73 protein-coding genes and 4 pseudogenes (1 of these 77 running past the window's edge) are annotated in these 115,343 nt (G+C 70.2%); 17 read left to right on the top strand and 60 right to left on the bottom strand.

Features of this window, described 5'->3' with window-relative positions:
• Both ACZ7NC_RS13235 and ACZ7NC_RS13230 read left to right on the top strand, forming a co-directional pair.
• Window positions 1-2,253, top strand: partial view of a SpoIIE family protein phosphatase gene (locus tag ACZ7NC_RS13235; RefSeq protein ID WP_471487664.1) — the 3' portion only. It extends 195 nt beyond the left edge of the window; the window shows 2,253 of its 2,448 coding nt (coding positions 196-2,448); its start codon lies beyond the left edge, outside the window; it ends in the stop codon at window positions 2,251-2,253.
• A gap of 13 nt (window positions 2,254-2,266) precedes the next feature.
• A pseudogene (locus ACZ7NC_RS13230) lies at window positions 2,267-2,356 on the top strand (hypothetical protein); the annotation flags it as partial.
• Window positions 2,357-2,412: 56 nt separating this feature from the next.
• Here the strand turns inward: ACZ7NC_RS13230 and ACZ7NC_RS13225 are convergent.
• On the bottom strand, window positions 2,413-4,053 hold the full coding sequence (locus tag ACZ7NC_RS13225) for a sigma-70 family RNA polymerase sigma factor (RefSeq protein WP_471487662.1): 1,641 nt from the start codon (window positions 4,051-4,053) through the stop codon (window positions 2,413-2,415).
• 350 nt (window positions 4,054-4,403) lie between these two features.
• Here ACZ7NC_RS13225 and ACZ7NC_RS13220 point away from each other — a divergent pair, with 350 nt between their 5' ends.
• From ACZ7NC_RS13220 to ACZ7NC_RS13210, 3 genes are read left to right on the top strand one after another with little or no spacing between them, the layout of a single operon-like run.
• Entirely contained in the window at window positions 4,404-5,765 is a 1,362-nt protein-coding gene (locus ACZ7NC_RS13220) for an MFS transporter (protein ID WP_471487660.1), read from the top strand.
• Window positions 5,762-7,141 (top strand): alpha/beta hydrolase family protein, encoded by a 1,380-nt coding sequence (locus ACZ7NC_RS13215; RefSeq protein ID WP_471487658.1) that lies wholly within the window; start codon window positions 5,762-5,764, stop codon window positions 7,139-7,141. Before ACZ7NC_RS13220 ends, ACZ7NC_RS13215 begins: the two co-directional genes overlap by 4 nt.
• Before the next feature lie 52 nt (window positions 7,142-7,193).
• Window positions 7,194-8,045: a PaaX family transcriptional regulator gene (locus tag ACZ7NC_RS13210; RefSeq protein ID WP_471487656.1), complete on the top strand. Its 852-nt coding sequence runs from the start codon at window positions 7,194-7,196 to the stop codon at window positions 8,043-8,045.
• Between the two features lie 30 nt (window positions 8,046-8,075).
• Here ACZ7NC_RS13210 and ACZ7NC_RS13205 read toward each other — a convergent pair whose 3' ends face one another.
• A complete protein-coding gene (locus ACZ7NC_RS13205; RefSeq protein WP_471487654.1) occupies window positions 8,076-8,819 on the bottom strand; it encodes a DUF1775 domain-containing protein in 744 nt (247 codons plus the stop codon).
• Window positions 8,820-9,071: 252 nt separating this feature from the next.
• Between ACZ7NC_RS13205 and ACZ7NC_RS13200 the strand changes: the two genes are divergently transcribed.
• Entirely contained in the window at window positions 9,072-10,076 is a 1,005-nt protein-coding gene (locus tag ACZ7NC_RS13200; protein WP_471487652.1) for an esterase/lipase family protein, read from the top strand.
• Window positions 10,077-10,097: 21 nt separating this feature from the next.
• On the opposite strand, the gene ACZ7NC_RS13195 is transcribed toward ACZ7NC_RS13200, so the two are convergent.
• Window positions 10,098-10,940: an NmrA family NAD(P)-binding protein gene (locus ACZ7NC_RS13195; protein WP_471487650.1), complete on the bottom strand. Its 843-nt coding sequence runs from the start codon at window positions 10,938-10,940 to the stop codon at window positions 10,098-10,100.
• Entirely contained in the window at window positions 10,937-11,365 is a 429-nt protein-coding gene (locus ACZ7NC_RS13190) for a nuclear transport factor 2 family protein (protein WP_471487648.1), read from the bottom strand. Before ACZ7NC_RS13190 ends, ACZ7NC_RS13195 begins: the two co-directional genes overlap by 4 nt.
• Window positions 11,366-11,457: 92 nt before the next feature.
• Here ACZ7NC_RS13190 and ACZ7NC_RS13185 point away from each other — a divergent pair, with 92 nt between their 5' ends.
• On the top strand, window positions 11,458-12,042 hold the full coding sequence (locus tag ACZ7NC_RS13185) for a TetR/AcrR family transcriptional regulator (protein WP_471487646.1): 585 nt from the start codon (window positions 11,458-11,460) through the stop codon (window positions 12,040-12,042).
• A gap of 19 nt (window positions 12,043-12,061) precedes the next feature.
• Here the strand turns inward: ACZ7NC_RS13185 and ACZ7NC_RS13180 are convergent, their stop codons facing one another.
• Complete coding sequence (locus ACZ7NC_RS13180) at window positions 12,062-12,418, bottom strand: luciferase domain-containing protein (RefSeq protein ID WP_471487644.1); 357 nt, start codon at window positions 12,416-12,418, stop codon at window positions 12,062-12,064.
• 324 nt (window positions 12,419-12,742) lie between these two features.
• Here ACZ7NC_RS13180 and ACZ7NC_RS13175 point away from each other — a divergent pair, with 324 nt between their 5' ends.
• The 5 genes from ACZ7NC_RS13175 to ACZ7NC_RS13155 all read left to right on the top strand — a co-directional run bounded on the left by ACZ7NC_RS13175 (window position 12,743) and on the right by ACZ7NC_RS13155 (window position 18,861).
• Complete coding sequence (locus tag ACZ7NC_RS13175; RefSeq protein ID WP_471487642.1) at window positions 12,743-14,032, top strand: ABC transporter substrate-binding protein; 1,290 nt, start codon at window positions 12,743-12,745, stop codon at window positions 14,030-14,032.
• Window positions 14,033-14,038: 6 nt separating this feature from the next.
• Window positions 14,039-15,013 (top strand): carbohydrate ABC transporter permease, encoded by a 975-nt coding sequence (locus ACZ7NC_RS13170; protein WP_471487640.1) that lies wholly within the window; start codon window positions 14,039-14,041, stop codon window positions 15,011-15,013.
• Complete coding sequence (locus ACZ7NC_RS13165) at window positions 15,013-15,915, top strand: carbohydrate ABC transporter permease (RefSeq protein WP_471487638.1); 903 nt, start codon at window positions 15,013-15,015, stop codon at window positions 15,913-15,915. The genes ACZ7NC_RS13170 and ACZ7NC_RS13165 overlap by 1 nt, the downstream gene beginning before the upstream one ends.
• Window positions 15,912-18,464, top strand: coding sequence for a beta-galactosidase (locus tag ACZ7NC_RS13160; RefSeq protein WP_471487636.1), 2,553 nt, complete (start codon window positions 15,912-15,914; stop codon window positions 18,462-18,464). Before ACZ7NC_RS13165 ends, ACZ7NC_RS13160 begins: the two co-directional genes overlap by 4 nt.
• A 136-nt stretch (window positions 18,465-18,600) precedes the next feature.
• Window positions 18,601-18,861 carry a hypothetical protein gene (locus ACZ7NC_RS13155; RefSeq protein ID WP_471487634.1) on the top strand — a complete coding sequence of 87 codons (261 nt, stop codon included), beginning with the start codon at window positions 18,601-18,603 and terminating at the stop codon, window positions 18,859-18,861.
• A 27-nt stretch (window positions 18,862-18,888) separates the two neighbouring features.
• Here ACZ7NC_RS13155 and ACZ7NC_RS13150 read toward each other — a convergent pair whose 3' ends face one another.
• The 12 genes and pseudogenes from ACZ7NC_RS13150 to glyA form a co-directional block, all read right to left on the bottom strand.
• Window positions 18,889-19,299 carry a transglycosylase SLT domain-containing protein gene (locus ACZ7NC_RS13150; protein WP_471487881.1) on the bottom strand — a complete coding sequence of 137 codons (411 nt, stop codon included), beginning with the start codon at window positions 19,297-19,299 and terminating at the stop codon, window positions 18,889-18,891.
• Between the two features lie 264 nt (window positions 19,300-19,563).
• Window positions 19,564-20,154, bottom strand: a pseudogene (locus tag ACZ7NC_RS13145) (protein kinase domain-containing protein); the annotation flags it as partial.
• 42 nt (window positions 20,155-20,196) lie between these two features.
• Window positions 20,197-20,421, bottom strand: coding sequence for a hypothetical protein (locus ACZ7NC_RS13140; protein WP_471487632.1), 225 nt, complete (start codon window positions 20,419-20,421; stop codon window positions 20,197-20,199).
• Window positions 20,418-21,212 (bottom strand): serine/threonine protein kinase, encoded by a 795-nt coding sequence (locus ACZ7NC_RS13135; RefSeq protein WP_471487630.1) that lies wholly within the window; start codon window positions 21,210-21,212, stop codon window positions 20,418-20,420. Before ACZ7NC_RS13135 ends, ACZ7NC_RS13140 begins: the two co-directional genes overlap by 4 nt.
• A gap of 369 nt (window positions 21,213-21,581) precedes the next feature.
• Complete coding sequence (locus tag ACZ7NC_RS13130) at window positions 21,582-21,824, bottom strand: hypothetical protein (protein WP_471487628.1); 243 nt, start codon at window positions 21,822-21,824, stop codon at window positions 21,582-21,584.
• Between the two features lie 87 nt (window positions 21,825-21,911).
• Complete coding sequence (locus tag ACZ7NC_RS13125) at window positions 21,912-22,370, bottom strand: SRPBCC family protein (RefSeq protein ID WP_471487626.1); 459 nt, start codon at window positions 22,368-22,370, stop codon at window positions 21,912-21,914.
• A gap of 92 nt (window positions 22,371-22,462) precedes the next feature.
• The gene (locus tag ACZ7NC_RS13120; RefSeq protein WP_471487624.1) at window positions 22,463-24,340 is read right to left on the bottom strand and encodes an exo-alpha-sialidase; all 1,878 of its coding nucleotides are present in this window, start codon (window positions 24,338-24,340) and stop codon (window positions 22,463-22,465) included.
• A 104-nt stretch (window positions 24,341-24,444) separates the two neighbouring features.
• On the bottom strand, window positions 24,445-25,074 hold the full coding sequence (locus tag ACZ7NC_RS13115) for a sarcosine oxidase subunit gamma (RefSeq protein WP_471487622.1): 630 nt from the start codon (window positions 25,072-25,074) through the stop codon (window positions 24,445-24,447).
• Window positions 25,067-27,916 (bottom strand): sarcosine oxidase subunit alpha family protein, encoded by a 2,850-nt coding sequence (locus ACZ7NC_RS13110; RefSeq protein WP_471487620.1) that lies wholly within the window; start codon window positions 27,914-27,916, stop codon window positions 25,067-25,069. Before ACZ7NC_RS13110 ends, ACZ7NC_RS13115 begins: the two co-directional genes overlap by 8 nt.
• Window positions 27,913-28,209, bottom strand: coding sequence for a sarcosine oxidase subunit delta (locus ACZ7NC_RS13105; RefSeq protein WP_471487618.1), 297 nt, complete (start codon window positions 28,207-28,209; stop codon window positions 27,913-27,915). The genes ACZ7NC_RS13110 and ACZ7NC_RS13105 overlap by 4 nt, the downstream gene beginning before the upstream one ends.
• A 9-nt stretch (window positions 28,210-28,218) precedes the next feature.
• Entirely contained in the window at window positions 28,219-29,439 is a 1,221-nt protein-coding gene (locus ACZ7NC_RS13100; RefSeq protein ID WP_471487616.1) for a sarcosine oxidase subunit beta family protein, read from the bottom strand.
• On the bottom strand, window positions 29,436-30,740 hold the full coding sequence (glyA, locus tag ACZ7NC_RS13095) for a serine hydroxymethyltransferase (RefSeq protein WP_471487614.1): 1,305 nt from the start codon (window positions 30,738-30,740) through the stop codon (window positions 29,436-29,438). The genes ACZ7NC_RS13100 and glyA overlap by 4 nt, the downstream gene beginning before the upstream one ends.
• A gap of 96 nt (window positions 30,741-30,836) precedes the next feature.
• On the opposite strand from glyA, the gene ACZ7NC_RS13090 reads away from it, so the two are divergent.
• Window positions 30,837-31,502, top strand: coding sequence for a GntR family transcriptional regulator (locus ACZ7NC_RS13090; protein ID WP_471487612.1), 666 nt, complete (start codon window positions 30,837-30,839; stop codon window positions 31,500-31,502).
• A 326-nt stretch (window positions 31,503-31,828) separates the two neighbouring features.
• Here the strand turns inward: ACZ7NC_RS13090 and ACZ7NC_RS13085 are convergent, their stop codons facing one another.
• Both ACZ7NC_RS13085 and ACZ7NC_RS13080 read right to left on the bottom strand, forming a co-directional pair.
• Window positions 31,829-33,220, bottom strand: a complete 1,392-nt coding sequence (locus ACZ7NC_RS13085) for an FAD-dependent oxidoreductase (protein ID WP_471487879.1) — start codon at window positions 33,218-33,220, stop codon at window positions 31,829-31,831.
• Window positions 33,221-33,374: 154 nt separating this feature from the next.
• Complete coding sequence (locus ACZ7NC_RS13080; RefSeq protein ID WP_471487610.1) at window positions 33,375-34,274, bottom strand: GNAT family N-acetyltransferase; 900 nt, start codon at window positions 34,272-34,274, stop codon at window positions 33,375-33,377.
• Window positions 34,275-34,408: 134 nt separating this feature from the next.
• On the opposite strand from ACZ7NC_RS13080, the gene ACZ7NC_RS13075 reads away from it, so the two are divergent.
• On the top strand, window positions 34,409-36,559 hold the full coding sequence (locus ACZ7NC_RS13075; RefSeq protein WP_471487608.1) for an FG-GAP repeat domain-containing protein: 2,151 nt from the start codon (window positions 34,409-34,411) through the stop codon (window positions 36,557-36,559).
• A 31-nt stretch (window positions 36,560-36,590) separates the two neighbouring features.
• Here ACZ7NC_RS13075 and ACZ7NC_RS13070 read toward each other — a convergent pair whose 3' ends face one another.
• The 9 genes from ACZ7NC_RS13070 to eccD form a co-directional block, all read right to left on the bottom strand.
• Window positions 36,591-55,235, bottom strand: coding sequence for a WXG100-like domain-containing protein (locus tag ACZ7NC_RS13070; RefSeq protein WP_471487606.1), 18,645 nt, complete (start codon window positions 55,233-55,235; stop codon window positions 36,591-36,593).
• 81 nt (window positions 55,236-55,316) lie between these two features.
• The gene (locus ACZ7NC_RS13065) at window positions 55,317-55,691 is read right to left on the bottom strand and encodes a hypothetical protein (protein WP_471487604.1); all 375 of its coding nucleotides are present in this window, start codon (window positions 55,689-55,691) and stop codon (window positions 55,317-55,319) included.
• A 2-nt stretch (window positions 55,692-55,693) separates the two neighbouring features.
• Window positions 55,694-56,149: a YbaB/EbfC family nucleoid-associated protein gene (locus ACZ7NC_RS13060; RefSeq protein ID WP_471487602.1), complete on the bottom strand. Its 456-nt coding sequence runs from the start codon at window positions 56,147-56,149 to the stop codon at window positions 55,694-55,696.
• Window positions 56,150-56,279: 130 nt separating this feature from the next.
• Window positions 56,280-59,999 carry an AAWKG family protein gene (locus ACZ7NC_RS13055; protein ID WP_471487600.1) on the bottom strand — a complete coding sequence of 1,240 codons (3,720 nt, stop codon included), beginning with the start codon at window positions 59,997-59,999 and terminating at the stop codon, window positions 56,280-56,282.
• A gap of 24 nt (window positions 60,000-60,023) precedes the next feature.
• Window positions 60,024-60,494, bottom strand: coding sequence for a type VII secretion system-associated protein (locus ACZ7NC_RS13050; protein WP_471487598.1), 471 nt, complete (start codon window positions 60,492-60,494; stop codon window positions 60,024-60,026).
• Between the two features lie 272 nt (window positions 60,495-60,766).
• Window positions 60,767-61,075, bottom strand: a complete 309-nt coding sequence (locus ACZ7NC_RS13045) for a WXG100 family type VII secretion target (RefSeq protein ID WP_471487596.1) — start codon at window positions 61,073-61,075, stop codon at window positions 60,767-60,769.
• Between the two features lie 85 nt (window positions 61,076-61,160).
• Entirely contained in the window at window positions 61,161-61,496 is a 336-nt protein-coding gene (locus tag ACZ7NC_RS13040; protein ID WP_328877573.1) for a hypothetical protein, read from the bottom strand.
• A 473-nt stretch (window positions 61,497-61,969) separates the two neighbouring features.
• A complete protein-coding gene (eccB, locus tag ACZ7NC_RS13035; protein ID WP_471487594.1) occupies window positions 61,970-63,529 on the bottom strand; it encodes a type VII secretion protein EccB in 1,560 nt (519 codons plus the stop codon).
• 40 nt (window positions 63,530-63,569) lie between these two features.
• A complete protein-coding gene (gene eccD, locus ACZ7NC_RS13030; RefSeq protein WP_471487592.1) occupies window positions 63,570-64,976 on the bottom strand; it encodes a type VII secretion integral membrane protein EccD in 1,407 nt (468 codons plus the stop codon).
• Between the two features lie 453 nt (window positions 64,977-65,429).
• On the opposite strand from eccD, the gene eccCa reads away from it, so the two are divergent.
• Window positions 65,430-69,428 carry a type VII secretion protein EccCa gene (gene eccCa / locus ACZ7NC_RS13025; RefSeq protein ID WP_471487590.1) on the top strand — a complete coding sequence of 1,333 codons (3,999 nt, stop codon included), beginning with the start codon at window positions 65,430-65,432 and terminating at the stop codon, window positions 69,426-69,428.
• 80 nt (window positions 69,429-69,508) lie between these two features.
• Here the strand turns inward: eccCa and ACZ7NC_RS13020 are convergent, their stop codons facing one another.
• From ACZ7NC_RS13020 to ACZ7NC_RS13005, 4 genes are all read right to left on the bottom strand, one after another.
• Window positions 69,509-70,747 (bottom strand): S8 family serine peptidase, encoded by a 1,239-nt coding sequence (locus ACZ7NC_RS13020; protein WP_471487588.1) that lies wholly within the window; start codon window positions 70,745-70,747, stop codon window positions 69,509-69,511.
• Window positions 70,744-74,061 (bottom strand): right-handed parallel beta-helix repeat-containing protein, encoded by a 3,318-nt coding sequence (locus ACZ7NC_RS13015; protein WP_471487586.1) that lies wholly within the window; start codon window positions 74,059-74,061, stop codon window positions 70,744-70,746. Before ACZ7NC_RS13015 ends, ACZ7NC_RS13020 begins: the two co-directional genes overlap by 4 nt.
• Before the next feature lie 149 nt (window positions 74,062-74,210).
• Window positions 74,211-75,398 (bottom strand): ricin-type beta-trefoil lectin domain protein, encoded by a 1,188-nt coding sequence (locus ACZ7NC_RS13010; RefSeq protein WP_471487584.1) that lies wholly within the window; start codon window positions 75,396-75,398, stop codon window positions 74,211-74,213.
• Complete coding sequence (locus tag ACZ7NC_RS13005) at window positions 75,395-76,174, bottom strand: type VII secretion system-associated protein (RefSeq protein WP_471487582.1); 780 nt, start codon at window positions 76,172-76,174, stop codon at window positions 75,395-75,397. Before ACZ7NC_RS13005 ends, ACZ7NC_RS13010 begins: the two co-directional genes overlap by 4 nt.
• Window positions 76,175-76,657: 483 nt before the next feature.
• On the opposite strand from ACZ7NC_RS13005, the gene ACZ7NC_RS13000 reads away from it, so the two are divergent.
• Entirely contained in the window at window positions 76,658-77,707 is a 1,050-nt protein-coding gene (locus tag ACZ7NC_RS13000; protein ID WP_471487580.1) for a mannose-binding protein, read from the top strand.
• A 48-nt stretch (window positions 77,708-77,755) separates the two neighbouring features.
• Here ACZ7NC_RS13000 and ACZ7NC_RS12995 read toward each other — a convergent pair whose 3' ends face one another.
• From ACZ7NC_RS12995 to ACZ7NC_RS12870, 26 genes and pseudogenes are all read right to left on the bottom strand, one after another.
• Window positions 77,756-80,695, bottom strand: coding sequence for a hypothetical protein (locus ACZ7NC_RS12995; RefSeq protein ID WP_471487578.1), 2,940 nt, complete (start codon window positions 80,693-80,695; stop codon window positions 77,756-77,758).
• A 2-nt stretch (window positions 80,696-80,697) separates the two neighbouring features.
• Entirely contained in the window at window positions 80,698-82,545 is a 1,848-nt protein-coding gene (locus ACZ7NC_RS12990; protein ID WP_471487576.1) for an HSP90 family protein, read from the bottom strand.
• Window positions 82,546-82,595: 50 nt separating this feature from the next.
• Window positions 82,596-83,580 (bottom strand): annotated as a pseudogene (locus ACZ7NC_RS12985) (hypothetical protein).
• Window positions 83,581-83,746: 166 nt separating this feature from the next.
• Window positions 83,747-85,081, bottom strand: a complete 1,335-nt coding sequence (locus ACZ7NC_RS12980; RefSeq protein WP_471487574.1) for a sulfate adenylyltransferase subunit 1 — start codon at window positions 85,079-85,081, stop codon at window positions 83,747-83,749.
• A gap of 2 nt (window positions 85,082-85,083) precedes the next feature.
• Complete coding sequence (gene cysD, locus ACZ7NC_RS12975) at window positions 85,084-86,016, bottom strand: sulfate adenylyltransferase subunit CysD (RefSeq protein ID WP_471487572.1); 933 nt, start codon at window positions 86,014-86,016, stop codon at window positions 85,084-85,086.
• Complete coding sequence (gene cysC, locus ACZ7NC_RS12970) at window positions 86,013-86,564, bottom strand: adenylyl-sulfate kinase (protein ID WP_471487877.1); 552 nt, start codon at window positions 86,562-86,564, stop codon at window positions 86,013-86,015. The genes cysD and cysC overlap by 4 nt, the downstream gene beginning before the upstream one ends.
• 152 nt (window positions 86,565-86,716) lie before the next feature.
• Entirely contained in the window at window positions 86,717-88,018 is a 1,302-nt protein-coding gene (locus ACZ7NC_RS12965) for a condensation domain-containing protein (protein ID WP_471487570.1), read from the bottom strand.
• Window positions 88,018-89,544 (bottom strand): amino acid adenylation domain-containing protein, encoded by a 1,527-nt coding sequence (locus ACZ7NC_RS12960; RefSeq protein WP_471487568.1) that lies wholly within the window; start codon window positions 89,542-89,544, stop codon window positions 88,018-88,020. The genes ACZ7NC_RS12965 and ACZ7NC_RS12960 overlap by 1 nt, the downstream gene beginning before the upstream one ends.
• A complete protein-coding gene (locus tag ACZ7NC_RS12955) occupies window positions 89,541-89,816 on the bottom strand; it encodes a phosphopantetheine-binding protein (protein ID WP_471487566.1) in 276 nt (91 codons plus the stop codon). The genes ACZ7NC_RS12960 and ACZ7NC_RS12955 overlap by 4 nt, the downstream gene beginning before the upstream one ends.
• A gap of 60 nt (window positions 89,817-89,876) precedes the next feature.
• Window positions 89,877-90,233, bottom strand: a complete 357-nt coding sequence (locus ACZ7NC_RS12950) for a VOC family protein (protein ID WP_471487564.1) — start codon at window positions 90,231-90,233, stop codon at window positions 89,877-89,879.
• A gap of 34 nt (window positions 90,234-90,267) precedes the next feature.
• Complete coding sequence (locus ACZ7NC_RS12945) at window positions 90,268-91,518, bottom strand: MFS transporter (protein WP_471487563.1); 1,251 nt, start codon at window positions 91,516-91,518, stop codon at window positions 90,268-90,270.
• Between the two features lie 55 nt (window positions 91,519-91,573).
• Window positions 91,574-92,308, bottom strand: a complete 735-nt coding sequence (locus ACZ7NC_RS12940; RefSeq protein ID WP_471487561.1) for a sulfotransferase-like domain-containing protein — start codon at window positions 92,306-92,308, stop codon at window positions 91,574-91,576.
• Entirely contained in the window at window positions 92,305-93,393 is a 1,089-nt protein-coding gene (locus ACZ7NC_RS12935; RefSeq protein WP_471487559.1) for a M20/M25/M40 family metallo-hydrolase, read from the bottom strand. The genes ACZ7NC_RS12940 and ACZ7NC_RS12935 overlap by 4 nt, the downstream gene beginning before the upstream one ends.
• On the bottom strand, window positions 93,390-94,214 hold the full coding sequence (locus ACZ7NC_RS12930) for a [LysW]-aminoadipate kinase (RefSeq protein WP_471487557.1): 825 nt from the start codon (window positions 94,212-94,214) through the stop codon (window positions 93,390-93,392). The genes ACZ7NC_RS12935 and ACZ7NC_RS12930 overlap by 4 nt, the downstream gene beginning before the upstream one ends.
• Window positions 94,215-94,216: 2 nt before the next feature.
• Window positions 94,217-95,227: an N-acetyl-gamma-glutamyl-phosphate reductase gene (gene argC, locus ACZ7NC_RS12925; RefSeq protein WP_471487555.1), complete on the bottom strand. Its 1,011-nt coding sequence runs from the start codon at window positions 95,225-95,227 to the stop codon at window positions 94,217-94,219.
• On the bottom strand, window positions 95,224-96,084 hold the full coding sequence (locus ACZ7NC_RS12920) for an ATP-grasp domain-containing protein (protein WP_471487553.1): 861 nt from the start codon (window positions 96,082-96,084) through the stop codon (window positions 95,224-95,226). The genes argC and ACZ7NC_RS12920 overlap by 4 nt, the downstream gene beginning before the upstream one ends.
• A 17-nt stretch (window positions 96,085-96,101) precedes the next feature.
• Entirely contained in the window at window positions 96,102-96,269 is a 168-nt protein-coding gene (locus ACZ7NC_RS12915; RefSeq protein WP_471487551.1) for a lysine biosynthesis protein LysW, read from the bottom strand.
• Window positions 96,270-96,288: 19 nt separating this feature from the next.
• Window positions 96,289-97,218, bottom strand: a complete 930-nt coding sequence (locus ACZ7NC_RS12910) for a transketolase family protein (protein ID WP_471487549.1) — start codon at window positions 97,216-97,218, stop codon at window positions 96,289-96,291.
• Window positions 97,211-98,047: a transketolase gene (locus tag ACZ7NC_RS12905; RefSeq protein ID WP_471487547.1), complete on the bottom strand. Its 837-nt coding sequence runs from the start codon at window positions 98,045-98,047 to the stop codon at window positions 97,211-97,213. Before ACZ7NC_RS12905 ends, ACZ7NC_RS12910 begins: the two co-directional genes overlap by 8 nt.
• Window positions 98,048-98,079: 32 nt before the next feature.
• Window positions 98,080-99,330, bottom strand: coding sequence for a DegT/DnrJ/EryC1/StrS family aminotransferase (locus ACZ7NC_RS12900; protein ID WP_471487545.1), 1,251 nt, complete (start codon window positions 99,328-99,330; stop codon window positions 98,080-98,082).
• Between the two features lie 14 nt (window positions 99,331-99,344).
• Window positions 99,345-100,328 (bottom strand): BtrH N-terminal domain-containing protein, encoded by a 984-nt coding sequence (locus tag ACZ7NC_RS12895; RefSeq protein WP_471487544.1) that lies wholly within the window; start codon window positions 100,326-100,328, stop codon window positions 99,345-99,347.
• A gap of 76 nt (window positions 100,329-100,404) precedes the next feature.
• The gene (locus ACZ7NC_RS12890; protein ID WP_471487543.1) at window positions 100,405-101,010 is read right to left on the bottom strand and encodes a hypothetical protein; all 606 of its coding nucleotides are present in this window, start codon (window positions 101,008-101,010) and stop codon (window positions 100,405-100,407) included.
• Window positions 101,007-101,639: a GNAT family N-acetyltransferase gene (locus ACZ7NC_RS12885; RefSeq protein ID WP_471487542.1), complete on the bottom strand. Its 633-nt coding sequence runs from the start codon at window positions 101,637-101,639 to the stop codon at window positions 101,007-101,009. The genes ACZ7NC_RS12890 and ACZ7NC_RS12885 overlap by 4 nt, the downstream gene beginning before the upstream one ends.
• A complete protein-coding gene (locus ACZ7NC_RS12880) occupies window positions 101,636-102,862 on the bottom strand; it encodes a cytochrome P450 (RefSeq protein ID WP_471487540.1) in 1,227 nt (408 codons plus the stop codon). Before ACZ7NC_RS12880 ends, ACZ7NC_RS12885 begins: the two co-directional genes overlap by 4 nt.
• Window positions 102,863-102,984: 122 nt before the next feature.
• The gene (locus ACZ7NC_RS12875; RefSeq protein ID WP_471487539.1) at window positions 102,985-105,534 is read right to left on the bottom strand and encodes an alpha/beta fold hydrolase; all 2,550 of its coding nucleotides are present in this window, start codon (window positions 105,532-105,534) and stop codon (window positions 102,985-102,987) included.
• 142 nt (window positions 105,535-105,676) lie between these two features.
• A complete protein-coding gene (locus ACZ7NC_RS12870; RefSeq protein WP_471487537.1) occupies window positions 105,677-108,931 on the bottom strand; it encodes a non-ribosomal peptide synthetase in 3,255 nt (1,084 codons plus the stop codon).
• Window positions 108,932-110,092: 1,161 nt separating this feature from the next.
• On the opposite strand from ACZ7NC_RS12870, the pseudogene ACZ7NC_RS12865 reads away from it, so the two are divergent.
• Window positions 110,093-110,754: pseudogene (locus ACZ7NC_RS12865) on the top strand (pyridoxamine 5'-phosphate oxidase family protein).
• Between the two features lie 587 nt (window positions 110,755-111,341).
• Here ACZ7NC_RS12865 and ACZ7NC_RS12860 read toward each other — a convergent pair.
• Both ACZ7NC_RS12860 and ACZ7NC_RS12855 read right to left on the bottom strand, forming a co-directional pair.
• The gene (locus tag ACZ7NC_RS12860) at window positions 111,342-111,767 is read right to left on the bottom strand and encodes a hypothetical protein (protein ID WP_471487535.1); all 426 of its coding nucleotides are present in this window, start codon (window positions 111,765-111,767) and stop codon (window positions 111,342-111,344) included.
• A 202-nt stretch (window positions 111,768-111,969) separates the two neighbouring features.
• Window positions 111,970-115,239 (bottom strand): carboxyl transferase domain-containing protein, encoded by a 3,270-nt coding sequence (locus ACZ7NC_RS12855; RefSeq protein ID WP_471487534.1) that lies wholly within the window; start codon window positions 115,237-115,239, stop codon window positions 111,970-111,972.
• Window positions 115,240-115,343 lie beyond the last annotated feature (104 nt).

The raw sequence follows: 115,343 nt of genomic DNA, 5'->3' as shown, positions 1-115,343 counted from the left end.
GAGGCCCTGATCGCCGAGGCCACCGCCGAGTGCCTGCGCGAGCGCGGCTGGTTCGGGCTGCTGCCGGTCCGGCACGGCGCGGGCCACCGCGTGTACGTGGGGTTCCGGGCCCGGAGGGTGCAGCGGCTGGACTCCACCGTCGAGTGGCTCCTCGTCGGCTCGCTCGCCGAGGACCTCGTGCAGTGGGAGATCGACCGGGCCATGCTGGACGGCTTCTTCCGCCGGTCCCCGGTGGGGGTCGCGGTGCTCGGCCCTGACCTGCGCCTGCTGCGGGTGAACCGGGCCATCGCACGGTTCGGCGGACTGTCGGCCGACGCATACCGCGGGCTTCGCACCGCCGACTTCCTGCTCGGCCCGGACGCGGCACTGGTCGAGGACAGGCTCCGGCGGGTGCTCGAGACGGGTGAGCCCTTGATCTTCGCCGAGCAGCCCTGCCGGTTGATGGGGGACCCCCAGAAGGAACTGTTCGTCTCCATCTCCGCCTTCCGGATGCAGGACCCCTCCGGCCGGGTGCTGGGCATCACCGAAATCGTCGAGGACGTCACCGACCGCCACCGGGCGCGTCGGCGGCTCGCGCTGCTCAACGAGGCCGGCACCAGGCTCGGGAGCACCCTGGACGTGGCCAGGACGGCGCGTGAGCTGGCCGAGGTCGCGGTTCCCGCGCTCGCCGACGCCGTCTCGGTCGATCTGCTCGAACCCGTGACCCGCGGGGAGGAGCCGTCCCCCGACGCCAGGGGCCCGCTGCGCAGGATGGCGGCGGACAGCATCCTGCCGGAGGCACACCAGGTGATGCATCCGGCGGGCCATCTGTTCTCCTTCCCCGAGGAGACGGCCCCGGCACGCTGTCTGGCCGAACGACGTCCGGTCCTCGATCCGATCCTGGAGGACACTGGCGGATGGTTCGCCGCGGAGCCGGAACGGGCCGAGAAGGCACTCGCGATGGGCGTCCACTCCCTGATGGTGGTGCCGCTGGCCGCGCGCGGTGTCGTCCTCGGCGTGGTCTGCCTGTGGCGCGCGAAACGGCCGGAGCCCTTCGAGGAGGACGACCTCACCCTGGCGGAGGAGTTCGCCGCCAGGGCCGCGGTCTGCATCGACAACGCCCGCCGCTACACCCAGCAGCACGAGGCCGCCGAGGCCCTGCAGCGCAGTCTGCTGCCGAGTGAGGTGCCCGAGCACCCGGCGGTCGAGACGGCCTACCGCTACCTGCCCGCGAGGGCTTCCACGGGGGTCGGCGGGGACTGGTTCGACGTCATCCCGCTGTCGGGGCTGCGCGTCGCGCTGGTGGTCGGCGACGTGGTCGGCCATGGCATGCACGCCTCGGCGACCATGGGCCGACTGCGCGCCTCCGTGCGCACCCTGGCCCACCTCGACCTGGCCCCGGACGAGGTTCTCGCCCGGCTCGACGACCTGGTGGACCAGCTGGCCACCGAACAGCGGGAGACGGAGGCGAACGCCCCGCAGATCGTGGGCGCGACCTGTCTGTACGCGATCTACGATCCGGTCTCCCGGCACTGTGCGATGGCGCGCGCGGGCCACCCGCCGCCGACCGTGCTGGGGCCGGACGGCCGGGTGCGCCCGGTCGACCTCCCTGCCGGACCACCGCTGGGCCTGGGCGGGCTGCCGTTCGAGTCGGTCGAGCTCGAACTGGCGGAGGGCAGCCTGATCGCCCTGTACAGCGACGGCCTCCTGCTGGCCGGCGACCGCGACATCGACCAGGGACTGGACCTGCTGCGGGGCGCGCTGGCAGATCCGGCACGGTCGCTGGAGCACACCTGCAAGGCGGTGGAGGACGCGATGCTCCCCGACCGGCCCGCCGACGACGTCACCCTGCTGCTGGGCCGCACCCGGGTGCTGGCGGCGAAGAAGGTGGCCACCTGGGAGTTGTCGGCCGGGCCCACCGCGGCGGGCCGGGCCCGCACGCTGGTGAGCGAGCGGCTGGCCGAGTGGGGGCTGGAGGAGTTGACCTTCACCACGGAGCTGATCGTGAGCGAACTGGTCACGAACGCCTACCGGTACGCCGGTGGCCCGGTCGTGCTGCGGCTGATCCGCGACGGCCAACTCATCTGCGAGGTCTCCGACTCCAGCAGCACCTCCCCCCACCTGCGCCAGGCCGGCAACTTCGACGAGGGCGGGCGCGGCCTGTTCCTGGTGGCCCAGCTGTCCGAGCGCTGGGGCACACGCTACGGCCGTAACAGGAAGACCATCTGGACCGAGCAGCCCTTGTCGACGGATCAGACGGATTCGGGCACTTGAGCCCTGGACCGGGGTGTCAGTCGGTCGGTCACGTCGGGTCGCGGAACAGGAGATCGCCGCCGCCGACCTCAAGCGGCCGCATCTCGAACTCGGCGGAAGGGCCCCCGTGTTGATCCACGCGGACGCCGATCTCGACGACGCGGTCGAGCAGTTGTCGGCTCACAGCTTGGCGCCGAAGTTCTGGGTCCACCAAGGGCCGCCGGGACCGTCGTGGATGCCGACCCCGATGTCCTTGAACGAGCAGTTGAGGATGTTGGCGCGGTGGCCGGGGCTGTTCATCCAGGAGTCCATCACGGCCTCCGGGGTCTGCTGGCCCTGGGCGATGTTCTCCCCATAGGTGGACCAGCGGTAGCCGGCCGCGGTGATGCGCTGGCCGGGGTCGGCGCCGTCCGGGTTGGTGTGGTCGAAGAAGTCGCGGGCGGCCATGTCCTCGGAGTGGCCCTGCGCGGCCTTGTTCAGCAGGGAGTCCTCGGCCAGCGGTCCGCAGCCGGCGTCGGCCCGCTCCTTGTTCACCAACGCGACCACCTGCCCGACGGTGTCGGTCGGCGCCGACTGCACCTGGGGCGTGCTGGTCGCGGTCCTCGTCGGCCGAGGGGTGGGCCGGGGAGTAGGCGTGGCCTTCCTGGTCGGTGTGGGGGACTTGGAAGGGCTCGGCGCCTTCTTCGACGGCGAGGCGGACGGCGACGGGGACTTGGATGCGGGCGCCGAGGTCTCCACGGGACCGGACGCCGACAGTTCCGCCACCGGGGCGCCGGCGGTTCGCGCGGCGGTCGGCTCCTCGGTCCGGGTGCCGGGGTCGGAGTCGAAGTACCAGAGTCCGCCACCCGCGACGCAGGCCGCCACGACGGCGCCTCCGACGGCCCGGCGCTTGGTACGCCGACGACGACGGGCCTCGCCACGGGACATCGCCCGGCCACGTGCGGCGCGGTGCCCGGCAGTCGACCCAGAACCGGCGTGGCCCGGTGACTCGCTCACCAGGGAGGCCGAGCCGACCGGGGCCATCCCGCCGGAGGCGGACAGCACTCTCTCCAGCAGCGCGGGCGCCGCGGCGACCAACGCGAGACCGGCCAGGAGCCCTTCGGCGGGCATCAGCCCGCTCCACAGCCCGGAGCAATGCGCACAACTCCGGGCATGTCTGGCTATTCGCTTGCGCCACAGCGCCGAAGGCCGGCCGTCCCAGGCCGTGAGCACACCCTGCAGTTCCTCGCATCGAGGCCGCGCGTCGAGCGCCCGTACCACCACCCGGGCCGCCTCCAGCTGCGCCTTCATCCGCTGCACCCGTACCGCCGTGTGCTGCGGCGACAGCTCCAGGGCCGCCGCGACCTCGGCCCGCGTCAGCTGACCGGCGCATTCCAGCCACCACAGCGACAGCAGCCCCCGGTCGTCGGGCTCCAGCCAGCGGGTGGCGCGTGCCGTCTCCTGGCGTTGGCCGGACAGTTGGAGCTGCACGATGGTCAGGTCCACGAAGTCGGCGCCCGGATCCGCCAGGTCCTCGGCCTCCTCGACGCCGCCCGGGGCGGACTGCCGGTCGTGCCAGTGCGCGCGGACCTGGTTCATCGCGATCGCCACGAGCCAGGACCGGAAACTCTCGGGAGTACGCAGACCGCCGAGCGCGTCCAGCGCGCGCAGCATGGTCTCCTGCACCACGTCGTCGACGTCGACGGAGCCGTTCAGAGCCCTCCCCACAATGTTGTAGACCAACGGGAGGTACGCACTGACCAGGGCGTCCTGAGCCTGCGGGTCGCCGCTGCGAGCGGCGTCCACCAGTGCCGCGAGATCCCTCGTGCGCTCTGTACTCATCAAAACTTCCCTGTCCTCGACGCCGAACGATGCTGTCCGATACCTGGGAGATCGCTCGGTGGACCGCGGATAACAGTTCTTCGGAGATTCTTCGGACGCGTGTTCCCCGAGAGCCTCACGAGGCCCGACCGGCCGCGCAATGGGGAACGTCACATCGGCGCGGACGCAAAGGGGTTGGGAAGTTCGGAACGTACGGATATGAGACGAATGGCCTCGCTCGTCCTCCACACCTGCCGCCGGCGGGCCACCCGGACACGATCGGTCGGCCATCAATGTTGTGCACTTTCTTGACGGCGGTAACCACAGAGCCTACTTTCGCGGTGTCCTTCCCCCGGTCAAGGGAGACCGCGATGTCCCCGTCCCCCGCAGCATCACCGTCACCGTCCACGCCCCCCGAGCGAATCCGGCAGCTGCGCAGAGTCGCCCTGTCCGGGTTGCTCGGAACGGCCGTGGAGTTCTACGACTTCCTCGTCTACGGCACGGTCGCCGCGCTCGTCTTCGGCGAGCTGTTCTTCCCGGGCGCCGACCCCGCCGTAGGCACGATCGCCGCGTTCGGCACCTTCGCCGCCGGCTATGCCGCCCGCCCGCTCGGCGGCATCGTCTTCGGGCACTTCGGCGACCGGCTCGGCCGCAAGTCGATGCTGCTGCTCACCATGGGCCTGATGGGCGGCGCCAGCTTCCTCATCGGCCTGCTGCCGACGTACGACACGATCGGCATCTGGGCGCCGGTCCTGCTGATCGCCCTGCGTGTCCTGCAAGGCATCGCCATCGGCGGTGAGTGGGGCGGCGCCACGCTGATGGTCGTCGAGCACGCCGGGGAGCGGCGCCGCGGTCTGTGGTCCAGCTTCACGCAGATGGGAGCGCCGCTCGGCTCCCTGCTGTCCTCGCTCGTCGTCACCCTCGTGGTCGCCATGCCCCGCGACCAGTTCACGGCCTGGGGCTGGCGCGTGCCGTTCCTGCTGAGCGTGGTGCTGCTCGGCGTGGGCCTGTTCGTCCGGCTGAAGGTGGTGGAGAGCCCACTGTTCGCCGAGGTGAAGAAGGACCGCGCCGAGGCCCGGCTGCCGATCGTCGATGTCCTGCGGCGTCCCCGGGCCCTGCTGCTGGCCTGCTGTGTCGGCATCGGCGCCTTCACCGCCCAGTCCCTGCTGACCAGTTACCTGATCGCGTACGCCACCGGCATCGGCTACGCCCGCCCGCAGGTGCTCACCGCGCTCACGGTCTCCGCCGCCGTCGCCCTCGTCGTACTGCCCTGCGCCTCCGCGCTCTCCGACCGCGTCGGCCGCCGCCCGGTCGTCCTCACCGGCGCCCTCCTCTCGGCCGCCACCGCCTTCCCCGTCCTCGCGCTCATTGACGCCAAGTCCCCGGGCGCGCTGATCCTCGCCGTCGTCATCGGCCACGGCATCGCCCAGTCCATGATGTACGGCCCGCTGGGCGCCCTGCTCACCGAGATGTTCGGCACCCGGGTCCGCTACACCGGCGCGTCCCTCGGCTACCAGGGCGCCACCCTCATCGGCGCCGGCTTCTCCCCCATGATCGCCGGAAGCCTGGTCGCCGGAAGCGGCAACGGCACGCCCGTCGCCCTGCTGATCTGCGGCGGCTCCCTCATCACCGCGCTGACCGTCTGGTTCGTGCGCGAGACCAGCCGTACGTCCTTGTCCGGCGCGGCGACCGAACTCCCCGCCAGCCCCCGCACGGAGGAGATCACCGCATGACGACCCGCACCCGCACCGCCCTTGCCGCAGCTCTGCTGCTCGCCGTCAGCGCACTCCCCGCCTCGGCCGTCGCCGCCACCCCCGGCACCACCCACGTGGACGGCCAACTCCCCTCGGGCGCAACGTACTTGATGGATGTTCCCGGCAACTGGAACGGCACCGTCCTGCTCTTCAGCCACGGCTACACTCCCGGACCGGCCAACCCCGCCGAGGACGCCCCGGACGACACGACGAAGGCCCTCCTCCTCCAGCGGGGCTACGCCCTCATCGGGTCCTCCTACGCCACCACCGGCTGGGCGGTGACGGACGCGGTCCCGGACCAGCTCGCCACCCTCACGGCCTTCACCGAGCGCTTCGGGGCGGCTTCGCGCACCATCGCCTGGGGGCAGTCGTACGGCGGGCTGGTCACCACCGCCATCGCCGAGCGCCACCCGGAGCGGATCGACGGCTCGCTCTCCCTGTGCGGCCTCGTCCACGGCGGCGTCGCCAACTGGAACAGCACGCTCGACCCGGTCTTCGCCCTCAAGACCCTCGTCGCGCCCGACGCCGACATTCGGCTGGTGAACCTCCCGGACCAGCAGAGCGCCGCCGGCGCGGCCGACACCCTGACGGCCGCGGTCGACTCGGCGCAGTCGACGCCCGCCGGACGGGCCCGCATCGCCCTGGCCGCCGCCCTGCACAACATCCCGGGCTGGAACCAGCCGACCCAGCCCCGGCCTGCCCCGACCGACTCGGACGCCCAGCAGGCGGGCCAGTACGAAGCCGTCAAGGGCCTGGTGAAGTTCCCCGCCTTCAGCTGGCGGCAGGAGGCCGAAACCCGGGCCGGCGGCAACATGTCCTGGAACACCGGCGTCGACTACGCGAAACTCCTCGGGCAGTCGTCGGTCCGCAAGGAGGTGACCGAGCTGTACCAGAAGGCCGGCCTGTCCCTGCGCGCCGACCTCGCCACCCTCAACCGCGCGCCGCGCATCAGCGCCGATCCGAACGCCGTCGCCTGGATGGCGAGCACGAGCTCCTTCACCGGCAAGCTGGCCAAGCCGCAGCTGTCCGTCCACACCATCGGCGACGCCCTTGTCCCCGTCCAGACGGAGAGCGCCCTGAAGCGGGCCGTCACCGCCGCCGGGTCGGCGTCGCTGCTGCGGCAGGCCTACACCGACAACGCCGGCCACTGCACCTTCAGCCCCGCCGAACAGCTCGCCGCCCTGCACACCCTGGAGGACCGCCTGACCACGGGCAAGTGGGCCGGCACCGACCCGGATTCCCTCAACTCCCGTGCCACGAAGGCCGATCCGACGACACCCACCCGCTATGTGCGGTACCGCCCCACCCCCTACCTGCGCCCCTACGACCTCGCGCACCCCGCCGACAACCGATGAAGCCGTACGACCGCCCGCCGCGCCGTCGGCGGGCGGTCGTAACCTTGCCACCGTGGAGGACGACGACATCCTGGACGGTCTGGACACCTCGGAGGGCCCGCAGCCGCGCCCGCAGTCACTCATGCTCGCCTTCTTCGGCAACCATGTCCTGGAGGAGGGCGACCTGGGCGTCTACTCGGGCAGCATCATCGACGTGCTCGGCCGCGTCGGGGTCGGCGAGCAGGCCGTACGCTCCACGCTGACCCGCATGGTCAACCGGGGTCTGCTGCGCCGCCAGCGCGAGGGCCGCAAGATGTTCTTCGGTCTGACCCCGCAGGCGATACGCGTCCTCCAGGACGGCCGGGCCCGCATCTGGCAGCAGAGCGCGGTCAACGACGACTGGGACGGCTCCTGGACCCTGCTCGGCTTCTCCCTGCCCGACTCCTGGAAGCGGCAGCGCCACGATCTGCGCTCGCAACTCACCTGGTCCGGGTTCGGCGCGCTCTACAGCGGGCTGTGGATCGCCCCGGGAAACGTGGACGTCGCCGGGATCGTCTCGGAACTCGGCCTCGCCGCCCACGTCAAGATCTTCCACGCGCAGGCCGACGAGGCCACCGACATCGAGCTGATGATCCGCGACACCTGGGACCTGGAGAGCATCGCCACCCGCTACGTCGTCTTCGACAAGCGCTGGACGGCCCATCTGGACGCCGGATCCGGGGACGACCCGATCGGCACCCGGCTGCGGCTGGTCAGCGAGTGGCTGTGGACCATCCGTACCGATCCCAGGCTCCCGGCCCGCCACCTTCCCCCGGAGTGGCCGGCCCGGCCCGCCCAGGAGACCTTCCGGCGCGTCGCCGACCACACCGCCCGGCCGGCGCTGCGGATGGCCCGCGAACTGCTGGAGACCACCCCACTGCGGTGAGCGATCGGCGACACCGCCCGGCACTTGTCCTCAGGCGGACCCGCTCCGGCGCTTGCGCATCCACCACACACCACCACCGAGCACCAGCACGGCCGCACCGATGCCCACGGGCACGGCAACGGGCATGCCGTCGTCGTCCTTCGAGTCGTCCGCCACGGGCCGCGCGGAGGTCTTCTCGGCGGCGGGCTCGTCCGACGCGGTGCCCGACGAAGGGGAGGGGGTGGTCGGGGCGTCCGTGGGAGTGGGGCTGACCGGCACGGCGCCCGGGGCGGCCGCCTTCAGTGCGAGGCGGGGCGCGGGATGGCCGTGCCCGTGCCCGTCTCCCTCGGCCTCCTCCTCCAGCTCGATCCAGCGGTCGACCTTGCCGTCGCTGTAGCTCTGGAGGGTCTTGAAGACCACCTCCTTCGCATCCGGCAACTGCCGTACGGTCACGACGTACTCGACGTCCTCACCCACCGCCAGCTTCGGCCCGGACACCGTGTAGCCCCGGCTCGTGGGGGCGAACTTCCACCCCTTGGGCCCTTCTTCGAAGGTGACGTCCCGCGGGCTGATCCCCTCGGGCAGGATCACTTCCAGCTTGCTTGTCCCGGCCGTGCCGGACTCCGACTCCGCGGAGAAGGTCAACTCGGCGTTCTGGTCGAGGGCCCGGGCGCCCTCGGCCTCCACCTCCGCGTGCGCCGCCGCCGGTCCAGCGGTGGCGAGGGCCACCGCGAGGGCGACCGAGGTGAGGACGCCGGTACGGCGCAGGCTGCCTGTCAGAGTGGAGCGGGACACGGACGACTCCCTTGTACCGAGAACGTGGTGGAACAGCCGGTGAACGGCCTCTTCTTCACACAAGTCGGTTGGAGACCCGGGTGAGTTCCCGGACGTGCCCAAGAATTCTCGCCGGTGCCGCCTGGGCTGGACGGATGAAAGCCGTCTGCTCCATAAGAGGTGCCCCGAGCGGGTGTTGAGCGCATTGGTGACCGACTCCTCGATGATCTTCGCGTCGGCGCTCGGCCGGCTCTGAGGCGAGGAGTGGCCCGAATGTCGGATCGGATGGTTTCCCGGAGACGGTCGCACGGGCGGCGCAACAGGTGGGCCGTCGTCTGTGCCGGTCTCGCGCTGTCGCTGACGGCCGGCGTGCAGGGCGTGGCGACCGCGGCCGACGGCCCCACACCGCCGCGACCGCCGCTCAGGCTCCTCGACGTCCCCACGGCGATGGCCGGGGGGCTCCTCCACCCGGATGCCTCACCGGCCGGGGCGAACGACTGGACCTGCCGGCCCACACGCTGGCATCCGCGCCCGGTCGTCCTGCTGCACGGCTCCGCGGCCAACCGCTTCAACAACTGGAGCATGCTGTCCCCGTGGCTGAAGCGGCAGGGCTACTGCGTCTTCGCGCCCAACTACGGCGGGGCACCGGGCAGCCCGTTCCAGGCCACCGGCCCCATCGCGCAGTCCGCCAAGCAGGTCGCCCGTTACGTCGACCGCGTGCTGAAGGCCACCCGTGCCCGCCAGGTCGATCTCGTCGGGCACTCCCAGGGTGGCGGCCCGACCCCTCGCTGGTATCTGCGGTTCGAGGGCGGTACGAATCCCGCGCATCCGAAGCGCAACAAGGTGCGCGGTCTGGTCGCCCTCGCTCCGTCCAACCACGGCGGGGACATCTCCGGTGTCGGAAGGCTGACCACGAAGCTGGGTCTCAACCCGACCATGTCCGCCGTCGTCGGCCAGGCCTGGTCGGATCAGATGGTCGGCTCCGAGATGAACCAGAAGCTGGACCGGGACGGCGACACACAGCCGGGCGTCCGCTACACCGTCATCGCCACCCGGTTCGACGAGTTCGCCACCCCCTACCGGAACAACTTCCTGACCGCGGGGCCGGGCGCGACCGTACGGAACATCCTGATCCAGGACGTCTGCCGGCAGGACGTCTCCGACCACCTGGCGCTGGCGTACGACAGCAACGCCGCCCAACTCGTGAGCAACGCCCTCGATCCCGCGCACGCCCAGCCGGTGCGCTGCGGTCTCGCCTTGCCCCTCCTCGGCGGCTGAGGCGGAGCACACCCCGATGGTTCACTGAGTCAGCTCCCGCCCGGCGACCGCCCGGAAGCCGTTCGGTGGGCGGCCGGTGACGCGTCGGACGGTGTCGGTGGTGCGGTCCTCCGCGCCCTCGGCGATGGCACGGTCCATGCCGGCCAGCATCGTGGCGAATTCGAGCGGGATCACCTCGGCGAGCCGGTCCCGCATGTCGTCGTGGGTCAGGCGGTGGTGGGTCACGGAACGGCCGGTGACCTCGGTGACGATCGCGGCGACGTCGTCGTGGCTGAGTGCCTGCGGACCGGTCAGGACCAGGTCGGTATTGGGCGCCCGCTCGTCGATCAGGGCGTGTACCGCTACGGCGGCTATGTCGTCGGCGTCGACGAATCCGACGCGTCCGCTGCCGGCCGCGGTCCGGATGACGCCGTGCCCGCGGATGCTGTCGGCGTGGGCGTGTGCGCCAGTGAAGTTCTGCATGAACCACGAGGGCCGCAGCACCGCCCACTCGTCGAACAGGCCGGGCAGGGCCTGGTGCACCTCCCCCACCGCCGGGCCGCCCACGGGGATCGCGGAGGAGCTGAGCAGTACCGCGCGCCGCACACCGTTGGAGCGCGCGTGCTTGAGGAACGGCAGCATGACCGCGGCGGGCTCCGGATCACCGACCGGCGGCACGAGGTAGACGCCGTCGACTCCGCGGACGGCGTCATCGAAGGTGTCGGCGTCGTACCAGTCGAAGCGGACCGCGTCCGCGCCGGGCAGCGCGATGGCCCGGCGGCCGGCGGCCCTGACCTGGTGACCGGCGGCGATCAGCTGTGCCGCCGTCCGGCTGCCAGTGGTGCCGGTGGCGCCGATGACCAGGGTGGTGCGCGTGGAGGTCATCGGGCGCCGCTCCCGGTGAAGTCCATGCCGGGTTCGCTGACGGCGAGGGGGTTCCAGTAGTCGCGGTAGGAGGTGAAGCGCCCGTCCTCGACGGTCACGACGGCGATGTAGGTCATGTCGAAGTCACCGCCCGTCTCGACCATACGGCCCACACCGCGCATCTCGACCACGATGGTCCCGGGGTCGGTCGTCCGGTGGATCCGCAGGTCGGGGAAGTCGTGCAGGTCTATGTGGTCGGGGTAGTCGCGCATGTAGGAGGCGATGGCCTCCCGGCCCTCCAGCCGCTCGGGCCAGCCCGGCGGCGCGAACGGGAACTCCATGACGCCGTGCTCGGTCCACAGGCCGACCCAGGCGGCGATGTCCTTGTCCAGCAGCAGCCGCAGGCTGTGGCGGTAGAGGTCCCCCGGTGAGGTGGTCGCGGGCATGAGTGTCTCCTTGCCGTACGATACGGACCAGCGGTCCGCTTCACCGTTCGAACGATACGGACCGCCGGTCCGCATCGCAACCGGAGGAGCCCATGACCGAGCGCAAGCCCCGAAAGGACGCGGCCCGTAACCGGGCGGCCGTCTTCGCGGCAGCCGACACCCTCTTCACCGAGTGCGAAAGCACCGAAGAGGTCACGATGGCGGACATCGCGGCAGCGGCCGGCGTCGGCAAGGGGACCCTCTTCCGCGCCTTCGGCGACCGGACCGGCCTGATCCGCGCGCTGTACGCCGCGCGACTCGAACCCCTGAGGACCGCGATCGAGGAGGGCCCTCCACCGCTGGGCCCCATCACGCCGCCGTTGCAGCGCGTACCGGCACTGCTCGACGCCGTCCTGTGCTTCAAGCTCGACAACCGCCATCTCGCGCTGGCCCTGGAGGGCAACGGGGCGGACAGCCCCTATCTCACGGAGCACTACGAGCGCTGGCACGCCCTGCTCCAGGACCTCCTGGACCAGGTCCCCGGCGTGGCCGAGAGCGCCTTCACCGCCCATGCGCTGCTCGCGGCCATCCGGGCCGACCTCGTCGAATATCTGGCCGGGGTGAAGGGGGTGCCGCGGGAGGAACTGCGGGGACAGCTGGCGGCGTTCAGTGCCGGGGTTCTCGGCGGCAACGCCTGAACCGGTCCTCGACGCCGGGTCAGTGACCGTTGCACCAGGCGGACGAGGCCCCGTCCGGACCTGGCCACCTCTGATGGGCCTGCAGAGCGGCGCTCGCCAGCGTCATGAGCAGGTCGATGTCCGAGTCGCAGTCCAGATGGATGGTGACCCACTGCGAATCGGGCACCAGCCGGACGGCCGTGGAGTTCTTCAGCTCGTCCTGGAAGCAACGGATCGTCCTGGCCGTGAGATGCAGGTCGACGCTGTGGTCCGAGTGGAAGTGCACGATCTCGGCACCTGCCGAGCGCAATGCCCGGCCGGTACCGCAGCTGGGCGGGGCCTCCGCGAGGTCGGGCCAGCTCGCCAGTTGTGTCATGGCACGTAAGGCCGTGGTCATGACCCCATCATCGTGCGCTCACCGCCCGGCCACCTAGGCGCGAGCAAGCCGTAACCGGAACACGGCGACAGACCGCTTTGCGCGACCTGTACCGATACGGCATCGGGGCGCGAAGCCGGATCCGCCGCCGTCGGCCACACCCTGCTCGCCGCACCCGCCATCCGCCGACGGACCGCGCGTGAGTCGTGCAGGTCGAAACTCGTACGGATCAAGGGCTTGTAGCCCCAATTTAACGAGGGTTATTTTAACCGTCACTCGAAGCCGGGTCCCGGCTGCTGAGAGCCGCTCCCTGCGCGTTCGCGCACTCCAACTAGGGGTACAGCCATGCCTGTTGACAAGCTTCAGATGTCCCGCCGGGGCTTCCTCGGTCTCGGGGTCGCGGCCGGTGTCGTGACCCTCACCGCATGCGGATCCTCCAGCGGCGGATCGAGCACGGGCCCGCTCGTGATGACGGTGTGGGGCGGCGACGCGGACCGCAAGGCGTACCAGGCCCGCATCGACCTGCTGGTGAAGAAGTTCCCGGAGCTGAAGGTCAAGCTCCAGCTGATCCCGAGCGACTCGTACCCGCAGAAGGTCCAGACGATGATCGCCGGTGGCAACGGGCCGGACATCATGCAGGTCGCCGAGAGCGTCAACACGTACTCCAGCAAGAACCAGTTGCTGCCGCTCGACGACCTCGCCAAGAAGGCGGGGCTCGACACCGAGCAGCGGTTCGGCTCGGTCGGCTCCATCTACACGTACCAGGACGAGCTCTACGCGATACCGGACCGCTCCGGCGCGATGATCGTCTACTACAACAAGGAGCTGTTCGAGAAGAAGGGCATCAAGGCGCCCACCGCGGAGTGGACTTGGGACGACGCGCTGGACGCGTTCAAGGAGCTGACCGTCCCGGGCAAGCAGTGGGGCTACGGCGGTGCCGGCTGGTGGCCGCAGTGGTGGAGCTTCGTCTACCAGAACGGCGGCGCCATCATCGACGACCACGGCAGGCCCGCGGTGGACAGCGACGAGGCGATCGAGGCCCTGCAGTGGGCCGGCGACCTGGTCTTCAAGCACAAAGTGGTGCCCAGCGCGAAGGACTACGCCGACATGGGCGCCGACATCGGCGGCGACCAGGCCTTCGCCAACCAGAAGGTCGCCGTCAACGCCACCGGGTTCTGGGCCATCGCCGGTCTGACCACGACGAAGTTCGCGTGGGACATCGCGCCGTTGTGGCGGGGCGAGAAGCAGGCGGTGTCGGCATTCGGCAGCGGCCTCGCCGTCTCGCGCAGCTCCAAGCAGGCCGACAACGCGTTCAAGGCGATCGACTTCCTCACCTCGCCCGAGGCGCAGAAGGTGATCATCTCCTCCGGCGAGGACGTACCGGCCAACCTGGAGGTACAGAGAAGCGACACGTTCCTCAAGCCCGAGTGGATGAAGACCCAGGTGGACATGGGAGTGTTCGCCGAGTCGAGCGAGTTCGTCTTCCGGGCGCCCTTCATCCCCGAGTGGAACGAGATGCAGGCGGCCATCGAGAGCGGGCTCGCGGACTTCTGGCTCGGCAAGGAGCGGAGCGCCAAGAAGGTGCTGACGGCGCTTCAGAAGAACCTCGAGTCCCTCATCAAGTCCGCGGGATGACCGGCGATGGCGACAACGACGGCCTCGACCACGCCGACAGCCCCGCCGGACGCGAAGAATCCCCCATCACCCGGGAGGCCGAGACTCTCGAAGCGGCGGCGCCGTGAGGCGCTCTCCTTCTATCTGTTCGTCTCGCCGTGGGTGATCGGCTTCCTGGTCTTCCTGCTCGGACCGATGATCGCGTCGATCTACTACTCCCTCACGGACTGGGACTCCTTCACCCCGCCCGAGTGGGTCGGCCTGGAGAACTACAAAACGCTCCTCACCGAGGACCCCGCGTTCTGGAAGGCGCTCCGGAACACCTTCTACTACGCCGCGGTCTCGGTCCCGCTCGGTCTGGTGCTCGGCCTGTGGCTGGCGAACCTGCTCAACAAGCAGGTCCGGGCACGCAAGTTGTTCCGCACCCTGATCTATCTGCCGACCCTGGTGCCGCTGGTCGCCACGGCGATGATCTTCAAGATGGTGCTCGCCCCGTCCGGCCCGGTCAACGACTTCCTCGGCCTCTTCGGCATCTCGGGCCCGGCGTGGCTGATCGACGGCCCGTGGGTCAAGCCCGCGCTGATCCTGATGTCGGCGTGGGGCGCGGGCAGCGCGACCGTGCTGCTGCTCGCCGCGATGAAGGGCATCCCGCGTGAGCTGTACGAGGCCGCCGAGGTCGACGGGGCGGGCTCGGTGCGGCAGTTCTGGAGCATCACGCTGCCGCATCTGACGCCCATCATCTTCTTCAACCTGATCATGGGGCTGATCAACGCGTTCCAGGTGTTCGCGCAGGTGTACATCCTGACCCCGAAGAGCAACCGCGGAGCCTACGACTCGGCCCAGACCATGGTGCCGCTCCTGTTCGACCAGGCCTTCGGCTTCTACCACATGGGGTACGCGTCGGCGATCTCATGGCTGTTGTTCGCCGTGATCCTCGTCTTCACGGTGATCGCCTTCCGTACCACCCGACGCTGGGTGTTCTACGAAACCGAGGTGAAGTGATGGCAACCCTGGCGACTTCGGTGCGCGAGCGCCGAGAGAGGCAGGAGACCTCCGCCGTACGGGCGTTCCGCGCGACCCCGTTCACCTACGGGACCCTGATCATCGTGGCGGCGATCCTGTCGACGCCGCTGGTGTTCGTCGGCTCGATCGCGCTGTCGAGCGATGCCACCGTGAACGCCAACACGTTCACGATCATCCCGCGCGAGTTCCACTGGGAGAACTTCTCCCGGGTGTTCGGCACCGAGCTGCCGATGGGCACCTTCCTGCTCAACTCGGTGATCATCTCGCTGTTCTCGGTCGTCGGCCAGGTGCTCTCCAGCGGCCTCGTCGGCTACGCGTTCGCACGACTGCGGGCCCCGGGCAAGAGCACGATGTTCCTCGTCGTCCTCGCGACGATGATGATCCCGACGCAGATCACGATGATCCCCCAGTTCATCCTCTTCCGGGACCTGGGCTGGGTGAACACCTTCCTGCCGCTGATCGTGCCGAACTTCTTCTCCAACGCCTTCAACATCTTCCTGGTCCGCCAGTTCGTCTCCCGGCTGCCCAGCCAGCTCGACGAGGCCGCCATGGTGGACGGCCTGAGCTTCTTCGGCATCTACCGGCGGATCATGTTCCCGATGCTGCGGCCGGTGCTGATCGCCATCGGCATCTTCACGCTCACCCACACCTGGGGTGACTTCATGGGGCCCCTGATCTATCTCAACGACGAGTCGAAGATGCCGCTCGCGCTGGGCGTGCAGTACATCACCAGCACGTCGGCGGCGATGCAGGCACCTCCGTGGAACCTCGTCATGGTCGGCTCGATCCTGCTCGCGGTTCCGATGATCGTCATCTACTACCTGGGCCAGAAGTACCTCTACGAAATGGACATCAGCGGCGGAAGCGCGGGAGTGAAGTGAACCGTACGGAAACCATCGAAGCCGTCCGTCTCGACGACCGGGGCGTGTGGATCGACGGCCGCCCGCGCACCCTGCTGTGCGCCTCGCTGTTCTACTTCCGTCTGCCCCGGGAGCAGTGGCGCGAGCGGCTCGACCAGGTGCGGGCCTCGGGATACACCTGCGTCGACGTCTATCTGCCGTGGAACTTCCACGAGTTGGCACCCGGCCGCTGGTCGTTCGAGGGCCGGCGGGACGTGGCGGCGTTCCTGGACCTGGCACAGGAGGCGGGCCTGTACGTCATCGCGCGGCCGGGCCCGTACATCTGCTCCGAGTGGGACGGCGGCGCGCTGCCCGCCTGGCTGGGTCTCGACGCGGAGTTGAGGGTACGTCAGAACGAGCCGCGCTATCTGGAGCGGGTCACCGAGTGGTTCGACCAGGTGCTGCCGTTGCTCGCCGAGCGCCAGTACCCGGCGAACGGCCCGGTCGTCATGGTGCAGTTGGAGAACGAGCTGGACTTCTTCGACTGCGCGGACCGGACGGGCTATCTGACCGCCCTGCGTGAGGCGGCGCTCCGGCATGGCATCACCGTCCCGCTGATCGCCTGCTCCGGCCAGGGCGACCTCGCGGGCGCCACGGGGGACGTCGACGGTGTCGTACCGGCCTGCAACTTCTACCCGGACGACGACTCCCCGGACATCGAGGCGGAGGTGCGCCGCTATGCCGCTGCGGCCGAGGAGCGCGGTGTGCCGCTGCTGGTCACCGAGACCAACCGGTGTCATCGCACGCTACGGCGGCTGCTGGCGAGCGGCGCCAAGCTGATCGCGCCGTATCTCCAGTCGTCCGGCTGGAACTTCGGGTACACCCCGTCGAGCGGCAACTGGGGTCGTCCCGGCAATTTCATGAGCCATGGCTACGACTTCGGCGGATACGTCACGTCGACCGGCGGGGAGCGGCCGGAGTACGCCGAGGCGCAGGTGTTCGCACGGGTCGTGGAGACCTGGGGCTCCCAACTGGCCCTGGCGGCAACGCTGTCGTACACCGAGCTGAGTTGCGACTTCCCGACGAGTTCGGCTCCGTCGGCGCTGGCCCTTCCGGAAGGCGGCCTGCTGGTGGCCGTACCGCATCTCGGAACGGACCCGGGCACGGCGGTCGTAGGGGGCGTGCCGGTCGCCGTCGCGCCGGGATCGTGCCCCCTGATGGCGGTGGACGTGCCGCTCGCCGACGCCGTCCTGGAACTCGCCTCGGCGGACCTCGTGGCGCGGGCGGAGGAGGTGCTGGTCTTCTCCTCCGACGTGCCGGTCACCGTCGTACTGAACGGGACACGGACCGAGATCCCGGTCTCCGAACGCAGGACCGTGGCGGGAGTGACGCTCGTCGTGCTGCCGTCGCGGGAGGCCGCACGGCTGCGGTCGGTCGACCCGGACGGCACGGTGCGGGTGATCGACGCGCCGCACCGGCCCACCGGATCCGCGCCGACCGCCCTGCACGAGATGCGCCGGCGGTGCGAGGCGGCCCCCGAGGAGTCGGCGGGACGGCATGCGCTGCCGCCGACGCTGGAGTCGCTCGGGGTGTTCCGGGGTCGTGGCACCTACCGGGCCACCACGGACCTGACGGGCGTCGACGAACTGCTGCTGACCGGCGCGGCGGACATCGTCGACCTGTCCGTCGCGGGCCGCACGCACCCGCCGATCGCCGGGTTCGGCGCGGCCCGGCGCATCGATGTGCGGAACGTGACGGGCAGCGTCGGGATCGAGGCGGTGGTGGAGATCTGGGGTCACGCCAACTTCGACGACGCCCGGCTGCCCGCACTCCGGCTCGGCGCGCTGCGTGGCCTCGGCACCCTGTGGAAGGTGCGGGAGACGACGGACGTGTCGGCGCTGTGGACCGTCCACGGACACTGGGCGGGCGCCCCGGCACCCGTCCGCGTGCTCGGCGGCTGGAGCAGCACCCGCGTCGCGGTACCGGTCACCTATACCCGTACGGTCCACTCCCCCACTCCGTCCGCGCTGCATCTGCTCGGGGTCGTCGAACCGCTGCGGGTGAGCGTCGACGAGGGCGAACCGGAGACCGTCCACACCGAGAACCCCTGGGTGCTGCTGCCCGCCGGTACCCACCAGGTCTCGGTCACGCTGCCGCACCACCCGAGCGGGCCCGGCCTGCGTGCCGAGCTGCTCGCGCTGGACGCCGTACGGGACTGGTCGGTAGCGGTGCAGGACGACGAGTTGCTGACCGCGTACGCCTCGCGGGCCGGCCGCACGGAGGACGTTCGGCTCCCCTTGGCGCTGAAACCGGGAGAGGAGGCGTGGCTCGACGTCGACCTGCCGGCGTCTCCGTCCCCGGACGGGTACCTGGTCCGGCTGGACGCCTCGCAGGTTCGGGTGACCGGTTGGGCCGGCGGAGAGTGCGTGGGACGCGTCTGGGTCGGCGACCGGCCCGCCTTCTCGGGCGGGGATCCCGACTCCCTCTGGGTACCGCCGGGGTGGCCGGGGCTGACCCTGTTCGTCCAGGGCATCGAGGGCCTGGAGGCCCCTGAGCTCCGTGCGTTGACGCTGATCTCGGCAGGTTCATGAGCGGGCTGCCCTCGACCGCTGCATGGCCCGGAGCAACCTGCCCGTCGGCGATCGCCTGGTGCCCGATTGGGACCCGTCATTCGATCAGGGGTGCTCCCGGTGTCGTGCACGGACGTTCTCCTTCGCTCGGGCTCGGATGCCGGGGGTTCAGCGGTCGGCCGCCAGCGCCACGCCGGGCAGCACGTCCGACCGGGCGGCGAGGGCGCGGATCAACTCCTGCCCCTCCACGGTGACGTGGTCGCACTTCGCGATGAACTACCTGTTCTCCGGCGAGGTGCCGAAGCGGCGCGGCAACGGCGGCTACGGCGGGATCTCGTCCCAGGCCTTCATATGCGCGGACAAGCCTGGTCGCGGGCAACGACAAGCAGTTCGCGTCCCGGACGTCAAGGAGTGCTGACCGCGCAGGACCGCTTCCTCGCCCGGCTCACCGCTGGTACGCGGCGAGGAAGCGGAGCACCTTGTCGACATGCGGCCGCACACGCTCGGGGACGCCGCGCTCCTCAATGACGGTGCGGTCGCTCGTGCGGTAGCCGGCCGCGATCAGCGCGGGCAGGTCCTCGGCCGGGAGACGGGCCTGTTTGAAACGCTGGTCGAGCCAGCACACGTACACGCTCATCGTGGTGATCGCGTCCGCCGGGGACCGGTAGTCCTTGTCCCCGTCGCCGTCACCGTCCACCGCCCAGGCCCGGAACACCGACGGCGTCCACATGGCGATGCCGTACTCCTCGGCGGCCGGGCGGGCCGCGTCCGCGTCGAAGCCGCTCTCCGCCTTGACCAGGGCGGCGAGCAGAGCGGGCGTGACCTCCGCGTCGGTGCAGCGCCGCGCGGCGCTCACCAGGATGGGGCGCAGCGCTTCGGGTACGTCGGAATCCTTCGGGATCTCCCCGGCGGCCGCGATGGGCGAACCGGTGACGACAGGGGGCTTGCCGCGCTCGTGGTCGTCACCGCCGTCACCTCCCCCGAGCAGTACGAACCCGGCAGCGGCGGCGACCGAGACACCGACCAGCGCCGCGGCGGCCGGCAGCAGCCGACGCCTGCCACCCGTGCCGGAGAGCCGCTCGACCCGGGTCACGAGGCTCGCGGCGGTGTGCCGGAGCCGGGTCGCGTGGTCCGGCGCCAGACAGTCCCCGATGAGCCGACGCCATTCCTCGTCGAGTCCGGCATCGAGACGCAGCGGTGAGGTGCCGCGGGCGTAGGCCTGGGCGGCGAGCGAGCGGGCACGGGCGGTGGCGCCGGGGAACGGGTGCAGGCCACCGGTGAGCACCTGGTGGGCCAGGACGCCGAAGGCCCAGATGTCGGCGGTGGGCCGCACCACCGTCCCGTCCTCTCCGGTGCGCTGGGACCACCACTCGGGCGGCAGGTGGTCGAGCGTGCCGAGGGGCGGCAAGTGGGCGTGGGTGCCGTCGAGTTCGGCGGCGAGACCGAAGTCGGCGAGCCACACCTCGCGGTCCGACCCCAGCAGTACGTTGGCCGGCTTGAGGTCGCCGTGCACCCAGCCTGCGTCGTGCATATGGGCGAGCCCGGCGGTGACGCCGCGCAGGATCCGCGCGGCGTCCGGTACCGGGCGGCCTGTCTCGGCGGCGTCCAGCACCTGGCGCAGACTGGCCTCGGCGCGGTCCATGACGAGCGCGATCGCGCCGTCCAGCGCGGGCAGGTCCGGCGCGTCGACGGTGCACACGGCGCGGGTCCGTACGAGGTGCGGGGATGGTTCGCCTCGGCGCTGAACCGCACCTCACGCTCGACCAGTTCGCCGAGCGCGGCACGCCGGCCGGGCGAGGGCGCCGGTCGGCAGCACCTTCACCGCCGCCGTCGTACCGTCGGCGACCGAACGGGCCTCGTACACGGTGCCCCAGCCGCCCGAGCCGATGACCGCGTCCAGCTCCCAGCCGTCGATACGGAAACCCGCCGGAAGGCGCGGCGTTGCCAGGGCGCCCTCGTCGGCGCCCGACGAGGTCATGCGCCGGTCCCCTGTGCGACGGACCGCCGACGGGACGGCAGCAGGGCGAGATGTTCCTCCCGCACCAGGCCGAAGCGCACGGCGAGGGAGGCCAGTCGGGCGCGTTTGGCGCCGGTGCGGCCGTTGCCGTCCGCTCCCGGCTCGTCGGCGAGGTCCAGGCGCAGCTTCGCCAACGCCAGATAGTCGATGTGGTAGTTGACGGCGGACCGGGTCAGACCACGGCAGCTCTCCAGCGGGCGCAGCCGCTCCGCGATGTCCCCGGCGCCCGGCAGCGCGCTGTCCGACTGGTCGCGCAGCCGCGGTTCGCACAGCGCCACCAGGACAAGGAAGTACTTGGCCGTCACGTCGAGCGCGTAGGGGTGCACGGTCTGCTCGCCCGCGTCGGGCGCGGACCGCTCGTCCAGATAGGCGTGTTGCGGGGCGAACACCTTGAAGTCGGCGGTCCCGCTCAGCGCGGGCAGCACGACCCGGGAGAACTCGAAGGGCACGGGCGCTCCGAGCCGGCCGGGCGCGACGGTGATGTACTCGCCCGCGCCCTCCAGGTTCTCGACCACATAGGGGGTGCCCTGGCTGAAGTTCGACAGCCGCCAGTAGTCCTCGGCCGCTTCCAGCCGCCCCGCCCGCCGGGAGATTCCAGGGTCGGGCAGGACGATGGAGACGCCCCCGCCGCCGGGCAGCCCGCGTCCGAAGTCGGCCACGTCGCCCGGTCCCATGTGCAGCAGTTCGGGCCTGCCCAGGCCGACGGCGCCCGGCCCTGACGGACCGGGCGGCTGCACAATGATCGTTTCCATGCCGGCACTCCCCCGATGTGATCGCCAGGATGGTACGGGCGGTTCCGGTTACCGCCCGCCCCCGGCGTTGGCGCGTGAAATGGGTGTCGTGACTCCCGGCTCCGGGCGGATGGTCGGTCCGGCCGGTCAGGGCGACACCGAGAGCATCACCGGTCACAGCCGTCACCGCAACCGCTTGCACCGGTTCCGCCGCCCTGGAACGATCCCTCCCCTGCTGAGGTGCGGAAATGTGACGGCCCGGGATGCCGTTACGCAGAGCCGGCCCTCGCCTCGTCCTGATGTCGTACGCCCGCCGGCCGCGCAGGCTCGGCGGCAGCGGGCGCCCGGAGGGAACGTGGCCTCGGCTTTCTCATCGGCTCCGATGACTGGTCACTGCCGGCCGGGTGACATCAGGTCGTTCAGAAGCATTCCCAGGGTCGACTTCGGGACCGTCCCGTTCGACTGGCTGTTTGTCTGCCCCCAGGCCGCGTTCGCGTCCGTGGAACCTGAGCGCTTGGTGTCGTTGACCCCTTGGAAGATGCCGAAGTCGATGGGCCCGTCGTCCGCCGAGGCGGGGATGGCGGCAGTGAGGAGAGCGGCGCCGGCGAGCGCGGCGATAGCGATGATCTTCATGCCCGGCCCAACGACGACACTGCCGTCAGGATGTCCCGTTCCCCGCCTTTGGCGGAGCGTTGCCGCCGACTTGCCTGCCGCAACCGGTCAGCGTGGTCCGATCGCCGCTTCAGCCGCCGACTTGATCCGGGCGCCGAACGCGTCGGCGTCCTTGCGGGCGGCGGAGACCGCCAGGCCGACGAGGAGCTTGCCGAGGCCGTGGCCTTCCAGAACCTTGAAGATACGGACTCGCGTCCTGCCGTCTGCGAGCGGCTCCAGGTCGTAGCCGCCTTCACGGACCGTCACGAGGTTCTTCGACACCTCGGTCCAGCGGATCCTCGACGGGGCTCGGAGGTCGTTGATGCGGAACTCCCTGGCCGTTTTCATCCCGGCGTCCTTGACCGTGCTGCGGAAGACCGTACCCACTGTGGTCGGGGCGTCGGGCACCCGCTCGATCTTGAGCACGCGCGGGCTGAACTGTGGATCGTTGCGTCCGTCGGCGAGATAGTCGAACACCGCGTCGGCGGGTCGATCGACCTCGACCGTCGCTTCGAACTGTCCTGACATGAGCACTCCTCAATGGCTTGAGCCGCAGCGAGCCCGCGACTCCTTCCCTCGACAGTGAGGCAGCGTGCGCTCTCCGCGCACGCTCCGGGATGTCAGCCGCCCGCGGTCACCTGGTCCAGGGGCAGCCACAGTGTGGTGTTCGAGGACGGGCCGATGTTCGTCTGGCGTACGCGGGTGAGCTCGGCGTCGGTCAGGGCCCGGTTCCAGACGCGGACCTCATCGATGCCGCCGGTGAAGAACGCCCGGCTGTCCATGCGCTGGCCGATGTGCACGCCGAACGGCGAGTTGCGGCTGACGGATCCGGACACGCCGGCCGTGCTGGTCGCCCTGCCGTCGATGAACAGGGTGAGCCGCCCGCCACCGCGGCGCAGGGCGAGGTGGTGCCACCGGCCGTCGTTGTACGCGGCGGTGGTGCTGACGGATGCCGACCGCACGGTCGTCGCGCCGCTGCGCACCGTCATCAGACCGCGCACCCGGTTGCTCTCCGGTTCGCCCCGCAGCCAGAACTGGGGCTGGTCGCCGCCGATGCCGCCCATCCACAGCAGTGGCTGCTCCCCGGTGCGGCTGGTGTAGCGGAACCACAGGGACGCGGTGAAGTTCTCGATGCCGAGCTCGAGTTGGGGGCGGAAGGGCAGGCGCACCGCGTCGTTGGTGCCGTCGAAGGCCCGGGCGGCGCCGAACACGCCGGCCGTGGGCGAGGCCCCGCCGAGTACGCTCGCCCGCGGGGCGGACGGGGCACGGTCGGCCGTGGTCGGGTCAGGGCCGCGTCGCGGTTTGAGCCACTCCTCGTTGAAGCGGGCGAAGCGGATCTCGTCGCGGGCGTCGACGGTTCCGCCCTCGTACATCAGTCCGACCACATCGCCGCCGATGTTCACCATGTCGGAGTAGCCCGACCAGTCCCGGGTCACCACGGTGCCGCGGTCCACGCTCTCCCAGGTGTTGCCGCCGTCGTAGGAGGAGCGGATCATCAAGGTCCGGCGGCGGTCCGGGTCGCCGGGGCAGGACAGCAGCAGACGGCCGCCCAGTTGCAGCGTGGACCCCTGGACCTGCGGAGTGTAGAGGGCCGGGAGTGGGCGGAACCGGGTGGTGAAGCTGTCGCCGCCGTCCTGGCTGAAGGTCTGGGTGCGGTGGCCCAGATCGGTGCCTTCCTGCTCGCGACCGCTGACCAGGAGGGTGCCGTCGGTGCGCTCGGTGAGGGTGAGTTCGGACGGTTTCTGGTGGAAGGTGCCGTCGGTGGCGACGGACCAGGAGTCGGTGGCGCCTCTTCGCCAGGTGTTGCCGCCGTTGTCGCTGACGATGAGGGCGGCGTTGTTGGCGGTGACCCGGCTGCCGTTCCAGGTCTCGGTGTTGACGCCGAAGACCAGTCGGCCGGCGCGGCTGCCGCGGGTGAGCTGGATCCCGTGGACGGGGCCGGTGGCGTACCAGGAGTTCCAGTTCGGGGGCATGATCTGCGCGCTCAGGTCGCGCGGCCGGGACCAGGTGCGGCCGTCGTCGTCGCTGTACTGCAGATGGGGGCTGCGCCGGCACGGGACGTCACAGCTCGAGCCGTCCGTGGTCGCCGGGTTGTGTGTCTGCGGGAGCAGGATGCGGCCGGTGATCCGGTCCACGATCGGGGCCGGGTTGCCGTGGGTGGCGCCGGCACCCTCACTGACGACCTGGAGCGGTCCCCAGGTACGTCCGCCGTCGGTCGAGCGTTTCAGCACGATGTCGATGTCCCCCGCGTCACCGCAGGTGCGCACACGGCCCTCGGCGAACGCGAGGAGCGTGCCCTGGGTGGTCCGCACGATCGCCGGGATCCGGAAGCACGCGTAGCCCGGATCCTGGGACGGCCTGAAGATGACCCGTTGCTCGAACTGCGGTGCGGCCTTGGCGGGTTGGGCGTGTGCGGGGCCCGGAGAGACCGCCGCGATCGCCATGACGACGCCTGCCGCGAGACCGGCTCTCAGACGTGTGCGAAGTCTCGACGGCATAGGCGGCCTTTCCTTTTGTCCCTACGTCAGAAACATCCCACGTCCAATCTATGCAGTATTGACAGCATTTATCCGGATTAACACACCGCGAGAACGGGGCCGCCCTACGGCACGTCCGGTCCGCCGTACTCGCCCATCGCGTCAATGAGCCAGCGAGCCAGGTAGTCGGCGAACGAGGAGCGCGGGAACAGGCGGTACGTCGGCGTGTCATCGACCTGCCAGAGCAGTACGGCGACGGGGCCCACCGTGGTGGACACCGCTCCCCCGGGGCCGAAGGTCCGGGGATGCAGGTCCAGCGGGCAGCCCTTCTCCAGCACCTGCCGGGCGGCCGGGCCGCTCAGCTCCAGCGTGGTGCGGTTCGCCGAGACGTCGACGACCGAGCCGGGATCCGCTCCGAGGGCCTCGCGCAGCTCGGACACCACGGCGGAGTCATCGGCCTGGGAGACCACGAGCCATTCGTCGGGGCCGAGCCACAGGACCGAGTGGGTGCTGGATGCGGTGGTGTGGCCGCACTGGCGCGGGAGCGGCGCGCCCAGGGCTTTCTCGATGCGGTCGGCCGTCTCGGTACCGAGGCCGGCCCGCAGATTCACCATCGTCGCGAACGCCCGCTCGCTCAGCGTGACGCCACGAGCGCCGGTGACACCGGCGCCGCGCATGCGCTCCTCCAGATGTGCCAGCGGGCTGGTGCGCAGTGCCACCGGGCCGGCGCCCGCGTCGATCGTCGGCTCAGCCATCTCGCTTGGTCCCTTCGGGGTCGTAGAGGACACAGTCGGCCACCTCGACGGGCACCAGGGCGTCGCCCACCGGGGCGAGCAGGGTCTCGCCGATCCTTCTCCGCCCGTCGGCGACGAGGGCGAGGGCGAAGGGCCGGCCGAGGGCAGGGCTGTGGTAGCTGGAGGTGACGTGACCGAGCATCGGCACCGGCCCGGCCTCGGGGGTGATCGGCACATCAGGGGCGACCAGCTGGGTGCCCTCGGGCAGCCGGGTCGTGCGGTCGGCCGGCAGCAGGCCCACCAGCTGCTTGCGGTCGGTGCGGGAGGTGTCGGCGCGGGAGTAGGAGCGCTTGCCGATGAAGTCCTTCTGCTTCGAGACCACCCAGGACATTCCCGCGTCCTGCGGGGTGACCGTGCCGTCGGTGTCCTGGCCGACGATGATGTAGCCCTTCTCGGCCCGCAGGACGTGCATGGTCTCGGTGCCGTAGGGCGTGATGTCGTACGGCCGGCCGACCGCGTACACCTCTTCCCAGACCGCAAGCCCGTACCACGCGGAGACGTTGATCTCGTAGGCCAGTTCGCCGGAGAAGGAGATCCGGCAGATGCGGGCCGGGATGCCGGAGGCCAGGGTGGTCTCGCGGAAGGACATGAAGGGGAACGCCTCGTTCGACAGGTCGACTTCGGGGGCGAGATGGGCGACGACGTCGCGCGACCGCGGGCCGACCACGGCGATGGTCGTCCACTGCTCGGTCACCGAGGTGCAGTGGACGTCCAGTTCGGGCCACTCGGTCTGCAGCCACTCCTCCAGCCAGTCCAGGACGCCCGCGGCGCCGCCGGTCGTGGTGGTCATGAAGTAGCGGTCGTCGTCGAGCCGGAGCGTCACTCCGTCGTCGAAGATCATGCCGTCGGGCTTGCACATCACGCCGTAGCGGGCCATGCCGGGCTTCAGCTTCTTGAAGGCGTTGGTGTAGACGCGGTTGAGGAACTCGCCCGCGTCCGCACCCCGGATCTCGATCTTTCCGAGGGTGGAGGCGTCCATGAACGCCACCCCCTCACGGGCCGCGCGGCACTCGCGGGCGACGGCCGTGTCCATGTCCTCGCCGGGCTGGGGGTAGTACCAGGGGCGCTTCCACTGGCCGACATCCTCGAACCGCGCTCCGTGCGCCACATGCCAGCGGTGGATGGAGGTGGTCCGCTCCGGATCGAACAGCTCGCCCCGCTCACGGCCCGCCAGGGCGGCGAAGGCCACCGGCAGGTAGGGCGCCCGGTAGGCCGTGGTGCCGATCTCTCCCAGCGCGCCGCCGAGGGCTTCGGCGATCACCCCGATCGCGTTGACGCCGGAGGTCTTGCCCTGGTCGTTCGCCGTGCCGAGCGAGGTGTAGCGCTTGACGTGCTCGACGCCCCGCATACCGGCTCCGGTGGAGCGCCAGACGTCGGCGACGGTGACATCGCGCTGGAGGTCGACGAAGTGGGTGTCCCAGGTGGCGGGTTCACCGTCGGGCGCGGGGACCACCCACAGGGCACGCGTCGGGCCGGGTGCGGACGGCGCTTCGGCCGGCGGCGGCACGGGAACCGGGAACCCGGCGTCCGTCGCGGCGCGTGCGCCGGCCCGCGCCCCTTCGGCGACACAGCCGTCGAGGTCGTACGTTCCCCGCGCCGCACCCACGACCTGCTGGTCCCGTACGGTGCCGTCGGGGACGAAGGCCACGAGGTCCTCGTCCCAGCGCAGCCTCCCCTGGCGCTGGCTGTGCAGATGCACCACCGGGCTCCACCCGCCGGAGACGGCGAGCAGGTCGCAGTCGAAGGACCGCGGTCCACCGGTGGCATCGAGGGCCTGGACGATGACGCCGGTGAGCCGGCCGTCCCCCTCGGTGTCGACCACCGCGCTGCCCGTCAGCACCGGCACTCCGGTCGCCGCGGCGACCTCGGCCGCCCGGTCGGTCAGTTCGGGGCGCGCGTCCACGACGGCGGCGATCTCGATCCCGGAGGCGTGGAGATCGGCCACCGTGTCGTACGCGCTGTCGTTGGTCGTGCCGATCACGGCCCGCGAACCCGGGGCAACGGCATACCGGTTGAGGTAGGTGCGCACCGCGGCGGCGAGCATGACGCCGGGTCGGTCGTTGCCCGCGAAGGTCAGCGGACGCTCATGGGCACCGGTCGCGAGGACCACCTGGCGGGCGCGGATGTGCCACAGTCGCTGGCGCGAGACGCCTTCCGGAGCGGCGGGTCCCAGGTGGTCGGTGCGCCGCTGCAGGGCCAGCACGTAGTTGTCGTCGTACGACCCGAAAGCCGTGGTGCGGTGCAGTACGACGACGTCGGGGGCGGCGTCGAGTGCCGCGCGGACGTCGGCGACCCATTTGAGGTCGGTCTGCGCGCCGGAGAGCAGTGAACCGCCGGGTTCGGGCTGGTCGTCGACGAGGATCACCCGCGCGCCGGAGCCCGCGGCGGCCGCGGCGGCCGCGAGCCCCGCGGGTCCGGCGCCGACGACCAGGACGTCGGTGTGGAGGTACTTCTTGTCGTAGACGGCGGGGTCGGGGGTCGGGTCGAGTGGGCCCATCCCGGACAGGGTGGTGGCGGACAGGCCGTCGTACAGCTCTGTCGTCGTCGCCGGAAGCATGCCTTCCGAGCACGGGCCCTGGATCTGCAGCAGGGCGTTGGGCTCCTCGACGCCCGCGGAGACGATGCCGCGCGGGCGGCCGCGGTAGAGGGAGGGAGCGACCTCGACAAGGCCATTGGCCAGCATGGCGGAGGCGACGGTGTCTCCGGGGTGCCCGGTCAACTCCCGTCCGTCGACGGTGAACCGCAGCACGGTGCCGCGGTCGACGCGGCCCCCTTGCCGCAGCCGGAAGTGCTGGTCGGTCATCGGTTCCCTCCGGCCTGGGGCAGTTCGGGGCGGGGCTCGTCGATCCGGTAGGAGGTCAGCACCTCGTAGGTGACGGTGTCGCGCAGGACGTTGAACCAGCGACGGCAGCCGACGCTGTGCATCCACCGCTCGGCGAAGGGGCCCTTGGGGTTGTCGCGGTAGAAGACGTACTCGGCCCACTGCTCGTCGGTGAGCTCCGCGGGGTTCTCGGGGTAGGGGACATGGGCCTGTCCGCCGTAGTGGTACTCGGTCTCGTCCCTCGGACCGCACCAGGGGCACTTGATCAGCAGCACCTGTCCTCCTCAGTGGGCCACGGCCGCGGCGCCGTGTTCGTCGATCAACGCGCCCGTGGTGAAGCGTTCGAGCGTGAAGGGGGCGTTCAGCGGATGCGGTTCGTCCGTGGCGATGGTGTGCGCGAAGGTCCAGCCGGCGGCGGGGGTGGCCTTGAAACCGCCCGTTCCCCAGCCGCAGTTGACGTAGAGGTTCTCGACGGGGGTGGTGCCGATGATCGGGGAGGCGTCCGGGGAGACGTCGACGATGCCGCCCCAGGTCCGCAGCACATGCGCACGGGCGAAGACCGGGAACAGCTCCACGGCGGCGGCCATCTGCTGCTCGATCACATGGAAGGAGCCTCGCTGGCCGTAGCCGTTGTATGTGTCGACGCCCGCGCCCATCACCAGTTCGCCCTTGTGGGCCTGGGAGACGTAGACGTGTACATGGTTCGACATGACGACGGTGGGGTGGACTGGTTCGTGCAGTTCGGAGACCAGGGCCTGCAGAGGATGCGACTGCACCGGCAGCCGTACGCCCGCCCGCTCGGCCAGCACGCTGCTGTGTCCGGCGGCCGCGAGCCCCACCCGGCCGGCGAGGATGCGCCCGCGGTTGGTTTCGACGCCGACGACCCGGTCGCCGTCCTTGAGGAAGCCGGTGACCTCGCAGCCCTGGATCAGGTCCACACCCATCTCGTCGGCCCGGCGGGCCAGTGCCCAGGCGACGTGGTCGTGCTTGGCGATGCCGGCCCGCGGCTGGAAGGTGCCGCCCAGGACGGGATACCGGGTGCGGGACGAGACGTTGAGGATGGGGCAGACCTTGGCGACCTCGTCGGGCTCCAGCCACTCGGCGTCGACTCCGTTGAGGCGGTTGGCGTTGACGCGGCGCACGCCCTCGCGGACGTCCTGGAGGGTGTGCGCGAGGTTGAGGACGCCTCGCTGGCTGAACAGGAAGTCGTAGTCCAGCTCCTGAGGGAGCCCCTCCCACAGCTTGAGGGCGTGCTCGTAGATCGCCGCGCTCTCGTCCCACAGGTAGTTGGAGCGGATGATCGTCGTGTTGCGGGCCATGTTGCCGCCGGCCAGCCAGCCCTTCTCCAGTACGGCCACGTTGGTGATGCCGTGGTTCTTGGCCAGGTAGTAGGCGGTGGCCAGGCCGTGGCCTCCGGCGCCCACGATGACGACGTCGTACGAGGAGCGCGGCTCGGGGTTGCGCCAGAGGAAGTCCGGGTGTTCCGGCAGCGGTTCGGCGGTCATGCCGCGTCTCCGTTCAGGTGGGGGTAGAGAGGGAAGGCGGAGGCGAGCTTCTCGACGCGGGCGCGCAGTTCGTCGTCGGCCTGTTCGCCCTTCAGCGCCTCGGCGATGATGTCGGCGACCTCCCGGAACTCCGTCTCACCGAAGCCGCGGGTGGCCAGGGCCGGGGTGCCGATCCGCAGGCCGGAGGAGACCATCGGCGGACGGGGGTCGAACGGCACCGCGTTGCGGTTGACGGTGATGCCGATGCCGTGCAGCCGGTCCTCGGCCTGCTTTCCGTCGAGCGCGGAGTTCCGCAGGTCGACCAGGACCAGATGGACTTCGGTTCCGCCGGTCAGGACGGTGATCCCGGCCTCGGCCACGTCGTCGGCCAGCAGCCGTCCGGCGAGGATGCGAGCGCCGTGCAGGGTGCGCTGCTGGCGCTCCCTGAACTCCTCGCCCGCCGCCACCTTGAAGGCCACCGCCTTCGCCGCGATGACGTGTTCCAGCGGTCCGCCCTGCTGGCCCGGGAAGACCGCGGAGTTGATCTTCTTGGCGAGGTCGGCGCGGCTGAGGATGACACCGCCGCGCGGGCCCCCGAGGGTCTTGTGGGTGGTGGTCGTGACGACGTCGGCGTACGGCACCGGGCTCGGATGGAGGCCCGCGGCCACCAGCCCGGCGAAGTGCGCCATGTCCACCATCAGATACGCGCCCACCGCGTCGGCGATCCTCCGGAACGCGGCGAAGTCCAGCCGGCGGGGGTAGGCCGACCAGCCGGCGACGATCATCCTGGGCCGATGGGCGAGCGCGAGCTGCTCGACCTCGTCCATGTCGATGCGCAGGTCGGACTCGCGCACGTGATACGGCACGACGTTGTAGAGCTTGCCGGAGTAGTTGATCCGCATGCCGTGGGTGAGGTGGCCGCCGTGCGCGAGGTCGAGGCCGAGGATCGTGTCGCCGGGGTTGAGCAGCGCGAACATGGCGGCCGCGTTGGCCTGGGCACCCGAGTGCGGCTGTACGTTCGCGGCTTCGGCGCCGAAGAGTTCCCTGACCCGCTCGATGGCCAACTGCTCGACGACGTCGACGTGTTCGCAGCCGCCGTAGTAGCGGCGGCCCGGGTAGCCCTCGGCGTACTTGTTCGTCAGGACGGAGCCCTGGGCCTCCATGACCGCGGCCGGGGCGAAGTTCTCCGAGGCGATCATTTCGAGCGTCGCCTGCTGACGGTGCAGTTCGGCGTTGACCGCCGCGGCGACATCCGGGTCGAGTTCGCCGAGCGGGAGGGACAGGGGGGAGGTGACCGTGGTGATCGACGAGGTCGCTGCCATCTGCGCGCACCATCCTGGGAGACGACTGGAGGCCATCTGATATATCAGCCTGTGCGGTAAGGTATGGGAGTTCACCGGACTGGTCAAGGGGGCCTTATGCAGCAGGTGGCGACCCAGCCGGTCGGCGAGGAGCTGTCGCTCGCCGAGCGCGCCTACCGCGCCATCCGTGACCGGCTCGTGCTGCTGGAGATCCTCCCGGGCGCGCCGATCAACGAGGAGCAGCTGGCGCAGTCCCTCGGTGTGGGACGGACCCCGGTGCGCGAGGCGCTCAAGCGACTCCAGTACGAGCGCCTGATCACGACCTACCCCCGACGCGGCACCTTCGCCACCGAGGTCAACATCACCGACCTGGCCCATATCTCCGAGGTGCGCCAGGAGTTGGAGCCCCTGGCCGCAGCCCAGGCCGCGCGGCGGGCGACGGCGGCGGACCGGGCGACCCTGACGGAACTACGACGGGAGCTGGCGCGCACGGCTTCCCGCCGGCCCGAGCCGGTCGAGCTCCTGCACCTGGATCTCCAGGTCCACCGCGCCATCTACGCCGCGACGCGCAACCCGTATCTGGACGACACCCTCGTCCGCTACGACAACCTGGCCACCCGCATCTGGTGCCTGTTCATCGAGCGCCTGTCCGACATGGCCGGCCATGTCGAGGAGCACGGCCCGTTGATCGAGGCGATCGTCGCCGGTGATCCGGATCAGGCGGCAGAGCTCGCCCGCCGTCACGTCGTGGACTTCGAGCGGGCCGTTCGCGAGGCGATCTGACGCTCGCGTCAGTGCGGGGCCTGCCCGCCAAGGTGGTCCAACGCGCAGATGGCCGTTGTCCCGGGCGGCGGCGCGGACCTCTGCCAGGGCCAGCGAGGCCGGGGGGAGGTTGTCGCGGCCGAGCATGGCGATGCGGCGCATGAGCAGCGCGCCTAGGCTGGCGCGCAGGAGGCCCACCATGGGGTCGGTGGTGACACCTACACCTGGACGGGCACGACGACGACAACGTGATGCACCTCAGCGTCGGCATCGGCATCGGCGTCCAGGACGCGGCAGCGGCCCGGAGCGTCCCGTGGTCGGCCGCCTCACACTGCCGTCGGCCTCGCTCAGGCCTCCGCGTCCTCCCGTGTCGCCGGCGGTTCGGTCGGGGTCGGCGCGGGCGGGCGGAAGAGGACGGCTCGGGCCACCGGCGGGGCGAACAGGGCGGAGACGGGCGCGGCCAGGGTCAGTACGGAGCGGAAGGCGCGCCCCACGACGGGGTCGCCCGGGGCGCACTCCTGAACGCGTCCCACGTACCAGTCGGCGACGCGGTCCGCGGGCCCGCCGTCGACCGCGTTGCCGACCGCGCCCGGCATCTTGCGGTCCGCCCCGGCGGAGATGTCCCACGCCTGCCGGGACGCCGCGAGGAGTTCCCGCTGGACGCGCCGCGTCGTGGGGGTCCGGCGTGGATCGGCCAGCGCATCGCGCAGCGCGACCGCGCTCATCGCGGCGACGGCCATGCCCTGCCCGTAGATCGGGTTGAAGGTGCACAGGGCGTCGCCGACGGCGAGGAATCCGGCCGGGCAGCGGCCGGGAAGGTCGTAGCGGCGGCGGACATTGGCGGTCCGCCGGTAGCCGAACGCCGACGTGAGCGGTTCGGCCTCGTCCAGCCACCGGTGCAGGAGCGGATGCGGCAGCCTCTTGGCGTACGTCACGAACTCGTCGTCGCCCGTGGGCGGTTCGTCGCCACGCAGCCCCGAGACGATGACCAGATGGCTGCCGTCCTCCAACGGCAGCGCACCGCCGGCGTGGATCTGATCGGGGCTCGGGTAGACGTAGTACCCGGTGGTGTCACCGTCGAGGACCCCGCTCCTGCCGCGGTAGACGCGTGAGGCGTACGCGAGCCCGGTGTCGATGGTCTCCTCGTGCGGGGCCTCGGCCCCGATCCCCGTGAGCCACTGCGGGGCCTTCGTGCCACTGCCGGAAGCGTCGACCACCAGGTCGGCCTCGACGGCCCGCTGCTCTCCGCGGGCGTCGCCGGAGCGGTCCCGCAGCAGCACGCCCCGCACGCGCGAGGCGTCACCGAGGAGCCCGACGACATCGGTGCCCTCCACGGTGCTGATCACGGGGTTGGCGAGAACTCGCCGTCGCACCAGTTCCTCCAGCTGCGCGCGGGAACCGGTGTAGATGTGCGTCGTCGCGGGCACCCTGCGGAACCAACGGCCCTTCTGCCACAGAACCATGTCCGACGGCATGCCCACCCGAGGCGCCCCCGCCGCCCCCAGCTCCGCCAGGAAGCCCGGCAGCAGCGACTCCAGGGCCACCTGCCCGCCCTCCAGCAGCACATGCGGATGCCTGCCCTGCGGTACACCGGGCCTGGGTCCCGTCCCGTCCGGGAACCGGTCGCGCTCCACGACGGTCACCCGGTCGGCGTGTCCGGCGAGTACGTGCGCCGCGAGCAGCCCCGCGAGGCTCCCGCCAACGACGACCGCATGCCGTCCGCCCCAGCGACCGTCCACGCCCCAACCGCCCGCCTCTGCAGCAGAGTTCACCGACCACTCCCCCTTTTGATCGCCACGTCGCGACAAGGCACCAGTATCCTGCTCCGCAGCACGGGTTGACCGCTTTCCAGCCCTTTTGCTCCTCCCTGCCTACGGCTCCTGCGGCGGCGAGTCAACTTCGGGTGGCTCCGGCTTCTGGTGCGTCGTAGGAGAATCTGTACCCGGTGAAATCGGCGACGTGGACGTATCCGATGCGCTGGTAGAGGGCGTTGCTGGTGGGATTGGCCGGGTCCGCGAACAGGACGACGTCCGTCGCGCCCGCGGCCAGCGCGGCCCTGCTCACCTCGACCGTCACCGCGCCCGCGTAGCCGCGGCCCCGGAGAGGGGCCGGGGTATAGACGGGGTCCACTCGGACCATGCCGCCGAGCATCGACGTCGAGCCCGCCATGGAGACGGGAATGCCGTCCGGGGCCTCCCAGAACGTGAAGTGCTTGTCCGCGAAGCGTGTGTCGGCCCAGGAGCCGGCGTCAATGGCGTCGATGGAGATGCTCTCTCCGACGTCGACGCAGAACTCGCGGCACCAGCGCACGACTTGCTCATGGTCCTTCTCCCCCGCGACGCGGCCCCGGCGCTCCGGGCGCGGCCGCGGTGGGGTGAGCGTGCCGAGACGGTAGAGATGAGTCCGCCAGAACGGCACCGGCGCCGCGCCCGTGTGCCGCTGCCATGTCTCGGCGAAGGCGCCGGCGGTGTCGTGGTCCGCGATGACGTGGGAGGGGCGGTGGCCGAGGCCGGCCAGGTGAGCGGCGAGGGTGTCGGCCTGTTCGGCTGGAAGGGGGGTGAGGCTCAGGCGGCCGCCCCGCGTCCGATAGCAGATGGCGCGGACCTCGCCTCCTGACTCCAGTCTGCCGAAGACGGTGGCCTCGGCATCGTGTGCGTCCGCGCCGCGTGTGCGCAGCTTCTCGATGTCCGTCAGCGGCGTGTTGTGCAGCGCGGGGCGCGAGCGCAGGAAGCCTCCGGCTCGGGCGAGGAAGTCATCGACGTCTTCGGTGAGGTGCCAGCCGTCCGGGCGCATGCTTCATTGTCCCCGCCGCCATGAACCATTCCCCCACGCGGGACGATCTTGGCTGATATACGCTGCGCCTGACTTGATCGAACAGTTCGGCGAATCCGTGCCACTGGTTTCGCTCTGCCCGGGGGGGCATTCCCATGACTTCGCAGTCCCGCGCGGTGCTCGGCATCGCGCTCACTCCCGTCCTCGCCCTGTCTGCCGCCGCCCCGGCAGCCGCCGACGCGCCCGCCGCGGCCACGGCCACCGGCACCACCGCCACGGCCGCCGTCGAGTCACGTGCGCCGGGCCCCTGGGGCACCCGCACCCTGCACGCTGCGAACCCCGACCCCGCCTCCGCCTCCGGCGGGCTGAACACCCTGGTGTCGACCGGAAGCGGCGCGCTCGTCTCCCTCACCGGCGACGGACTCTCCCGTTCCACCCGGATCCGGCCGGCCGGCGGAACCGCCTGGCTCGCCCCGCAGACCTGGCCGGACGCCGGCGGGTACAACACCGAGCTGGTCTGGCTCGGCGACGGCTCGGTGCGCCTGGCCTGGCGGGCCAAGCGCGCCGACGACCACGACAACTACTGGCTGAAGGTGGCCACCCTCGCACCCGGCGCGACAGCCTTCTCCGAGCCCGAGTACGTCGCCGCGGTCCCCGAGAAGGGCTACCACCACCTTGCGGCGGCTCCCGACGGCCGGATGATCGCCGTGTGGTCGGTCTCCGGCGTCGTGAAGGCCGCCGAGAAGACCGGCCCGCAGGCAGCGTGGACGGCTCCCGCCGACCTCAACGCGCAGCCGCCGTCCGGCAGCCGGGACATCTCCAGCATGGATCTGGCGGTCACCAAGGACGGCACCGCCCTGCTGGTGTGGCAGTGGCGGACGAGCAAGGCCGTCGTCGCCCTGGAGAAGGCCCCCGGCGGGACCGCCTGGACCGCGGTCCAGGGCCTTTCGATCCCTGCCGAGGACCTGGCGCGCCCGAAGGTGTTCGCCAATCCGCAGGGCGGCTTCGACGTGTTCTACGACAACCTCGCGCACCTCATGCACACGCGCCGGGCCGCCGGCTCCACCCAGTGGAGCGCCCCGCGGTCCGCCGCCAACTACGGCAGCACGTACGGGATGACGGCGCCCGTCTACCTGCCGGGCGGCGCCCTCTTCATCGCCGGCGAACCCGGCTACTCGACCGGCGCCTGGTACGCGGTGCGCTCCGCGGCCGGTGTCTGGCAGCCGTACACACAGCGCTTCTCCACGCACAAGAAGGTGCGCGCGGTCGGCGCGGCCGCCACCTCGGGCGGCACGGTCACCGTGACATGGCGGGAGGGCTACTCGTACGAGGAGTACACGATGGCCGCCGTCTTCAAGGGCGGCACCTGGTCCGCCCCGCGGCGGCTGAGCGCGACGAGCGCCCAGTTCACCGGGGCGCCGCAGGTGGCCGCCGACGCGCTCGGCCGGCCCGTCGTGCTGTGGGACGAGTACCGGCGGACCGAGACGAACAGCGTCGTCATGTACGGCGTCCACCAGGCCACCACCGCCGGCCGCGCCCTGCCCAGGTGGCGTGACTACACGGACGACGGCAAGGCAGACCTGTTCGGCCGGGACGGCAGCGGGCTGAAGGTGTACGCGGGCGACGCGACGAAGCTGTCGGCGGGGCAGCGCGCGAGCAGCTGGCTGACGGGCACGCTGGTGCTGCCGTTCGGCGATCTCGACGGCGACGGCTGCAACGACGTGTTCGTCCGCCACCCGAGGGGCGAGGCCGACGTCTACCCGACGATCTGCGGCGGGCTGCCCGACGTGCAGTCCTTCCACGTCAAGGTCTCGTCGGACTGGAGCGCGTACGACACGGTCGTCTCGCCCGGCGATCTGACGGGCGACGGCCGGGCCGACCTGCTGACCCGGTCGGCCTCGACCGGGAAGCTGTACATGTACGCGCAGAACGGCGCGGGCGGCTTCAAGGCCCGCGCGCTCGCCGGATCCGGCTTCGGCGGCTACAAGAGGCTGATCGCCGCCGGGGACCTCGACCGCGACGGCAGGAACGACCTCCTCGCCATCGACGCGTCGAACGAGCTGTGGCGGTTCAACGGCACCGGCGCCGGCACCTTCACGTCCCGGGCGCTGGTCTTCAAGGACTGGGGCACCTCCTACAAGGACGTCGTCGGCGGGCTCGACCTGTCCGGAGACGGCCGGGCCGACCTGATCTCCCTCGACAGGGACGGCCGCGCCTGGCTGAACGGCGGCAACGGCCAGGGCGGCTTCGGCAGCCGGTCGCAGGTCGGCAGGGCCACGAACTGGTCGGACATCCGCATCTCCTGACGGCGACACGGGCCGGCTTCGCGTTCGGGGCTCAGCTCGCGTCGGTCTGCTGGATGCTGTCTCCGCGGTTGTTGATCGCGATGTAGGTGCCGATGCGCCGGAAATCGTTGATCACGCCGAACATGCTCTTGTCCGACGGCAGGAGGGTCCGCAGAGGAGTGTCAGCGGCCAACTGGGCGAGGAACGCCTCCTTGTAGGCGTTGTAGACCCTCGCCGTGTAGTTGGGCTCCTTCGCCGCGTTCATCCGGTAGTCGTTGGTCACCGCGATCGAGGCGAGGTCCATGAGATAGCAGTCCATCAGGTCGGTGACGTCCTTGGACTTCGCGTTCTCCTCCCCGTTCGTCGCGTCCTCCGCCAGGATCTGGGCCATCTTCAGGACGATGTTCCGGTAGATCCCGTGCCGCGTGCTGCTGGGAAAGGCCGCCATGATGTGGTCGGCCTGGCCCGCGCCCTCGGTGTTCATGGTGCGCGGCGTCCTGAGGTCCGCCAGGCCCGGCACGGTGAGCGGGACTCCCTCGAACATCGCCTCCTCGTCGGGGATGTCCCTGTTCCTGGAGGCCAGGGGGTGCAGGCCGATCTCATGGGCCAGCATGCCCATGATGTAGCCGATCTCGTACTTCTCGAAGTAGTAGCTGGCCAGGTTGATGTCCACGCCGTCCTCGCCACGGTCGATCACGTCGGCAGGCGTCTCGGTGGTGCGCAGGCGGAGGGTGATACGGCAGGGACGGTTGCCGATGTAGTCGCGGATCGTGTCGTGCTTGCGCAGCAGCTCGATGATGCGGACGGCCTTGTCGCGGTACCTGTCGTTCGTGTGCTTCAGGTTGGTGAACTCGAAGTTCCCCGAGGAGAACGGCACATAGGCGGATGCCGGTTCATCGGGCGTGGTGTTCGAGTCCTGCGGCATCAGGGCCGGGACTCCGTCGGCTGCCGTGCCGTCGTGCGGCTCGGGCAGGGAGACCGGGTCCACCCACACGGACTTGTGCGGGACGGACACGGCAGCGGCACGGGCCGTGTCCCAGGTCTGCTCGCTGTCCTGCCCGATGTCCTGCTCGGGGGCCGGAGTCACGTCCCCGATGAGCGCGCCGAGCAGGTCCAGGTGCCGGCCGCGCAGGCCGGAGGCGGCGAGAGAGGGGTCCTCGGGGGGCTCGTTCAGATCGCCCAGCAGGCTGCCCGGAATGTGGGGACGGTGCGGGGAGGTTGCGTCACGGTACTCGTCACGCAGGCCCAGCTGGTGCGTCAGTTCGTGGACTATTTGGACCGGGTCGGCGTCCGCCCACCAGGTGTTCTGGTCCATCACGCGGTCCCGGCCCGCCAGGTCCACCGTCAAGTGCGGGTCAGCGGCCGGGTCGACATGCTCGACGGTCACGTGCAGACGGTCCCCGTTCGGCAGGCGGTGGGCAGGGTCGTTCAGGAACTCACGCACCCCTGCCTCAAGACGGTCGCGTACCTGGGCGGCCTGGTCCTGCGGACCCCGTATCGCGAGCCGTACCGTGAGGTCGGTGACCGGCTCGCCCTCGTACGAGAACCGCCGTGTGTCGAAGCCCGACCGCACCACGAAACGCGGGCGACCGTCGCGCGAGCCGCGCAACCGCGGTGTGGCGGCCTGGGTTTGCGGTGCGGTCGCCCGGGTCTCGTCCGGGAGCCGAGGGTGTGCCTCGTCGGTCGTGACGGGCTGCTGGATGCTGTCTCCGCGGTTGTTGGTCGCGAGGCTGGTGGCGAGTTGGGCGAAGTCCCGTACGACGCCGAACAGTCCCTTGTCGGCCGGCAGCAGGGGGCGGGCGGGGCTGTCCTCGGCCATGTGCTGGGTGAGCAGGTCCTTGTAGGCGTTGTAGACCTTGGCGGTGTTGCCGGGCTCCTTGGCCGCGTTCATCCGGTAGTCGCTGGTGATCGCGATGGAGGCGACGTCCATGAGGTAGCAGTCGATCAGGTCGGTGACGTCCTTGGCCTTGGCTCCCTCCACGCCGGCCTGTGCGGCCCGGGCCAGCATGTCGGCCATCTTCACGACGATGTCGCGGTAGATCCCGTGCCGGGTGCTGCTGGGGAAGACCGCCATGATGTGGTCGGCCTGGCCCGCGCTGTCGGTGTTCATCGTGCGCGGCGTCTTCAGGTCGGCCAGTCCCGGCACCGGGAGCGGAATGCCCCGGAACATGGCCTCCTCGTCGGGGATGTTCGGGTTCCGGGAGGCGAGGGGATGCAGGCCGATCTCGTGGGCCAGCATGCCCATGATGTAGCCGATGCCGTACTTCTCGAAGTAGTAGCTCGCGAGATTGATCTCGACCCCGTCCTCGCCGCGGTCGATCACGTCGGCCGGGGTTTCCGTGGTGCGCAGGTGCAGGGTGATGCGGCAGTGGCGGTTGCCGATGTAGTCGCGGATCGTGGGGTGATCCCCGAGCAGCTCGATGATGCGTACGGCCTTGTCGCGGTACCTCTCGTTCGTGTGCTTCAGGTTGGTGAACTCGAAGTTCCCCGACTTGAAGGGGGTGAGCGTCGCGTCCTGCGGCATGCGGGCCGGCACTTCGGTCCCGGTGTCGGCGGACCGGGGCAGGGAGACCGGGTCCACCCAGACCGACTGGCGCGGGACCGGTGTGGTGCCCGTACGGGCCGCGTCCCAGGTCTGGTCGTCGTGCTGGGGGTGCGGGGTCACGTTGCCGATGAGGGCGCCGAGCAGGGCGAGGTGCCGGTCGCGCAGGCCGGCGGGCGTGAGGGAGGAGTCCTCGGGCTGCTCGTCCAGGGCGCCGAGGAGGCTGCCGGGAATGTGGGGGCGGTGCGGGGAGTCCGCGTCGCGGTACTCGTCGCGCAGGCCGAGCTGGTGGGTGAGTTCGTGGGCCAGTTGGACCGGGTCGGCGTCCGTCCACCAGGTGTTCTGGTCCATGGCCCGATCGCGTCCGGCGAGGTCCACGGTCAGGTGCGGGGAGTCCGTGGGCTGGACCAGTTCGACGGTGATGTGCAGTCGGTCGCCGTTGGGGAGCCGGTGGCCGGGGTTGTTCAGGAACTCGTGTACGCCCGCTGTGAGCCGGTCGTACACATGGGTCGCCTGTGCGTCGGTACCGCGCAGGGCGATGCGGACGGTGAGGTCGGTGACCGGCTCGCCGTCGTACGAGAACCGGCGGGCGTCGAAGCCGGAACGCACCACGAAGCGAGGGCGGCTGTCGCGCGGACCTCGCGGCTTCGGCGCACCGGTCGGCCGCGGCACTGTGCCGGTGCCGGGCTCCGGAAGCCGGGAGCGGGCTTCGCCGGTGTCGGTGCCGGTGCCGGTGCCGGTCTGGATGCTGTCGCCCTGGTTGTTGAAGGTGAAGCTGGAGCCCAGGCCGAGGAAGTTGCCCGTGACGTTGTACCAGCTCTTGTCCGCCGGCAGCAGCGGGCGCACCGGACTGTCCTGGGCCAACTGCGCGGCGAACATCTCCTTGTACGCGTTGTAGACCTTCGCCGTGTAGCGGGGTTCCCAGGCCGCGTCCTTGCGTCGGTCGCTGGTGACCGCGATCGTCGCCAGGTCCATGAGATAGGTGTCGATCAGGTCCGTGACGTCCTTGGCCCTGGCACCCTCCTCCCCCGCTCGCGCGTCCTCGGCCAGCACACCCGCCATCCTCACGACGATGTCGCGGTAGATCCCGTGCCGGGTGCTGCTGGGGAAGGCCGCCATGATGTGGTCGGCCTGGCCCGCGTCTTCGGTGCTCATCGTGCGCGGCGTCTTCAGGTCCGTCAGTCCGGGAACGGCCAGCGGCACCCCCTCGAACATGGCCTCCTCGTCGGGGATGTTCGTGTTCCGGGAGGCGAGGGGGTGCAGGCCGATCTCGTGCGCCAGCATGCCCATGATGTAGCCGATGTCGTACTTCTCGAAGTAGTAGCTCGCGAGATTGATGTCCACGCCGTCCTCGCCGCGGTCCGTCACATCGGCCGGCGTCTCCGTGGTGCGCAGGTGCAGCGTGATGCGGCAGGGACGGTTGCCGATGTAGTCCCGGATCGTGTCGTGCTTGCGCAGCAGATCGATGATGCGGACGGCCTTGTCGCGGTACTTCTCGTTCGTGTGCTTCAGGTTCGTGAACTCGAAGTTCCCCGACTTGAAGGGGGTGATGGTCGCGTCCTGCGGCATGCGGGCCGGGACATCGGTCCCGGGCTCGGCGGACCCGGACCCCGGCAGGGAGACCGGGTCCACCCAGACGGACGTGCGAGGGACGGGCGTGGTGGCTGTGCGGGCCGTGTCCCAGCTCCGCTCGTGCTGTTCCGGCTGCGGGGTGACGTCGCCGATCAGGGCGCCGATCAGGGCCAAGTGCCGGTCGCGCAGGCCGGTGGCGGTGAGGGAGGAGTCCTCGGGCTGCTCGTCGAGGGCGCCGAGGAGGCTGCCGGGGATGTGGGGGCGGTGCGGGGAGTCGGCATCCCGGTACTCGTCGCGCAGGCCGAGCTGGTGGGTGAGTTCGTGGACGAGGTGCGCGGGGTCCGCGTCCGCCCACCAGGTCGTCTGGTCCATCGGCCGGTCCCGGTCGGCCAGGTCCACGGTCAGGTGGGGCGAGTCGGAGGGGGCGACATCCTCGACGGTCACGTGCAGACGGTCGCCGTTGGGCAGGCGGTAGGCAGGGTCGTTCAGCAGCTCCCCCACTCCTGCGGCGAGTTGACGGCGTACATGTGCGGCCTGGTCCTCGGGGCCGCGTATCGCGAGGCGCACCGTGAGGTCGGTGACCGGCTCGCCGTCGTAGGAGAACCGGCGGGCGTCGAACCCGGAACGCACCACGAAGCGGGGACGGTTGTCGCGCGGACCTCGTGGGACCGGCGGGGTGGCGGCGGGCTCTTCCAACGCGGGCGGCATGGTCTGCGGCAGCCGCGGGGCCGCACCGGGCGCCGGGGAACCAGGCATGGCGTCCGTGTCCATCGTCTCGTCGCCGGACTCGTACTCCGACGAGGACCCGGCGGGATTCTGCGCGTTCGCGCTCTCGGTCCTGTCGCCCTGGAGCACCCCGCCCTGGTCCAGGTAGGCGCCGATGTCGTCGGCGTTGTCCCTGATGTGCCGCATCAGTTGGGGCCGCTGTCGCATCCACTGCGGCATGCGCCAGCCGGGGAAGAACATTCCATGTGTACCGGACGCCTGCACCCGGTAGCCGAGCGCACTGCCGATGTGCGTGTTGACCGCCTGATAGGCGAGGTCGCAGGAGGCGCAGGCCATCTTGAACCCGCCGAGGTGCAGCGTCTGGGGCGCGTTCGGGTCGCCGGGGTTGTTCTCCCAGTGCTCGACCCAGTGCCCCAATAGGGTCAGCTCACCGTGCTCGGAGCCGTACGATCCGGCCGTCGGGGTCCCGTCCCGGCCCGCCACGTTGAGGATGCGCGGACTCGCCAATGCCCGCTTGACGAGGTCGAGTTCGGGTGATTCCGGGTGGTAGAGCCGATACCAGCCGGTGGCCAGGGCCCGCAGCTTCGTGCGGTCCCGCATGTCCTGCGCCACACCGGGCCGCCTGCGCGCCAGCCACCGCTCGTCGCGCTGCCACTGCTGCCGCTCCCCCGTCAGACGCTGCTGCTCCTGCTGAACGGCTGCTTCGTCGTCCAGCAGGGTGTCCCACTGCTGTTGAAGCCCGTCGTCCCACACACCCGACTCGTACTGCTCCTCCAGCCGCGCGTGCAGCTGCGCCTGTTCCCCGGACCGTTGGTCGAGTTCCCGCTGCTCCTGTTCCAGCCGCGCCGACCACTGCCGGTGCGACTCCTCGTCCCTGGACCACTTCTCCAGTTCCCGCACCCGCCGGGTGCCTCCCGGCTCCTGCCCGGAGACGAACCAGCGCAGTTCCTCCTCCACCAGGTCGGCCTCTTCGGCGGTGAGCGCCTTCGCGCCGGTGTTGCCGGCGATGCCGAGTGAACCGTCCGGCAGCAGCCCGACGGCGATGTGCGGGGTGACCTGGGCGTCCGCTTGGCGGTCGGGTTTGCGGAGTACCTCCTTCACCAGGCGGGCCACCCGGTCGAGCATCCGCAGCGTCACCTCGCGGTCCCGCTGGGAGGTACCGGTCGGGCGCGTCTGTGTGAAGGGGGCGCCGATACCGAGGCCGAGCGCCTCCCGCAGCTCCTCGTACTCCTCGGTCGTCAGCCGGCCGGCCTGCTCCGCCTGGTCCAGGGCCTCGGGCACACCGATCCCGGCGTGCTCGGTGAACGCGCTGTCGAACGCCACGTCCGGGAAGCCGCCGAGTCGTGCGTTGCGCCGTCGCACCACGTCCAGTAGGGCGTCGGCCCGCAGCTCGGGCTCGTCCAACAGCTCGGCGAACTCGGTCGCGAACTCGTTCTCCGGGCTGGTTCGGACGGCCGCCTGCTCGCTCTCGGAACCGGAGTCGAGGTCCATCTCGACGTCCGAGTCCGAGTCCGAGTCCGCGCCCGGGCCCGTCACCTCGCCGGCTCCGGACAGGGTGCTCAGGCCGTACGCCTCCTCCTCGTCCGGCATGCCACCGGTCGAGGACACGGACACGGACACGGGCGACGGGGGCAACGGCACGGCGGCCGGGTCCTGTTGCGGCAGCGGCGGGGCCGGCTCGGGGGCCGGGTCGCGCAGGACCAGGGGGACGAAGTCGCCGCCGCGGCGGCGGAGCCGGAGGTGCGGGCCGGCTTCACCGGGCGGACCGGGGTAGGTGTGGGCGGTGCCGTTCTCCTCGATCAGGGTGACGGTGGTGCCGGTCGCGGCGGCGGCCCACTCGGCCACCGCGCGGTCGGCCTCAGGGCCCCAGGGGGCCTCGGCGAGGTGGCGGCGCAAGTGGCCCTCGCGGGCGTCCTGGCTCGGCGGGGGCGCGCCCCGGCGGAGCGTGAGGGGCGGCGGTGTGAAGAGCGAGTCGCGCTCGGCCGGGGTGCCGGGCAGGCCGTTCAGGCGCATGAGCTGGGCGGGCGATGCCCCGGCGCGCACGCGCAGTCGTGTCGCCTCGTGGCGGTCCAGGCCGGGCTGTTGGGAAGCGTGGTGCAGGGCCGAGGAGAGCGCGGCGAAGAAGCCGTTGCCGCGGCCGGTGGGGGTGCCCTGGGTGTAGGTGGCGCCGTCCGGTGCGGTGAGGACGCCGTCGCGGGCGAGACGGTAGCGCGGGCCTGCGCTCTCGGCGGGCGGATGCCAGGGCGGGGTGGCGTGGCTGCGGTGCGCGGGCGTGGGACGCGTCAGCTCGGTGGGGTCGGCCGTGGTCGCCGTCGCCGCCGGCAGCGGGGTGGCGACCGGGGGCGGGGTGCCGGGCGGAAGGGTGGCGTGGAAGTAGCCGTCGGCGGCGAAGAGGACCGGATCGCGGGCCGGGTCGACGGCGGCCGGATCGGTGCCCGGCGGGAGGAAGCTCTGCTCGCGGCCCTCACCGGTGACGACGGTGACCGGGGTGCCGAGGACCCGGGCGGCGAGGGCAGGCAGCAGGTCGGCGCCGCCGTGGTCGCCGGCGCGGCGCTCGGGCGGTGCCGGTTCGCCGTCCGGTCGCCCGGTGCCGTCCGACCGCGGCTCGCCGGTGAACGGGCGCAGCATGGCCGCGGTGGCCAGCGCCACCCGCTGCGCGGGGGTCGGCCAGAGCGTCTGCGGGAGCCGGCCGAAGGCGTCGAACTCGGCCTGCTGGGCGGGCGTCAACCGCACTTCCGCGAAGTCGAGTTCGTCCTGCGTGAAGGTGTCCGCGGCATCCAGGGCGAGGGTGTCGAGCAGGTCCTGGTTGCGGTCCTCACCGAGCTCCCAGGCGAGGCGGTTGCGTGCTGCTCGGACGGCCCGCGCGGTGACCGCGGGGTCGCCGGGGGCGGCCGTGAACCGGGCCGCGAGGTCGGTGCCGAGCAGGTGGGGCAGCCGCCCGCGGTCCTGGGCCACGGCGATGAGCGCGTGGAAGAAGGAGGCGCCGTCGTGCGGCATGTCGTGCACCTCGCGCACCGTGGTGCCGTCCGGCGAGGTGAGCGTGCGCGGGGCGGAGTCGGTGCCGTCGGTGATCCGGTACGGCTCGGGTGCCTCGGAGCGCCAGGCCGGCTCGGTGTACTGCTGCGGCCGGTCCGGCACGGGGACCGTTGCCCGGCCCTGGTGGTGGGCGGTGAGTCGGGAGGCGGCGAGGTGCAGCCGGTGGTGGTCCGCGGCGGCGGCGTCGGTGTGCCGCTCCCAGCGGCGGACCTCTTCGCGGGCGGCCTGCCAGGCGGCGACGGCCGGGGACTGGGCCACGGCCTGCGGCAGGACGGTCGGCAGGTCGGGGTGGTCGTCGCCGAGCGCGGCCTGTTCCTCCGCGCTCAGGTCCAGCCACGTCTCGCGGGCTCGTGCCCGGGCGTCGTAGTAGTTCTTCTCGGCCGCGGCGAGATCGCCCGCCGCCTTGGCCATGTCGTCCCAGGCCGTGCTGACTTCGTCCGGGAACGTGGTGTCGTCCAGGAGGCCGTAGTCGCGGGCGATGTCCTCGCGCAGCCAGACCAGGGCGGTGGTCTCCGCCTCCGCGGCACGGGGGCCCCGCTTGGCCTTGCCGAGCGCGTGCAGCGGGCGGCTGTCGGTGAGGCGGTGGTCCACTTCGGCCACCGACAGCCAGCTCACCGGCAGCGCGAAGAGCATGCTGCGGTCGGTGACGACCTTGAGGTGAGTGCCGAGGGTGGTGTCCGTCGTGCCCTTGAGGGCGGTGCCGTCGTTCGCGCCGCCGATCGGGACCGTCGCGCCCGGATTGGTGACGCCGGCGTTGCTGTTGCCCGCGAGCGGCGAGGTGCCCATCGCGCCCTCGACGTTGTCGGTGATGCCGCCCTCCAGCGCGTCGGAGGTCTTCGACCGCTGCATGGCCTCCATGCGCGGCTTGCTCTCGACGGCGAGCAGCCGGGCGCCGCGGCGGTGCATCTTCGCGTAGAGGCGGGAGTCGGCGGTGTGGGACTGGCCGAAGAGACGGGCGGAGGCCTGGGCGGGCAGCGGAGAGCCGTCGGTGCCGAGCGCCTCGCGGAAACCGGAGGTCAGGCCGACCTGTGCGGTGGCCTCCTGCTGGGCCTGCGCGGGGGCGGTGCCGAGGCCGGTGAGCGGGGTGAGACGGGCCATGCGCACGCGTTCGGCGAGGACCTTGCCGGTGTGGCGTTTGCCGAGGTCGCTGTCGCCGAAGCCGTCGGCGCGGGCAGTGGCGAGGGTCAGCGCGTCCTGCACGTTGGACGCGCCGCGGATGTCCACGGCGAGGATCCCGGAGCCGATGCGGTCGTCGAACGGCAGCACATCCGGGTCGGCGGTGCCGGTGCCGTCGTCGCCGTTCCGCCATGCGGCGATGCCTTCGGGTCGGGCCTGATCGGTCGTCAGCATCCGTACCGCGCGCTCCGGTTCGGGCACGTCCTCTTCGTTGAGCGCACCGTCGGCGCCGTCTCCGTCCGGCGTGAGCAGTCCGGCCGGGACGATCTCGTTGAGGGTGCCGACCGAGGCGACGGCGCGGGGGGAAAGCGCCTCGCCGGTCGCGTCCGTCATCGTGACGGTCAGGACGTAGCTGGTGACGATCTCGGCGTGCGCCTGGGTGGTGGCGATGTTCGGCATCGCGGTGCTGCCGGTGGTCTCGGTACGGGTGCTCGAGCGCTGCTTGGCGGCGGTGCCCTGGAGCGAGGGGTTGGCCAGGAGGACGCCGCTCTCCGCCGCGCGCTGGCCGGTGCCGAGCGTGACATCGGCGCCGCGGTCCTGGGAGGAGCCGTCGGAGTCGTCGCGGGCGGTGGTGCGGTAGTCCTCCAACTCGAAGCCGGTGCGCAGCCGTTCCACGGTGGTGGTGACCGGGGTCAGCTTGAACCGGACCTGTCCGGGGCTGCCGCCGACCGGCAGCCGGCTCGGGCTGGTCCAGGAGCGGTAGCGGACCCGCAGGGTCATGCCGTCGGTCGTCAGCTCGTGCAGGTGGGCGCGGAGGAAGTCCGGGGAGAGCCGCTGGAGGACCTGCTCCCGGTCGTGCGAGGGCACTCCGATCTTCTCCAGCCGACCCATCAGCAGCTGGGCGGCGTGACTCGCGTCGAGTTGACCGCTGGGGTGGCTGGGGAAGCGGCGGCCGCGCAGGAAGGGAGGCACCCGGTAGCCGCCGCCGAGGTTGCGCGGGGTGGTGGTGCCCAGGCCGTCCGGGGCGAGTCCGGCCTCGATGACGTCCTGCATCGGCAGGTGGAACATCACCGCGTCGCGGACGCGTTGAAGCGCGGCGGCGGCCCGGCGCGGGGCGAGGGCACGGCCGAGGCGGTCGGACAGCCGCCCGGCCGCGGAGCTGATCCGGGCCCCGGCGCGGGTGCCCACCGTGCCCATCGCGGCCGTCCAGCGGTCCCGTACGGCGACGGTCTCGACGGCATCGGCGACCACCAGGTACATCCGCCCGCCGTAGGTGAGGGTGGTGTTGCGTCCCCGGGTGAGCGTCTGCGCGACGCTGCGGCCCTTGCCCCAGGCGTACTGCAGGGCGGTCGAGTAGGAGCCGACCACCGCCGGTTGGCCGGGGGCCTGCTGCAGCGGCATGTCGGCGCCCTGGACGCCGACGGTGGTGCGCGAGACGGTGCTCGCGCTGCCGGCGACGCGGTGCTCGTTGCCGATGGTGGCTTCGAGACTGGCCGGCTTCGGGTCGCTCTTGACCCGTAGGTTGTCCAGTTCGCCGCGGATCGCTGCCTTGAGGTAGTGGGTCTGGAACGGCCCAGCGCCGTTGAGTCCGGTGATGCGGGAGCCGAACGGGCCCAGATACTGCCCGAGTTGGCCTGCCACATGAAGGTTCGCCATCGCCCGGCGCAGCGCGCCGCGCACCGGGGCGCCGGGCGCGCTGACGTGCCAGGAGGTGCCGGAGGCGCGGTCGGCGGTGTCCTGCATCAGCTGCTGGCGCTGCCCGCCGCCCTCGGTGCTGAGCACCACGTGCGGGGCGCGCAGCAGCCTGCGGACGAGTTGTTGGGCGGCCGAGTCCGACCTCGGCAACGGGCGGGTGCCGTCGAGGAGTTGGTCGGCCTCGGTGGCGGAGAGCCGTACGGGTGGGGTGGTCGGCGCCGGTCCGGTGGGCGCCGGGTCCGCGGGGGCGTGCCGGTCGGAGCCGTGCGCTGCGGGTACGGCCAGCTCCACCCGGCCCACGGTCTCGCTGCCGCGGCTGAACAGCGGGCGCTCCTCGACCTTGCTGACGAAGACGCCGGCGCCGAGGAGGCCGACCGAGGCGAGCCTGGCCCAGCCGCGCGGGCGACGGTGCCCCTCGAAGGAGGCGCCCAGCTCCACCTGATAGCTGTAGAGGTCGGCGCCGTTCTGGAACATCAGGTGGTCGTGGGTGACCGCTGCCGTGCTGCGGGTGGCCTTCTGGTCGGTCCTGGCGTAGCGGGCGCCCAGGGACACGTTGCCGGTCTGGCGCGGCAGCCCGGCCTCGGGCACCTTGTCGTGGTCACGCGGCGAGATGCCCAACTCGACACCGCCGGACAGGGTGGCGGACGCCTGCTGGCCCTGGCCGGAGACCTCGGTGCCGATCACGGCGTTGCGCAGCGAGCGTTCGCTCATGGTGGTCTCGAACCGCCGGTCGGTGAGCCTCGCCCGCAGGATCAGCGTGTGGTGGCCGCGGCGCACCTTGCCGTCCTCGGTGAGCGTGACCGGCACCCCGGTGGTGGTCAGGTCGTCCAGACTCTGCGCCAGGCTGGGCCGGTTGAGCGCCTCGCGGACCTGTCGGTCGTTGTGCAGCGCGGTCCGCATGCGCCCGTCGCCGTACCAGAACCGGGCCAGCCGCGGGTGCCGCAGCATCAGCGGCGGGGCGAACAGCGAGGGGTACGAGCGGTGCAGGGTGTCCAGGGCGGAGTCCGCGAAGGCCCGCAGGGGGTCCTGGGGGGCGGATTGCCCGTTCTGGTTCTGCGGCGGGTTCGGCTGCTGGTTCTGTGCATCGGTCGGTACGGCGTTCCGCGGTCGGTCGGGGCGGAAGCCCTCGGCGCGGACCTGGCCGCTGAGGTGTACCGGGTCCTCCCGGGTGAGGTACCAGGGCACCGGCGGCTCGGCGTCCGGGTTCGGGCCCGTCTGTCCGGGCGTACGGCTGTCCCAGCCCGCGAGGCGGCGCGCGTCCTGGGTGGAGATCCAGTCCAGGCTGACCACCCGGACCGGACGGGCCGCGGACGGCGGCTCGCCGGCCTTGCGCACCATCAGCGTGCGTTCCACCCGGTAGAGCGCGACCGGATGGTTGCGGAGGCGGCCGGTGGTCTTGCGGGCCGCGTCGGTGCCGAGGTAGTGGCCACGCCCGGTGCTGAGGTCCGCGCGGACCAGCGGGCCGCCCTGGAGGCGTACGTCGGTCTCCGGGCCGACGATGGTGTAGTTGGGGCCGGCGGTTACCTGGACGCCGAAGCGGGTGTCGCGGACGTGGCCGCGCTCGTTCTGGTACGTGGTCTGGGTGAGGTCGCGCAGCTCCGCCTTGACCGACTCGGTGACCAGGGTGGCCCGGTGCGGGATCGACCGCTCGACGACGAGGTGCCCCAGCGGGTGCTGACCGCTCCCCCGGGTCAGCTCGGGCCCGCTGACCGGCCCGGAGAAGCGCCCGAACAGGGCGAGCAGCCGCCCCGGACGTACGTACGAGATCAGTGTGCGGTGCGCCGAACTGCCGGGCCGGGCGCCGGAGATGGCGAGGGCCACGTCCTCCGGCGGGTCCACCAGGTGCAGTCCGGTGGTGTCCGTCATCCTCGGCTCGATGCCGTCCGGGAAGGTGAGCGTCTTGGGCGCCCGTCGGGGCCCCGTGAACGGGATGGTGAGGTCGTCCGGCAGCCGCCAGCTCAGCCCGTCCCGCATGGCGAACTCCGCGGTGTGCACCTGGCTGCGCCGCCAACCGGGGTCCGGGGCAGGCGAATTGTCGGGACCGGTGGTCTTCGGGGGCGCCTCGGTGACCCGTTCCACCCGCACCCGGTAGTGGACGTCGTCCAGGTGCAGGTGCGAGCCCTCGTGGGCGCGGTGCTCGGTCTGGTGGTACGCCTGGGTGCCCAGGGAGTAGTCGGTCCGGCGGGTCCAGCCCAGCGAAACGCCGATCTTCAGCAGCCAGTTGAGCGGCGGGCCCATGCTCAGCGCGGCGGCGATCCGGCGACCGTAGCCGACACTGCGCCCGCCGCCCGTGCCGGCCTGGCCGCGCCGCATGGTGTCCAGCCGGGTGGTGCCGCCGTTGCTGTCGGAGAAGCGTTCCCAGCGGTGGTACGGGAGGGCCTCGACCGTCATCTCGTGGCCGACGCCGGACTTCTCCCGCCCCACGAAGCGTGCGCCGCGCGGGGCGGTGAAGGCGCCGGGCTGCTGGGTCAGCAGGCGCAGCAGTTCCGTCTCGTCGAACTGGGCGCGCAACATCTTCGGCAGCTTCCCGAGGATCTCCTCGGCCACCTGCTCGGGTGAGCGCAGGGTGAGGACGCCGGGGCCGGTGAAGAGGCCGGTCGGCCGGCTCCGCGGGGTGCCGTCCGTGCGGGACCGCGGGCCGCCGTCGCCCGGATCGCCGTCGGGGCTGATGAGCACGGTGGGCAGCCGACTGCCGTCCTCGAAGGTGACGGTGCGCGGTGCCGGGCCCGGTGGCGGGGCATCCTGGCCGGTCAGCAGACGGGCCGGGCGGTGCCGTTCGAGCTGGGTCTCCAGCGGTACCGGGTCGCCCCGGTCGGGGGTCCCGGCGTCGGGACGGTCGAGGTCGGTGATCCCGCCCATGCCGCGCAGCCACTCACCGAAGGGGTCGGAGCCGTCGGGGTCCTCGGTGACCGGGTCTGCCGTGGTGGTGACGGGGTCCGGTACGGCGGTGAGCGGGGCCGTGGCCGGGACCAGGGCGTCGTAGTGGTCGGTGCCGTTGTAGGCCAGGTGCAGGGTGCCGCCCCGGCCGCCTGGGTGGAGGGTGGTGACGAGGGTGTTCCCCGGTGAGTGCGGGTCGGGTTGGACGAGGCGCAGATCGAGGTCGAGGGTGTGCGCCAGCGCCTGCGGGAGCAGGTCGGCGAAGGGAGAGGCCCACAGCCCGGGGAGTTCGGCCGCCGCGGCGATGAGTCCCTCGGTGCCGAGCCGCCGCGCGTCGGCGGGGGTTGGCGCCACGTCGGCGAGGTGCGGGTAGCCGCCGTCGCGGAGGATGCGCCGCCACCGGCGGGCGTCGCCGTCGGTGACGACCTCCTGCGCGATGCGGTTCCAACGCTGGGTGATCCGGCTCCGCGCGTCGGGGTCCCGCACCCCGGCGAGGGCGGTCATCCGCAGGTCGTCCACCACGGCGAGCACCGGGTCCGGGGTGGCCTCGGCCGCCGCGGCGGCCAGTTCGGACCCGGTGACGCGGTCGCGCAGCAGGCCACGCAGCCCGGCGACGTTCCGCGCGGCCCACGCCGGCGGTACGTCCTGGCTGCGCGCGCTGTCGAGCAGCGCCCGGAAGAGGCAGTTCCCGCCGCCCGGGGTGTCGAGCCGCCGGAAGTTCCGGCCGTCCGCCCGCACGGTGTCCGCCGGGTCGGCGGTCGTGGCGCCCTTGCTGAACAGGGTCAGGTCTTCGGCGAGGCTCTCCGGGCGGCTCGGCGCGGGTGCCAGGTCGGGCCTGCGGCGGGCGAGTTCGGCGGTGTCCTCGGCGCTCAGGCCCAGCTCGGACAGCGGCAGCGGGGTACTGGAGAGCGACCAGGTGATCTGCGCGGCCGGCGCGTAGGCGAGACCGCGCACGTCCTCCGGCGAGACCAGGGTGCTCGGCGGGAGCGCGGGCGGCGGCGGGGGCAGCAGGGCGTCGAGCGTGGTGTCGGGGCCGGCGGTGGAGCGCAACTCGGCCGCTGCGCGGAGGAATTCTGTGTACTGCCGCGTGGTGGGTCCGGCCGCCGGATCGAAACGCGCACCGGACCAGTCCGTGACCATCCGGCGCAGCAGGTCCGGGGTCATCCGGCCGTCGCCGTAGCGGGCCGCGGTGTCCGGGCTGAGCCAGCGCAGTCCGTCCACATGGGCGAGCCCGGCGAGCAACTCCCGGTTCTCCGGCCGCTGTTCGGCGTCCGGGCCGAGGGCGTCCCGCAAGGTGCGGATCTGCTGGAGGGTACGGGCCCTGGCGAAGGCGTCGGCCGGTTCCGGGCCCGTGTGCAGGCCGGCGTCGCGTGCCAGTTCGTCCAGGTCGGCGCCGCCGGGCTCAGGGGTGAACAGCCGCCAGCGTCCCGGTCCGTCCGGGCCCTCGGTGAGTACCGCGCGGACGTCTCCGTCCCGGTCCCGGGCCGTGCCCACCTCGGTGGTCGGCGCGTACACCGGCCGTCCGGTGCGGTTCGCCACGTGCTGGGCCACCGGCAGCCCCGCCGCCTGCGGCTGCCGCCCGGTCTCGCAGGAGAACAGCACCAGCGGTCGGTCCTGATCGCCGTCCTGCGCCCAGGACTTGAGCACCTCGCCGAGCTGCACACCGCTGACCTTCACGGTGGGGCGCGCCGCGTCGTCGGTGCCAAGGGTGACGGTACGAGGGGTGCCGTGCCCCGCGAAGTAGTCGGCGCCGTGCTCGGTGCCGGAACCGGGCAGCGGGGCCGGCGGGCCCGTGAACACGGTGCGGGGCGGGGGCGGGACGGGGCTGGTCTCCGGGGCGGCGGGACCGGAGGTCGTGCGCACGCCGCGGAAGGTGTCCTGGCCCAGCAGCGCCCGACGGCCCTCGCTGTGCGCCGTGCCGTCCTCGGCGGGGCTCTGCGAAATGGTCAGCGTCTGTACGGCCCGACCGGGCCGGGGCTTGACGGCCGCGTCCGGCACCCAGCGCCGCAGCTGCGCGAGCGGGATCGTGTGGCCGTCGAGGGTGGTGACGGCTCCGTTGCCCGTCGGCCGCACGGTGATCCGGGCCGGTGGCGGAGGTGAGGGTGGGGGTGGGGGTGGGGGTGTGGTGCCGTCGTCGTTGGGCCCACGTCCGCCGCCGAGGCCGGGTGTGTCTCCGCCGGTTCCGTTGCCGTGCTCCGACTCCAGGTGCAGGTCGGTGGCTGTCTCGGTCCAGGGGCGGGACAGGGTGGCTAGTTTGGCGGTGGCGGGTGAGGGTGCCGGTGCGGTGGTGACGGTGGAGTCGGGGTCGATTCCGTTGTCGTGTACGGGGGTTGTGGACTCGGTGAGCACCTTCTGGGGCGGCGGGTCGGAGGGGATGATCACCGGTCCGCTGTCGGTCGTCCCGGCGCTCAGGGTGGCCGGGCGGGATGCCGGGCCGAGAGCGTCGGCGAGCGGCAACAGTACGTCCGCGCCGGGGAAGTCGGTCTCCGTGGTGACCGTATTGTCGTCCGGAGTCACGGTGGGCGGAGGGCCGGTGAGCGTGCGGACGCGGACCGGGGCGCCCGGGCCCTCGCGGGTCAACTCGACGGCCGCGCGAACCGGGCGCCCCGCCCCGTCCGGCGTGACCGTCGGCCCCAGCACGACGGCTCGATCCGTCCCGGCCCCGTCCAGCAGCTCGACCGCCTGCGGCGACCCCTCCCCCGGCGGCGGCACCTCAGAGACCACGATCGTCAACGGCGCTGTCTGGGATACGTCGCCGATGTCGGCGTACGAGCCGGTGGTGCTCACCTTCGGCGGAGCGGTGGTGATGTCGGCGGCCGGGGTGAGGGGGCTCTCGGAGGAGTCCGAAGTGTCGGTGGAGTTGGACGAGGCCGCCGTCTCCGAGGGGTGAGTGGTCTCAAGGGGTGAGGGGGTCTGCGTCGAAGGCGTGGGCTGCGTCGAAGACGTGGGCTGCGTCGAAGACGTGGTCTCGGTCGAAGGCGTGGGATCCGTCGAAGACTTGGTCTCCGTCGAAGAGGTGCCTTCCGGCGAGGAGGTGCCTTCCGGCGAGAACGTGGACTCTGGAGAAGAGGAGGCCTCGTCCGGTGTGCGGGTGCCTTGGGGCTGCGAGGCGGAGGGAGCCGGGGTGCCTCCCGCGAGGGGCGTGCCACCCGGCCGGGCGCCGGTGCCCGTGCTGCCCGTGCCCGGCGCGGTCTGGGAGCCGTTGGCCGCGACGGGACCCCCGCTGACCTGGCCCGGCCCCGCCGTCGACGTCGTATCGACGTCCTGCTCGGCTTCCACTTCCGGAGTGTTCTGGACGTCGCTCTCCGAAGGCCCCGCGGTGGTGAGCGGATTGTCCACCGTGATCGGCGTGACGAAGCCGTCGAAGGCGCGACGGACCTGGTCGGCGTCGACCTGCACCGCGGGGCTGTTCCCGGCGGGGACCACCCTGATCTCGGGAACCTGCGACAGGTTGCCGTGCAGTCCGTCGCGGACGCCGATCTCCGTGCTGCCGGGCGGCTGGTCGCTACGCAGGGCAGCGAGGTCGCGCAGCGCCTGCTCGCGGACCTCGGCGGGGCCGTTGTGGACCTGCTGCCACAAGGCGTTCTCCGCGGCGGTCGCGGGCAGCGAGCCCGGGGAGTACGGCGGGGGGTCCTGCGTGGTGTAGGACGGCGGGTCCTGGGTGGTGTACGGCTGCGGGTCCTGCGTCGCGTAGGACGGCGGGTCCTGTGTCGTGTACGGCGGCGGGTTCTCCGCGAGGCGGGGTGGCGGTGACGTGCTCGGGGTGCCGGCGCCACCGGTGAGGTCCGCGGTCGAGGGACCACCCGTGCGGTCGGGTCCGTCACCGTCCCGCGTGCGCGAGGAGTCGGCGGTGTCCCGTGTATCGGTGTCGCTGGCGTCGCCCGTGTCCCCGGAGACGGTGGGCGGCTGGTTGCGCAACTTGTCGATGACGTGCCGCAGTTCGGCGCCGCTGTTCAGGGCGGTGTCGGTGAGCGTGGCCTCGACCTGGCTGCTGATGCCCGCGCCGACGAAGGTGGACCAGTTGGTGGACCAGTCACCGTCGAAGGCGCCCTTGATCAGGATCTCGGCGAGCGCCTCGCCGGCGCCTGCGGCGAGGAAGTCGGCCGTCCCCTTGAGCCCGTAGTGCCCGGCCAGCGCGCCAGGCCGGTCGGCGTTGTTGCGCACGAGTTGGTTGTTGCGCCACAGGTCGGGGTTGTTCCGGAAGGAGAGCGGGTTGTCCCGGAAGGTGCGGGGCGGGTTGTTCGTGAGGTTGGGGCCGTTCGCGTTCGCGTTCGGGTCCGGACCGGGCCGGTCGCTCGGGGTTGGGCCGGGGTCGGGGTCCGGCTTGGGGTTGGGGGTCGGGCCGTTGTTCTTGAAGTCGAGGTTCGGGGTGTTCCTCAGGTTGGGGTTGGGCTTGAACTCGAGGTCGGGTCCGTTCTTGAGGAAGTTGTTGTCGTAGCTCTTGACGATGTTCTTCGCGAAGTTGTCGAAGATGCTGGTGAGGAAGCCCGCGGCCGCGCCGAACGCGGCGGACTTGAGGATGTCGTTCCAGTCGAAGCCGTCGGGACGGCGTCCGTCCGGTGCGAAGTTCATCATCGCCAGCCGCACCGCGAAGGTGGTGAACGCCTCGGCGAACGCCTCGGTCAGCGAGGGCGCTATGTGCAGCCGCTGGAGTAGGTGGGTGAGCGTGGTGAGGATCATGAACCGGCTGCGCAGCTTGGCCATCATGATCTGGCTGGCCGAGGCACCGCCGGTGAAGAAGGACATCGCCAGATAGATGGCGATCTCGATGAGCAGCCGGATGACCTCGGCGATGACCTGCCACTTGGACTCCATGATGTCCATGGAGGTCTTGCGCCGGCCCTCGGCGATCTTGTCGAGCTGCTCGGCGAAGTCGCGCAGGTAGTTCTTGCCGCCGTCGTCGATGAGCATGCCCATCGCCTTGGCGTACGACTTGGCCAGGTCGTCCGGCATGACCTCGGCGATGTCGTGGATCGACTTGTCGATCAGTGCGGACATCCTGTCCAGCTTGCGGCCCAGGCCGGAGTACGGCCGGCGGCTGTCGTAGGCGAGGTCCTCGTCGGCGTCGATGAGCTTCTCCCCGGTGAGGATGAAGATCATCGCGTTGACCTCGGGCGATGCCTTGATGCTCATCGGGGGCCGTCCTGGGGGCCGTGCGGGCAGGAAGGAGCGGCCGCTCCCGGCGTGGTGCGGGAGCGGCCGACGGTGCGGAGGTCAGCGACGGCCATGCCCGCCCGGGCCGTCGCCGTTCAACCCGTTCGTGTTGACGCGGTTGTTGGCCTGCTCGACGTCCTCGATGTTGCGGTCGCGGGTGTCCTTCATCATGCGGACCTGACTGACCGTGGCGTCGGTGATGCCCACGACCGCGTCGCGGATGGACATCATGGTCTCCTTGGTGGTCTGCCGCTCCTTCTGCTCCTGCGGCTTGGCCTTCTCGGCGAACTCGCCCTCCGTGCCGGGCCAGCTGACCGTGGGCGCCAGTTCGTCGAGGAACTCCTCGGTGATGCTCGTGGCCAGGGTGCCGATCTCCTCCAGCTGCCTCGCCAGGGCCTCGATGCGGTTCGGGTCGACGTAGTACCGCTGTCCCATCGTCAGTCCTCGCCATCCTCGCCGAGCGCGTCCCGCCAGGCAGGGGTGGCCTGGCCGGCGCGCGCCGTGTCGTCGTCGTCCTCGCGCAGCACCTCGGGGCCGAAGATCCGCTCCCAGTCCAGCTCGAAGCCCTTGAGCTCCGGGACGTTGCTGCTGGGCTCCGTGAAGGGTGCCATCGCCTTCATCACATGCCGGTTCATCTTCAGGCGCGCCGCGTTCGCCGCCTCCAGGACGCTGGCGGCCAGCTCCTGGGGGGACATGTCGCGGTACTTGTTCTCCAGGAACTCGATCCCGGACAGCTCGCCCTGCGGGCCCACGGTGGCGCGGACCGCGCGGTCGGAGGAGAGCACCGCGAACGACGCCTGCCGCAGCTCGCGTTCGGTGCGCGCCACCGCCTCCTGGGCGGCCTGGAGTTCGGCCATGGCCTTTTCGAGGCGCTTCTCCAGCGGTTCCGTCACGCCCGCTCCTGCCTTCTCCGTCGGTCTCTTCGTGCGTCCGGGCACCGGTCCGTGCGCTCGGCCGTGGTTGTCGGTCCCTCAACTGCCCTGCTGATCTTGCCTGGTGAGGCCCCCACCTGGGAAGCGGTGCTCACCGTCCGATGACGGCCGGGGTGCCGCCCTCTTCGGTGCCCCACACGTCCGCGTCCTCCTCCAGGTAGTCGGCGGAGCTGGTGGCCCTGCGGCCCGGCTCCGTCTCCTCCTCGGGGGAGTCGCCGCCCGTGGTCGCCACCCGGGAGGCCGGGGCCAGGAAGGTGTCGTCGTCCTCCTGGCGGTTCCACGGGCTGCGCCGTCGGCGGTTGCGGCGCTCGCTCTCCTCGGCCGCGTCGACCAGTACAGCGCGTACCCGCTCGCCGTTGCCCTTGTCGCCGCCCGCGCCCATGCCACCCGCGCCCATGCCGCCCATCGGCATGCCGGGGCTGCCGGGCGTGCCGGGCGCGCCAGGGGCTCCGGCCGTTGCGGCGGGAGCGAGGGGCGTACCGACGCTGTCGGCCGTACCGTCCGAGAGGGGCTCGGCTCCGGTTCCGCCGGAGACGTCCGGGGAGAGGTGACTCGCCCCGGAGAAGCCGCCGCCGGAGGCCCCCGTGCTTCCGCCGCCGACACCCAGGTCGGAGAGCGACACGTCCCGGGTGGAGGTGTCGGCACCGCCACCGGTGTCGTTGAGGCCGCCGATGCTCTCCAGGTCGCCGAGGCCGTCCAGGATGTCCGAACTATCCGAGTGGTCGGGCGAGTTGAGATCGTGCAGGTTCACCGTCTCGGTGTTGCCCTGCGGGTCGGTGACGGTGGCGATACCGGTGTCCGGGTCGATGACCTGGGTGCTGCCGTCCGGGAAGTCGGTGGTCAGCTGGCCGTTGTCGAGGCTGGTGATGGAGCCGTCCGGGTTGGTCACCCGCGCACCGTGGGTGAGGTCGGTGGTCGTGGTGGAGCCGTCCGGGCCGGTGGTGGTGAGCGTCCCGGTGTCCGGGTCGAAGACGGCCTTGCTGCCGTCCCCGAACGTGGTGGCGAAGTCGTCGCCCGCGAGCGCAGTGTGCCCGCCCGTCGGGGTCTCCAGGCCGGCCCCGTCGGTGTTGAGGTTCCCGAGGTCACCCAGATCGCCGATGGACTCCGTGGGCACGCCGGAGTTGATGTCGCCGAGGTCACCGAGCCCGCCCTGGCCGTTGAGGTTGCCCAGGTTGCCGAGGTTCTCGGTGGTGGTGGTCCCGTCGGGATCGGTGGTGGTGGTCTGGCCCGTCGTGGGGTCGACGGTCTGCGTGGTGCCGTCGGGGAACGTCGTGGTCAGCTTGCCGTCGTCGCCGAGGGAGGTGACCGAGCCGTCCGGGTTGGTCACCCTGGTGCCGTCGCCCAGGTTCTGCGTGGTGACGCTGCCGTCCGGGTGGGTGGTGGTGAGCGTCCCGCTGTCCGGGTCGAAGCTGGTGCTGCTGCCGTCCGGGAAGTCGGTGGTCAGATCGCCGCCGCTGGTCAGCTGGGTGTTGCCGCCCGTCGGGGTGTCGAGCACGCCGTCGCCGCTGCCGAGGCCGCTGTTGAGGCCGTCGAGGCTGCCCAGGTCGGTCGTGGTGGTGGTGCCGTCAGGGGCGGTGGTGGTGGTCCGGCCCGTCGTGGGGTCGACGGTCTGCGTGGTGCCGTCGGGGAACGTCGTGGTCAGCTTGCCGTCGTCGCCGAGGGAGGTGACCGAGCCGTCCGGGTTGGTCACCCTGGTGCCGTCGCCCAGGTTCTGCGTGGTGACGCTGCCGTCCGGGTGGGTGGTGGTGAGCGTCCCGCTGTCCGGGTCGAAGCTGGTGCTGCTGCCGTCCGGGAAGTCGGTGGTGAGCTTGCCGTCGCTGAGCTGAGTGTTGCCGCCGGTCGGGGTCTTGAGGGAGCCGCCGCCGGTGTTCAGGCCGCCGAGGTTGCCGAGGTTCTGGGTGATCGCGTCGTTGGCGGAGTTGTTCGTCCCGCCCGGTCCGTTGTTGAGCGCGCCGAGGTTGCCCAGGCTCGTGGTGACCGGGGGCGGGTTGGTCGTGGACCACTGCTGGTCGCTGCCCGGATTGTTCACGTCGCCGAGGTCGCCCAGGCTCTCCGTGACCGTGGTCGGGTTCAGCAGTTCGTCGAGGTTGCCGAGGTTCTGCTCGGTGACCGCGTTGGGGTCGTTGAGGCCGCCCAGGCTCTCCTGCATGGCCTTGCTCTGCTCCTCGGCCGCGCGCTTGGCCTCCTCCTGCTCACGCCGCTGCTCGTCCCGAAGCTCGTCCTGGTACTTCTTGTCCTCGTCGCGCTGCCGGTTCTGCTCGTCGCGCAACTCGTCCTGGAGCTTCTTGTCCTCGTCGCGCTGCTTGTTCTGCTCCTCGCGGAGCTCGTCCTGGTATTTCTTGTCCTCTTCGCGCTGCCGGTTCTGCTCCTCGCGGAGCTCGTCCTGGTACTTCTTGTCCTCTTCCCGCTGCCGCCTCTGCTCCTCGCGCAGCTCGTCCTGGTACTTCTTGTCCTCCTCGCGCTGCCGGTTCTGCTCGTCGCGCAACTCGTCCTGGTACTTCTTGTTCTCCTCGTTCTGCCGCTTGATCTCGTCCTGTTCCTCCTTCGCCTTCTTCTCCTCGTACTCCTCCGAGGCCGTGCTGGTCGACTTCGGCTTGGGCACGTTGTCGGAGAAGTCGTCGCCCAGGTCGAGGAAGTGGTTGTTCAGGTTCGACTGCACCGTCGCGGCGGGCTTGCCCAGATACTCGTCGACGCCCTGGCTCCAGATCTTGACGGCCTTGTCGCCGACCTTCGCCCAGTTCGCGATGTCGGTGAGATCGCCGTACTCCGGATGCACCTGGGTGAAGCCGGCCTGCGGGCTGTGGCTGACGGTGGTGGTGTAGCGGGAGGTGTACGACTTGATGTCCGTCTTGGCCACGTTGTTCGCGTCGACCCACTGGGCGAGGTCGTCCAGGACGTAGCGCAGCACCTGGTGCGGGTCGTAGTACGGGGACTTGGCCCAGGCCAGCCACGCCTCCAGCAGCTTGTTGGCGGCGTCCTCCAGGTACTTGCGGCCGAGTGACAGCGCGCGCGAGTACACCGTGTTGCCGGTGCCGGTCTCGTCGCCCGACCCGGGGGTGGAGTTGAAGGTCTCCACGTAATTGTCGTAGTTCTCGCGGATCTTCTTCAGCAGGCTGCGGAAGACCTCCGCAGCCTCGCCCTTCCAGCTCGCGTCGTCCCGGCTGAATCGGTCCTCCCAGTCCTTCAGCACCACCGCGTGGTCCTTGAAGAACTTGGCCGCGAAGTCGAAGGACTCCCCGGTGGTGTTGAAGGAGTTCAGGTCCACCACGTCGGCCCCGGGCACGCCCAGACTGCTGAACCGGGCGTCCTGGGTGTTGCCGCCCAGCAGGGCGAGCAGCGCCGCCCGCGGCCCGTTCATGTACCGGGCGAGCGGGATGGTGCTCATCTTGTCCTTGTTGTAGTCCGTGAACTCGTTGCCCTCACGGACCTGCGCGTCATGGACGTTGTCCGAGCCCGGACCGGCGAAGATGATCTCCTCACCTGCCTTCACACGGCCCTCGAAGACGATCCGGGCCTGCATGATGGAGCGCTTCTTGCCGCTGTCGAAGAACCAGATGTCGTAGTCCTCGCCCTTGTTCGTCAGGAAGCCGGAGTCCTTGACGAGCAGGCTGAGGCTGCGCTCCTTGATGTCCATCCGGAAGAGCTTGCCGCCGTGTTCGGAGCGGAGCGTGTCGAAGACCGTGTTGCGGTCCGGCACCGGATAGCCGGTGATGTGGGTGACCAGGGTGGCCCAGGTGTCGGTCGCCGGGTCGCCGGAGTTGTCGAACTTGTCGAGATTGGCGACGGAGTTGGGATCGTACCGATCGGCCACCGGGCGCCCTTTCTGCTGGGTTGGTCAGGACTCGTCTTCCGGATCGCCGGTGCCGCCGGCGGTGAGGGTGTCGACCTCTTCGAAGCTCTGGAGCAGTGTCTGCGCGTCGATCGCGTCGAGGTTCTTGTCCTTGGTCTTGTTGGCCTCGTCGATGGTGTCGGTGAGCGCTTCCTTCAGCTCCTTGAAGAGGTCCATCTGGTCACCGAGCAGCTTGTCGATGGCCTCGGCCGCCTTGCGGATGTCCTCGATCAGCTTGGGTCCCGAGACCAGCGGTTCGGTGACCATCCTGCCGATCCGCAGGAGTTGCTTGTCCTGGGCGAGGTTCTCCGGTGTGGTGTGCCCGTCGATGAGGTGGCCGAGCGGGCGGATGTGGGCGCCGTCGCCGTCCTCGCGGTGCTTCTTCGCGGCGGTGTAGACCGGCTGCACCTCGTTGTCCCGGAAGTTCTCCATCTGCTTGAGGTCGAAATGCTTGACGTCGGCCTTCTCACCGGCCATGGGACGCTCTCCTGCCGCTTGGTGCCGGACGGGGATACGGGGGCCCGGCGGGCGCCCCGCGAACGGAGGCCGGCCGGGCCGGCGGGGCCGTGTGCCGCACGGGGGCACCGAGCCGCGGTCCGGAGTTTCCCGCCCGCTCCACGGCGTCCGGCACGTCCTCGCGGGGACACTTCGGGCCGGCCCCGGAGAGCGCCGCCGGGCGTATTCCGGTCGCACGCGCCGGATGCCCGGGGCCGCCCTCGGGGCCGATGTCAGGAAACTCCGGCTGTGCCCTAACGGGCGCGCACGTTCCCCCAGTTGTCGGCGCTCCTGCGCTCGTCGCGGGAGTGGTTGTCGTGGATGGTCTGGATCAGCTCGCCGTTGTCGCCGAGGAGCTGGGCCATGTTCTTGGTGGCCTGGTCCCACTCCGCCTGGACCTGGCGGTACGTCTCCTGGTCCGAGCCCTCCCAGGAGTTGACGAGCGGCTTCAGCTCGTCCTCCAGGTTGTTGAGGGTCGTGATGATCTGCTGGGTCTGCGCCATCAACTCCTCGATGGCGTTGCGGACCACGGGGTACTGCACGTCGATGATGCCGTCGGCCATGACGTCTCCTCTCGGACGGCCGGGCGCTGGGACCCGGCTCAAGGGGTCCGGCCTCGCCGTGACGGGGCCGGTGCTGCGGGTCGGGTCAGCGCAGCGCTTCGAAGACGCCCTGGCTGGTCTTGCTGTTGAGGACCTCGGTCAGGTCCTGGTTCTCCTGCGCCAGACGGTTGGCGGAGGTCACGTTCTCCTGGAGCGCGTCGACCATCTTGCTGATCTGGATGACGACCTTCTGCGCCTCGGCGTTCCAGCTGCGGAAGAGCTTCAGCAGGGCCTGGCCCTCGTCGCCGCCGACGCCCGAACGCGCGGCGATCTCGCCGACGTTGTTCTGGATCTTCTCGACCTGGCTCCGGGCCGACTCCAGGGAGGAGACACCCCCCAAGCCCTTGGCATAGTCCGCTTTCCTTGCGGCGCTGTCCGCCATGTCGCGCTCCCTTCGTTCAGCCCTGTCTCGTCGTTGCCCGCTGAGGCTAAAGAGAAGCCGGCGCTCCGCGCAACGCACGCAGGGAAGATTTGAGCTTAGGTCAGCTCGCCCCAGAATTCTTGCGTGGCAAGGGAGTTGTGCGGAGGTTTCAGCGAAATGAACAAGCCTGCCGGCCGGCCTAGCACGGGGTCGTCCACTGCCCCGCCGGGCGACACAAGGCGGGCGGGAAACGGGCACGCGTAGAAGGCGAACGGGCATCACGGAGAGCCGCATCCGGCAATGCAAGCGCTTCCCCGGGATTTCGCGGGCACGGTCCCGGCCGGAATATCTGAGCTCTGTTTGAGGTTCCGCCGCGCTCGAACCCACTGATTGCTCGGCGGACTTCACACACCATCGGAACCGAGTTTGGCTCAATACTTATGCTGCCGTGCCCTTTTCCTTTTCATCGGCGCCGAATGCGCCCGTTGCCGTGATCAGCGCGAGGTGTCCGCCTTGTCCTGCCCGGCGCTGCCCTCGCCCCGCTCCGCTGCGACAGCGCACCGCGGCGCCGTCACCTTGGGCTCCGCGGTGCCCGAGGCGGCGTCCGGGTCGAGGTCGGCGCCGGTCGGCAGGGCCGCGAGCAGCGGCGCCGGGACCGAGCCGATGTCCTTGGTCTCGTATCCGAGCGCGGCCAGCGAATTCTTGGTGGAGACGCGGTACTTCACGCCGTTCTCCGCCACCAGAAAGGTCGTCCCCGCGTGCGCGGCTCCGCTGGCGTGCAGGGCCCGGACCAGGGCGCCCCGGCCGGGCCTGACCACCGTGGCGTCGGTCGGCACACAGGCCGGCTGCAGCGGCTGGGCGGTGCCCTCCGACACCGCGACGGGGGCGAGCCGGGTCAGCGGCACCAGGACCGACCTGATCCGGACGCCGCCGTCGTCGCCGTCGACCTGCGCACAGAGCGCGGTGCCGCGTGGCGCGGACTGCGGAACCGGCGGCGCGTCCGGCAGCTCCGTGGACTCGGTGGCGCCCTGATCCGTGGCCCGGTGCTCGCGCAGCGCGTCGGCGCCGACCGTGCGCACCTCGGGCGAGCGTCCTTGGTAGGCGTCCTTCTGGGTGGCCGGATCGCCCAGCACCAGGGCGGCGCCGAGCCGGGTCAGCGGCACCAGGCCGTCCTTGCGCAGCAGGTGGTACGTGCTGTCGCCACCAGGGACGCTGACCTTGAACAGCTGGCCGATCCGGCTGGCCTCACCGCCGAGCACGGGGCCTTCCTCACCGCGCCCCGGCACCGCGGGCGGCTTCAGGACGGGGCCGGGGGCCAGCGCGTCGAGGAACGCCGCGGAGACCGGCATCGGCCGCTCCGAGCCGTAGCCGAGGGCGTTACGGGCGTCCGACTCGCGGTCCAACGGCAGCCTGCTGCCCCGCCACACCAGGTACTCGGTGTCGTCCGGCCCGCGCACCAGCACCGCGCGGTCGCCGTCGATGCCGCGGGAGTCCAGCGGCGCCCCGGCCACCACGGTGGTCGCCCCCGGCTTCTCCACCCCGGTGCTCGCCACGGCACCGGAGGTGTCCGGCAGCGCCCCGTCCGGGCCGGTGACGCACATGTGCCAGGCGCCGGCGTCGAGTTGGCCGGGCTCGGGCACGGTGTCGGGGACGCCGGGGATGCCGGCCGGTGCGCCCACCGGGACGTCTCGCAGCGAAGCGGTGCCGACATCCACGGTCTTCAGGTCGGAGCCGCCTATCAGCCGCGCCGAGGCGTAGTTCCGTACCGGGTGCAGCACTCCGTCGGTGCCGGTCCACAGGTAGCGGGCGCCGGTGTCGCGGTTGACCACGAGGTTCGCTCCGTCGCGCCAGGCGTCGTTCCCGCCGGGGCGCAGCAGCCCGTAGACGGTGGCGCCCGCGCCGATCAGGACGGTGGCCAGCACGCCGAAGACCACACCGCGGGTGGTGCGCCCGAGCGGGCTCTCCGGGGCGTCCGGGTCGGCCATCAGCAGGCCCGAGCTGAGCCTGCCCATCATGAAACTGTGGGCGTGTACCTGATCGCGCTTGGACTGCACGGTCTCTCCTACTCGTTCTCTTGCCGCAGTGCGGGTGTGCTCAGCCGAACAGGCCGCGCAGCCAGCCGAAGAGTCCCGCCACCCACAGGCTGAGCGGCAGCAGGGCCACGGCGATGCCGGTGTGCGCCACCTCCGCCGCCCGGCCCCAGTACGGCAGCATCCGGCGACCGGGCACCGTCCAGGCGGCGATCACCAGTGCGGCCGCGGCGCCGAGCAGCACCGCGAAGACGATCAGTCGCCCGTCGCTGTCGCTGTCCGCCGCCCAGGTGCGGGCGAGCAGGAGCAGCCCCCAGATCCCGGGCACCGCCAGGGTCAGCCGCTGCCCGATGTGCACAAGTCCCCGACTGTGCAGAAGCAGCAGCAGGCTCAAGCCGAGCGCGGTCAACACCTCGGGCAGGTCCGGGTGTTCGGCGAGGACGACCAGGGCGGCCGCGGCGATGACGCCGGTGACGGCGAAGAGCGCGGTGACCCAGCGCCCGGCCAGCTCGGTGCGTTCGGCGACCTCGTCGCCCGCGTAGGGCTCGATGCCTTCCTGGAGTTGTCCGGCGGACGAGGGCAGGGCGGGCATCCGCATCCCGGCCAGCTTGAAGGCGAACGGTGCCACCGTCCCGGCCGCGAGCGCGACCACCGTCGCCACCAGCGCCGCCGCGGCCGCCACGTCCAGGTCCGAGTAGCCGATCAGGGCGCCGGCGATCGCGGTGGCCACCGACACGACCGCCGTGGCCAGCAGGGCCGGGGCGCCGACCGCGGTGGCGGCCAGCGCCAGGACCGCGCCGCCCGCACCCGCCGCACCTGCCGCGAGCAGCCGCGCACCCGCGACGCGTGCCGCGTCCGGGCCGGTCAGATCCCCGCCGGGCAGTACCCAGCCGGCCAGTGCCAGACAGGGCGCGACCAGCAGGCCGAGCGCGGTCGCGGAGAGACGGTCGCCGACCGCGCGGCTCGCGGTGCCCGCGCCCGCGAGCAGCAGCACGCCCGCCACGGCCGCGCAGGCCGCCCTGGCGGAACCGGAGCCGGTCACCCCGGGCCAGAAGACCACCACCAGCGCGGCCACCACGGTCGCCACCGTGGCGCCCACCAGCAGCCCGCGGGCCGCCTCGGGGTGCCAGGTGTGCAGCCTCCGGCCCGCGGTGTCCGCTATCCCGTCCACCAGATCGTCGAGCCGTGCCTCGGGCAGCGCCTCGGTGTGCGGGCGCAGATAGAGCACGTCCCCGTCGGCGAGACCGGCCCGCGCGAGGGTGGTCTCCTCGTCGAGCGGGGCGTCACCGAGCCGCTGAAGCACCCAGCCCGCATGGTCGAGTCCGGCTTCTTCGGCCTCCTCACCGACATAACGCAGCAGCGTGGGCAGCAGATCGGCGACCGGCACGTCGGCGGGTACGGCCAGATCGACGGAGACGCTCGGCGCACGTACGGTCAGGCGGCACAGTTCGGCCACCGCGCTGTCGGTCATCAGCTGAACTCTCGTCTTCCGTGGAGGGTTTGGCAGGAGGACTTCCCCAGGACAGGGGCAGTGCGAAGAGTACGGAAGGTCCGTACGGGCCAGAACAGGGGGGTCGGGCAGGGGAATTGGGTCCGTGTACCCGGCAACCACCTCTCCCGCGTGGACAGGTCGCGTTTGGTGAATGCAGACTACTGCCTACGCTCGCCGGATCGTGCTGGGGACCGGATGCCTTGTCCGGTATGCAGTTGAATGGTGGGGGAGTTGACCGCTCCCCGCTTTCCACTCACAACATTCATCCGGCGTTCACCGCGTACCCGGGTCCCCGGAAAATGAGCGCGGTGCGGTCTTTCCCGGTAGCGGGGTGCCGGTATTCGGCGCGGGCCGGAAAGCCAGTGAAACCGGAGGTTCTGTTCCTTGAGTGTGGTGCTGTTTCGCCGGCCGGCCCGCAGGCGCGGACCCGAGATGCCCGAAGGGCAATTGACCCTCCAGGAGCCGCCGGTCCTCGCCGAGACGGTGCCCGACACCTCAGCGATATGGACCTATTTGCCGATGGCCCTGATGTCGGTGTCGATGATGCTGATGTTCCTGCGTCCGGGGGGTGGCAACGGCGTCTTCATGTATCTGGCGATGGGCGTCATGGCCCTGTCCGCCGGCGCCATGCTGCTGGGCCAGCTGATGCGCCGCTCCAGCGAGCGCAAGCAGCGTCTGAAGGGCGAACGCCGCGACTACCTCCGCTATCTGGCGCAGACCCGCAAACGGGTCCGGGCCACCATCGTGGAGCAGCAGCGGGCGCTCGCCTGGCGCCACCCGGAGCCCTCGTCACTGCGTTCGCTGGCCCGCACCTCACGGCTGTGGGAACGCCGCCCGGCCGACGAGGACTTCGGCGAGGTCCGGCTCGCGGTCGGCGAACAGCAGCTCGCCCTCACCCTCAACCCGGTGTCCACCCGCCCGGTCGAGGACCTCGAACCGCTCTGCGCGCACGCCCTGCGCCGCTTCATCCGCGCCTACTCCACCATCCCCGAACAGCCCCTCGGTCTGTATCTGCGCTCCTCGGCGCGGGTCATGCTGCGCCCCGAGGAAACACCGGGCGAGGAGCTCGCCGAGCGGGCCGCCGCGTCTTCCGGGGAGAGTGAGGGCACCGAAGCCGTACGTGCTCTGGCGCGCGCCGCGCTCGGCCAGCTCGCCGTGTTCCACGCGCCCGAGGAGCTGTGGATCGCCCTCTGCGTCAGCGACGAGCGGCGGTCCGACTGGGAGTGGGTCAAGTGGCTGCCGCACGCCCTGCACCCGTACGAGGAGGACGGCGCCGGCCAGATCCGCAGGATCACCGCCGACCTCACCGAACTGGACGACCTGCTCGGCGCCGAGTTCGCCGAACGCCCCGGCTTCGACCCGGACGCCCGTCCGGGCCGTGACGAGCCGTACACGGTCGTCGTCCTGGACGGCATCACCGTCCCCGAAGGCCACCGCTGGGAGGGGCACGGCTACCGCAACGCCGTGGTCCTGGACGTCTCCGGCGCGCTGCGCTGGCGGCCCGGCCGCAACACGCTGCGGCTCACCGTCGGCCCTGACCAGGTCAACCTGGTGCGCACCGACCGCAGCCGCAAGGAGCGCTCGGTGCCGCTCGGCCGACCGGACCGGCTCGGCCCGCTCGGCGCGGAGTCGCTGGCCCGGCTGGTCGCCTCCCGTCGGATCAGCCTGGGCACCGACATCGCGCAGCCCCTTGACTCCGACGTGGAGTTGACGACCCTGCTCGGCATCCCCGACCTGCACCGGCACGACCCGAAGGTCCTCTTCGAGAGGCACACCGGCTCCGCCCGGCTGCGGGTACCGATCGCGGTCGGCGTGGACGGCCGCCCGGTGGAACTGGACATCAAGGAGTCGGCGCAGGGCGGTATGGGCCCGCACGGCATGCTCATCGGCGCCACCGGCTCCGGCAAGAGCGAACTGCTGCGCACCCTCGTCCTCGGCCTCGCCCTGACCAACTCCTCCGAGACCCTCAACTTCGTCCTGGTCGACTTCAAGGGCGGCGCCACCTTCCTCGGCCTGGAGGAACTGCCGCACACCTCCGCCGTCATCACCAACCTCGCCGACGAAGTCGCCCTGGTGGAACGCATGCAGGACGCCCTGCACGGCGAACTCATCCGCCGCCAGGAGCTGTTGCGCGCCGCCGGCAACTACACCTCCGCGCTGGAGTACGAGCGGGCCCGCGCGGGCGGCGCGGACCTCACCCCGCTGCCCAGCCTGTTCGTGGTGGTCGACGAGTTCAGCGAACTCCTCTCCGCACACCGGGAGTTCATGGACCTGTTCGTGATGATCGGCCGCCTCGGCCGCTCCCTGGGCGTGCATCTGCTGCTGGCCTCGCAGCGCCTGGACGAGGGCCGTATGCACCAGCTGGAGAGCCATCTGTCGTACCGCGTCGGCCTGCGCACCTTCTCCGCGATGGAGAGCCGCGGTGTGCTCGGCGTGCCGGACGCCTACGAACTGCCCGCCCAGCCCGGCAGCGGCTATCTGAAGTCCGGTGTGGAAGCGCTGACCCGCTTCCGTGCCGCCTACTCCTCCGGCACGTACCGGCGCCGCACCGGCGCGGTGGTGCAGGCCCGGGTGGCCAGCCAGGTCGTGCCGTGGACCAGCGGCTGGGTGGTGCCGCGCACGCTCGACCCCACGCCCGCCCCGGACCCGGAGCCGGAGGAGACCGGCGACGAGGAGACCCTGCTCGACGTGGCCCTCGACCGTCTGCGTGACTCCGGTCCCGACGCCCACCAGGTGTGGCTGCCGCCGCTGGACGAGCCGTCGCCGCTGGACGCCCTGCTGCCCGGCATCGCCCCCGACCCGCAGCGCGGCCTCAGCGCCATCGGCTGGCCCGGGACCGGCAGGCTGCGGGTGCCGGTGGGCCTGGTGGACAAGCCGTTCGAGCAGCGCCGCGATCCCTTGGTCGTTGACCTCTCGGGGGCCGGCGGTCATGTGGCCATCGCGGGCGGCTCGCAGAGCGGCAAGTCCACCCTCGCCCGCACCTTGATCACCGCCCTCGCCCTCACCCACACCCCCGCCGAGATCCAGTTCTACTGCCTCGACTTCGGCGGTGGCGGCCTCTCCCAGCTCGCCGGGCTCCCCCACGTCGGCGGTGTCGCGGCGCGGCTCAACCCGGAGCGGGTGCACCGGGCCGTCGCCGAGGTGATGACGCTGCTCGCCCGGCGCGAGCAGTTCTTCGTCGACCACACCCTCGACTCCATGCAGTCCTACCGCCGTCGCCGGGCCGCCGGGGAGTTCCCCGACGAGCCCTTCGGCGATGTGTTCATGGTGGTCGACGGTTGGTCCACGGTCCGTCAGGACTACGACGAGCTGGTCCCGAAGTTCAACGAACTCGCCGCCCGCGGCCTCAACTACGGCATCCATCTGCTCATCACCACCACCCGCTGGGTGGAGTTGTCCGCACAGGTCCGCGATCAGGCCGCGACCCGCCTGGAGTTGCGGATGGGCGACCCGATGGACTCCGAGATCGACACCCGCAAGGCCCGCTCGGTGCCGCGCAGCGGCGGCCGGGGCATCACCGCCGACAGCAAGATGCACTTCCTCGCCGGCCTGCCCCGCCTGGACGGCAGCGGCTCCCTGGACGACCTCGGCGACGGTGTCGCCCACCTCGTCGGTGAGGTCGCCAGGCACTGGTCCGGCCCGGCCGCTCCGCAGGTCCGGATGCTGCCGCACCGGCTGCCGCTCGCCGAACTCCCCGCTCCCGAGGCCACCGAGGGCGGCGGCATGCGCCTCCCACTCGGCATCGATCAGGACGCGCTGGAGCCGGTGTGGCACGACTTCAGCCGCACCCCGCACCTGATCGTGGTCGGCGACACGGAGAGCGGCAAGACCAACCTGCTGCGCCGGGTCACCGAGGGCATCACCACCCGCTACGCCCCGCACGAGGCGAAGATCATCGCGGTGGACTACCGGCGCACACTGGTGGACGCCATCCCGGAGGAGTACCGCATCGGGCATGTGATCTCCCTGGACAACCTCACCGAGACCATCGACGGCGCGGCCCGCGCGATGAAGACCCGCGTCCCCGGCGCGGACATCGCCCCCGCCCGGATGCGCAAGTGCGACTGGTGGACCGGCCCGCGTCTGTTCATCCTGGTCGACGACTACGACATGGTCTCCGGCAACTCCTTCCAGAGCCCGTTCGAGGCGCTCTTCGAGCATCTGACCCTCGGCTTCGAGATGGGCCTGCACCTGGTCGTCGCCCGCAGCGCGATGGGCGCGGGACGGGGCCTGAGCGACGCCCTGATCCGCCGCCTCGACGAGGCGAACAACCCGGCCGTACTGCTCTCCTGCCCGCCCACCGAAGGCCGCCTCTTCGGCAACGCGAAGCCGGTCAACCTCCCGCCCGGCCGGGCCCTGCACATCGCCCGCCGCAAGCCACGGTTGATGCAGACGGCGCTGGTGGAGGCGAGCCCCGGACAGGAGGGCTGAGGGACCGAGACGGTGAGATGAGCGGCGGGGGTCACCTGGGGTGGCCCCCGCCTCGGCATTAGGGGACGGACTGTCCGGGCTCAGTCCTCGCTCGATCCGCCCGCCCCCGCCGGACGCCATCCCCGAGAGCGGGCCCGGGGAAGGGTGAACGCGGCCCACAGGACGGTGAGCACGGCGGCGGAGCCGAGGAGGACGAAGAGGGTGGCGCGGTCGGTGGCGCGGTCGGCGGCGGCCGTATCGCGTACGGCGACACGATCCGCGGCGCGCTCGGCTCCGGTCGGCCCACCCGAGTCGCCGAGGACCGTGGTCACGGCGGCATAGGCATCCAGTTGCGGGATGTCGGCGGGGTAGGCGGTGGCGGTCAGCCGACGGGTGACGGCGTCGGGCGAGGCGTCCGGGTGGGCCGCGCGGACCACCGCGGCGGCCCCGGCGGCGTAGGCGGTGGCCACCGAGGCGCCCGCGCCGAGGTAGTGCCCGTCACCACGCGGGCCCCCGGAGACCACCCCGGCCCCGGGCGCGGCCAGATCGATGCCCGTGGTGGGCAGGGAGCCGTCCGGGCGGACGCCGCCGGGGAGCATGTCGGCGACCGAGAGGACGCCGGGTTCTCCGGCCGGCCAGTACACGCGGGACGGGATCTCGTCGGTGCCGCCCCGGGACGGCGGGTCCGGGGTGGCCGCGGCGACCACGACCGCGCCCGCGCGGCGGGCGTCGGCGACCGCACGGGTCAGGTCCGTGTCCCGGCGGGGCAGGGCCACCGTGACCGCGATCACCTCGACCCCGGCTTCGGTGGCCTCGCGTACCGCCTCCGCGACCAGTGCGGGGCTCGGCTCACCGCGTGTGTCGGTGCCGCGCAGGGCGAGGATCCTCGCGTCCGGGGCGACTCCGGCGAGGCGCGAGCCGGTCCCGGCGATCAGCCCGGCCAGGAAGGTGCCGTGCCCGACGCAGTCGTCGGCAGCCGCCCCGGCGGCGGTGACCCTGCCGTCGAGACCGGCGGCGTCAGGGGCGACGCCGGTGTCGATCAGCGCGACGGTCACACCCGCACCGGTGCCGTGCCCCTGCAGCCGGTCCAGGTCGAGGCGCTGACGTGACCAGTCCTGCTTCTCCGCCTTCTCCCGGGAGGCGGGGGTGCACTCCGCCTCCTCCGCCTCCGGATCGAGCGCGGAGGGCATCGCGGGAAGTTCCTGGCCTTTCTTCCCGTCGGCCGTCGGCATCCGCGACAGGGGTGCCGTATGAGCCGGAACGGCCGTCGGCAGCAGCAGGGCTGCGGCGAGGCCGGCGCCGGACAGCAGGCGGGCGGCGCCGAGGGCGGGCGGCTTCACAGGCCGGCCCCCTTCGGGGCAGCGGCCACGACGTCCTCGGGGATGAGGATGCGCAGATCGTCCAGGGTGGGCGCGGCCAGCGAACTGAGCCGCCCCGCCTGGCGGGTGACCATCGACTCGACGACCTGCCGGGCCAGCCGGGCATTGCCGAACGAACGGTCCCGGGGCAGCGCGTCGAAGTACGACTTGAGCACCGGGCCGGTGCCGGGTCCGCACTCGTAGCCCATGCTCGCGGCCTGTGCGCGCACGATGGTGACCAGTTCCTCGGAGGAGTAGTCGGCGAAGCGGATCCGGCGCGGGAAGCGGGAGGACAGCCCCGGGTTGGAGGCGAGGAAGCGCTCCATCTCGTCGGTGTAGCCGGCGACGATGACGACCACCTCGTCGCGGTGGTCCTCCATCAGCTTCAGCAGGGTGTCCACGGCCTCCTGGCCGAAGTCGGCGCCGCCGCCCTGCGGGGTGAGGGTGTAGGCCTCGTCGATGAACAGCACGCCGCCACGGGCCCGTTCGAACACCTCGCGGGTGAGCTGGGCGGTGTGGCCGATGTAGCGGCCGACCAGATCGGCACGGGCCGCCTCCACCAACTGGCCTCGTGCCAGGATGCCGAGCTGGCTCAGGATCTCGCCGTAGAGGCGGGCGACGGTGGTCTTGCCGGTGCCGGGCGGGCCGGTGAAGACCAGGTGGTGGCTGAGCGAGGGCACCGGCAGCCCGGCGGCGGCCCGGTGGCGGGCGGTGGTGATGAGGTTGACCAGGTCCGCGACATCGCGCTTCACCTCGGCCAGGCCGATCATGTCGCCGAGACGGGTCAGCGGGTCGTCGTCGGGAACCCCGGACTCGGCGGCCTTCGCGGCGGCGGTGACGGACACGTCCTCCGGCAGCAGCAGCCGCAGGTCGTGCTCGCCGACCTGTGCCTGGGCGGCGAGCCGGACCGCCTGCCGGTCCACCATCTCCTCGAACACCCCTCGCGCGGCACGGCCGTTGCCGAATCCGGCGTCCTTGGGCATCGCCTCGAAGTGCGCCGCCAGCGCCGCCGCGGTGCCCTCGCCCAGTTCGTACTGGTGCTGGGCGCACATGTTCTCCATGATCGCGACCAGCTCGGGCACGGAGTAGTTCTCGAACTCGACGGTCCGGGAGAAGCGGGAGGCGAGGCCCGGGTTGGAGCCGAGGAAGGACTCCATCTCACGGGAGTAGCCGGCCGCGACCACCACCACGTCGTCGCGGTGGTCCTCCATCAGCTTCAGCAGGGTGTCCACGGCCTCGCGGCCGAAGTCGGCGCCGCCGTTGCCACTGTCCGCGGTGAGCGTGTACGCCTCGTCGATGAACAGCACGCCGCCGAGGGCCCGTTGGAAGGTCTCGGTGGTCTTGATCGCGGTGCCGCCGACGACCTGCGCGACCAGGTCGGCGCGGGAGACCTCCACCAGGTGCCCGCTGCGCAGCGAGCCCAGTTCGGCCAGGATCGCCCCGTAGAGACGGGCGACGGTGGTCTTGCCGGTGCCGGGCGGACCGGCGAAGATCAGATGTCTACTCATCGGCGGTGCGGACATGCCCAGTTGCTCGCGGCGCTGGGCGAGCTGGGTCAGATTGACCAGGGTGCGCACCTGCTGCTTGACGTTCTCCAGGCCGATCAGCGCGTTGAGGGCGCCGAGCGGGCCGTCCGCGCGGTCCGGCGGGGGCGCGTCCGCGGCGCCGGAGCCGGCCGGGTCGGTGTTCTCGGCGCTGCCGGTGCCCCAGGCGTCCCGCTTGCCGTTGCCGGTGCTCTTGAGGCCGTCCACGGCGAGCCGTTCGCCGGGCGCCGTCTGCACCAGGCCGCCGCCCTCGTTCTCCCGCGCCAGACAGTTCACCAGCGAGACCGGGGCGGTGGACTCCACCCGGAAGCCGTCCTGGGCACCGCCGCTGACCTCGCAGCCGCTGAGCGAGGCGAGTGCGCCCTCGCGGAGCAGGAAGCCGTGGCCCTGGGGCGCGTGCACCGTGGTGCGGTTGGCGGTCAGCTCGCCGCCCGCCGCGACCACCACACCGTCCTCGCCGGATATCTCGACACGGAAGTCGCGGACGGTGACATTGCCGCCGTCCTCCACGACCAGGCCGCTGGTGGCGGTGTCGGAGACCCCGCCTCCGGCCAGGTAGAGGGTGCTGCCGGAGGCCACGCGCACACCCGCGCCCTTCGGCCGGACGATCTCGCAGTCCTCGGCACGGCCGCGGGCGTCCTTGCCGGCCACGATGCCGTCGCCGGAGGGCTCCACCAGTCGGGCCCGGCGCAGCAGGGGGTTGGCGCCGCCTCTCACCGAGACCGCGGGCGAGCCTCCGATCACCTCCAGGCGGTCCAGCTCCGGCGCCGAGTCCTCCTCCAGGAGCAACCCGGTCTGCTCGCAGTCACGGACCGTCAGGCCGGTCAGCGCCGGGGAGGCGGCCCCCGCGACCCGCAGCGCCGCGCCCTGCGCGCCGTCCACCCAGCAGTCCTCGAAGGTGCCGCGAGCCCGATCGGTGACCAGCACGCCGTGGCCGCGTGTGCGCGAGACGCGGCAGCGGCGCAGCACCGGATCGGTGCCCCCGGCCAGGGCGATCCCGTTCCCGGAGGCCCCGGTGACGCGGACGTCCTCCAGTGTCGTACGGCCCGCGCTGCTCAGGTGCACGCCGGTACTGGTGTCGTGCACCACGGTGCGGACCACGGTGAGGGAGCAGTTCTGCTCCAGGGCGATGGAGGGCTTGTCGGTGGAGGAGATGTCGCAGTCCTCGACGCTGCCGGTGGCCTCGCCGTTGGCGAGCAGGCCGTTGCCGCGGGCGGCGCGCACCGTGCAGCCGCGGAGGCGGGCCTCGCCCTGTTCGGCGAGGACCAGGCCGCTGGTGCCGAGGTGCTCCAGCGTGCAGGACTCCACGGTGGTGGGCGTGGTCGAGGTGACCACGATGCCCGCGCCCTGCGGGTTGCTGACCCGGCAGTCCCGCAGCGCGAGGGAGCCGGTGCCGCCGGCCAGGATCGCGGTCCAGGCGGCGCCGACGATCTCACAGCCGTCGAGCGCGGCCTGTCCGCGCCGTACGTCCACGGCGGGCAGCTCGGCGTCCCCGCCGCGCAGGGACAGCTCGGAGAGCATCACGGCGTCGGCGCGCAGCGAGAGCACGCTGCCCGAACGCGGCCGGATCTCGACCGTGCCCCGCCCCTCGGCGGCGGTGAGGGTGACCCGGGTGTGGATCACCAGGTTCTCCGCGTACGTCCCGGGCCGGACGCTGATGAGCGCGCCGGTACGGGCAGCCGAGAGTGCCTCACCGATCGTCCGGTGGCGGTCCTGGTCCCCGGGACCGACCGTCAGTACCTGGCGCGACACGCACCAACCTCCTTGCTGGGGGGCGTCTTCAGCGGGTGCCCCCGATCGCCGGGGGCGTGTCGGAGAGCCGACGGTCCATCATGCCCCGCTGTCGGGGCGGGGCAGCGGCCGGGAGCGACACTCTCGGCCTGAAGGCGTCTGGCGGGCGGTCAGACGCTCCATTTCTGGTTGTCGGTGCCGGCGCAGGTCCACAGTTGCAGCCAGGCCCCGTTGCCCGTGTTGTTGTCCTTGATGTCGACGCACTTGCCGACGACGGTGTTGACCAGGTCGTGACGCTCGTTGAGGACGAACTTCTGGGCGGCGTTGCCACTGCACCAGGCGATCTGGATGGGGGTGCCGTCGTTGTAGTTCGCGTTGGCCACGTCCAGGCACAGGCCCTTGATGCGGATGGTGCCGTCGGAGGCGAACTGCCACTTCTGCGCCACGCCGTTGTTGCAGTCCCACACGAACAGCTTCTTGCCGTCGCCGAATTCGGCGTTCGGTACGTCGATACAGCGGCCGGAGAGATGGCTGCGCAGGGAGACGGGGGCACTGAACGTCACGCCCGAACCGGAGTTCGCGGGCTGGTCGTCGCCGCCGGACGCCTTGTCGCCGTTCGACTTCTCAGGCTGGTCCTGCTGACCGGCGCCCGCCTTGGGCTGGTCCTTCTGACCGGTGTCCTGCTTCGGCGTTTCCTTGCCCGAGCCCCGCGCCGCGGTGCCGGCGGGGGTTTCTCGCACCGGCTTGGCGGGCTTGGCGGAACTCTTCTCGCCGTCGTCGGAAGCACCGTTGTCCGGTTGGGTCACCACGAAGTCGCCCGGCGCCTCCGGCGAACCCCCACCGAGCACGGTTCCTCCCGCCGGCGCCGCTTTGGGGTCCTTGTCGTCGTCCCCGGTGAGTACCAGGAAAGGCACCGACACGAGCAACGCCCCGGCGACCGCCGCCCCGGCCAGCACCGCCCTGCCCGGCCTCCCCACGTGAGTGGTCTGCCGCCCGGGCCGGTCGATGGCGGTCGCGGTCATGGTCCGCACGAGGGCGGGCAGCCGGCTCTTCGCTGCGGCGGCAGCACCGGGATCGGACTCGGACTCTGCTTCGGTCTCGGGCCGGCCGCCGGGGGCCGCGCCGCTTTCGGGACCGGTTCCGGCTTCGGGCTCGGCGGTCCGGCCGGGCTCCGCGGCCCCTTGGGCGGTGGCGGCCGCTTCTTCGACCTCAACGGTCGTTTCCTCGGCCTCCGCCTCAGCCTTCGCCCTGGTGGGCTCGACCTCGACCTCGACCTCGACCTCGGGCTGAGGCTCGGCGGCGGCGGAACCGGACTCCGCCCTCGCGGTGGTGGGGGTGTGCTGGACCGGACGCGTCACGGGGTCCTCCGTGTGGTGTGGGGCCAGGGTTCAGAAGAGCTCTCGGTCCGGTACTCGGAGGGGGCCGCGACCGCCCGCTCGGCTTCCGGCTCGACAAGGGGATCGAGGAGCGTGTCCGCCGGGACGAGCAGGGGGGCCGCGGCACCGGCGTTGACCATCAGCAGGGTCCCCGAACCGCTCAGTGAACGGGCCAACTCCCGTGCCGGAACCGTGTCATGCCGAAGTGCCTCGGACATGAATTCATGCGCCGGTGAGGTGAACGACAGCACCACTGGCGCCCCGTCCAGCCCTGCGGCCGTGAGCGGGCCGCCGTCCGGTCCGCGCACCACCGTGATCTCCGCTTCCGCGAGCGCCGCGAGCGCCTCGTCCACCGAGCCGTAGCCGGTGGCGGCCCGCTGCGCCGCGGCGTCGACCGGGTCGGTGGGCTCCGGCCAGCCGAGCACCCGAGCCGACGGCCGGTACGCCGGGTTGGGGCGATACTCCCCCACATCCCCGCTCTCGTCCGACTGCCACTCCCCCAACACCGCCCATTCCGGCGGCGTTCGGTCCTGCGTCCACTCCGCGTCCACCACGCCGATCCAGTGACCGGGCGCCCGGCGAGCGGCGGCCCGTACGGCCTCGGGTATCGCGGGAGTGTCGGTGGCCCCGGCGTCATCCGCGCCGGGTGACGCCGGGGCGTCATCCGCGCCGGGTGACTCGGCGGCGGCCGGGCCGGAGCCGTCGGGCACCGCGGACGGGACGTCATGCCCGCCCTCTTGCCGTTGTCCGGGCCGCATCTCCACCTGAACTCTTGGGTCAGTACGAACACTTGGGTGCCGTCGGCGTGTGCACCCGCCGACGAAGATCAGATCGGGGAGCCCCCAGGATGCCACACGAGCCCCGCCCGTTGCGGGGCGGGCAGGGTCCGAATCGGGTGCCCTACGTGCCCGTTTGCTGCCCGGGTGCGGGACTTTCCGGGAGCAGCGAGGCGTGAGCGGACAAAGTGACGGGAGAGTTGAGGGGGTAGGACGGCTGATCTTCCCCGGTACGGGCTAAGTTGGCCCGTACGGCAAGATCTCGCGGCTCGGAATGGCGTCGGATCGGCCTGCGCCCTTCACCGCGGCGGGTCATGCTCGCCTCGACGAACGGGACCGCGCCGAACCGGCCCACCTCGGCACGGCACTCGACCAACGCCCGCCGGGCCGCCCGGTGTTCGTCCAGCCGTCACTGGGCGGGCCCCGCCCACCACTGACAGCTCCGCCACCGAGGAGGAGTACCGCATGCCCCCCGAGCACCACACCCCCGGCGCGAACACGGAGGCGGCCGCCGTCCGCGCAGGTGAGGCCGCGTCACCGCCCGCGCCCTCCACACCGGACGTGGCGGCGCCCGGCCGGGCCCCTGCCCCCGAGGCGGAGTCCGAGACCACCGGGACCGAATCCGGGACGGAATCCGGGGCCAGTGGGACGCAGCCCGGCAGCACAGGGGCGGTGTCCGGCGCAACCAGGGCCATGGATACCGCCGCCACCCCGGCCTCATCCCCAGCGGCAACTACCGGGACCACTGAGGCACCCGAGCAACGCGCCGCCGTGGCGGCGGCCGTCGGAACGACACCGCCGAGTGCCAGGACCGAAACCGGCGTCGGCAGCGGACGCCCCCGCAAGCCGATCCTGGCGGGGGCAGCGATCGCCGGCGCCGCGCTGATCGCCATCCCGCTGCTCCTGGCCGGCAGTGCGAAGGACGACGGGCCCGGCGACTCCGGCAAGGGGCTGGCCGCGGAGGGCTCCGACACCGTTCTGAACCCGAGCTCGGCCCCGGCCGGCCTTGGCGACTACGTGGCCGAGAAGCCCAGCCCGTCCCCGAAGAAGGCGAAGCCGAAGAAGAGCGAGCCGCCGAAGGTCAGCGCCCCCGAGCCCGCCGCGCCCGCCCCGCAGTCCAGCCCGAGCAGCACACCCGGGACCAAGCCCAAAACGAAGCCCAGGCCCGAGCCCAAGGCGAGCCCCAAGCCCGACTGGAGCACCGAGACCGTCTACGCGACCAGCGTCCTGGAGGTCAACCAGGCCTGGACAACCAACCGCATCCGGATGGTCATGCAGACCGACGGCAACCTCGTCGTCTACAACGAGCAGGGCAACCCCATCTGGGCGTCCATGACATTCGGCCCGAACCACCGGGCGATCTTCCAGACGGACGGCAACCTCGTCATCCACAACGCCGACGACCGCCCCATCTGGGCCTCCCAGACCCACGGCCACGAGGGCGCCCAGCTCGTCCTGCGGTCCGACGCCAAGGTGGTCATCGTGCACAACGGCGGGGTGGTCTGGTCGACCTGACACTCGAGATGGCCCCGGTGCCGGGGCGGTCGCCCCGGCACCGTCATGTCACTTCTCGTCACGCAGCTGGGCCGCCAGGGAGATCAGCGACTCGGTCTCCTCGGTGTGGCCCGAGGCGGTCAGGCGGGAGACCGCCGTGTCGAGGCGGGTGAGCGCGGGGGCGACGCGTTCCAGGTAGATGCCCTCCACGGCACCCGCGAGGCGGACGCAGTCGGCCCACTCGCCGACGCGGTCGTCCTCCGGCCCCGGCTCGCCGAGCAGGGAGAGGGCCTTCTCCAGGGCGGCCAGGGCGTCCTCGTACTCGCCGGCGTAGGCGTTGACCCGTCCGTGTTCGTAGGCCAGGGCGGTGTCCAGGGAGCGGCCGTGGGCCTCGTATTTGGCGGCCCGGGCCTCGTCGGCGATCCGGCCGGCGTCGGTGAGGAAGCCGCGGGCGTCGGCCAGGCCGTCGGCGCCCTGCCGCTGGGCCTGGAGACGGGCGAGTTCGCGCAGGCAGTTGCTGAGCTGCTCGTAGCGCGGGGCCCGGGCGTGGGCGGCGAGTGCCTGGTCCGCGGCTTCGCGGGCGCGGCCGAACTCGCCGGCCTCGCCGAGGAGTACGGCCGTCTCCGCGGCGATCATGGCGTGGCTCCCCGGATCGTCGTCCCAGCCGGCCGACTCGGCGGCCAGGGCGACGAACTCCGCCGTGGCCGCCTTGAGGTCCTCCCCCTGGTGCAGCGCACGGGCGCGGGTCAGGCGCAGCTGAGCGGCGAGCCGGTCGTCCAACTCTCCGGCGGCGACGTCGGGTTCGGCCAGGAGGGAGTCGAGCAGAGCGATGCAGTCCTCGACGCGGCCCAGGTCGAGGCTGAGTTGAGCGGCGTTGCCGTACGCGCAGAACGCGTCAGTCCGGCTGCCCCGGCGAAGGTCTGCTTCCGCCGAGCGGGTCAGGTGCCGCAGCGCCTCGTCGGGGCGGCCGAGGTGCATACAGGCCTCGGCCAGATCACCGTGGAGGCGGCTGGTGTCGATCGCGTCGGCCGGCCAGTCGGCGGCCAGGCGCAGGCCCTCGGTCAGGTCCGCGTGGGCGGCCTGCGCGTCGCGGAGGCCGAGCTGGAGCCGGCCTCGCAGCCCGAGAGTGCGGGGCAGGTGCCAGGCCGGGCCGTGCGCCTTCAACCGGTCGAGGAGAGCGTCGATCTCGGTGACCGCCGCGGGCAGGTCGCCGGAGATGGCGTGTGTGCTGACCCGCAGCAGCAGGGCGCCGGAGATCTGACCGGCGATGTCATGCCGGGTGGCGAACGTGTGCACCTCGTCCACCTCGGCGAAGACCGGCGCGACGTGCTCCTCGCTGCGTGAGGTCTGCAGGCGGAGTGCGAGCGCGGTCGCCCGCAGCCGCAGCAGGCGGGCCTCCAGGTAGGGAGCCAGGCCGGGCGTCTCCTGGTGCAGGCGGACGATGGACGCGTGGACGTCGGTCAGCGCGGCGGCCTTCGCCTCGGTTCCGTCCGCGCCCGTTGCGGGGATCTCGGCGGTGGCGAGCAGGGCGCAGGCGCGGGCGAGCACCGCGTGGCCCGGCAGTCCGGCGGCGTCGTACAGGGCCGCGGCCTCCTCGTGGAGGTCGGCGGCTTCGGCGAAGTCGTCCTTCTCTCCCGCCCGATTCGCCTCGTCGGCGAGCAGGTCCGCGCGCAGCTGTACGACCGGGCCCACCGCCGGGTCGTCGGGGTGGGTGTAGTCGCGGGCGGCGACGAGCGTGCGCAGCCGGGCCCAGCAGGCCTGTGCGTCCGGGTGTCCCCGCTCCTCCAAGGTCCTTGCGTGGAGGATGAGTTCGGGCAACGAGTCGGGGACGGCGGCGACCGCAGGGGCGGCGGGCGCGGCGACCGGGGCGGCCGGGGCCACGTCGTCGAGGCTGCGGGCACGCAGGGTCAGTTCCAGTGCGTCCAGGAGCGGGGCACGCTCGAGGCGGGCCCTGCGGCGGTCGGTGTGGGCCGTGGTTCCGTTGCGGGCGTCGAAACGGGCGGCCAGGTCGTCGGCGCGACCGCGCACCTCGGCGCGGAGGCCGGCCACCGTCCAGGTACGGCCCGCGTACCCGGCGGCGGGCAGTTCGCCGTGACCGAGAAGCTCGACGCGCTGGAGGAGGACCTCCACGCCGGTGAGGAAGCTGAGCTGGTCCAGCGGCGAGTCGACCTCGTCGAACAGGGTTCGGTTCTCGGCGAGCAGTTCCAGTCCGCGTGCCTCGTTGCCGGTCAGCGCGCAGAACTCCAGGTGCCGGCCGACCTCCTGGGACATCGAGGGGTTGCGGCGGCAGCCGCGGTAGCCGGTGAGGTGCAGTTCGCGGGCCTGGTCGGTGCGGCCGGTGCGCAGCAGGGGCAACAGCGCGTACGAGACGGAGCGGGCCGGCTCCTCCTGGCAGGATTCCTTTCCGGCCAGGACGGGCTCCCAGGCGCGCAGCGCCCGCTCGTCGTCGCCCGCCGCGAGGTGGTACAGGGCGCGCTCGCAGATCTCGCAGGCCTCGCAGTCGCTGAGCCGGGTGCGGGTACGGCCCGCCCACAGTTCGTAGGCGAGGGTGGTGTCCTCGCCTACGTGGGCGGCGAGTTGGTACGCCTGTCCGTAGTAGGGCTGGAGGCCGAGATCGGCCTTCTCGTACCGGTCGCGCATCTCCGTCAGCCACTGGCGCAGGCTGGCCAGCGGTATCTCGGGCAGCTGGCGCAGGGCGTGGCCCACCCACTTGAAACGCCAGAACAGCATGTGGCGCAGGCGGTCGTCGAAGACGTCGGGCTGCTCGTCGAAGAGGGTGAGCAGACGGGCGAAGACGACGGGCGACTTCCGGGGTTCGGAGCCGTAGGTGTACGCCTCCTGCAGTTCGAGAAGCGCGTGGACGAGCGGGAGAGGCTCCGCGAACTGTTCGGCGGCGTCGACGAGTTCCTCGGCGGTGACGGTGCGGGTGCGGCCGTAGGGGCGCCGGTCGTTCTCCTGGAGCGCCTGGTACAGCTCGTCCGTGCTCTGGGGATGGGGTGCGGTGGGCATCGTCAGCTGTCCTTGCGGAGGGCGTGGGCGAGAAGGTCGAGGAAGGAGCGGTTGATCAGGCTCGACTCGGCGGGCCTGAGCGGGCGCCGGGACAGCATCGCGGCCTGTCCGTAGAGGGCTTCGGCGCTGGTGCGGGCCAGCTCGGGCTCGTCGATGGTGACGGCGGTGCGGACCAGCGGGTTGAGCTGGTTGAGGATCAGCTGGGCGCGCGGTGCCTCCTGGCGCAGGGCGCCGAGGATGTCGCCCCACAGGCCGCCGTCCTGCTCGCGGGCGAGCTGGGAGCGGGTGCGCTCGTGCCGGGCCTCTCGGCTGTCGACGAGCAGGGCGGGGGCGGACGCCGGCTGGAAGGTGCGCAGCGCGACGTCGCAGTCGAAGACGGCGAGGGCGTCACGGGCCTGGGCGAGGTAGGCCGCGGCGGCCAGTTCCGTCTCCCGGTCGACGGGGTCGAGGTGCGCGGTGAGGGTCGCCGGGTCGAGGTCGGCGACGGTGGCCTCGGGCCTGATCTCGGGCAGCCGGTGTACCAGTTCACGGTCGTAGGTGTAGCCGCCGTTGACGACGCCGAGCCCCGCGGCCGAGGCGATCGCGGCGACCTGCCGGAACTCCTCCACGCTGGACGTCACGAGCACGGTGCGGTGGGTGCGCGCGAACTCGTCGAGGGTGGTGTGCCCGTCGGTGGTCTCGAACGGCAGCCAGGGCAGCAGCAACCGCAGGATCTCGTCGTCGTGCACCGCGAGCGACTTCACGGCCAGGTGGTGGGCCTGGAGGAAGCGGCCCAGCAGGTCCGGGTCGCTGGCGGCGGCCCGGGCGATCCACGCGCGCAGCCGCTCGGCGAGGGCGTCGCGGACGGCGGCGAGGGTGTCGTCCTCGTACAGGGACTCACGGGACGCCGTCGGGCGCAGGCTCTCGGCGTCGACGACGCAGCGGACGAAGAACGCCCAGTCGGGCAGGATCTCCTCGGCCTGCTCGGACAGCAGCATGCCCTTGACGTGCACGCGGTGGCCGTGGCGGCGCCCGGCCGGCACCGCCTCGGGCAGCACACACGCGATGCCCTTCAGACCTACGGCGGGCAGGTCCAGTTCGATGGTGTCCAGCGGCGTGAACCCGAAGACCTCCTCGCCGTACGCGGCCAGCGCACGGGAACGGGCTCCCGGCGTGGGGTACGCACGAGCCCAGGGTGCGGGCCCGGGGTTGATGGACGCGCCGGGGCCGCCCGTGCCGTCGTCGAAGGTCACCGGGTGGCGGAGCAGGGAGCCGAAGTGGCGGGCCAGCGCGTGCACTTGCGCCGGGCGGGTCCACTCGCCCGCGTCGGCGCGCGGCGTCAGGGTGACCGTGGTGCCGGGCCGGGGGCGGGCGGAGGCGGGCAGGGTGTGGACGGTGTAGCTGCCGTCGCCGCGTCCCCGCCATTCCACGGCAGGGGCGTCGGAGGTGCGGGCGGAGCGGCTCAGGACGTGGATCTCGTCCGCGACCAGAAAGCAGGAGAGCAGGCCGATGCCGAACTGGCCGATGAAGTCGCCGCGTTGCTCGGCGATTCCCTCGGCGCGCTTGCTGCTGCGGCCGATCGTGGCGAGGAAGGCGTGCACGTCGGCCTCGGTGAGACCGACGCCGTCGTCCTCGACGCGTACGACCGAACCGTCGGCGTACAGACGGATGCCGAAGGCGTCGGCGGGTGCGGCGGATGCGAGGCCGTGCCGCGCGGTCAGGGCGTCCACCGCGTTCTGCATCAGTTCACGCAGGTAGACGCGAGGGCTCGAGTAGAGGTGGTGGGAGAGGAGATCGACGAGGCCGCGCAGGTCCACCTGGAAGGTGCGGTCGGCGCCGGCCGGGCTCAAGGGGGTGTCGGGCAGAGTCATCGGGCAGTCCGGGGTGAGGTGATCGACGAGAGGCAGGTGAGGTGGCGGACTCAGGCGCGACGCCGGAAGTGGGCGTACGTCTTCTCCGGACGCGCCATGTACTCCCAGGGCCACGGGGTGTAGGCGCCGTCGAGCTCGTGGAAGACGCGCGGTGCCACGATGCTCTCGGAGGACAGCGCCAGGGGCATGGCGAAGATGTTGAAGTCCTCCTGCCAGCCCGGACGTCGCTCGTAGGCGGGGTGGAGGATGCTGCGCCTGGCCGCATCCCTCAACTCCTCCTGGATATGGGGTGTGTCGAGAGAGTCCTTGCGGTCCGACTCGACCCACTCCTCGATATGGGCCATGGCGACCACACAGCCGAGACGGTGGCCCTCGGGCGCATCGGCGAACGCCTCACGGGCGAACGCCAAAGCCTGGCCGGGCTCGCCGCCCCAGCGGGGCTGCAGTTGCGACACCCACTCGATGTGTGTCTCCAGGTCCAGGGGGTCGCGGCGCAGGGCAGCGTCGAGCCGGGTCTCGTTGACGGCGGACCCCAGTGACATGCCGCGACCGGAGGTCAGGAGGCGACGCCACGGCGTGATCCATTCCGGCTGCAACTCGGCGGCCTCGAGCAGCTGCTCCTCGGCGATGTGGAGCCGCTCATGGAAGACCCGCCACTGCTCCTGCGTGACGTCGACGGCACGCGCGGCGGTGCGGGCCTCCCAGCCCCAGCTGATGTGGCGTGTCCCGGAGATCAGCAGGGCTGTCGCCCGGTGCTCCTTGTCCTCCTCGACGGCCCGGCCGATCCAGTCCTGCACACCGTCCAGGTCGGCCAGCTCACCCAGGACCTGGTGGTCGCGGCCGAGATCGAAGGGGGCGAGCGCCGCCTTGACCGCCTCCCAGTCACCGGCGTCGGCTGCCTCGACCAGCGCGAGCACCCGCGTGTCCCCGAGCGCGCAGGGTGTACGTCCCGTTCCTCTGCCTGCGCGGGACGGGAAGGGCATGCGGATCCACCGCCGGTCTCTCCGCACCCCTACCGAACAGCTTGCCGAACATGCCGCGCCCTCCCCTGGTCCCGCGTGATCTTCGGTGCAGCATAAACGGCCGCACTGACACCGCTTCCACAGGGTTTTCACCGTCACTTCACGGGCCGGTCGCGGGACGGGCCTCTCCCGGCCGGGGTCAGGTTCTGGAGTCGGCCGGCAAGGACGTTGCGGCGTTTCTAGAAGTCCCACCCCTCGTCGTCGGCACCGGACTTGGCGACCTCACCTGCGAACGATTCGCCCGCCATGCATGCCGCGAGCGTGGTGCCGTCGGCCGGGTCGATCAGGAGGAACGATCCGGTGCGCCGCGAGTCGGCGTAGGAGTCGAGGGCGAGCGGCTCGGCGGTGCGCACCCTGACGCGGCCGATGTCGTTGGCGACGAGCTGCCCCGGGTCGGGGTGCTGGGAGAGGTCGTCGAGCGTGAGCCGGGACGGGATCTCCTCGACGATCGCCTTGACGGTGCGCGTGGTGTGCTTGAGCAGTACGCGCTGGCCGACGGTGAGCGGCGTGTCCGCGACGTGGCAGACGGTCGCCTCGACGTCTTTGGTGAGCCTCGGAGGCCGCGGTCCCACGGTGAGCATGTCACCACGCCCGACATCGATCTCGTCGGAGAGCCGGACGCTGAGAGACGAGCCCGCTGACACGACGTCCGCCGACTGCCCGAGGACGTCGAGCGAGGTGATGGTGGTGACGCGGCCGGAAGGCTGCACGGTCACCGTGTCTCCGACCCGCAGGCGGCCGGTGAGCAGTTGCCCCGCGTAGTACCGCTCCCCGCCGTGCCGGATGACTATCTGCACGGGAAAACGAGAGGGCCCGCTCGCCGAGTTGTCGCTCAGCTGAACCGTCTCCAGGTGTTCCAGGACGGTGGGGCCGCCGTACCAGTCCATGTGCGCGGACCGCTCCACGACGTTGTCACCCGCGAGCGCCGAGATCGGGATCGCGGTGACCTCCGGGACACCCACCGCGCTCGCGAACGCGGTGAACTCCTCGGCGATCTTGGCGAAGTCGGTCTCCTCGTAGCCGACGAGGTCCATCTTGTTGATGGCGAGGACGATGTGCGGGACGCGCAGCAGGGCGGCGATGGCGGCGTGTCTGCGGGTCTGCTCGACCACGCCGTTGCGGGCGTCGACCAGGATCACCGTCAGCTCGGCGGTGGAGGCTCCGGTGACCATGTTGCGGGTGTACTGCACATGGCCCGGGGTGTCGGCGAGGATGAACCGGCGCCGGGGCGTGGCGAAGTAACGGTACGCAACGTCGATCGTGATGCCCTGCTCCCGCTCGGCACGCAGACCGTCGGTGAGCAGCGCGAGATCGGGGCCCTCGTCGCCGCGCGAGCGCGAGGCGCGCTCCACGGCCTCCAACTGGTCGGCAAGAACCGACTTGGAGTCGTGCAGCAGGCGGCCCACCAGCGTGGACTTGCCGTCGTCGACGGAGCCGGCGGTGGCGAACCGCAGCAGGGTCGTGGCCGACAACCCGGCCGGTTCCTCGGCGGTGCGGATGCTGACGGTGGTCATGTCTAGAAGTACCCCTCGCGCTTGCGGTCTTCCATCGCGGCCTCGGAGAGCTTGTCGTCGGCGCGGGTGGCGCCGCGCTCGGTCAGCCGGGACGCGGCGATCTCGGCGATGATCTGCTCCAGCGTGACGGCGTCCGAGTCGACGGCGCCCGTGCAGGACATGTCGCCTACTGTGCGATAGCGGACCTGGCGCTTCTCGACGCTCTCGCCGCCCTTCGGCCCGCCCCACTCACCGGCGGTCAGCCACATGCCGCTGCGCTTGAACACCTCACGCTCGTGGGCGAAGTAGATCTCCGGCAGTTCTATGTGTTCGCGCGCTATGTACTGCCAGACGTCCAGTTCGGTCCAGTTGCTGAGCGGGAAGACGCGGACGTGTTCGCCCGGTGCGTGGCGGCCGTTGTAGAGGTTCCACAGTTCGGGTCGCTGGCGGCGCGGGTCCCACTGGGAGAACTCGTCGCGTAGCGAGAAGACGCGTTCCTTGGCGCGTGCCTTCTCCTCGTCGCGGCGTCCGCCGCCGAAGACCGCGTCGAACTTCTCGTTCTGGATCTTCTCGGTCAGCGGCAGTGTCTGGAGCGGGTTACGGGTCCCGTCGGGACGTTCGCGCAACACACCGCGGTCGATGTAGTCCTGTACGGAGGCCACATGGAGGCGGAGCCCATGTGCGGCCACCACACGGTCGCGGTAGTCGATGACCTCGGGGAAGTTGTGTCCCGTGTCCACATGCAGCAGCGAGAAGGGAATCGCCGCCGGGGCGAACGCCTTCAGCGCCAGATGCAGCATGACGATGGAGTCCTTGCCGCCGGAGAACAGGATCACCGGCCGCTCGAACTCCCCCGCGACCTCGCGGAAGATGTGGACGGCCTCGGACTCCAGCGCGTCCAAGTGGCTGAGCGCGTATATGTGATCGGCAACGACATCGATGTGGCTGGAACTCATACCAGACGCCTTTCAACCAACAGGCTCAGCAGAGACGACACGGACTCGCCAACTGACTGCTCATGTGCGGGTATGCGGAGGTCCGGTGTCTCCGGGGCCTCGTACGGATCGTCGACGCCTGTCAGGCCCGATATCTCGCCGGCGGCCTGCTTGGCGTACAGACCCTTCACATCACGCTGGGAGCAGGTGCTCGAAGGCGTTGCGACATGGACTTCCAGATAGGGCGTGCGAGAGGCCCGGTGACGCTCCCTCACCGCCTGTCGACTGTCCGCGTACGGGGCGATGGCGGGAACCAGCACCAGGACGCCATTGCGTGCCAGTACTTCCGCGACCAGGCCGATGCGCTGCACGTTCGTATACCGGTCTTCGCGACTGAAGCCGAGCCCCGCGCAGAGGGTTTCACGTAACTCGTCCCCGTCGAGCACCTCCACCCTGCACCCTTCGCCACGAAGGCGTTCAGCCACAGCGTTGGCTATCGTCGTCTTTCCCGAGCTGGGCAGGCCCGTCATCCATACCGTCGCACCGCACCCGCACTCGCGCCTCGTCAGACTGGCTCGCGGCTCCGTTTTCACCGGCGTGTCGCTCTCTCTACTCAAGCGTGAGCTCTCGGATTACGTACGTCCCGGTCTTGTGAGGCGACACGATCAGTGTGCGTGGAGAAACGGACATCTCGTCTCGGCCGCCGCCTCCAGGTGGTGGCTCATCCCATCCCGGCAAGCCTGTCGAACAGCTTGCGCACCGGCACATCGGGATCGTCCGCCGCGATCGACAGCAGGGTCAGCCACTGCCGCAGCATCGCCACGGCTTCGTCGGAGGTGAAGTAATCCGTGGCGTAGTCGGCCCGCACATCCCAGCCCTTGCCGTCCGCGACGACGTACTGGAGCCAGTCGAACTTCGCCGAGGCGCCTCCTACGTGGATCCGCTCGCAGCGCAGGTCCGGGAGGTCCAGCCGGCTCGGAGTGTCGTCGAGGACCAGGCAGATGCGGCTCATGTGCTCGCCGGACAGCACTCCCCGCTTACGGGTGACGCGTCCGGCGAGCATGGCGTAGGGCACGTTGCGATGCCGTAGAACGCGCATGGAACTGCGTTTCGCCTCGGTGCAGACCTCGCCGAACGTGGCTTCGGCGGCGACATGGAGCCGCACCGGCAGGAGATCGGTCAGACAGCCGAAGAGGCCGTCGAGATCCGGCTCACCACGGCGGGACACGGCACCCCCGATGACGATGTCCTCACCGTTCACCGCTGCGGCGGTCACCGCCATGCAGGTGCTCATGAGCACATTCGGTGTGGTTCGCAGCGATCGGGCCGCCGCGCGGACTGCGTCGCCGAGCTCGGCGGAGATGGTGCCGCGCACGCAGTCGCAGTCGGATCCTCGTCGTTCGGCCAGCGGACGAGGGCGGGGCGGCAGGTGGGTGAGCGACGGCGCGCCCTCCAGGTACTCGGCCCAGAACGCGAGGGCCTCCGGGGCGATCCCGGTCGCCCGTTGCCGGACGGCAAGTTCACCGAGCGACAGTCCCGTCGGGGGAAGCTTCGCCGGCTCACCGCCGACCTGCTCGGTGTACAGCGCGGAGAGCTCCTGGTCGAGCAGCGCGAACGAGGCGTCGTCCACGGCGACATGGTGGATCCTCAGCAGCAGCACGTACTCGTCGGGCGCGTAGTCGTACAGCGTCAGCCGGGCCGGGGACTCGGTCACGTCGAGTGGTTGCTGAACCGCCCGACGCAGTGTTTCGTGCAGGTCCCCACCGGGCCACGGGAGCCGCTCCAGGGGCACGACGCCGTCCGGGTCGATGCGCTGGACGGGGCCGGTGTCGCCCAGCATGAAACCGGTGCGGAACACGGCGTGCCGTTTCACCAGCGAGGTCAGGGCGCGTTCCAGTGCGGGAATGTCGAGTGGACCCGCGATGCGCTGTGCCCACGCCTCGACGAACGGCGAGGGTTGTCCCATGAACTGATCGGCGATCCAGATCGCTTCTTGTTCAAGGGTCTGCGGGAATTCGTGCATCAGACTCGGCGCCTCTCCAGAGCTTGCAGGTCGACCTTGCCGTTGTCGCGACGCGGCAGATCGTCCACCTGCTCGAACCTGCTGGGAACGGCGTACGCCGGAAGCAGCGCGGAGAGCCTTTTGCGTGCCTCCCTCGGAGACAGCTCGCCGCCCTCGACGAGGGTGTAGACCAGCGCGATGTGTTCGACCGTGCCGCCCTCGTCGGTACGGGCGACGGCGGCGCAGGTGCGGATCTCCGGGACCGCCGATGCGGCGGCCTCGATATCACCGAGTTCGATCCGGTTCCCGCTCAGCTTGATCTGCCGGTCCCGGCGGCCGTAGTAGTGGAGAACGCCGTTGTCGTCGAACAGTCCGACATCACCGGTGCGGTATACGCGACGCTTCTCGCCCGATATCTCCAGTTCCGGGAACCGCTCGCGCGTCAGCGTCTCGTCGTTGAGGTATCCCAGTGCCACTCCGGGTCCGACCGCGACGATTTCGCCGCGCTCGCCGCGCGGTGCCGGCGAACCGTCGTCACGCAGAAGGAGCACCGTCGTACCGGGCACCGGCACGCCCACCGGGAGGCCGGTGGGCACGGCGCAGTCGGCCGGCGTCATCCGGTGCACCGTCGTCAGCATGCAGTTCTCGGCCGGTCCGAACCCGTTCCATATCGGCAGGTCGGGAAAGTGCTTCAGGAACAGTTCGACGTGTCGCGGAGACTGCTTCTCGCCGCCCACATAAAGCGCCTCCACCCCCTCGAAGGCGCCCAGGTCCTCATCAACGATCAAGTTGAACAGTGACGTCGTCAGCCAGACCGTGTCGACGCCCTCGTCGGCGATGAGGGCGCGCAGCCGACTGGGCATCAGATGGCTCTCGTCGACCACGACGCAGGTGCCGCCGGTGGTCAGCTGTCCCCAGAGCTCGAAGCCGTACATGTCCCAGGCCGCGGGCGCGACCTGCGGGGTGACGTGCCCCGGTCCGAATCCGCCCAGCCCGCCCGGCCCGAACAGCCGGGTAACGGCCCGGTGCGGGGTGAGCACCCCCTTGGGGACACCCGTGCTGCCCGACGTGAAGAACACCATGGCCCGGTCGTCCAACCCGGTGGGCACCGGCTCGAACCCGCCTGTCAGCGCGGTCTCCGCGATCTCGGACACGGGAGACGGCGCAATTGTCTGCGTAGCGCCGAGCCGCTCGCTGCCGGGTCCGCCGACGACGACCGGGCGGTCGAGCTGGGACAGAATCGACGCGATTCGGCTCGCGGGCCAGCGCGCGTCGAGAGTGGCGTAGGCGGCCCCGCTCATCAGCACGCCGAGCTGGAGCGCGACCAGTTGGGCACCGCGCGGCAGCAGCAGGGGGACGATGTCACCAGGCCGTACACCCCATCCGACGAGCCGCTCGGCCAGTACCGTCGCCGCCTTGGTGAGGGTCTGGTAGTCGATGCGCTCGTCACCGTGCACCAGCGCGATGTCGTGAGGCGCGGTTTCGGCGCGATGAGCCACCGCGGCGTGCACACTCCGCAACGGCGGCACGCTCTTCGCTTCGGTCACGCCGCACCGAGCCGAATCTGATCGACGAAATCGGCCAGCTCATCGTGTTCGAGCAGCCATGCGGGGTCGACGCGAAATCCGAGAAGGCGCTCGATGCGGGCACAGATCCGAATGGCCGAAAGCGATGCTCCGCCGAGGTCGTAGAAGCTGTCGCGCCGGCCGACCACGTCAACGTTCAGCACCTCTGCCATGATTGAGGCGACCTGTTCCTCCAGCTCGTCAGCCGGCTTCTCGTACTCAACTTTGCACACGACGTCACGGTTCTCGGTCACGCGGTCTCCCGTTCTCATCTGCTCGACTTGTCCTGGCTCAAGAGGCCGGCCACAGGTTCTCTATTTCTTGGACAGAATGCAGAACTCGTTGCCCTCTGGATCGGCCATGACCACCCACCCGTTCGACTCCCGGAAGTCGGTGACGACGGTGGCACCCAACGCGATCGCGCGTTCCACTTCCTCGTCCTGCGAGCGGTCCTCAGGACGCATGCAGAAATGCATGCGGTTCTTCACCGTCTTGTCGTCGGGCACAAGAATGAAGAGAACCGTGTATCCGTGCTTGGTGATCACGTAGCACTCGTCCGACCCGGGTCGGACGCCCTCGTGCGGGGTGAACTCGGCCATCTCGCACCACCACTGCGCCTGCGCGTAGGGGTCACGCGCGTCAAGGGTCGTGTGCGACAACGTAAGGGTCATCAGTTGCGTCCTTCTGGAATGGTTGCGGCCCGGGTCACGAGATCGGTTCGGTGGTGGTGGGCTGAACGGCTTCCTCAGCTTCTCGCAGCGCCCGCGTCGTCACCCGTGAGGCGAAGACGAACGCGGCGAGTGTCAGCCCGATGCCGCATATGACAAAGGTGGTCTCCGTCCCCACCCAGCGCCCCAATCCACCACCGAGCAATGCCCCGACAGGCACTGCGCCGAGCACGATCAGGCGATATCCAGCAGTGACACGGCCGAGCAGTTCGTCGGGTACGGCGGCCTGCCGAAGTGTGCTCACCACGATCTGGTTCAAGGCAGTGGCGACCGCGGCGACGAACATGAAGATCTCGGCGAATATGACGCTCCCACTGAGGCCGAGCACGACGTAACTGGCCGCGGGCAAAAGGGCGGCGAGCCAGGTGACCGGTCCCCCGCCAATGGCCGGGACCACTCGCGCGGCGATCAGCGAGCCGACGATGGCTCCCACCGCCGGTACCGCGATGAAGACGCCGTACCACGAGTCGGACACGCCCAGTGGCCCCGTCGCCAGGAGCACGAGCAGACCGCCGGTGGCAGCCGAGAACAGGTTGATCGAGCCGGAGATGAAAGCCACTCGTCGCAGCAGTCGGTGGTTCCAGAAGTAGGACCAGCCTTCTCTGATGCTGCGCACGACCTCACCCGGAGTGTGCTTGGCGCCGCTCGAATCGCTCGCGGTGGGCAGCATCCTGGGCAGGGTCATCGCGGCCAGTGCGGCAAGTGCGAAGAATCCCGCGGTGGATGAGAACACCATTACCGCTGACATCGCGAACAGAGCGGCACCCGCGGTGGGGCCGATGAAGTTGTTGATGGCCGACTGAGTCGCGAACAGGCGCCCGTTGGCCCGCTCCAGGTCGCTGCGCTGAACCAGGCGCGGCGGAACCGTCAACGCCGCGTTGTCCACCAGCGTCTCGGCCGTGCCGGCGAGGAACACGGCGACGTAGAGGATCACGATGCTGCGCAGGTCGGCCACGAGCGTCACGACCAGCAGCCCGAATCCGGCGGCGCGGATCATATTGCCCCAGAGCATGATGAGGCGTCGGTCGATGCGGTCGGCCAGCGCTCCGGCCGGCAGCGTGAACACCAGCCAGGGCAGGAACTGTGCCACCGACATCCCGGCGACCAGCAGCGGGTCACGGGTGATGGTCACGGCGAGGAGGGGCACGGCGGCCAGCACCAGGCCGTCGCCGAGGTTCGACAGGCCCTGCGACCACCACAGCTTGGTGAAGTTACGTCCCAAAGTCATATCCGGTCCTCTGTCGTACCCGCCCGTGCGCCTTGCTCGTTTCGTGCAGCAATCATCACAACCTGGTGTCGCCTTCGCCCAGTGCTTTCATTATCAATTCGTAGTACGGCAGCTGATCCCGCTCAAATGCGTTGGCAGTCTGCTCCAGTTCGTCCGACAGTCGCTCCTTCCCTGCCGGGGAGACTCCCAGCGCACTCGACTCACTTGCGCGGGTGTGCCATCGGCCGGTCGTTTCCCAACTTGACGGCGGCTTGCTGCGAAATGCGAGCGATTCGGCCATGAACTCGATGCCCATGGCCTCGCAGTACCGTTGCATCTCCGGCGCCGGGTCACCGACCAAACGGTCTCCGTCGACCAGGTGCATGGCGTAGCCCGAGGACGTCACCGTGGAGACGATTTCCCACAGGTGCCGAAATCCCATCGCCTGGGAGGTGGCGTCGGACTGCATCCTGAGGTGCGAGCGCACGGTGTCACGAGGATTGCGGACCATCGCAGCGTGCCGGCACCGCTTCAGGAAGGCGGGGTCCGCGCCGAGTCGGTCGATGTGAAAGTCGGTCGTGTCCTTGAAGAAGACGGGCCTGTCGGCGGCCAGTTCGACCAGGGTGGCCATGACCTGCTCCTGGCTCGTGCACGTGCGGTCGGCGACTTCGGCCTCCCCGAAGTCGCACACCCGCGAGAACGGCTCGTGTATCACCAGGAAGTCGCCGCGCTCATACATGGCACGTTCGAATGCGGTGGAACGCGACCGTGGTACGCACCACAGCGCCAGCAGACTCGGCTGCTCCGTCATGACGCCACTCCCCGCATAGATGTGTCCAGTTCACGCAAGGCCGTCCGCAGGATGCGGACTCCGTCGAGATACTCCTGAATCAGGATGTGCTCGTTGTCTGTGTGATCCTGATGGGCGTCCCCGGGCCCGTAGGTCGCCATCGGCACGTCCCAGCTCCTGCTCAGGGTGTTCATGTCGCTCGTGCCCGTCTTGAGTTTGTGACTGGGCTGGAACCCTTCGAGGAGGATGGCGCGGGACAGCGCACGCACGCACGCGGAGCTCCTCGGGACCATGACGGCCGGCACGTCGTACACGAGCGTCACCTCGATGTGCTCGCCGAGAATCACCGAGACCTGTCGCAGCAGTTCCTCGGAAGAGACGCCTGGGGGGTTTCGGAACACGAGCGAGCACGAACTCGAGAACGGCTCGAACCGACCGTCTCTGATGATCATGCCTACGTCTTTGAAGTTCGCGTTTCCCTGCGTCGAATAGACGCCCAGGAGCCTGTCCAGTGCCCGAATCAGGACCTCGCTGGACTTCAGTCCGGGAGTCGCGGTGTGCGTCCGCGGAACATTGCATCGCACCTCGAACTCGGCCATCCCCTTGTAGCCAATGGTCACGGCCGACGCGCCGCTGGGCTCTCCCACTATCACGGCGTCAGGGATGGGCACGGTCTTGCGCACATGCTCGGCGCCCCGTGACCACAGCGTCTCCTCCTCGACGACACCCACCCAGTGGATGCGGATGCCGAGGTCTCGACTGGTGAGCGCCGCGACGAGCATCGCCGTCAAGGGACCCTTGGCATCGACAGCGCCACGGCCACGGATGAGGCTCTCGGTCCGCTTGAAAGGAACCGGACCCGGCACAGTGTCCATATGGCTCAGCAACATGACCGTATGGGCGCCGTGCCCGACCAGGACATGTGCGTTGCCCACATCGTCAATGTAGCTCTCCGCACCGAATGCCAGCGCTATGTCCCGCAGCCGCTCTGCCAGTTGCCGCTCGCTGCCGGAGACGGACGGGATGGCCACCGCCTCGGCAAGCAGGGCGACAGCAACGCTGTCGGTCAGTTCACCATTCTGGGTGCTGATGTGTTGAATCGTCACGGCGAGCCAAAACCCTTTCCGATGAGGGTTCCGCTGCCGCGCAGGGCCTGTGCGATGGGCGCGTCCACGCGACCGTCGCAAATCTGTACCGTCTGCGCGCCTTTATCAAGTGCCTCTGTCGCAGCGGCGACTTTCATCCGCATGCCCCCGTTCAGATGTGACATCAACTGTTTTGCATCGTCTCGGCTCAGCCTTGTGATGGTGGATGAGGGATCGGCGGGATCGGCGAGCAGTCCCGGTGTGTCCGTGAAGAGAAGCAGCCGGTCCGCCCGCCATGCGGCTGCGATCTCACAGGCCATGCGGTCCGCGTCGACATTGGTCGCCTGGCCGTCGGCAGTCATGCCCGGAGGGCACACGACAGGAACCATGTCGCAGGCGTGAACGGCGTCCAGGATGCTCGTGTTCACGCCGACGACGCGGCCGGCGAAGTTGTCGCGCACCACCCGGACACTGCCGTCGAAGACCGCGCGGATCGCCGCTTTGCGCTCGGTGCGAATCAGGCCCCCGTCCATACCGGACAGCCCTACGGCCTCAACACCACGAGAACCCAGTTCCGAGATGATCCGCGCCTGGGTCCGCCCCCGCATCGCCATCATGAGTGCGCTCAGGGTCTTCTCGTCCGTGTATCTCGTCACCATCCCGTCCGGGGACTGCAATGTGCGTCGTGGCAGCCCGAGTTCACTGATGGTGTCGTCGATGTCCCGAGACCCGCCGTGCACCACGGTGATGTGGTGGTCACGCCACAGCGCGGCGATGTCGTCGGCGATCGCTGTGCTGCTCTCCTGGAGGCTGCCGCCCCACTTCACCACGATTCTCGTCATGGTCATACCGGATGCAGGCCGGGGAAGGTGAGCCCGGATGTCTCCGGAAAACCGAGCATGAGATTCATGCACTGCACCGCGCCACCGGCGGCTCCCTTCATGAGATTGTCGAGGCTTCCCATCACGAGCGCCCTGCCACGGTTGTCCGCGACGATTCCGACATCGCAGTAATTGGAGCCGAGCATCACCTTCGGATCCGGATAGCGGTATGTCCCGCGAGGGCTGTTCACCAAGCGGACGAACGGCTCCGAGCCGTAGTCCTCGCGATACATGGTGATGAGGTCTCGCTCGCTCACGTCGCCGATGGTCACCTTCGTCACTGTCTGGACGCCGCGAACCTGCGGCGTCGCGGTGACCGTCATGGACGTGTCCACACCGAGCGCCTCGATCACCTCGGCCTCGTGACGGTGGTCGAACGGCGCGAACACCCGCATCACCCCGCTGCGCAGCGCATGCGAGTTGGCCGATCCGCTGGATGCTCCGGAGCCACTGCTACCGGTACGTGCGTCGACCTGTACGTCGTTGAGGAGCCCTCGGGTCGCGAGAGGCGCGAGGCTCAGAATCGCACTGGTGGCCATGCAGCCCGGGATGGCGACCCGATTCGCGTCGACGATCTGCTTGCGGTGCAGTTCGGGCAGGCCGCGAACGAACGCCTTGGCGTGCTCGCCCGCACGCCTCCAGCCGTAGTAGCGCTCCATGAGTGCGGCGTCTTCGATGCGGAAGTCGGCGGTCAGATCGACGATCTTCGGCGCGAGCGCGGCCACCTCGTCGAGGATCTCAGTGGTGGAACCGTGGACGCCGGCGAGGAAGATGAGGTCGGCCGGCTCCAGGTCCGCGCGCCGGCTGTAGCGAAGCCCGCTCCCGCGCAGCGGTGGGTGCGCGCTCTCCACCGCACGGCCGGCCTGGGTGTCCGAGGTCACGGCAGCGACCTCGACCTCGGGGTGGTGGACAAGCAGGCGAAGCAGCTCGCCCCCCACGAAACCCCTGCCGCCCACCACCGCGACGCGCTTCATACCGGTTCCTTCACATCGACCATCTCGGACATACAGGCATCGACGATTTGCGCGGCAACATCGACTCCTGTCGCGCTCTCGAATCCCTGGAATTCCACCCGCGAGTTCACCTCGAGCACCATGTGGCCTCCGTCGGCTCGCTCGACCAGATCCACACCGGCGATCCGTGCGCCCACGGCAGCCGCTGCCCGGACGCACAGTTGGTAGATCTCCTCATTCGGCGGATGCTGCTCCACCGTCGCTCCCCTGGCCACGTTGTTTCGCCAATCACTGCTCGAGCGGACGATGACGCCCAGACAGACGCCATCGACGACGATTCCTCTCATGTCCGGCGCACCGGGCTGGATCGCCTCCTGGACGATCACTGTCCTCGTGACCGCCGACGGCAGTGCGGCACAGTGCTCAAGGACGGCGTCGGCCGCGTACTGATCGGTGATCAGACTGACCCTGTTGCCCCATGACGAACTGAGCGGCTTGACCACGGCGGGATAGCCGATCGATTCGATCGCCTTCATTCCGGTTTCCGGGGAGGGCGCCAGCATGGTCGTCGGTGTCGGAACGCCGAACTGCTTCAACCGCAGATAGGTGGACCACTTGTTGCCGCACACCCGGCTCGCCGATGCGTCGTTCATCGGATACGCACCGAACGCTTCGAGCGATTCCGCCGTGAGCGCCGAACGCTGACTGGAGATCTCACGGTTGAGCACCGCCATGCCCCGCAGCTGCTCGACATCCTCCGGCGCGAACGACATCGTGCGGGGGTCCAAACGGACTGCGGGGACATCGCGGCGTTCCAACTCGGCCAGAAGCCGGCGCTCCTCGTAGCGAACGGTTGACAGGAGAATCCCGAGACGCATCGATCGTCCTTCTCGGTTCATTCACCCCAATCCTCTTCAGGCTCGGGCGCTATCGCCAGTTCCAGCGGGTTGGTGGAGTGGATCTCCAGCTCCGTCGAGCATCCCGGGCAGCTCACGATCTCCCCCTGATAGCTGTCCGCCGGTATCTGCAAGGTGCCGGCGCAGCTGACGCACTCTGTGTCCATCTCATCTGTCCCTTCTCGATCACTGCGGGTTTGTGACGAAATTCAGCACTCGGCGGAGTACCGATTCAGCGGTGAGTCCACTTGCCTCCAGCAGGGACGAATGAGTGCCGGGCGGGAGGAAGCCGGTGACGCCGATCGGAAGCCATGGGAGGCCGCGGGCTCCGGCCGCCGACGCGACCTGTGCGCCCATACCGCCGGAGGTCCACGCCTCCTCCAGCGTCACCATCCACCGGCAGTCCTCAGCGATGGCCCGACCGACCGCGCCGGCCGCGTCCGGATCGACGGTGTGCACGTTGATCACCTGCGCGCTGTATCCCTCGTCGGCGAGACCGTGGGCGACGTCCAGGGCCACGGACAGGATCTCGGGTCCCGTGGCGATCAGGGCGATGTCACGACCGGCGCGCACTTCCTGAGGGATGCCGAGCTCCGGTTCGGGGAGTCCCGCGAACGCCGGCGAAGCCTTGCGTCCCAGTCGCAGGTACGTCGGGCCGTCGTACTCCAGGCACTGCTCCAGCAACGACACCGCCTGGTTCGCGTCAGCCGGGACGACCACGCGCATGTTCGGCAGTGCGTTCATCAGCGCGAGGTCCTCGGTGGCATGGTGCGTCGGCCCCAGCCAGCCTCCGCTCGCGCCTCCGTGCGTGCCGACGACGCACACCCGGCGCCGGGGATAGGCGATGTCCAGCTTGATGAACTCGAACGCCCGACTCACCGAGAAGGCGGCGAACGTACACACCAGTGCGCGTCGGCCACAGTGCTCGGCACCGGCGGCGAGCCCGATGGCGGCGTTCTCCGCGATACCGACGTTGAGATAGTCCATTTCTGCCGTCGGCTTGATGCTTCCCGTGTCGGTGTCGACGACAAGCACGTTGTGCCGTACCGCGAGTTCCGGTAAGGCCTCGGCGAATACGGCGCGGGTGCTGACGCGCGCCGGTCCGACCTCAAGCATGATGGGACTCTCCCTTCGCGCTTGCGACCGGAGCCGCACGTCGCAGGCCGGCTTCGACGCGCTTGCGCTTCTGGGCGTCGAGACGGACGAAGTGGGAGACCGACCGGCCCGCGAGGACTCCCGCGCCTTGCGCCTTGACCGTTCGACAGACCACTGCCGTCGGCCCCTGCGTTCGCGCCGCCTCGTCGAGCACCGAGCAGAGGGCCGCCAGGTCGTGCCCGTTCACCTCGACGGTGCGCCAGCCGAAGCCACGCCACCGTTCGTCGATCGGTGCGCCGTCGCTGACGTCGCGGACGGCGCCCGTCTGCTGGAAGTCGTTGGCGTCGATCACGGCCACGAGATTCCCGGCGTCCAGGGCCCGGCTCACCTGTGCCGCCTCCCACACCGTCCCTTCCTGGAGCTCGCCGTCGCCGAGCAACACGAATGTGTTCGCGGGTGACTCGCCGGTCTGCCGTTGCGCCCATGATGTGCCGTTCGCCAGAGCGAGTCCGTGGCCGAGCGAACCGGTCGCGAATTCGACCCCGGGGACGGCGACATTGCCGTGGGTGGCCAGCCTGCTACCCGGGTGGCAGAAGGTGCAGATCTCCTCGGGCTCGATGAAGTTCCGCTCGGCCAGTGTTGCGTAGAGAACCATTGCCGAATGGCCCTTGCTCAGCACGAAGATGTCCCGTTCCTTCCACTCGGGATCGTCGGGGTCGACGTTCATCGTGTGAAAGAACAACGCCACCAGGATCTCGACAGCGGACATCGAACCACCAAGGTGGCCGCCCTCGGGTCCCGAGCACATCTCGACGATGTGCTCACGGATGCGGTGTGCGTGGACGGCCATTTGCTCGACCGTCGGCTTGTGCTCGGATCTGGTCAGCGGCCCGCACCTTCCGCGAGTTCCTGGAGAACCTTCAGCTGCGACCAGACCTTCTCGACGACATCGGCGAAACTGTGGAGCAACGGACCGGCGTCAGGCGGCAGATGACGTTGTTGGATGGTGAAGCTTCGCTCGATGACGTCCTGGGTGACCGGCCAGGAACCGCGCTCCTGCCGACATATCGACCGCAACGCCGGCTGCTCGGGAATCGGCATCATCTGGTACCTGGTCGCCGGCAGTCCTTCGGCGCGCAGAGCCCGCATCAGCACGTTCCTCGCCGTCTGCGAATCCATGCCGGGAAAGAGCCGGTCGAAGTCGACGACGAACCGCAGGATATGCCAAGCGTGCTCATATCCGTCCGGTTCTGACGGACACGTCAAGCCATCCAGATGCTGCAACCGTGACAGGAATGCCGCGACATTCGTCCGTCGGGCCGCATGGTAGTCGGCGAATCGTTCCAACTGGCTTGATGTGTAAGCCGCCTGTACGTTGTTCAGCTTCGCGTTGAAGCCCAGCCGATGGCTCACATAGCGCCGCGGGCGATCCGGACGGATCGTCTCCCCGAACTGGCGCAGCTGCACGATACGGTCGGCCACGCTGTCGTCATCGGTGACGACAAGGCCGCCTTCCCCGCATGTGGGCAGATTCTTCGTCATCTGCAGGCTGAACGTGGCCGTGTTGCCGAACGCACCGCACAGAGTGCCTTGATATCGGGCTCCTTGGGCCTGCGCGGCGTCTTCGATCACCGCACAGCCGTGCCGGCGCGCGATGTCGTTGATCGCGGTCATGTCGGCGCTGAGGCCGTGCAGGTGCACCGGGATGACGGCCTTGGTCCGCTCCGTGATCTCCGCGGCCAGGCTGTCCGCGGACATCGTGAACGTGAACGGATCGACATCGGCGTACACCGGCGTCGCACCGACGTGCACCACAGCCATCGCCGTCGCGACAAAGGTCAGCGCGGGAACCACCACTTCGTCCCCGGGACCCACTCCGTGCGCGAGAAGTGCCAGCTCGATGGCGGTGGTTCCGTTACTCACGCCGACGCAGCGGCGCACCCCCAGGTACTCGGCCCAGGATCTCTCCAACCGTTCGACCGCAGTCGGCCCGCTCGTCCGGTCGGAGACGAAGACATTCGAATCGAGCACCGAGAGCACCGCCGCCCGGTCCGCATCTGTCGTCTTCGGCCAGTCGACCGGCGCCAACGACCCCAGCACGGGCTCGCCCCCGATGAGAGCGAGCTCGCCCACAGACCCCCCATTCATCAGACGACCGCCCATTCCCTCGACAGGGCCAGTCGCCACTCGACAGCAAGCTGCTCGTACGCGTGCAACAGTTCCTCGCCGCGGCGCCGGATCAGCTCCGATATCTCGGGTATCTCGGACGCATGCGCACTCAGTAAGCGCACGTTCGACCACGCGGATACGACCCGGTCCGCCGTCGCGGCGATCGCGGAAAGATGCGGCTGCTTCGACCGGAGCGCGAACTCCTGGGCAAACCGTCCGTGCAAGAACGCCTGCGCCTGCATGGCCCAACCGAAGGTGTACGCGGGTCGCAGTTCCGCCGGGTCGTCGCTGTGCTCATTCAGTCGCTCGACGAATCGACGCAGGCCGATCCGCCCGGTCCACACACGATCCGAGGGGCCGGCCTCACCCGTGGTCCAGCGGTCGAGGTTGCCCTGGAGTGCCTGCACGACGTCACCGGTCGTGAGTTCGTCCGGTGGCGACTGCACCTTCGTCGTCAGCACCCGGCCACCGATCTCTCGGCTGGAGAAGAAGACGTCCTGCGTATCGGAGGGATTGCCGGAATTCCAGCTGGCGACCAGGTGCTCAGCGGACAACCAACCCTGGAACGCCGGCGGTTGTGCGTCGGATACGTAGAACTCCACTTCCCCGTCCGCGGTTCGACGCCAGGCCGGAACCACGACGAGGTGGGCCGCGTGAACATCGCCGAAGGCCGGGCGGAACGGAAGATAGTAGTTGTCCACCGCCACGATGACGCTCGAATGCGCTTCGATGAGCACGATCAGATCGTCGGCGTTCGCCCCCGTGGTCCACGCGGACTCGACGTCGTGGTACGGGCACAGGTCGCCTGCCACACCGCGGCTGCTCTGTGCGGGACGGTAGAACTCCTCACGCATGACATCGTCGGGCGCGAACGCGAACTCGCAGGCGAGGCCGAACACCTCGACCGGCCGCAGGCCGTGCTCCATCAAGATGCTGCCCAGGGTGGTCTGCAGACAGCTCAACGGGTCCTCGTACCACTGGGGATAGGTGCCGTCAGCGCCTTTCCACCGTGGCACGCGCGATATCGCTTCCGTCGTACTACCTACGCTCACGTCGGTCCCCGTTCGTCTGCCGATCGTCTTCGGCGCCGGCGCTCACCTGCTGGCCGACGAGCGTCATGGCAAAGAGATGGACGGCCGGATTCTTGGGCAGCGAGAAGGCGCCCAGCGGCTGCCGTGAAGTGATCGGCACACGTTGACACCACAAGGTGATCCCGATTCGTTCCTGCACGTGATACGGGTAATGGATGACCTCCGTGCGGAGCGCGAGCTCCTCGCCGTAGTCCGATCGGCCTTCCCACAGGTCGGAGAGCGCCAAATGATCGCGATCCACCGAGCCGTTCGAGAAATGCCAGGTGACCACGTCCCTGACCCGTCTCTCACCGCAGCCGATGACGTAGAGCCAGTCCCACCGTCGTTCAGGGACCTCGATCCACTGCCCCGAGCAGAGCACATTGTCCGGACCGTTTCCGTCGAGCCGGGCGCTTCGCAGCGGAACGCCGTCCACGACAATCTCCAGCGGCTCGGGCCGCGCCGGAAGTGAGTTTCGCCAAATGTTCAGCCGGCCATCGGTGAGATTGTCCGGTGTGGTCGCCGCCTGATTGTTCAGGAACGGCTCGAGCGCAAGCATCTTGTGAACAGTCAACGGAGATCCTTCCGTACCAATGCTCTACGCTGCAACCTGGGCTCGACGACAGTGAATCCACAGGATTCGAATGTGCTCACCCTGCCGTGAAAGCTGGAGCGGTCGAATTCGACATCGGGATTCCGGTCGTCCTCGGGGTAGGCCTCGATCAGTTCTGCCTTCTCGTTGCGTGCCCACTCCACCGCCCTGTCGACGAGCACCTTGACGAGCCCCTGGTGTCGGTGATCACGGGCCAGATACAGGCACACGATGGACCAGATGCGCTCCGGGTCGTCGCCCTCGATGAGCTTCGCCGCACGGGACCTGGCCAGCCGCGGAAAGCCCAGACGGGGGCCGACTCCGATCCAGCCGACCGGCACGTCGTCGACCGAGCCCAGGACGCCCACCCGCTCGCCGGCCTCGACCAGCTCACGGAGCCTGTCCTTGCGTGCCGCCGAGTCGCACGAAGCACGTTCCTTCGACGTCATGCGGAAGTACGTGCACCAACAGTCCTCCACAAGCCCTTTCGGCTCGAAGAACTCGCCGACCGTGGGCCAATCACTCGGTCCGACAACTGCGGTAACGAAATCACTCATCGGTTCTGCCTTCCGCGGTATCCCACCGTCGACCTGGTCGCCCGTAATGGTCACTTCCAGGTCACTGCTAGCGGCAGAGACACTACGCCGTTCAAGAAGTTCGAAATGAGATGCTTGGGGTCACCGTCGAGCGAAACGGATCGGACATTCTCTCGCCAGAGATCAAAGAATGTCTTCATACCGAGGGCGGCGACATGCTGACCGATGCACCTGTGGACGCCGAGTCCGAATGCCAGTTGCTGGTTCGGGGAGCGGTCGGGGATGAACCGGAACGGCTCCGCGAACACCTCCTCATCGCGGTTGGCCGAGGCGATCCAGGCAGAGACCAGGGATCCGGCCTGAACCTCGGTACCGGCGATCGTGGTGTCCTTGGTGGCGCGCCGCAGCACGTGATTGACCGGACTCGCCCAGCGGAGCGCCTCGTCGACGAACTTCTGGTCGGTCTGCTCCTGACGCGTGAACCACGACCACAGCTCGTCGTCGCCGGCCAGCAGGATCAGCGTCTGATTGATCGTCTGGGGCACGGTCGGATTGGCACCCATGAGAAACGCATACGCGTTCAGCAGCGGGACGTCCCTGTCCGAGTCGCCCACGGCGTGGGCTGTGGCCGGGCACCGACCGCTCACCGAGTCGGCGGAGGGGCCGTCCTCCAGGACCTCCCCGAGCACGGACATGATCGTCGTGTGCGCTTCGAAGAGATCGATCCGACGCTGGAGCGCCGACTCGGCCGCGTCCACTCCCCCCATCGCGCGAACCGTCGCCCGCCCCGTGACGCTCCACTCGCTCTCGGGAATGCCCATCAGCAATCCGGTGATGGTCATCGGCAGGGTGATCATGGCTTCGCAGAAGTCGAATGACTCACGGCCACGAATGCTGTCGAACAACTCGGACATGCGGTCCGTGATGCCCTGCTGAAGGCGTTGCGTCGCCGGCACCGTCATCAGCGGGGTGAAGTTGCGCTTGATCTCGGAGTGCAGTGGCGGGTCCGTGAGATGGATCGCCGCCCCTGCCGCGACATCCCCGTCTCCGCGCACGGTGAGCATGGTGCTGTACGCCGAGGAGAACGTCTTGTGATCGTTCAGAACCTCACGGACGTCCGCGTGGCGCGTCGCCGCGAAGAATTCCTGGCCGTCGGGAGTCTGCTGACGGTGAAGGCCGTCGCTCCCGCGCAGGTCCTGCCATACGGCGTGCATGTCCCGAACCGCGTACTGCGATTCGTCGTAGAGATCTGACGAAGCCACGTCCGAGGCTTCAGGGCCCTTGAGGGAAAGTCGCATCGAAAGGCTGCCTTTGCATGGAAGTTACGACACTCGAACAACTCTCGTACGATCCGACGGGACGTTCCGACCGGACCTGGGCTGCGTCGTCGGCGCCACCGCCGGCGAAGCCGCCGCCCCGGTTATCCGTTCGTCACCTCGCCATCGCGGTCGAGCAAGCCGATGTTCTCCGCACATCGCATGTAGAAACGCGACGCGACGGACCACTCCGTGATGCCCTGGGCACCCAGCACCTGCATCGCGCTACGAACGAGGCGCACCAAGGCGTCCTGTTCCACGAGTTCGAAGCGTCGAACGACTCCCTCGTCCTCGCCCGCCAAGTTGTCCGCGATCTCGTGGAGCCGCGCGCTCAGGGCGTTCATCTCGGCGTAGCAACGAATCAGCGGGAACATCAGAGAGTCGAAGTCGACGAGACTCCGGCCGAACTGCTCCCGGGTGGAGGCGTGTTCCCAGGCGGTCCGGAACAGGCCGATGCCAAGTCCCAGCACATAGGCCGCATGCCGCAATCTGCATTCACGAGAGTCGCACTTCTCGGGGGAGGTCTCGCCGTTCCCCCTCTCCGGATTCGCGAGCCGGCACGGTTGGTAGGCGTTCTCGTACCCGAGGTATCCCATGCTCAGGCTGATGGCGCAGCCAACCGTGAGTCCGAGACCCAGGCCTCCCTCGTCCTCGGGCCGCTCCACCTGGTCGAAGCCCAGGTCGGCCAACGTCCTCTCCAACGCCGTACGACGTGTCGGCGAGTAGCCGAACAAGGGCTCCGCCTTGACGCCCGCGCCTACGGGTTCGAGGACTTCCAGGACGGTGTCGACGAGCTCTCCGCCGAAGCGGTGCAGAATCTCCAGGCAGCGCCGGGAGAACTCCTCCTTGAGGTCCGCCGAAATGGTGGACAGCATCATCTCCGAAGTGCCGGCGGACAAGGTGAGTCCGGGCGACTCGGTCAGCCCCGAGAACAGTTCCTCGTGGGTCAGATCATCGAGGTCAGTCCTCTTCTGGAGCGTGCTCCAGCGGCGAAGCACCTCGTGCCCGACCTGCTGACAGGTCTCGCTCGTGTACAGCTTGGCGACGGCGGTGTCGATCGCCTTGACGTCCGCGCGCAGGAACACCTCGGTGGCCGCGCGGGCCAAGGTCGTGGCGCATTCGACCTGGCCTTCGAGCCGCTCCAGGCTGGCCGGCCGGGCGGTCGTCGCACGCAGGGCCTTCAGCCAGCGTGCCGCCCTGACGACGTGATCGATACCGGTACGTTCGATGGCCAGAGCGCCGTCGAGCAGGGCCCATCCGCGGCCCTCGTCGCCCACGCGACGCCAGCTGTCGACCTCGACGTCCTGAAGGCGTACTCGGCACATCCGTTCACGTTGCACCGTCTCCACGAGCTCGACGCTCACGCCCTCGGCGGCCAGGTCGATGACGAAGAGGGTGATGCCGTCGTACTTGTGCCCGTCCTGCCCGGTCCGGGCGGCCACCAGCGCCGAACCGGAGATGTCGCTGTAGATGCTGAACACCTTGACGCCGTTGAGCACATAGCGGTCGCCGCGGCGCTCCGCCCTGGTCCTCAGTGCGGCGAGGTCGCTCCCGGCGCGGGGTTCGCTGTAGAGGACGGTGGCGAACTCCTCACCTCGGCTGATGCGTGGAAGCAGTTCGCGTTTCAGCCGGTCCGAGCCGGACTTGAGTACGAAGTTGCCCACGATCTGCACGGTGAGTGCGTACACGAGGTCAGGCAGGCCGGTCGAGGAGAAGCCCTCGAAGAGCTCGATGGCGAGACGCGTCGGCATTCCCGCGCCACCGAACTCCGTCGGCCAGTCCGGCGTGAGCAGTCCGCGGTGGCCAAGCTCCCGGTACGCCTCGGCGATGGCGGCCGGTTCCATCCGCCTGGACCTGATCACGAGATCACGCCACTGGGGTGTGTCCACGAGCTTCTTCAACGACCCGTGCAGATCGGCCTCATCGACCTCGTCGGGCTGTCCCCGCAGACTCGAAACAGGTGTCGTGGCGGGACGATCACTCCGGATGATCTGCTCGATCGCGGCGAGATTGCCGGCCTCTCTGAGCAGGCTGTAGTGGTCGCCGGGAAGGTCCTGGAAGTAGACCGTGCCCGAGGTCGCCGTTCGCCAGTCGGACTTGAGTGATTCCACGGCGCGCACTGAAACAACGTCCAGGTCACCCGGTGTGGGCTCCCAGATGCTGACGAGCCGTCTGTTGTGCGCGAAGATCTCGAAACGCTCGCTGAACGTCTCCAGGTCCATGTCCAGCACCGCGGCGGCCTTGGACTCCGTGTCCGCGTTGAACTCGTCGTCACGTCCACTCAGCCTCAACGCATCGTGCACGAAGTCCCGTAACGCCACGGCGGGCGTCCAACCCCTGAACTCCCCGGCCTTCCACGTCGAATCGAGGAGTACGACCTTCGGCCGGCCCCCACGCTCCGCGAGCAGGCACGCGATCTCCCACGCGAGGGCGCCGCCGAACGACCAGCCGCAGATCACATCGACCTCGGGGCAGTGATCGACGAAGCTCTCGACGTATCGCCGGGCAAGCTCCTGAACGGACTCGGCTCGCCCGCCGTCGACAAGCGTCTTCGAAGAGGCCTCCAGCCCGAGGCATCTGTAGTCGGAGAGTCCTCGGACCAGCGGTTGATAGGCCAGCAGGCTGCCGCCCACCGGGTGGGCGAACAGGATCACCTGATCGGAGGATGCCGATCGACTCAGTTCGATGAGACCTGACGTGTCCGCCCTCGCCGATCTCGTACGGAGATAGGCATTCAGGCGTTCCCCTTCACGTTGCATCACGCGTTCCCCGTTGTCGCGATCCATATACGGCTGCTCACTCGGCCAGGAGTCGGGCTACGTCCTCTTCGGACATCTGCTCGATGGCCTTCTCGAGTTCCTCGGGTGGCAGGCTGGCCAGCCTGGAGCGTTCGACCTCCAACGCCATGTTCTGCACGCTCGAATCCGCGAAGAACGCGGCCAGCGAGATGTCGGTCGCGAAGATCTTCTTGATCTTGGATACGAGCTGGGCGGCCTGAAGACTCGTCCCACCAAGATCGAAGAAGCTGATGTTCTTCGCGAAGTCGGTGCGACCGAGGATCGGGCCGAAGGCCTTGGTCAGCATCTGCTGTTCGACGTCATTGAGGCGCTCAGCCGACTCCGGTTCGACACTGGCGCCGGCACTCGGCAGGGCTCGCTCGTCGATCTTTCCGCTCGCGTTGATCGGGAGTTCGTCAAGCAGCACGAACTTGCTCGGCACCATCGTGGACACGAGATGCCTGCGGCAGTGATCCCGAAGTGCCGTCTCGGACACGGCGGTTGCTCCCCCGGTCGCACAGTACGCGACCACTCGTTTGTGTTCCTGGTCCTGCTGGACCTGCACATACACATTGCGAACTCCGCGGGCGGCGCGGATGGCGCTCTCGATCTCACCGATCTCGATCCGTACGCCGTTGATCTTGACCTGTTTGTCGGCCCGCCCGACGTACACCAGGCGGCCGTCGCCGTTCTGTCGCGCCGAGTCTCCGGTCAGGTAGAGGCGTGCCGCCGGATCGTCCCCGACCGGGTCCGCGATGAATCGCCGCCTGTTGTCCTCGTCCCGCTTCCAGTATCCGGACGCCAGACCCACTCCACCTATGGCCAGCTGCCCGATGACACCCTGCGGGACCGGTACGTTCCGTTCGTCCAGCACGTACGCCACATGGTTGTCCATCGGGCCGCCCATGGGCAGGGCAGCGGGTGACAGCGGTTCCTCCAGCTCCTCGACGATGCTGGTGACGGTGCACTCGGTGACGCCGTATCCGTTGAAGATGCGCCGGCCCTTGCCCCAGGCTCTGACGAGCTCGTGGGAGAAGGCCTCACCGCCCACGAAGACAATGCGCAGGTCGTTCAAGGTAGCGGGATCGAGCAGCTTCATGACCGACGGCGGCAGGTCGGTCACCGTGATGCGATGGTCCTCCAGGAACCGCTGGACGCCCGACATGTCGAGACGCATGGCGGACGGCACGAGATGGAGTGAGGCACCGGTCAGCAGTGCGCCGAACATCTCGAAGACCGAAACGTCGAATCCGCAGGACGCATAACCGAGGAAACGATCCTGCGGTGTGAGCTCGAACAGCGTCCGGACGTTCTGGATAAACCCCAGGATGTTGTCGTGGCTGATGAGCACGCCCTTCGGCGTACCCGTGCTTCCCGAGGTGTACATCAGATACGCGACCGCGTCCTTGCCGGGGGCCGCCTCAGGCATGTCGGTCGCATCCGGAACGCCTTCCGGGAGGCGAAGCTCCAGTGCGGGCGCAATCCCGGCCGTCGTCGCGTCGCAGACCACGCGCTGCAATTCAGCGTTCTCGATGATCGCTTCGATGCGGCCCGGCGGGTTCATCGCATCGACCGGAACGTATACGGCACCCGACGCCATGAGGGCCAATACGGTCGCCGGGAAGTCCACCGACGGTTCGAGGGCGACGCCCACACGGTCGCCGGGGCCGACCCCGTTCACCGCCAGGTGAGCACGAATTGCCGCTATACGCCGTCGCAGCTCACCGTAGGTCATCACCTTGTCGGGAGTCCTGACCGCTACGCGCTGCTCGTGCTCGTCGGCGACTTCGCAGAAATGCGAGTAGACGTTTCCTGTGGGTGCCGGCACCTCGCGTCCTGTGCCGAGACGCGCCTGCGTGTTGCGGGAGTCCTCGTCATGGGCCCATGACTCCCGCACACTGACGTCCGGCATGGAGATTGCCCGGCGCAGAATCCCGACGAACACCCGCTGCATGGTCTCGATCGTCGCCGGGTCGAAGATGTCGGTGTTGTACGCGGTGTGGATCTCCAGGTCCGCGTCCTTCTGCGTGACGGTCCAGGACTGGAAGAACTTCGCGCGCGTCGTGTCGGGCTCGCTCTCGACCGCCGTTATTCCGTCAAGCCGAAGCGGCTCGGCCCATTCGTTCATCGTCAGCGTGTACTGGAACAAGGTCGACCGCGAGGGATCGCGCTTGACGCCGGCGCTGGCGATGATCTGCTCAAGGGGGAGATGCCCGTGTGCCTGACCGTTGCGGAATCGCCGCTGAACTCCCGAGAGGCACTCCTGGAAAGTCGCGTCAGGATCGATCTCGCACCGCAGTGGCAGCATGTTGATGAAGAAGCCGATGGTTCTTTCGCATTCGACTTCGGCACGATTGGCGGTGGGCATGCCGAAGATGACGTCTTCGGAGCCTGAATACCTGTGGTAGAGACAGGCCATTGCCGTGGCGTAGACAGTGATCGGCGTCGTCGACAGCGATGACGCAAGAGTCTTGACCTGGGCCGCTAACCCCTGCCAGGTACTGACCTCCGCGGAACCCGTGTACGTCGCCTCGGGCGGGAGGGGACGATCGCCGGGGATGTCCATGACGTCGACGCCGCGGAGGGTTTCGGACCAGTAGTCCACGCTGTCCTGCCATGCGCCCGCGCTCATTCGCTTGCGCTGCCACTCGCTGAAGTCAGCGAACTGCACCGTGGGCGGCTCGACCTTGGGTGCGATGCCGGCCCGCCGCGCGTTGTACTCCTGTTCAAGCTCTTCGAAGAAGATCGCCGTCGATACACCGTCAAAGATGATGTGGTGAACGACGAAGCCGAAGTAGTGAAGATCGTCGCGAACCGTGACCAGGGAGGCGTTCCACAGCGGAAACTCCGTCAACTTCAGCGCGGTCTCGGCGAGCTCGACCATGATTCGATCGGCTTCGTCCTCGGAGTGCACGGACGTCTTCTCGATCACGATCTCAGGGTTTTCCACGACGCCCTGGAAGTACTCGTCATTTTCTACGAGTACGTAGGTTCGCAGCGCCTCATGGCGCATGACAATGCTTGAGAAGGCATCGGTGAGAGCCTCGATGTCGAGGTCGCCTTCGAGCCGGAACAAGAACGGGACATTATAGGTCGACATACCGGTCTGCAACCGGTCGACGAACCACAACGTGTCCTGCGAATAGGAGAGCGGAATATTGTTCCGATCCTGACGGGGACGTGGCCCGTCAGTGACCTTGGCGCGTGCACGTGCCAACATGCCTGCAAGCGACTGCTTCTTGTCCGGTGCGGCACTTCCAGGCGCTGAACTCACACAAACTCCCTTGACGTCAGTTAGCGATAAACAACAGCAGTTCTGCGGCAAGTCAGTGGTGCAGGCACAAGATCGTGCAAGTCCAAGCACGTCCGACCTCGGCATACCCTGCCCCAACGAGATCACCGTGGTCAAGACTTTGCCAACGCGTGCGCCTCGCAAGGCGGTCCGTACGCGTTCGCAGGGAATTCGACGGGAAGCGCGCGGATCGACGGACCTGCCCGAATTGGAGTAACCGTCGAGATTCCGGAAGAACCGTTCGGTAAACGGATCACTATCAGACATCACGCGCCAGGAGAATTAGTTCGCCGGGAAGACGACAAAACTGTAGGCGGCGTAGCCTCTGGCAACAGTCTGGCGAACGACACACGCCTGGAAGAACAGCAGGATAGAAGGAGCGAAACCGGACAAGATATGCGGCCCGAGCGGGACGTTCGGGGTACGCCGGCTTCCAGTCCGCCCCTGACTCCGCGTAGGACACGCCCGCCCCTTTTCCGCACATCCCAGGTATGAATTCAGCCATCCTCCAGGTTCCGCTCACAAAGCGGCGGCCGCCATGCTTCGCCGCGTGCCGGTTCAGGGATGACCGTCCGTGGTGGCACTGTCCGCCGTCCCATGGCCGCGACTCGGCGGACCGCTGCGTCGCCCTGACCGGCAAACCGTCACCGGGTGAGGGGTGACAGCTCGCCGGTCTTCCCTTCTCTATCTCCGGCCTCACGATTCATGGCCCGCATCCCATGAACCCTCGCCGACCTGAAGCTCGCCCAGGTCACACCCAAGACCAGCAGACCAAGAACCTGCTGGGGCGAGTGTGCAGCGCACTCAGTCGCGGCGCCGTGCCCATCCTGGATGCCCCATCGCACACGAGGAGGTGGCGCACATGGCCCTCCGGGCCAAAGTCCCCAGGATCCGCACGGGACTGCCGGTCGCACCGGTGAGCAACCTGGGGCAGTTCCTGTCACTGCCGGTGTGCTCCTGGCCCTCGCCGTCCCGTCCTCGCGTTCGGTCCCACGATTGTCCGTCGCGCTCTGTTTCCGCCCATGTATGAAGGGATCGCGAGTCGCTAGCCTGGTACCGACCACGACAGCGTGTTCCCTCCAGCGTTAGAGTGCCGTCGCTCCCCACGCCCAACTGCGGGCCAAAGGAAGGCAGCGCGTTTCCGTGAACCACACCCACGAGTCCACCGGCTCCGTCGGCGAGCGCCGCCTGCAGCACCTTCTCGGCACGGCCGACCAGGCCGCCACCTTCTACGAGCGCCAGGTGCAGACCCGTCTGACCCCGCCGATGGCGCACTTCATAGGGCGGCAGACCATGGCGTTCCTGTCCGCGTCGGACGCCGGCGGAGCCTGTGACGTCACATTCCGTGCCGGCCCCCGGGCTTCGTCACCGTGCTGTACGACGGCACCCTCACCTACCCCGAGTACCGTGGGAACGGGGTCCTCGCCAGTGCGGGAAACATCACCGAGAACCCGCATATCGGCCTGCTCTTCGTCGACTTCACCCATGACCACATCGAGCTGCACGTCAATGGCGCAGCTCGGCTCCACCCGGACGACGAGCAGCGGCGGGCCCATCCGCACCTGCCTGTGGACACCGCCCCAGGACGCAGGCCCGAATTCTGGGTGCACATCACGGTGGAGGAGGCGTATGTGCACTGCTTCAAGCACATCCCCCCTCTCGAGCCGGCGCCGCGTCCACGCCCGGGGGCCCAGCGGCCGAAGGATGCCGATTACTTCGTCCCCCGCGCCGAGCACCACTCCCCACCGGACGAGGGCGAGCAGACTGCGGGCACTCACACCGGATCGCTGCCGGGCAGGGGTTGACCCGTGAGGGAGCCGGTCCGGGCGGGGCAGGCCGCGGTCACCGGGGCCCGCCTCGAAGAGTTCGACGTGGAACTGGGCACCCTTCAGCAGCGCCAGAACTCCTGCGGGGACGTGGACATCGAACGATGCGTCAGGCGATGGTCGCGGGCCGCGGGGTCTTCGAGATGATCGTCGCCGTACGGGCTCCTACGGCCACTCCCCGCAGGCCATCACGGCCACGAACGGTGACGCCGGACCTACGGATTCCACCAGCCCTTCCGCGACCGTGCGGTCCTGAACGGTCAGTCCCGACAGGCCGGTACCCCACATCTGGCGTGCGCCGACAGCCACGTCGGCGCGGGGGACGATGCGGGACCAGTGCGGGCCGGGACAAGCGTCATCCCCAGCTCGTGGGCGGCCCAGCGCACGGCCGCCGCCGTCTGGGACACGCGGGCGACCGCGTTCGGAGTCAGATCGTTTTCCGCAGCACGTTCAGCAGCACACCGTCGAGCACCGCGATGCGTGCGGCTGGACGAGAGTTCAGGGCTGCGGCCAAGCTGCGCGGCCGCCGCTCGCGGCTCCAGATCTGCCGGCCTGTTTCCCGCCCTTCAGCTTGCGTCGGTGCCCCTGGCTCTGACGGTGATCCGCGCGTGGTCGTACCGGCCAGGCTCAGGCGACGGGTTGTAGATGATCGTGAACGTTCTCCGTACGTCGCCGAAGCGGTCGGAGTACGTCACCTTGGACGGGCTGGTGCGCTTCGGCTCGGCGGTGATGTCGTACGTACGAAGGAAGTCCGTGACGCTCGAGTCCTGGCTGTTGCCCACCTCGTACCGGAGCACCGCGGTGCCGTCCTTCTCCACCTTCGCGTACGTCGGTACGTAGTAGCGCCCCGCGGGTTGATGCTGATCGTGGTGCATCCCCGCCTTGCGCTCCACCGCCTCCTGCGGACCGTCACCGGCCGGCGTGAGCAGCGCGACGGCCGCCCAGGCGATCGCGCCGAGCGTCCACACCACGCACAAGGCCAGGAACCCCACCAGCCACCTGCGCCGACACGGCCTCGTGGGGCCCGTACCTGTACTCACCTGGACCATGCCGATGTCGAGGCGCTGGTTCGGCTGCCCGGGGCGACGCGGCGACCTGCAAGGCGCTCGTGGGGACGCTGGGACCGCTGGTGTGGTCCGTCGTGCGCGCCCATTTCGCCGACGAACGGGCCGTGTGCCGGGCGTCGGCGGGCCTTCACCAGGTGTCGACGCAGCGGCGCGAGCCGCGCTGCCCGGGCTCAGGGTCAGGGTCATGCAGCAGTGCGGTGATCCAGCGTCGGGACTCGGCCGGGTCGATGACGTCGTCGATCTCGAAGACCGAGGCGACGTTGAGGGCCTTGCCGTGCTCGTAGGCGGCAGCGACCCTGCGGGCGAACTCCCGCTCGCGCTCATCCGCGTCCTCGATGGCCGCCAGCTCCCGGCGGTAGCCCAGCCGCACCGCACCCTCGATGCCCATCGGCCCCAACTCGCCCGTGGGCCATGCCACTGTGAACCGGGGGATGCGGAAGCCGCCGCCGGCCATGGCCTGGGCGCCCAGCCCGTAGCCCTTGCGCAGCACGATCACTCCGAAGGGCACCGTGAGCGCTGCGGCGTGGACGAACATGCGGCTGACATGCCGGACGGTCGCGGTCTTCTCCGCCTCGGGGCCCACCATGAACCCGGGGGTGTCGCACAGGGAGACCACCGGCAGCCCGAACGCGTCGCACAGTTGCAGGAAGCGGCTCGCTTTGTCGGCCGCGTCGGAGTCGATGGCGCCGCCCAGATGCCGCGGGTCGTTGGCGAGGATGCCGCACGGGCGGCCCTCCACCCGGGCCAGAGCGGTGATGACGCCGCGTCCGAAGTGCCGTCGCAGCTCCAGGACGGAGTCGGTGTCGGCGAGGGTGGCGATGACCGCACGCACGTCGTACGCCCGCCGCCGGTTCTCGGGAATGAGGTGGCGCAGCCGGCGCTGGTCGGGGCACTCCCAGTCCGTCACCGGGCCCTGGAAGTACGACAGATACGTGCGCGCCAGCCGGACGGCATCCGCGTCGTCCTCGGCCTCCAGGTCGATGACGCCGTTCGCCCGCTGGACCTCGACCGGCCCGATGTCCTCCGGGGCGTAGCTGCCCAGGCCCCCGCCCTCGATCATCGCCGGGCCGCCCATGCCGATGGTGGCCTCGGGCGTGGCGATGATGACGTCGCAGCAGCCGAGCAGCGCGGCGTTGCCGGCGAAGCAGCGCCCCGAGCCGATGCCGACCAGCGGCACCTTCCCGCTCAGGGACGCGAACAGCGCGAAGGCCATGCAGTCCAGTCCGGAGACCACCGTGCCGTCCACATCGCCCGGCCGGCCGCCGCCCCCTTCGGCGAACAGGACGACGGGCAGGTGCGCCTGTTCGGCCAACGCGAAGAGCCGGTCCTTCTTGCGGTGGCCCATCATCCCCTGGGTGCCGGCCATCACGCTGTAGTCGTACGACATCGCCACCACGCGGGCGGTCCGGGGGCCGAACCGGTCGGCTCCCACCGTGCCCACGCCGCCGACCAGGCCGTCGGCGGGGGTGCGGCGGATGAGGTCGTCCAGGGACCGGCGGCTGCGCTGGGCCGCGATGGCCAAGCCGCCGTACTCGACGAAACTGCCCGGGTCACACAGGTCGGCAATGTTCTCACGGGCGGTGCGCCGCCCCTCGGCGTGCCGCCGGGCGACCATCTCGGGGCGGTCGGCGTCGTCGCCGAACCGCTTGCGCGCCCGCACCTCCTCCAGATCGGCGCGTGGGGCGTCCGGGTCCGGCCGCTCCTCGGGGTTCGGCGCACCGTCCGCCGCGCCGGTGGCCTCCATCACCACTAGCGGCTGGCCGTGCTCGGCCAGATCACCCAGCTCCGTCCGTACGGCGACGATCATGCCGTCGCCCGGCGCCTGGAGCAGGTGCTCCATCTTCATGGACTCCAGGACCACCAGGGTGCTTCCGGCCCGTACGCGCTCGCCCTCGGCGACGGCGACGTCGACGACGGTGGCCGTCATGGGCGCGGTGACGGTGAGCGTGCCCTGCGGCTCGAATGCGTCGGGGACCTCCGCGTCCTTCTCCGCGCCCCTCTCCGGGTCTGTCTCCTGCGGGACCAGTGCGGGCAGGAGTTCGTCGAAAAGCGCCGTGTGCAGCCGCCCGGCGACGACCTCGGGTGCCTCCAACAGCCGTCGCAGCACCTCGGCGTTGGTGGCGACTCCCTCGACCCTCAGCTCCGCCAGGGCGCGGCGGGCGCGGGCGAGCGTGTCGGGCAGGCTGCCGGAACCGTCGTGGGCGACGAGCTTGGCCAGCAGCGAGTCGAAGCGCGGGCTGACCCGACCGCCGGGGAACGCGGCGGTGTCGACGCGCACACCCGGCCCGGCCGGCGGCCAGAAGACGTCCAGGGTGCCGGCGGCGGGCAGCACCGTCCCGTCGGGACGGACCGTCTCGGCGTTGACCCGCACCTGCACCGCGCAGCCGCGGGGAACGGGAGCCTGCCCCGCCCCGATACGGTCGAGGCTCTCGCCGGAGGCCACCCGCAGCTGGGCCTTGACCAGGTCGATGCCGGTGACCTCCTCGGTGACGGTGTGTTCGACCTGGATGCGCGGGTTGGCCTCGAGGAAGTAGAAGCCCGGGGAGCCCTCGCCGGTGTCCACGAGGAACTCGAACGTGCCGAGCCCGGCATAGGCGACCTCGCGGGCCATGCGCAGCGCCGCATCGTGCAGCCCGGCCCGCACCGCCTCGTCGAGGCCGGGCGCCGGCGCGATCTCCACGATCTTCTGCCGGTGCCGCTGCAGACTGCAGTCGCGGTCGCCGTAGCCGACGACGACGCCCGTGCCGTCGCCGAGCACCTGCACCTCGACATGGCGGGCACGCCGCAGCAACTGCTCGACGTAGACCGCGCCGTCGCCGAAGGCGCGCGAGGCCTCGGAACGGCAGCGCCGGACGGCCTCCTCCAACTGCCCTGCCTCGTACACCGCCCGCATGCCGCGCCCGCCGCCGCCGGCGCCCGCCTTGACCATGACCGCAGCACCCTCGCCGAGGCCGGCCATGAACGCACGCGCCTCCTCGATGCCGGTGTCGCCGTACGTCGCCGGCAGCACCGGCACGCCGAGGCGCGCGGCGAGTTCACGGGCCGCGGTCTTGTCGCCGAGCGTGCGCAGCACCTCGGGGCGCGGCCCGACCCAGGTGAGTCCGGCGTCGGTGCACTGCTGCGCGAAGTCGGCGTTCTCGGCCAGCAGTCCGTAGCCGGGGTGGACCGCGTCGCATCCGGTGCGCACCGCGGCGCCGACCAGGGCCGCCGCGTCCAGGAAGGCCCCCGGCCCCTCGCCGTCGAGCACCACGGTCTCGTCCGCCATGCGGGTGTGCAGCGCGTCCGCCTCGTCGCGGGAGCGCAGTGCCACCGTCAGCAGGTCCAGCTCGCGGGCGGCGCGGATCACCCGTACCGCGATCTCGCCGCGGTTGGCGACCAGCAGTTTGGCCAGACCCATCGTCACCGCAATGCCAGTGAATTAGCAGAACTCTGCTGGTCAGCAGCCCGCTGATGGTCGGTTTGGGCTGATTTCATCCTTGGTGACACTGGGTAGTTCGTCAC

Source organism: Streptomyces sp. NPDC111802, from assembly GCF_055634335.1.
The sequence above is the reverse complement of the archived record's forward strand: the minus strand, read 5'-3'. Positions and strand labels throughout refer to the sequence as shown.

Coding starts and splice junctions, on each gene's coding strand:
- ACZ7NC_RS13225 (WP_471487662.1), bottom strand. CDS start 4,053: ATGAGTACAGAGCGCACGAGGGATCTCGCGGCACTGGTGGACGCCGCT.
- ACZ7NC_RS13220 (WP_471487660.1), top strand. CDS start 4,404: ATGTCCCCGTCCCCCGCAGCATCACCGTCACCGTCCACGCCCCCCGAG.
- ACZ7NC_RS13215 (WP_471487658.1), top strand. CDS start 5,762: ATGACGACCCGCACCCGCACCGCCCTTGCCGCAGCTCTGCTGCTCGCC.
- ACZ7NC_RS13200 (WP_471487652.1), top strand. CDS start 9,072: ATGTCGGATCGGATGGTTTCCCGGAGACGGTCGCACGGGCGGCGCAAC.
- ACZ7NC_RS13195 (WP_471487650.1), bottom strand. CDS start 10,940: ATGACCTCCACGCGCACCACCCTGGTCATCGGCGCCACCGGCACCACT.
- ACZ7NC_RS13190 (WP_471487648.1), bottom strand. CDS start 11,365: ATGCCCGCGACCACCTCACCGGGGGACCTCTACCGCCACAGCCTGCGG.
- ACZ7NC_RS13185 (WP_471487646.1), top strand. CDS start 11,458: ATGACCGAGCGCAAGCCCCGAAAGGACGCGGCCCGTAACCGGGCGGCC.
- ACZ7NC_RS13180 (WP_471487644.1), bottom strand. CDS start 12,418: ATGACCACGGCCTTACGTGCCATGACACAACTGGCGAGCTGGCCCGAC.
- ACZ7NC_RS13175 (WP_471487642.1), top strand. CDS start 12,743: ATGCCTGTTGACAAGCTTCAGATGTCCCGCCGGGGCTTCCTCGGTCTC.
- ACZ7NC_RS13170 (WP_471487640.1), top strand. CDS start 14,039: ATGGCGACAACGACGGCCTCGACCACGCCGACAGCCCCGCCGGACGCG.
- ACZ7NC_RS13165 (WP_471487638.1), top strand. CDS start 15,013: ATGGCAACCCTGGCGACTTCGGTGCGCGAGCGCCGAGAGAGGCAGGAG.
- ACZ7NC_RS13155 (WP_471487634.1), top strand. CDS start 18,601: ATGCCGGGGGTTCAGCGGTCGGCCGCCAGCGCCACGCCGGGCAGCACG.
- ACZ7NC_RS13140 (WP_471487632.1), bottom strand. CDS start 20,421: ATGACCTCGTCGGGCGCCGACGAGGGCGCCCTGGCAACGCCGCGCCTT.
- ACZ7NC_RS13135 (WP_471487630.1), bottom strand. CDS start 21,212: ATGGAAACGATCATTGTGCAGCCGCCCGGTCCGTCAGGGCCGGGCGCC.
- ACZ7NC_RS13130 (WP_471487628.1), bottom strand. CDS start 21,824: ATGAAGATCATCGCTATCGCCGCGCTCGCCGGCGCCGCTCTCCTCACT.
- ACZ7NC_RS13125 (WP_471487626.1), bottom strand. CDS start 22,370: ATGTCAGGACAGTTCGAAGCGACGGTCGAGGTCGATCGACCCGCCGAC.
- ACZ7NC_RS13120 (WP_471487624.1), bottom strand. CDS start 24,340: ATGCCGTCGAGACTTCGCACACGTCTGAGAGCCGGTCTCGCGGCAGGC.
- ACZ7NC_RS13115 (WP_471487622.1), bottom strand. CDS start 25,074: ATGGCTGAGCCGACGATCGACGCGGGCGCCGGCCCGGTGGCACTGCGC.
- ACZ7NC_RS13110 (WP_471487620.1), bottom strand. CDS start 27,916: ATGACCGACCAGCACTTCCGGCTGCGGCAAGGGGGCCGCGTCGACCGC.
- ACZ7NC_RS13100 (WP_471487616.1), bottom strand. CDS start 29,439: ATGACCGCCGAACCGCTGCCGGAACACCCGGACTTCCTCTGGCGCAAC.
- glyA (WP_471487614.1), bottom strand. CDS start 30,740: ATGGCAGCGACCTCGTCGATCACCACGGTCACCTCCCCCCTGTCCCTC.
- ACZ7NC_RS13090 (WP_471487612.1), top strand. CDS start 30,837: ATGCAGCAGGTGGCGACCCAGCCGGTCGGCGAGGAGCTGTCGCTCGCC.
- ACZ7NC_RS13080 (WP_471487610.1), bottom strand. CDS start 34,274: ATGCGCCCGGACGGCTGGCACCTCACCGAAGACGTCGATGACTTCCTC.
- ACZ7NC_RS13075 (WP_471487608.1), top strand. CDS start 34,409: ATGACTTCGCAGTCCCGCGCGGTGCTCGGCATCGCGCTCACTCCCGTC.
- ACZ7NC_RS13070 (WP_471487606.1), bottom strand. CDS start 55,235: ATGAGCATCAAGGCATCGCCCGAGGTCAACGCGATGATCTTCATCCTC.
- ACZ7NC_RS13065 (WP_471487604.1), bottom strand. CDS start 55,691: ATGGGACAGCGGTACTACGTCGACCCGAACCGCATCGAGGCCCTGGCG.
- ACZ7NC_RS13050 (WP_471487598.1), bottom strand. CDS start 60,494: ATGGCCGGTGAGAAGGCCGACGTCAAGCATTTCGACCTCAAGCAGATG.
- ACZ7NC_RS13045 (WP_471487596.1), bottom strand. CDS start 61,075: ATGGCCGACGGCATCATCGACGTGCAGTACCCCGTGGTCCGCAACGCC.
- ACZ7NC_RS13040 (WP_328877573.1), bottom strand. CDS start 61,496: ATGGCGGACAGCGCCGCAAGGAAAGCGGACTATGCCAAGGGCTTGGGG.
- eccD (WP_471487592.1), bottom strand. CDS start 64,976: ATGACCGACAGCGCGGTGGCCGAACTGTGCCGCCTGACCGTACGTGCG.
- eccCa (WP_471487590.1), top strand. CDS start 65,430: ATGCCCGAAGGGCAATTGACCCTCCAGGAGCCGCCGGTCCTCGCCGAG.
- ACZ7NC_RS13005 (WP_471487582.1), bottom strand. CDS start 76,174: ATGCGGCCCGGACAACGGCAAGAGGGCGGGCATGACGTCCCGTCCGCG.
- ACZ7NC_RS13000 (WP_471487580.1), top strand. CDS start 76,658: ATGCCCCCCGAGCACCACACCCCCGGCGCGAACACGGAGGCGGCCGCC.
- ACZ7NC_RS12995 (WP_471487578.1), bottom strand. CDS start 80,695: ATGCCCACCGCACCCCATCCCCAGAGCACGGACGAGCTGTACCAGGCG.
- ACZ7NC_RS12990 (WP_471487576.1), bottom strand. CDS start 82,545: ATGACTCTGCCCGACACCCCCTTGAGCCCGGCCGGCGCCGACCGCACC.
- ACZ7NC_RS12980 (WP_471487574.1), bottom strand. CDS start 85,081: ATGACCACCGTCAGCATCCGCACCGCCGAGGAACCGGCCGGGTTGTCG.
- cysD (WP_471487572.1), bottom strand. CDS start 86,016: ATGAGTTCCAGCCACATCGATGTCGTTGCCGATCACATATACGCGCTC.
- ACZ7NC_RS12965 (WP_471487570.1), bottom strand. CDS start 88,018: ATGCACGAATTCCCGCAGACCCTTGAACAAGAAGCGATCTGGATCGCC.
- ACZ7NC_RS12950 (WP_471487564.1), bottom strand. CDS start 90,233: ATGACCCTTACGTTGTCGCACACGACCCTTGACGCGCGTGACCCCTAC.
- ACZ7NC_RS12945 (WP_471487563.1), bottom strand. CDS start 91,518: ATGACTTTGGGACGTAACTTCACCAAGCTGTGGTGGTCGCAGGGCCTG.
- ACZ7NC_RS12940 (WP_471487561.1), bottom strand. CDS start 92,308: ATGACGGAGCAGCCGAGTCTGCTGGCGCTGTGGTGCGTACCACGGTCG.
- ACZ7NC_RS12930 (WP_471487557.1), bottom strand. CDS start 94,214: ATGACGAGAATCGTGGTGAAGTGGGGCGGCAGCCTCCAGGAGAGCAGC.
- argC (WP_471487555.1), bottom strand. CDS start 95,227: ATGAAGCGCGTCGCGGTGGTGGGCGGCAGGGGTTTCGTGGGGGGCGAG.
- ACZ7NC_RS12920 (WP_471487553.1), bottom strand. CDS start 96,084: ATGCGTCTCGGGATTCTCCTGTCAACCGTTCGCTACGAGGAGCGCCGG.
- ACZ7NC_RS12915 (WP_471487551.1), bottom strand. CDS start 96,269: ATGGACACAGAGTGCGTCAGCTGCGCCGGCACCTTGCAGATACCGGCG.
- ACZ7NC_RS12910 (WP_471487549.1), bottom strand. CDS start 97,218: ATGCTTGAGGTCGGACCGGCGCGCGTCAGCACCCGCGCCGTATTCGCC.
- ACZ7NC_RS12905 (WP_471487547.1), bottom strand. CDS start 98,047: ATGGCCGTCCACGCACACCGCATCCGTGAGCACATCGTCGAGATGTGC.
- ACZ7NC_RS12880 (WP_471487540.1), bottom strand. CDS start 102,862: ATGCGACTTTCCCTCAAGGGCCCTGAAGCCTCGGACGTGGCTTCGTCA.
- ACZ7NC_RS12855 (WP_471487534.1), bottom strand. CDS start 115,239: ATGGGTCTGGCCAAACTGCTGGTCGCCAACCGCGGCGAGATCGCGGTA.